This window comes from Methanoregula sp. (genome assembly GCF_050010295.1).
Lineage (GTDB): Archaea > Halobacteriota > Methanomicrobia > Methanomicrobiales > Methanospirillaceae > Methanoregula.
The window spans coordinates 283,883-369,723 of the sequence record NZ_JBEKLH010000004.1 but is presented as its reverse complement, the minus strand read 5'-3'; the positions used below and the strand labels follow the sequence as shown (position 1 = coordinate 369,723).

General features: G+C 54.7%; 77 protein-coding genes, 1 tRNA gene and 2 pseudogenes (1 of these 80 cut by a window edge). 37 read left to right on the top strand and 43 right to left on the bottom strand.

Annotated elements, in window-relative coordinates; genetic code table 11:
* The first annotated feature begins 653 nt into the window (after positions 1–653).
* Positions 654–3,587 (top strand): PAS domain S-box protein, encoded by a 2,934-nt coding sequence (locus tag ABSB80_RS07805; protein ID WP_428369790.1) that lies wholly within the window; start codon positions 654–656, stop codon positions 3,585–3,587.
* Between the two features lie 298 nt (positions 3,588–3,885).
* On the opposite strand, the gene ABSB80_RS07800 is transcribed toward ABSB80_RS07805, so the two are convergent.
* Positions 3,886–4,821, bottom strand: coding sequence for an ornithine cyclodeaminase family protein (locus ABSB80_RS07800; protein ID WP_428369788.1), 936 nt, complete (start codon positions 4,819–4,821; stop codon positions 3,886–3,888).
* A gap of 681 nt (positions 4,822–5,502) precedes the next feature.
* Here ABSB80_RS07800 and ABSB80_RS07795 point away from each other — a divergent pair.
* Positions 5,503–6,102, top strand: coding sequence for a hypothetical protein (locus tag ABSB80_RS07795; protein ID WP_428369786.1), 600 nt, complete (start codon positions 5,503–5,505; stop codon positions 6,100–6,102).
* Between the two features lie 165 nt (positions 6,103–6,267).
* Here the strand turns inward: ABSB80_RS07795 and ABSB80_RS07790 are convergent, their stop codons facing one another.
* From ABSB80_RS07790 to ABSB80_RS07775, 4 genes are all read right to left on the bottom strand, one after another.
* Complete coding sequence (locus ABSB80_RS07790; RefSeq protein WP_428369784.1) at positions 6,268–6,549, bottom strand: UPF0058 family protein; 282 nt, start codon at positions 6,547–6,549, stop codon at positions 6,268–6,270.
* Between the two features lie 59 nt (positions 6,550–6,608).
* Entirely contained in the window at positions 6,609–7,838 is a 1,230-nt protein-coding gene (gene dnaG / locus ABSB80_RS07785; RefSeq protein ID WP_428369782.1) for a DNA primase DnaG, read from the bottom strand.
* Between the two features lie 497 nt (positions 7,839–8,335).
* Entirely contained in the window at positions 8,336–8,653 is a 318-nt protein-coding gene (locus ABSB80_RS07780; protein ID WP_428369780.1) for a DUF167 domain-containing protein, read from the bottom strand.
* A gap of 270 nt (positions 8,654–8,923) precedes the next feature.
* Positions 8,924–10,183, bottom strand: coding sequence for an amidohydrolase family protein (locus ABSB80_RS07775; protein ID WP_428369778.1), 1,260 nt, complete (start codon positions 10,181–10,183; stop codon positions 8,924–8,926).
* A 202-nt stretch (positions 10,184–10,385) separates the two neighbouring features.
* On the opposite strand from ABSB80_RS07775, the gene ABSB80_RS07770 reads away from it, so the two are divergent.
* The 6 genes from ABSB80_RS07770 to ABSB80_RS07745 all read left to right on the top strand — a co-directional run bounded on the left by ABSB80_RS07770 (position 10,386) and on the right by ABSB80_RS07745 (position 14,522).
* Positions 10,386–11,135, top strand: coding sequence for a hypothetical protein (locus tag ABSB80_RS07770; protein WP_428369776.1), 750 nt, complete (start codon positions 10,386–10,388; stop codon positions 11,133–11,135).
* A 79-nt stretch (positions 11,136–11,214) separates the two neighbouring features.
* Positions 11,215–11,454, top strand: a complete 240-nt coding sequence (locus tag ABSB80_RS07765) for a YwbE family protein (RefSeq protein ID WP_428369774.1) — start codon at positions 11,215–11,217, stop codon at positions 11,452–11,454.
* Between the two features lie 281 nt (positions 11,455–11,735).
* On the top strand, positions 11,736–12,092 hold the full coding sequence (locus ABSB80_RS07760) for a hypothetical protein (protein ID WP_428369773.1): 357 nt from the start codon (positions 11,736–11,738) through the stop codon (positions 12,090–12,092).
* A 288-nt stretch (positions 12,093–12,380) separates the two neighbouring features.
* Positions 12,381–13,391, top strand: coding sequence for a PAS domain-containing protein (locus ABSB80_RS07755; protein WP_428369772.1), 1,011 nt, complete (start codon positions 12,381–12,383; stop codon positions 13,389–13,391).
* Positions 13,388–13,948, top strand: coding sequence for a DUF7504 family protein (locus ABSB80_RS07750; RefSeq protein ID WP_428369771.1), 561 nt, complete (start codon positions 13,388–13,390; stop codon positions 13,946–13,948). Before ABSB80_RS07755 ends, ABSB80_RS07750 begins: the two co-directional genes overlap by 4 nt.
* A 211-nt stretch (positions 13,949–14,159) precedes the next feature.
* Entirely contained in the window at positions 14,160–14,522 is a 363-nt protein-coding gene (locus ABSB80_RS07745; protein WP_428369770.1) for a hypothetical protein, read from the top strand.
* Between the two features lie 14 nt (positions 14,523–14,536).
* Here ABSB80_RS07745 and ABSB80_RS07740 read toward each other — a convergent pair.
* A tRNA-Leu gene (locus ABSB80_RS07740) sits at positions 14,537–14,620 on the bottom strand.
* Between the two features lie 389 nt (positions 14,621–15,009).
* Between ABSB80_RS07740 and ABSB80_RS07735 the strand changes: the two genes are divergently transcribed.
* From ABSB80_RS07735 to ABSB80_RS07715, 5 genes are read left to right on the top strand one after another with little or no spacing between them, the layout of a single operon-like run.
* The gene (locus tag ABSB80_RS07735) at positions 15,010–16,014 is read left to right on the top strand and encodes an asparagine synthase-related protein (protein WP_428369769.1); all 1,005 of its coding nucleotides are present in this window, start codon (positions 15,010–15,012) and stop codon (positions 16,012–16,014) included.
* The gene (gene gatC, locus ABSB80_RS07730) at positions 16,004–16,273 is read left to right on the top strand and encodes an Asp-tRNA(Asn)/Glu-tRNA(Gln) amidotransferase subunit GatC (protein WP_428369768.1); all 270 of its coding nucleotides are present in this window, start codon (positions 16,004–16,006) and stop codon (positions 16,271–16,273) included. Before ABSB80_RS07735 ends, gatC begins: the two co-directional genes overlap by 11 nt.
* On the top strand, positions 16,273–17,574 hold the full coding sequence (gene gatA, locus ABSB80_RS07725) for an Asp-tRNA(Asn)/Glu-tRNA(Gln) amidotransferase subunit GatA (RefSeq protein WP_428369767.1): 1,302 nt from the start codon (positions 16,273–16,275) through the stop codon (positions 17,572–17,574). The genes gatC and gatA overlap by 1 nt, the downstream gene beginning before the upstream one ends.
* Position 17,575: 1 nt before the next feature.
* Positions 17,576–19,024, top strand: coding sequence for an Asp-tRNA(Asn)/Glu-tRNA(Gln) amidotransferase subunit GatB (gene gatB / locus ABSB80_RS07720; RefSeq protein WP_428369766.1), 1,449 nt, complete (start codon positions 17,576–17,578; stop codon positions 19,022–19,024).
* Positions 19,025–19,029: 5 nt separating this feature from the next.
* On the top strand, positions 19,030–21,858 hold the full coding sequence (locus ABSB80_RS07715) for a DNA topoisomerase I (RefSeq protein WP_428369765.1): 2,829 nt from the start codon (positions 19,030–19,032) through the stop codon (positions 21,856–21,858).
* A 10-nt stretch (positions 21,859–21,868) separates the two neighbouring features.
* On the opposite strand, the gene ABSB80_RS07710 is transcribed toward ABSB80_RS07715, so the two are convergent.
* Entirely contained in the window at positions 21,869–22,237 is a 369-nt protein-coding gene (locus ABSB80_RS07710; protein ID WP_428369764.1) for a response regulator, read from the bottom strand.
* Between the two features lie 65 nt (positions 22,238–22,302).
* Positions 22,303–25,122 carry a PAS domain S-box protein gene (locus ABSB80_RS07705; RefSeq protein WP_428369763.1) on the bottom strand — a complete coding sequence of 940 codons (2,820 nt, stop codon included), beginning with the start codon at positions 25,120–25,122 and terminating at the stop codon, positions 22,303–22,305.
* A gap of 177 nt (positions 25,123–25,299) precedes the next feature.
* Between ABSB80_RS07705 and ABSB80_RS07700 the strand changes: the two genes are divergently transcribed.
* Entirely contained in the window at positions 25,300–25,986 is a 687-nt protein-coding gene (locus ABSB80_RS07700; protein WP_428369808.1) for a phosphoglycerol geranylgeranyltransferase, read from the top strand.
* Positions 25,987–25,994: 8 nt separating this feature from the next.
* Complete coding sequence (locus ABSB80_RS07695) at positions 25,995–26,741, top strand: RNA methyltransferase (RefSeq protein ID WP_428369762.1); 747 nt, start codon at positions 25,995–25,997, stop codon at positions 26,739–26,741.
* A gap of 42 nt (positions 26,742–26,783) precedes the next feature.
* On the opposite strand, the gene ABSB80_RS07690 is transcribed toward ABSB80_RS07695, so the two are convergent.
* From ABSB80_RS07690 to ABSB80_RS07680, 3 genes are all read right to left on the bottom strand, one after another.
* Positions 26,784–27,047 carry a hypothetical protein gene (locus ABSB80_RS07690; RefSeq protein WP_428369761.1) on the bottom strand — a complete coding sequence of 88 codons (264 nt, stop codon included), beginning with the start codon at positions 27,045–27,047 and terminating at the stop codon, positions 26,784–26,786.
* Positions 27,048–27,287: 240 nt separating this feature from the next.
* The gene (locus ABSB80_RS07685; protein WP_428369760.1) at positions 27,288–27,935 is read right to left on the bottom strand and encodes a DUF5591 domain-containing protein; all 648 of its coding nucleotides are present in this window, start codon (positions 27,933–27,935) and stop codon (positions 27,288–27,290) included.
* Between the two features lie 410 nt (positions 27,936–28,345).
* Complete coding sequence (locus tag ABSB80_RS07680) at positions 28,346–29,161, bottom strand: esterase/lipase family protein (protein WP_428369759.1); 816 nt, start codon at positions 29,159–29,161, stop codon at positions 28,346–28,348.
* Between the two features lie 159 nt (positions 29,162–29,320).
* On the opposite strand from ABSB80_RS07680, the gene rbcL reads away from it, so the two are divergent.
* The 7 genes from rbcL (at position 29,321) to uvrB (ending at position 37,756) form a co-directional block, all read left to right on the top strand.
* Positions 29,321–30,613, top strand: coding sequence for a type III ribulose-bisphosphate carboxylase (gene rbcL / locus ABSB80_RS07675; protein ID WP_428369758.1), 1,293 nt, complete (start codon positions 29,321–29,323; stop codon positions 30,611–30,613).
* A gap of 1,305 nt (positions 30,614–31,918) precedes the next feature.
* Positions 31,919–32,113, top strand: coding sequence for a hypothetical protein (locus tag ABSB80_RS07670; RefSeq protein ID WP_428369757.1), 195 nt, complete (start codon positions 31,919–31,921; stop codon positions 32,111–32,113).
* Between the two features lie 90 nt (positions 32,114–32,203).
* Complete coding sequence (locus ABSB80_RS07665) at positions 32,204–33,112, top strand: metalloregulator ArsR/SmtB family transcription factor (protein ID WP_428369756.1); 909 nt, start codon at positions 32,204–32,206, stop codon at positions 33,110–33,112.
* A 4-nt stretch (positions 33,113–33,116) separates the two neighbouring features.
* Positions 33,117–33,602: a flavodoxin family protein gene (locus ABSB80_RS07660; RefSeq protein ID WP_428369755.1), complete on the top strand. Its 486-nt coding sequence runs from the start codon at positions 33,117–33,119 to the stop codon at positions 33,600–33,602.
* Positions 33,599–34,390: an EFR1 family ferrodoxin gene (locus ABSB80_RS07655; RefSeq protein ID WP_428369754.1), complete on the top strand. Its 792-nt coding sequence runs from the start codon at positions 33,599–33,601 to the stop codon at positions 34,388–34,390. Before ABSB80_RS07660 ends, ABSB80_RS07655 begins: the two co-directional genes overlap by 4 nt.
* Before the next feature lie 159 nt (positions 34,391–34,549).
* Complete coding sequence (locus tag ABSB80_RS07650; RefSeq protein ID WP_428369753.1) at positions 34,550–35,665, top strand: radical SAM/SPASM domain-containing protein; 1,116 nt, start codon at positions 34,550–34,552, stop codon at positions 35,663–35,665.
* Positions 35,666–35,800: 135 nt separating this feature from the next.
* A complete protein-coding gene (gene uvrB, locus ABSB80_RS07645; protein ID WP_428369752.1) occupies positions 35,801–37,756 on the top strand; it encodes an excinuclease ABC subunit UvrB in 1,956 nt (651 codons plus the stop codon).
* Between the two features lie 334 nt (positions 37,757–38,090).
* On the opposite strand, the gene ABSB80_RS07640 is transcribed toward uvrB, so the two are convergent.
* The 3 genes from ABSB80_RS07640 to ABSB80_RS07630 all read right to left on the bottom strand — a co-directional run bounded on the left by ABSB80_RS07640 (position 38,091) and on the right by ABSB80_RS07630 (position 43,048).
* Positions 38,091–39,449 (bottom strand): PAS domain S-box protein, encoded by a 1,359-nt coding sequence (locus ABSB80_RS07640; RefSeq protein WP_428369751.1) that lies wholly within the window; start codon positions 39,447–39,449, stop codon positions 38,091–38,093.
* 264 nt (positions 39,450–39,713) lie between these two features.
* Positions 39,714–42,182, bottom strand: a complete 2,469-nt coding sequence (locus tag ABSB80_RS07635) for a DNA-directed DNA polymerase (RefSeq protein WP_428369750.1) — start codon at positions 42,180–42,182, stop codon at positions 39,714–39,716.
* Positions 42,182–43,048 (bottom strand): malate dehydrogenase, encoded by an 867-nt coding sequence (locus ABSB80_RS07630; RefSeq protein WP_428369749.1) that lies wholly within the window; start codon positions 43,046–43,048, stop codon positions 42,182–42,184. Before ABSB80_RS07630 ends, ABSB80_RS07635 begins: the two co-directional genes overlap by 1 nt.
* A gap of 51 nt (positions 43,049–43,099) precedes the next feature.
* Here ABSB80_RS07630 and ABSB80_RS07625 point away from each other — a divergent pair, with 51 nt between their 5' ends.
* On the top strand, positions 43,100–43,987 hold the full coding sequence (locus tag ABSB80_RS07625) for a dihydroorotate dehydrogenase (RefSeq protein ID WP_428369748.1): 888 nt from the start codon (positions 43,100–43,102) through the stop codon (positions 43,985–43,987).
* Complete coding sequence (locus ABSB80_RS07620) at positions 43,980–44,744, top strand: dihydroorotate dehydrogenase electron transfer subunit (RefSeq protein WP_428369747.1); 765 nt, start codon at positions 43,980–43,982, stop codon at positions 44,742–44,744. Before ABSB80_RS07625 ends, ABSB80_RS07620 begins: the two co-directional genes overlap by 8 nt.
* A 55-nt stretch (positions 44,745–44,799) precedes the next feature.
* Here ABSB80_RS07620 and ABSB80_RS07615 read toward each other — a convergent pair whose 3' ends face one another.
* The 8 genes from ABSB80_RS07615 to ABSB80_RS07580 form a co-directional block, all read right to left on the bottom strand.
* A complete protein-coding gene (locus ABSB80_RS07615) occupies positions 44,800–46,272 on the bottom strand; it encodes an ATP-binding protein (RefSeq protein WP_428369746.1) in 1,473 nt (490 codons plus the stop codon).
* Positions 46,269–47,117, bottom strand: coding sequence for a PAS domain S-box protein (locus ABSB80_RS07610; RefSeq protein ID WP_428369745.1), 849 nt, complete (start codon positions 47,115–47,117; stop codon positions 46,269–46,271). Before ABSB80_RS07610 ends, ABSB80_RS07615 begins: the two co-directional genes overlap by 4 nt.
* 90 nt (positions 47,118–47,207) lie before the next feature.
* Entirely contained in the window at positions 47,208–47,867 is a 660-nt protein-coding gene (gene mobA / locus ABSB80_RS07605) for a molybdenum cofactor guanylyltransferase (RefSeq protein ID WP_428369744.1), read from the bottom strand.
* On the bottom strand, positions 47,864–48,169 hold the full coding sequence (locus ABSB80_RS07600) for a ketopantoate reductase C-terminal domain-containing protein (protein ID WP_428369743.1): 306 nt from the start codon (positions 48,167–48,169) through the stop codon (positions 47,864–47,866). Before ABSB80_RS07600 ends, mobA begins: the two co-directional genes overlap by 4 nt.
* A gap of 62 nt (positions 48,170–48,231) precedes the next feature.
* A complete protein-coding gene (locus ABSB80_RS07595; protein ID WP_428369742.1) occupies positions 48,232–48,696 on the bottom strand; it encodes a methylated-DNA--[protein]-cysteine S-methyltransferase in 465 nt (154 codons plus the stop codon).
* Positions 48,684–50,693, bottom strand: a complete 2,010-nt coding sequence (locus ABSB80_RS07590) for an ATP-dependent DNA helicase (RefSeq protein ID WP_428369806.1) — start codon at positions 50,691–50,693, stop codon at positions 48,684–48,686. Before ABSB80_RS07590 ends, ABSB80_RS07595 begins: the two co-directional genes overlap by 13 nt.
* Before the next feature lie 83 nt (positions 50,694–50,776).
* Positions 50,777–51,178 carry a PIN domain-containing protein gene (locus tag ABSB80_RS07585; RefSeq protein ID WP_428369741.1) on the bottom strand — a complete coding sequence of 134 codons (402 nt, stop codon included), beginning with the start codon at positions 51,176–51,178 and terminating at the stop codon, positions 50,777–50,779.
* Positions 51,150–51,392 (bottom strand): AbrB/MazE/SpoVT family DNA-binding domain-containing protein, encoded by a 243-nt coding sequence (locus ABSB80_RS07580; protein ID WP_428369740.1) that lies wholly within the window; start codon positions 51,390–51,392, stop codon positions 51,150–51,152. Before ABSB80_RS07580 ends, ABSB80_RS07585 begins: the two co-directional genes overlap by 29 nt.
* A gap of 1,164 nt (positions 51,393–52,556) precedes the next feature.
* On the opposite strand from ABSB80_RS07580, the gene purB reads away from it, so the two are divergent.
* The 4 genes from purB to ABSB80_RS07560 all read left to right on the top strand — a co-directional run bounded on the left by purB (position 52,557) and on the right by ABSB80_RS07560 (position 57,461).
* On the top strand, positions 52,557–53,897 hold the full coding sequence (gene purB / locus ABSB80_RS07575) for an adenylosuccinate lyase (RefSeq protein WP_428369739.1): 1,341 nt from the start codon (positions 52,557–52,559) through the stop codon (positions 53,895–53,897).
* A gap of 155 nt (positions 53,898–54,052) precedes the next feature.
* A complete protein-coding gene (locus tag ABSB80_RS07570; RefSeq protein WP_428369738.1) occupies positions 54,053–55,852 on the top strand; it encodes a PAS domain S-box protein in 1,800 nt (599 codons plus the stop codon).
* On the top strand, positions 55,842–56,207 hold the full coding sequence (locus tag ABSB80_RS07565) for a response regulator (protein ID WP_428369737.1): 366 nt from the start codon (positions 55,842–55,844) through the stop codon (positions 56,205–56,207). Before ABSB80_RS07570 ends, ABSB80_RS07565 begins: the two co-directional genes overlap by 11 nt.
* Before the next feature lie 216 nt (positions 56,208–56,423).
* On the top strand, positions 56,424–57,461 hold the full coding sequence (locus tag ABSB80_RS07560) for a sensor histidine kinase (protein ID WP_428369736.1): 1,038 nt from the start codon (positions 56,424–56,426) through the stop codon (positions 57,459–57,461).
* A gap of 744 nt (positions 57,462–58,205) precedes the next feature.
* Here ABSB80_RS07560 and ABSB80_RS07555 read toward each other — a convergent pair.
* The 6 genes and pseudogenes from ABSB80_RS07555 to ABSB80_RS07530 all read right to left on the bottom strand — a co-directional run bounded on the left by ABSB80_RS07555 (position 58,206) and on the right by ABSB80_RS07530 (position 66,361).
* Positions 58,206–60,041, bottom strand: coding sequence for a threonine--tRNA ligase (locus ABSB80_RS07555; RefSeq protein WP_428369734.1), 1,836 nt, complete (start codon positions 60,039–60,041; stop codon positions 58,206–58,208).
* A gap of 419 nt (positions 60,042–60,460) precedes the next feature.
* Positions 60,461–61,009: pseudogene (gene dcd, locus ABSB80_RS07550) on the bottom strand (dCTP deaminase); the annotation flags it as partial.
* 132 nt (positions 61,010–61,141) lie between these two features.
* Positions 61,142–61,537 (bottom strand): YkgJ family cysteine cluster protein, encoded by a 396-nt coding sequence (locus tag ABSB80_RS07545; protein ID WP_428369732.1) that lies wholly within the window; start codon positions 61,535–61,537, stop codon positions 61,142–61,144.
* 474 nt (positions 61,538–62,011) lie between these two features.
* The gene (locus ABSB80_RS07540) at positions 62,012–62,875 is read right to left on the bottom strand and encodes a phosphoribosylformylglycinamidine synthase subunit PurQ (protein WP_428369730.1); all 864 of its coding nucleotides are present in this window, start codon (positions 62,873–62,875) and stop codon (positions 62,012–62,014) included.
* 5 nt (positions 62,876–62,880) lie between these two features.
* Positions 62,881–65,832 (bottom strand): phosphoribosylformylglycinamidine synthase subunit PurL, encoded by a 2,952-nt coding sequence (locus tag ABSB80_RS07535; RefSeq protein WP_428369728.1) that lies wholly within the window; start codon positions 65,830–65,832, stop codon positions 62,881–62,883.
* Between the two features lie 115 nt (positions 65,833–65,947).
* Entirely contained in the window at positions 65,948–66,361 is a 414-nt protein-coding gene (locus ABSB80_RS07530; protein WP_428369726.1) for a pyridoxamine 5'-phosphate oxidase family protein, read from the bottom strand.
* A gap of 272 nt (positions 66,362–66,633) precedes the next feature.
* On the opposite strand from ABSB80_RS07530, the gene ABSB80_RS07525 reads away from it, so the two are divergent.
* Together ABSB80_RS07525 and ABSB80_RS07520 are read left to right on the top strand one after the other, a co-directional pair.
* Positions 66,634–67,548 (top strand): hypothetical protein, encoded by a 915-nt coding sequence (locus ABSB80_RS07525; protein WP_428369724.1) that lies wholly within the window; start codon positions 66,634–66,636, stop codon positions 67,546–67,548.
* 56 nt (positions 67,549–67,604) lie between these two features.
* On the top strand, positions 67,605–68,681 hold the full coding sequence (locus ABSB80_RS07520; RefSeq protein WP_428369722.1) for an AI-2E family transporter: 1,077 nt from the start codon (positions 67,605–67,607) through the stop codon (positions 68,679–68,681).
* 46 nt (positions 68,682–68,727) lie between these two features.
* Here ABSB80_RS07520 and ABSB80_RS07515 read toward each other — a convergent pair whose 3' ends face one another.
* Positions 68,728–69,462 (bottom strand): hypothetical protein, encoded by a 735-nt coding sequence (locus ABSB80_RS07515; protein ID WP_428369720.1) that lies wholly within the window; start codon positions 69,460–69,462, stop codon positions 68,728–68,730.
* Positions 69,463–69,623: 161 nt separating this feature from the next.
* Here ABSB80_RS07515 and ABSB80_RS07510 point away from each other — a divergent pair, with 161 nt between their 5' ends.
* Entirely contained in the window at positions 69,624–69,884 is a 261-nt protein-coding gene (locus ABSB80_RS07510; protein WP_428369718.1) for a hypothetical protein, read from the top strand.
* 85 nt (positions 69,885–69,969) lie between these two features.
* Here ABSB80_RS07510 and uvrC read toward each other — a convergent pair whose 3' ends face one another.
* Positions 69,970–71,562: an excinuclease ABC subunit UvrC gene (gene uvrC / locus ABSB80_RS07505; protein ID WP_428369716.1), complete on the bottom strand. Its 1,593-nt coding sequence runs from the start codon at positions 71,560–71,562 to the stop codon at positions 69,970–69,972.
* Between the two features lie 70 nt (positions 71,563–71,632).
* Positions 71,633–74,443, bottom strand: coding sequence for an excinuclease ABC subunit UvrA (uvrA, locus tag ABSB80_RS07500; RefSeq protein WP_428369714.1), 2,811 nt, complete (start codon positions 74,441–74,443; stop codon positions 71,633–71,635).
* Between the two features lie 196 nt (positions 74,444–74,639).
* Here uvrA and ABSB80_RS07495 point away from each other — a divergent pair, with 196 nt between their 5' ends.
* Positions 74,640–75,212 (top strand): dihydrofolate reductase family protein, encoded by a 573-nt coding sequence (locus tag ABSB80_RS07495; protein WP_428369712.1) that lies wholly within the window; start codon positions 74,640–74,642, stop codon positions 75,210–75,212.
* Positions 75,213–75,311: 99 nt separating this feature from the next.
* On the opposite strand, the pseudogene ABSB80_RS07490 reads toward ABSB80_RS07495, so the two are convergent.
* Positions 75,312–75,513 (bottom strand): annotated as a pseudogene (locus ABSB80_RS07490) (ATP-binding cassette domain-containing protein); the annotation flags it as partial.
* Positions 75,514–75,738: 225 nt separating this feature from the next.
* On the opposite strand from ABSB80_RS07490, the gene ABSB80_RS07485 reads away from it, so the two are divergent.
* Both ABSB80_RS07485 and ABSB80_RS07480 read left to right on the top strand, forming a co-directional pair.
* Positions 75,739–75,939, top strand: coding sequence for a hypothetical protein (locus tag ABSB80_RS07485; protein WP_428369710.1), 201 nt, complete (start codon positions 75,739–75,741; stop codon positions 75,937–75,939).
* Positions 75,936–76,226 carry a type II toxin-antitoxin system RelE family toxin gene (locus ABSB80_RS07480; RefSeq protein ID WP_428369708.1) on the top strand — a complete coding sequence of 97 codons (291 nt, stop codon included), beginning with the start codon at positions 75,936–75,938 and terminating at the stop codon, positions 76,224–76,226. Before ABSB80_RS07485 ends, ABSB80_RS07480 begins: the two co-directional genes overlap by 4 nt.
* 293 nt (positions 76,227–76,519) lie before the next feature.
* Here the strand turns inward: ABSB80_RS07480 and ABSB80_RS07475 are convergent, their stop codons facing one another.
* The 3 genes from ABSB80_RS07475 to ABSB80_RS07465 are packed head-to-tail and all read right to left on the bottom strand — an operon-like array spanning position 76,520 to position 79,294.
* The gene (locus ABSB80_RS07475; RefSeq protein WP_428369706.1) at positions 76,520–77,245 is read right to left on the bottom strand and encodes a hypothetical protein; all 726 of its coding nucleotides are present in this window, start codon (positions 77,243–77,245) and stop codon (positions 76,520–76,522) included.
* A complete protein-coding gene (locus ABSB80_RS07470; protein ID WP_428369704.1) occupies positions 77,245–78,180 on the bottom strand; it encodes a hypothetical protein in 936 nt (311 codons plus the stop codon). The genes ABSB80_RS07475 and ABSB80_RS07470 overlap by 1 nt, the downstream gene beginning before the upstream one ends.
* Positions 78,173–79,294 (bottom strand): hypothetical protein, encoded by a 1,122-nt coding sequence (locus tag ABSB80_RS07465; protein ID WP_428369702.1) that lies wholly within the window; start codon positions 79,292–79,294, stop codon positions 78,173–78,175. The genes ABSB80_RS07470 and ABSB80_RS07465 overlap by 8 nt, the downstream gene beginning before the upstream one ends.
* A gap of 854 nt (positions 79,295–80,148) precedes the next feature.
* Here ABSB80_RS07465 and ABSB80_RS07460 point away from each other — a divergent pair.
* Positions 80,149–80,895, top strand: a complete 747-nt coding sequence (locus ABSB80_RS07460; RefSeq protein WP_428369700.1) for an SAM-dependent methyltransferase — start codon at positions 80,149–80,151, stop codon at positions 80,893–80,895.
* Positions 80,896–81,705: 810 nt separating this feature from the next.
* On the opposite strand, the gene ABSB80_RS07455 is transcribed toward ABSB80_RS07460, so the two are convergent.
* The 5 genes from ABSB80_RS07455 to ABSB80_RS07435 all read right to left on the bottom strand — a co-directional run bounded on the left by ABSB80_RS07455 (position 81,706) and on the right by ABSB80_RS07435 (position 83,383).
* Entirely contained in the window at positions 81,706–81,969 is a 264-nt protein-coding gene (locus tag ABSB80_RS07455) for a type II toxin-antitoxin system RelE family toxin (RefSeq protein ID WP_428369698.1), read from the bottom strand.
* Entirely contained in the window at positions 81,966–82,298 is a 333-nt protein-coding gene (locus ABSB80_RS07450; RefSeq protein WP_428369696.1) for a hypothetical protein, read from the bottom strand. Before ABSB80_RS07450 ends, ABSB80_RS07455 begins: the two co-directional genes overlap by 4 nt.
* A 219-nt stretch (positions 82,299–82,517) precedes the next feature.
* On the bottom strand, positions 82,518–82,745 hold the full coding sequence (locus ABSB80_RS07445; RefSeq protein WP_428369694.1) for a type II toxin-antitoxin system HicB family antitoxin: 228 nt from the start codon (positions 82,743–82,745) through the stop codon (positions 82,518–82,520).
* A gap of 7 nt (positions 82,746–82,752) precedes the next feature.
* Positions 82,753–83,001 (bottom strand): HepT-like ribonuclease domain-containing protein, encoded by a 249-nt coding sequence (locus ABSB80_RS07440; protein WP_428369804.1) that lies wholly within the window; start codon positions 82,999–83,001, stop codon positions 82,753–82,755.
* 85 nt (positions 83,002–83,086) lie between these two features.
* Positions 83,087–83,383 (bottom strand): nucleotidyltransferase family protein, encoded by a 297-nt coding sequence (locus tag ABSB80_RS07435; RefSeq protein WP_428369692.1) that lies wholly within the window; start codon positions 83,381–83,383, stop codon positions 83,087–83,089.
* Positions 83,384–83,689: 306 nt separating this feature from the next.
* Between ABSB80_RS07435 and ABSB80_RS07430 the strand changes: the two genes are divergently transcribed.
* Complete coding sequence (locus ABSB80_RS07430; protein ID WP_428369690.1) at positions 83,690–83,890, top strand: hypothetical protein; 201 nt, start codon at positions 83,690–83,692, stop codon at positions 83,888–83,890.
* A 60-nt stretch (positions 83,891–83,950) separates the two neighbouring features.
* Here ABSB80_RS07430 and ABSB80_RS07425 read toward each other — a convergent pair whose 3' ends face one another.
* Both ABSB80_RS07425 and ABSB80_RS07420 read right to left on the bottom strand, forming a co-directional pair.
* Positions 83,951–84,292 carry a nucleotidyltransferase domain-containing protein gene (locus ABSB80_RS07425; RefSeq protein WP_428369688.1) on the bottom strand — a complete coding sequence of 114 codons (342 nt, stop codon included), beginning with the start codon at positions 84,290–84,292 and terminating at the stop codon, positions 83,951–83,953.
* Between the two features lie 447 nt (positions 84,293–84,739).
* Complete coding sequence (locus ABSB80_RS07420) at positions 84,740–84,877, bottom strand: hypothetical protein (protein WP_428369686.1); 138 nt, start codon at positions 84,875–84,877, stop codon at positions 84,740–84,742.
* A 531-nt stretch (positions 84,878–85,408) separates the two neighbouring features.
* Between ABSB80_RS07420 and ABSB80_RS07415 the strand changes: the two genes are divergently transcribed.
* Positions 85,409–85,594: a tautomerase family protein gene (locus tag ABSB80_RS07415; protein ID WP_428369684.1), complete on the top strand. Its 186-nt coding sequence runs from the start codon at positions 85,409–85,411 to the stop codon at positions 85,592–85,594.
* Between the two features lie 43 nt (positions 85,595–85,637).
* On the opposite strand, the gene ABSB80_RS07410 is transcribed toward ABSB80_RS07415, so the two are convergent.
* On the bottom strand, positions 85,638–85,841 hold the end of the coding sequence (locus ABSB80_RS07410) for a hypothetical protein (RefSeq protein WP_428369682.1). 924 nt of this gene lie beyond the right edge of the window; 204 of the gene's 1,128 nt are visible here — the last part of the coding sequence; its start codon lies beyond the right edge, outside the window; it ends in the stop codon at positions 85,638–85,640.

The following is an 85,841-nucleotide window of genomic DNA, read 5'->3' as shown; positions in this document are numbered from 1 at the left end:
GGAGCTGACCTGAAATCACGAATATTCCAGATTCAGAAGAAAGAAATTTCATGCAAGATCATTCTCGCTAACCTTGACAGGTTTATACAATTTGTCTGGATAGAGGTTTTCTACAGAGCAAAAGATTTCAATCGCGATCAAGAGGCATCAGTTACCATGCCGTTGCGCAGATAATTATCCGTGACGCGGATGTACAACTGACACATTTTCGTTTTGTCCGGCGTGGCTGCCCGGGCCCGTATGGCAGGGGTCGCTTGAAAATTTTTGGAAGGGGCTGGGGGGTGGTTGAAAATTTTTTGCCGCAGATCGATTCCGGTGCGATGTCCTGCGCGCAAAACAGCTCCGGTTTACACTACGCACATACCTGCAAAGCGGATTCCCCACCCGGAAATTCCTGGTGGATTTTACGGCCCTATTTTAGACCGCACGGGCTTCCCATTTTTCCCATGCATGAGACAATTGTTATATTATGTCAGAAGTCCTGAAATTCAAAAACGGGCTTCATCTCATTAACTGCACTCGTTCACTATACCCCTGGCATTTATTGTACGAGATCATTTCATAATTATTAAAAAAGAACAGGGCGTTCAATCAGTTACGGGTGCACCGGGAGAAGTACGCAAGACCGGTACGAGGGATTGGAGGGCTGCATGATGGCAACGATAATCCGTGTTCTCTATGTCGATGATGAACCCGCCCTTCTTGAGGTCGGCAAACTCTTCCTTGAGGAGAGCGGGCAGTTCAGCGTTGACATCATAACCTCTGCCCCGGCCGCACTTGCTCTGCTGGATTCCGGGACGTACGATGCCATCATCTCTGACTACCAGATGCCGGAGATGGATGGTATCGAATTTTTAAAGCAGGTAAGAACCTTGGGGAATACCATCCCGTTTATTCTTTTCACCGGGCGGGGTCGTGAAGAGGTTGTCATCCAAGCATTAAATGAAGGGGCCGATTTCTATCTCCAGAAAGGTGGTGAGGAAAAATCACAGTTTGCCGAGCTTGCGCACAAGATCCGCCAAGCGGTCCAACGGAGAATGGCTGAGGGGCTGCTGCGGGAGAGCGAGGAGTTTAACAGAAGCCTCGTGGAAAATCTTCCTGACTATGTCATTGTCTATGGAACCGAGGGGAAGATCCTCTACGTGAACCCGGCCTCGGCAGTCGCACTTGGGTATACCCCTGAGGAGCTGATTGGTAAGCCGGTTCTCTCCTATGTCGCAGAAGATTATCGTGATATGGTCACTGCGAAACTGGCATCCCGCAAGAACAGCAGGGATATCCCTGCTTATGAGATCGCGATTATGAGAAAGGACGGGCTTCAGAGATCGGTGATCGTAAAAGGAACTCATATTCAGTACCGCAACAACACTGCCACACTCCTTGTCCTTACCGATATCACCGAACGCAGCAGGGCGGAAGATGCGCTCCGGGAGAGTGAAGACCGGTACCGGACACTGGTTGAAAATGCAAATGAAGCGATCCTGGTAATCCAGAATGGCAGGATCTGCTATGCAAATCCGAAGCTCGTGGAGATTGGCAAGTACACACAAGAGGAACTTGCACAAAAACCATTCCTGGAATTCGTTCATCCTGACGACCGTACTACGGTCGGGGAACAGTACAAACGGCGTCTTGCTGAAGAGATTCTGAAAGATAATTATGTATTCCGGATAGTTTCCAAAGAAGGAGATGTACTCTGGATGGAGATCAATGCCAGCCTGATTACCTGGAACGGACAACCGGCAGACCTTGTCCTCCTCTCAGATATCACAGAACGTAAACATACAGAGAATGCACTCCGGGAGAGCGAGGAGAAGTACCGCACTCTTATCGAGGTCGCGTTCGAAGGCATCCTCATTCTTGACCTCAGCGGAACTATCCTCTTCGGCAACCGGGCCGCAGGCCGGATAATTGATGCCGAGTTCGCGGTCGAGATGCTCGGAACCCGGAATGTCCTGGAGTTTCTGGCCCCTGAATCGTTACCGGATGCCATCAGGGATTTCAGCCATGTCGTGCAGGGGGGTGACGCGTATCTCGTCAAATACAAGGTGATATCCACCTCGGGGAGGGAAGTCTGGATCGAATGCATGGGGAAGAAACTCACATTCAAAGGGTCACCTGCAATCCTCCTCTCCCTCCGGAACGTCACCGAACGCCAGCGTGCCGAGGAGGCACTCCGGGAGAGCGAGGAACGGTACCGCACCCTTGCGGACACCTCTCCGAGCATGATCTACCTCGTTGACCGGGAGGGTTATGTACGCTTTGTCAATCCGGCTGCCGCTGCGCAGTGGGGATTATCCCCGGATGAGCTTACCGGAAAGCACCTCCGCGAGATCTTCCCCCTCCCTGTTGCCGATCAGCATATGAAAAGGATCTGTTCAGTTCTGGCTCAGGGGACTAATCAGAATTTTGAGACCTGTGAATTTTTCCCAAATGGCGAACGATGGATTGATGCCCACCTGGCGCCGATGAAAACAGAGGACGGGAATGTTATTGGTGTTCTTGGAATATCCGACGACATCACCGACCGCAAGAAGGTGGAGTGGGCACTCCGTAAGAGTGAAAAGAAATACCGTGACATCATCACCAAAATGCAGGATGCGATCTACCGGACCGATCGGGAAGGCAGACTCATTATGTTCAGCCCCGCCGGGGTAAAACTTGCCGGTTATGACTCAGAAGAGGAGATGATCGGGCTCAATGTCGCCCTTGATACATATCAGAATCCCCAGGAACGTGAACGATTTCTCGATATCCTGAAAGAAAAGGGCTCTGTTGAAAATTATCCTCTTGTGCTTAAAACCCGGCATGGTATACTCCGCCTGGTCACTGCCAGCAGTCACTTTTATTATGATGATGAGGGGAATGTGCTGGGTGTTGAAGGAATCCTTCACGACATCACCGAGCTCAGGAAAAAAGGACAGGCTCTCCGTGAGGCGAACAGGAAACTTAATCTCCTCTCAGGCATCACGCGGCACGACATCAACAACCAGCTGACGGTGCTCCAGGGATACCTCGCCATTCTGGAAAAGAAGCAGCCCGATCCCTCACTCAGTGAATATTTTCAGAAGGCTGCAACTGCGGCACAACGAATCTCTACCATGATCCAGTTCACCAAGGAATACGAAAAGATCGGCGTCAATGCCCCGGTCTGGCAGGATTGCCGCACACTTGTCGACACTGCAACAAAGCAAGCCCCACTGGGAACTGTCACGATAAATAACGATCTCCCTGCTGGTACAGAAGTGTTCGCCGACCCTCTTATTGTCAAGGTCTTTTATAACCTGATGGATAACGCTGTCAGGTACGGGGAGAAGATCACAACCATCCGGTTCTCTGCACAGGAATCCGGTGATAATTATCTGATCCTATGCGAGGATGATGGCAATGGTATCCCTGAAGATGAGAAGGAACGGATCTTCGACCATGACTTTGGCAAGAACACCGGGCTTGGACTCTTCCTTGCCCGTGAGATTCTGAATATCACCGGGATTACCATTCATGAAACAGGAACCCCCGGTAAGGGTGCACGGTTTGAGATGACCGTTCCGAAGGAACACTGGCGGATACCTGCAAATGAGGTATGACGGCAGATTTGCTATGGGTTCTGAACATGGTGAGAAACCGGGTTCTGTTGCATCTGCGGGACGTTTAACTATTCGGCATTGATGTGTTCCCGGGATATCATTTCCATTCAATCCCGTTCATGCAACAGCACCTCAAAATCACATCCAGCTTCCGCGAACGATAACCGAAATGTATTGGCTATCATACCCTCAGGGACAGGTACCCCTCCGGGCACATGAGGGGTGGGTATCCCCCGGCGTGCCAAAAAATGGTAATCGCAGATCCGGCCACCAGCCCGGCACAGTATCAAATAACAATTCACAGGAACGGCAGCTCGTACGTCCTCCCGTGCTGCATCGCGATCTTCGCGATGGCAAGGTCCTGGATAGCAAGCCCGGTCGAGTCGAAGACGGTGATGGTATCCCTGCTCGCCCGTTTCTTCTTCCCGATCACCACTTCGCCGAGCGTCCCGGCAAGGTCGGCTTCCCGGTACATTCCCTGGCTTATCGGAACGTTGATCTCCCCTGAATGAACCGCCTGCGCAGGATCATCGACAAAGACCTGCGCCCGCCGGAGTATGGCGGGGTCCAGCTCCTCTTTCCCGGGGGCGTCCGCCCCGATTGCGTTGATATGGGTTCCTTCACGGATCCACTCGTTCCTGACGATCGGGGACCGCGATGGCGTCGTGGTCACCAGCACATCGCAGTCGCATGCCTTCTCGATCGGGACGGAAAGACACGGGTACTCCATGAAGCGGTCTGCGAACTTCCGCACATGGTCGGGGTTGCGGCTCCAGACCTTGAGGGACTGGATCTTCAGTTCCCGGGAAATCGCCGCGACCTGCGCCTCTGCCTGCTTTCCCGTGCCGATGACGCCGAGGACGATCTCTTTTTTCGGGGCGAGGTACTTGGCGGCAACCGCTCCCGCTGCACCGGTCCGCATGTCCGTGAGGCGCGTCGCGTTGATGACGGCAACGGGCTGGCCGGTCGCGATGTCCAGGATCACCGTCAGCGCCATCACGGTCGGGAGGCCGCGGGACGGGTTGTCCGGGTGCACGTTGACGATCTTTACCCCGGCGATCCCGAGCGAGGGCAGGTATGCCGGCATGGTACGGAAATCACCGGAGGGGAGCGTAATGTAGAGCTTGGGAGGCATCTGGACCAAACCCCTCCCGTGATCTGCGAATGCCGATTCTACGGCAAGGTTGACGAGCCCGATATCCAGTCCCATATCCGTATCGGTGAAATACTGCATGAACGGGAATCGTTGTTTATTGGATTTGAACGTATCTTAATCCGGGAAGCGTTTTCTAGAAAAATTGTATTATTCAGATCTCACGGCGGATTGTCACTCTCTCACCATTGCGATGAATGCCGCCGAGACTCGGCAAGAGGAAGTTTTTCCAAACTTCCTCTGCTTCATCCGTACAGGATGAAGCAAGTCGAAGAATCCATGAGGATTCTTCTCCAGTCAATCCTCGCTTATGCGACGATTGACTCCCCGGAGAGGCCCTGAGGCCGGGAGCTTTCGTACCTGAACAATTTTCATGGTTCCGGAGTGAACGTTACAGGTTCATGTCCGTTTCTCCAGAGCCTTTCATTCACCATTTTAAACGGTCTTCGACAACTCGTAGTTACAAGGTCCAATAATGTACCTGAACCGGTTCCGGTATCTGGAAAGACTGCAACTATATCAAAAATTTCAAATAGACAATAATATATTGTTTCGCTTTTTAATTTAGAGACACGCGCAGGCACCATCACCTGCCGCTTCATGCCGCCCACGGCAGACCTCTGTCAGGGCCCGGCATACCGGGCTGCTCGTGACATCTCCTTCGGCTGCATTCATAGTGGGGATGTCTTACTCCACAATTTGAGATGTCTCTGACAACCAGGAATAGCAGATTGTCAAGCCACGAGACAGGGTGAGAGAGAAATGCCCCATACGTTCATCCATGAAAATGCCATCTGGATATATCTCATCATCGCAACTTCACTTGGAGTAATACTGACTGCTGTCTTCAGCCTGTCCCATGGCATCAATGACATATTCCCCTATTTTTTCCTTGTTCCGGTGCTCCTGACGGCATATGCCTTTCCCCGCAGGGGGATCCTGATCACGATCGCCCTTGGCTGGGTTTACATCGTACTCGTGTATGTGTTCGGAACATTTTCTGTGAGGATAATCGCAGTTTACACTGCATGGTTTTTCATCTTTGTCTCTCTTGGTATTGTGATCTCGCATTTTGCTGAAAGTTCCAGGGCCAGTAAAACGCAGCTCGAACTATTGAAGAGGGAGGCGTTCCAGCAGATTGAGCACAACATGGAACAGTTGTTGATCCTCAATGACAAGATCAGAAATCCCTTGCAGGCTATTTTGCTGGATACTGCAACGCTTGATGATAAGACAAGTGCTCTCATCTCAGATCAGGTGAAAATAATCGAGAAAATTATTGACACGCTTGATGAGAGATATCTGGAGTCTGAAAAGGTCAGGAAATTTTTACGGGAACATTATGGTTTCGGAAAAAAATAGAGTTCGTTCAGGAGATTTTTACTTCGGTCCCGTTAAGTCAGCGGTCGATCGATCCAAACCGTGCATTCTCATTCCTGATGGTATGCAAAGTGACATTGGGCCTGCCATTCGGGAGTGTTAAATCTGTTTTTGGAAGTACGGTGTTCCGGCCAGGGACAAAAGAGATTATTCCGTATCCATTTCCTTGAGCGTCTTCTCGGCAAGTTCTTTCATCCGTGCCGATATCCTGCTCGAGGACGTATAGTCCACGTCTTTCATCGCGTTGGCGATCTCGGTCCCGAGGACGAAGATGGCATACTTGTGCTCCATCTTGCTCTTGTGCTGCTGGGAGGGGGAGATCTTCAGTGCACTGTACTGGGAGAACTTCAGGTCCGGGTTGATCTCCTCAAAATAGTCCTTGACTTCAGAGAGCATCTGGTGAAGGTTGATCAGTTCCTCTTTGTGCATGCGTCCACATCCGACAGTAACATGGACAGGTGCAGCATAAATAAATTTGTGTGGGGCCGTCACGACCCCATCTTCAGCAGGCGGATTGTCGTAGGGCGCTTGATGATCCCCTTGAAATCCTTTGCCGCGACATAGGAGAGGCCTTTCGAGACCAGGCGGTCGAGGAATTTCTGGTCCACGGGACGGTCGACAACGAGCCCGGTCGCCGTCGTATCGATCGTCTCGATGGCTTTTTCCACCTCGTCTGACCGCAGCTCTTTGACTACGGACAGGTCATCGGAGAGAAAACGTGCCAGGTTCTGCCCTTTCACGTCTTCGATGTGTTCCCTGAGGCTGAGCGGGCCGCCCGATGTGTCACGCGGGCGACGGGTCCCTGCAGGCTGCCGTTTCCGCTCGTGGGCGTCCTCATCTTCAGGGGATGGACGCGTTATCCGGAGATCGCCCGGGAGTTCGGCAGAGGTCTCGAAGTACTGGTCACGGACATATTCAACGGGGACCTTGTTCCGGAGTGTCTTGATGACCTCCTTCCGGGTCATGTCCTCGACACTCTTGCCCTTCGGGGAAAACGCGACAAAATCGATATCAGCCACCTGCAGGAGTTCCCGGAGGATCAGCTCGCCACCCCGGTCCCCGTCAAAGAACGCGGTCGTGGTCTTCTTTTCGCAGAGTTCCACAACGCTTTTGGGGATGTTGGTCCCTTCCACGCCAACGGCGTTCTTGATGCCGTACCTCAGCAGGTTCAGGACATCCGCCCTCCCCTCGACGATGATGATGGCGTCGGACTCGAGGACATTCGGGCCGGCCGGTGCCCGCTCTTCGCCGATGGACCCGATCTTCTCTATCCGGAGGGTCTGGCGGACATCGTCAAGCAACTCGTCGCTGTCTATGGTCCCGTCATCGAACCGGTCGATCAGGATCTCCTTGGCCCTCTCGACGATCTTCTTCCTTTTGCTGACCCTGATGTCCTCGACCGAGTCCACGGTCACGTGGGCTACACAGGGACCGACACGGTCGATCGTCTCGAGCGATGCGGCAAGGATAGCCGTCTCTGCCCGGTCGAGCGAGGTGGAGATCAGGATCTCTCCCTTTGTCTCTCCCTTCTTGCTCGTGATCTGGACGTCGATTCTGCCCACACGCCCTGTCCGCTGGAGATCCCGCAGGTCGAGGTCTTCGCCGAGTAACCCTTCAGTCTGCCCGAATATGGCACCGACTACGTCAGGTTTCTCGACCACCCCCTCTGCGGCGAGGCTGATGTGAATAAGGTACTTGGTAGTATCCGGTGAATACAAGTAAACGCACCCCCATGTATCATGCGATGGATGTAATGCCTGATCATAGGTATGAAATATATATTGTTTGGAATTACTTAAAGGATAGGTTCGGGGTCAATCGTCGGACATAGACCATCGAATACGTATTTTGAAATTTTAATTGATTTGTGGAGATCACAGGAAATTAGGTACGATGAACGCCGCCGCAGTCGAAGTTATCACTTCTCCACAGCCTTCGGTTGCCCCAACGGGGAGCCAGCCGTGACCGATGGTCAGGGCTGGCTGAAGAAAATTCTATTAAGAATTTTCGACTCGCCCCCCCGGCGGATCAGTGACTAAAAATCTCCTTGCCCCGCCGTGCCCCGTAGGGTCCCTGAGGCGGGGAGCCCTCTCTTATTTGACTATTTTAACAATTCTTATAATTTCGTAGTGAACCTGAATTGAGTCATGCACGCCTCTGTAGAGCCACCATTAATGTTAAGAAGCATCCAAATCACGCGATTCACAGACCGGAATTATCTGGCAAAAGTGTTCAGCCGTTTGATCAGATCCTCTTTCCTCATGCCGGACACGAGGATCCGTTTCCGGGACGAGGTCGCACCCGACAGGATGCTGACCGAAGAAGAAGGGATACCCAGTTTTGTTGATACAAGCCCGATGACGGCACGGTTGGCCCTCCCCTCCAGCGCGGGTGCTGAAACACGGCAGCCGATCATCTTCCGCCATGCATTGTAGCCTGCAGGAAACGCCTCGCTCCCGGCGCCGGCGGTGACTTCGATGGCGATCAGGGTACCATCCCGGTCTTCAGAAAGAGCGTCGGCGAAATCCGGCATAGGTACTCCGTGGAGAGGGGAAATGTTGCCCGGCATAAACGCACATGGATCACCAGTGGCTGCTGCCGTCCTTCACCTGTGAAAAAACCCTCTGCCGGGCAGTGCCTGTCGCGCACCCGGGTTGTCCCATGGATCACGTCCAGACGCTTGTCAATCGATCACCCGGGGACCTATGGGAGCGCTGTATCGGCAGTATAGTATCGGCGCCGGGAATCTTGAGCATTTCGGAAGGAACATCCCGCGGCATACCCCACGTGACACCGCCAGGGCCTACGGCGGAAAAAACCCGTTGCCTGCCAGCCACGAGGGGTTACCGGGAGAAAATTCCCCTTCCTCGTACACGACCACCCCACCCATGACAACGAGCCGGGGGAAGACCGCGGGCAGCCCTTCGAATGGTGTCCAGTCGCATTTACTGTGAAGATTGTCAGGATCGATCGGGGCAGCACCTTTCGGATACAATGCGAAATCCCCGCGGTCTCCTCGTGCGAATCCGGCCGGGGGGATCCCCAGCAGAGAAGCGGGATTCGCTGACGTCTTCCTGATCACGTCCTGCAGGCCGATCTTCCTGTTCAGGACTTCAGCCATGAGGAGCGGCACCATGGTCTCCACACCTGGAATACCTGACGGGGCTGCAGCGAATGGCTGCTCTTTCTCGGAACGGGTATGCGGGGCATGGTCAGAAGCGATGACATCGATCCGCTCCCACACGCTCCAGAGATCCCTGCGCTCTTTCTCCGTCCTGATCGGGGGGTTTACCTTGCAGAACGCAGCGGGGGTACGGGGCTGTTCGAGGGAGAGGAACAGGTGGTGCGGAGTCACCTCAACGCTCCCCGTTGCTGCTCCAACCGCGGATTTTGTACTCATATGGCAGAAATGCAGCCTGCAGCCGGCCGTGTTGCAGCTGCGGACAGTCCCGACAGCCCGCAGTTCCCCTGCGGCCGGCCTGGCCCTGTCATGGGAGACGAGGCTTTCGTCCGCGGAAGGTACAATCTCTTCCGCGTGGATGGTTGCGAGGGCACCGAGGCGGCTGATCTCCCCCAGCGCACTGGTGAGTTCCTGCGGGGTTATCGCGTCTCCATAACTCGACGGTCCGAAAAAAGTCTCCCCGAACGCCATCGCGCCGGCACTCCACATGGCTTTGAGCGGCGTATCGTGGGTCACGCCGCTGTTGATCGCGAAATGGCAGAGCGACCCTGACTTTGCCTCAAGGACCCGGGCCCTGATTGCGTCCGGCGTGGTGAGCGGCGGGATGGTGTTGGGCTGGTCCACGACGACCGTTACCCCGCCGGCAAGGGCGCTCCTGCTCCCGCTGCCCCAGTCTTCTTTTACAGACTGCCGCCCGCCCCGCATGTGCACGTGCATATCGACCGCTGCAGGGAGGACGAAAAGCCCGGTGCAGTCCAGGATCCGCTCTGCCGGAAGGGCGGCGCCGGTATGGCTGACATGCCCGTCCATTATCGTGATGTCTGCAGTACGCCCGCCAGGAACAGAGACATTCCGCAGGACAAGGGACGGCCGGGAAACCATAGTATTCACTTTTCTCAAAAAGGCATAAAGGCATGGTCAGCCCTGCACCAGGGGATACAGGTCCAAAGGTCTTCACGGGGTACGCCATCGACAGGTTTTCAATCTGCTCCAGTCAATACTTCATCATCTCATCCGGCAGGACAGGACACGTAACCCGGTAACAGGGAACTACGCGTCCATGCGCCGGGGGTTGTGTGACCGTATGGATAAGATAATAAAAATCACTCTTGGCCTGTTCATCCTCATCCTTGTCGCGTTCACCGCGACAGCTGCCTATAACGCCTATGTTGAGACCGCGTACCGGAACTCGCTTGCCAGCACCTATTCCTATACCCTGACCCTGACTACCGATTCGCGGCTGGACAATGTCACGCTGTTTATTCCGGTCCCTGACGACCGGGCCGGTAATTCGCCGATCGTGGAACAGTACAGTTCTCACCAGATCCCGCAGATCCCGGGCAGCTGGAAGACGACACTCTTCGGTACGGGAAAAGCCACGCTGGTGAAGATCGGTGCGGCCTCGATCATCCCTCCTGATGGCACCAGTGCCGCTCATCCGTTCACGATATCAGTCTCCACGCAGGTACCATCCGGCACGATCATCGATACCGGGGACCCGGTCGAAAAGAGCGCAATCTTCCGCCCGGTACAGGATCTCATGAACGCGAGCTGCACCGGGAATATGGGGACGGTTCAGGGTTCACCCGGGCAGGAATGTTTCACCTACGACACAGCACTCTATGCCGATTACCAGACAGACCCGAATGCAACCGTGATCATCAAATCGGCGCTTACCGGTACGAACAGCTGGAAGATATCCGGGCCGGAGTCGAATGAGTTCCAGACGGATATCGGCGTCACGATGCATGGCCGGCAGCACGGGTGGGCAGTCGCACAGGGATATCTCGAAGAGGGTATGGGCGCGTACGACAACCCCGTCCTTCCCCCGTGATTTTTTGTGGGAGAGCCCGGATCCATCATCCCCGGCCGAGACGGGACAATATTGGAAATAACCGCATTTTTTCACGACCATGAACGGAGACCGGAAGTCGCAGCAGCGGGCAGAAGTACGGCCCGGCCTGACCGTAGAGATCATCCAGAAAGCAGACCAGCGCAGCGGCAACAGGACACGGGGGATCGTCAGGGAGATCCTGACCGGCTCCGCGTTCCACCCGCACGGGATCAAGGTCCGGCTCACCGATGGCCGGGTCGGTCGGGTTGCGGAGATCATCGATACGGAAGAGGGTAGTAAAGACGCATCCGGTAATTGAGCCGGGACACGGGGTCTGGCGATCCTGCCGGAAATGCATATGACCAAAAATATATGCTGCCGGACACTGACTACCCTCCATTCACGGGAAGGTGGAAGGTGTTTTCTCATTACGCTGCCAGCGAAACAAGAATCATCTTCCGGAACCCGGAACCCGAGCGTATCAGACGGGAAAAATCCGGACAGGGAGTGTCAGGGGCAAATTCCCTCCTGAAAAGCAAATGCGGGCCGGAACGCAGGGATAAAGAGGGTTCCGGTTAAGGGTGTTGTGAGGCAGAGCCGATGGGCTGCATTAATGTGGAAAGATCCTGCTGGGTCGTGCTCCGGGAGAGGACTGGGAAAGGCGGCGAAGAAGAGCAGAGACTCCTCTTTGAACGACTGGAGGATGACCGACGGTCCCTTGTCGGCAGTAACTACTATTTCATCCGGGTCCTGGATGCAATGCCGTCCCTGTGCAGGATCCCTGCCAGAGGGAATGACTGCAGGGAAGAGGTACTGGACCACGAAAACCATGGCATCTCCGACTTTGAACTGGAAGACGCGATCCGCACCATGACCGGGGATCGCTGCCTGGACGGATGGTACCAGATGTCCGGCCATATCGAGCGGAAGATCCGGGTGCTGCTGGAATTTGAGTAGGGATTGGGGGAAATGGAATGGACGGTTCCCGATCCGGGAGATCCTTTCCATAGCCAGGTTGACGGTTACGGTGAAGTGTATCCCGGGAAAGGCGCGCGGTCCGAGATCCTGGTGCCGCAGGGTGCGTACGGGTTTACCCAAAACCGTCATGAATCCGGCAGAGGGCAGATTTCAGTCTCCTCACCCTCTTTTCATTCATTCCATGGGAAATATTCCTATACATTCATATAACCGCAGCAGGTACTCTGATTCAGGAATGAAGCCCGGGAGTTTATTGGAGAATACCGTATGAGAGTAACAACCGATGACCAGGGAACCTGTATGGAAGCGGGTTTTCTCGACAACGCGCTCGTCCTGATCGCAGTCCTCGAAAAAAACGGCAGGGTTATCACATGGAACCATGCAGCGGAGACGATAACCGGGTACCGGCAGGATGAGGTGATTGGCGGTACGGAGATCTGGAAACACCTCTATCCTGACGAAGAGTACCGCAGAAATGTGACGCAAAAAATTGCGGATATCCTTGCCACAAAAAACTATTTTGAAAATTTTGAGACGGTTATCCATACGCGTTCGGGAGAAGAACGCGTCATCCGATGGAATACGAAAGAGATCGGCGAGGGAAGACTGCGACGGGCTGTCGCGGTCGGCATGGATATTACCCGCCAGAGGGATGCGGACGCGTTCCGTGAGAGCATCATTGACAATGCCCATGTTCTTTTCGCTGTTCTCGATCCTCTGGGCAACATCCTGGTCTGGAATAAGGCAGCAGAAAAGATCACCGGGTATAGCCATGACGAGGTCATTGGCAGGCGCGATGTATGGAAACGGCTTTATCCTGAAGCGGAGTACCGCCGTACGATCACGCACCAGATTGAAAAATTAATTTCTGCACAGAGTTATTTCGAAAATCTCGAAACTACGATCCTTGCCAGGAACGGCGAACGGCGGATCATCTCGTGGAATACCCGCCAGATCGGATCGGCGGGCCATTACCAGGAGATTGCGATCGGGAGGGATATCACTGCACTGAGAACAGCCGAGGATGCCCTCACCGCCTACATGACAGAGATGGCAATGCGCCTCAAGCAGCCGATTGAGATCATCGGGGACAACCTCCATGAGGTGGCAGGACTCGTCCGGGACGGGAAACTCACACCGGAAGAGATCATAATGGTTCTCGAAGGGCAGTCGCGCAATGCGAACCAGATCGCGGCAAACGTCAGGGAGTTCCAGAAAGCGATCGTGGAAAAGAGCCGGAAAATACCTGTTGCATACCGGAATTTTCTGGGGAGGTGATCTTTGTGCCCGTGCTGGTAAACCCTGATGATCTTGAGCATAAGCATCTCTTCCTGGTGCTCTCCTCACCTGCAAATATACGGCAGCGCAATATCGAGATCATCAGGGAGATCTCGTCTCTGGGGTATCATACGGTTGTCGTCACGACCAATTTCCCCTACAGTATCCTCTCCAAACTCTACGCGGAAAGCGGCGTGGATCTCAGCACCGTCTCGTTCATCGACGCGGTCACCCGGCATTCAATAGGGAATGCAGAGAATATCCCGGGTCTGGTGCGGTACATCAATAATCCTGCGAACCTGACGGACCTGGGCATAGCGGTCACCGGGGCGCTGAAAGAGAATTCCGGGAAAAAAGTCTGTATCCTCTACGACTCGATCAGCACCATGCTCATCTATATCTCATCGGCAAACATCTCGAAATTTATTCACTTTGTGACCAATAAGCTCCGGCTTATGGATATTTCCGGGGTTTTCCTTGCGGCTGAAAAAGGGCTTGACCCGATGCTCCTATCCCAGCTGACGACGTTTGTTGATACCGTTATCGATGCAGACTGAGGTAATCTTACCTTTTCAGCCGGTATTTTTTAGCAACCGCAACTGCCCGCGGGGCTCTCATCCATGGCAACGAGTTCCCTGACGGTGAGACCGTGATGGAAGAACTCGTGCCGGTATTCAGCGACAATCAAGTATTCCGCCCCGGCCGGGAATGCGGATCTCCTCCGCGGGCAACACCCCGCCACGGAATGATGGCACCCGGCATTTTATCATGACAGAACGATATCATCATGTAACGCGGGAGATCTCAATGGGTGTTTTCCGGTACGAGAACAGATACGCGGCCCCGACCAAAGAGCAGAGGGAGCGGTATATGGCCGGTACGAGTGAAGAGCGCCACTTCGGCCCGGACGGAGAGATCATGCTCATCGAATACCGTGAAGCGGCATACCTCAAGGACGACATCGATGGGGTCCGGATCCTCTTCACCGGGTTCCGGGACAGGCAGAAGGCCCGCCAGGAAGCGGAACGTCGTGCTGGGCTTCACCAGCGGAAACAGCCGCAGAAGAATGTGGCCGCAGCCGGGAAGAAAGCAGGAGAAGAACCAAAGCCCGGTGAGAGTAAACCCGGCTGATCTCCGGGCAAAGATGCGAGGGATGCGATTTGAACGCATGAACCTCTGCAGGACCGGATCTTAAGTCCGGCGGAGTTGGCCGGCTTTCCTACCCTCGCATTAACCCTTATACCAATTATCACGACGAGGTCTTAAGTCCAGCGCCGTTGGCCGGCCTGGCTGCCCTCGCGCTCTACAGTATTGACCGGAGACTACAAAAAAAGATTGCAGCTCTTTCTTGACTCTTTGATTCTGTTTCAGGAGACAATTTCATCCGTTGCTAATTTCATCCGTTGCTATTGATATCATACAACCGAGGGTCTGGCATCCGATCAGGGCTCCCCGTCCCCACCCCAGGTTTTTCCGTACGATATCTCCGGGCGCTGCGGCCAGCGCCACCAGAGGTGCCTGGGCCGGAACCTCCACGTCCTGCCGCAGGGCCTGAACAATATGTTTAATGAGAATGCCGGGGTACTGAGTGTGAATAGTCACACCGTGTGATGTACCCATGAACAGATCTGAACTTTCCGGGTGGGTCGAACTCGACGGGCACCGGCTCACCCTTCCTGAAATTGAACACATTATCAGGGACCGCCCGTCCGATATCCTCAGGTTCGGGGGCGAGTTCTTCCTCTCCTGGGACGGGTGCCGTGCACGCGACCATCTCGGCATCATGCAGGGTGACTGCCGGAAAGGGACCATGATCTGCAATGGCGAGGTGAGGGGAGTCATCAAACCTGAAGTTCCTGATATGTCCCTTGATGCAGCAATCGTCACCGCGGTAAGCCTGCGTTCGGACGAGGGGGTGGTTGCGTTCTCGGGCGGCGTGGACTCGACGCTCGTCGCGTTCCTGGCACAACGCGAATGCGTTGCGGTCGGCGTCGGGGGCTCCCACGACCTCGTCCAGGCGCGGCGGGCTGCCGATATGCTCGGGCTCTCCTGCACGTTCGTTACGATAACCCAGGAAGAAATAGCAGCAGCACTTCCTGAGGTTGTCAGGACAATCCCGGACACGGACCCGGTCAATACCGGCATCGCGCTCACCCAGTACTTCATCGCACGCTGGGCCGGGGAACACGGTCACGAGCGCATCATCACGGGGCAGGGTGCCGACGAACTCTTCGGGGGATACTCCCGCTACCTGGAGACCACCACGCTCGAATCAGACCTGGCCCGGGACTTTGCCGGCCTCGGGCAGCAGGCGGCACGCGACCAGTCGGTCGCCGCCCTCCACGGCACGTACCTTTCCATGCCCTACCTTGACCTGCGGGTGGTGCGCGCTGCACAGCAGATCCCCGCAGAAGAAAAAGTGCAGCACGGCCGGCGTAAGATCCCGCTCAGGACGGTCGCAGAACGCTACATTTCCCGGGATCTCGCATGGAAAGAGAAGAAAGCGATGCAATACGGGAGCGGCGTATGGAGAGTGCTCCAGAAGCTTGCCAGTAAAAATGGATATAAATCGTCCGTGCAAGATTACATAGACCACATCATCAGGGTGGACCATGGTCACTGAAAAAGACGTACACCATATCGCGGAGCTGGCCGATGTCGGCATCAGCCCGGGCGAACTGGGCCCCTTTACTCACCAGTTCAACGCAATCCTCGAATATTTCGATATCCTCGACCGTGTCCAGGGGGATGCGGCGGTTACGCGCGATCTCTACAATATCATGCGCGAAGACGAGGTCGAGCCATCCCTCTCTCAGGAAGAGGTGCTGCGCAATGCACCGGCACAGGAAGAGGGGTTCATCAGGGCGCCGCGGGTGATGTAGTGAGTTCCGGCACGATCCTGTTCGAACCTGACGACCGGTACAACGCTTTCCTCACGGTATGTAACCACGCGCCTTACGGGAACGGGAAACTCTCCGGTATCGCGGTTGCGGTCAAAGACAATATCTCCACCCGTGGGATTGAAACCACCTGCGCCTCAAAGATCCTCAAAGGGTATGTCCCACCCTATGACGCCCGGGTTGTTGAACTCCTGAAAAGCTCCGGAGCCGCAATTGTGGGCAAAACCAACATGGACGAGTTCGGGATGGGGACAACGACCGAGAACTCGGCGTTCGGTCCCACTCTCAACCCCTGCGATACCGGCCGCGTTCCGGGGGGCTCCAGCGGCGGGAGCGCTGCGGCGATCGCGAGCGGCATGGTGCAAATGGCGCTCGGGACCGATACCGGGGGCTCGATCCGCTGCCCGGCTGCGTTCTGCGGTATCGTCGGCCTGAAGCCAAGTTACGGCCGGGTCTCGCGGTACGGCTTGATCGCGTACGCGAACTCGCTTGAACAGATCGGCCCCATGGGAAAGACCGTCAGCGATGTCTCGACCCTGATGGAAGTCATCGCTGGCTACGACCGGCATGACTCGACTTCCCACGACAAGCCCTATACCCACACGCCAAGAGCAGACATCAGGGGCCTGAAAATCGGCATCCCCCAGGAGTATTTTGGCGCCGGGGTCGACCCCGCCGTAGCGGCCGTGGTACGATCCGCCATCGCCAAACTGGAAGAACTCGGTGCAGCCAGCGTTCCCTGCAGCATCCCTTCTATGGAATACGCGCTGGCCGCCTATTACGTGACCTGCACCTGCGAGGCGAGTTCCAACCTCGCCCGGTTCGATGGCGTCCGGTACGGTCCTGCTGCGGACACGAAAAAGTCCTGGCACGATGCGTACCAGGAAGTGCGGGCCGCCGCGTTCGGCACCGAGGTGCGCCGGCGGATCATGCTCGGTACGTTTGCCCTGTCCAGCGGGTACTACGGGAAATATTATGCAAAGGCGCAGGTCGCCCGCGAGAACGTGAGAAAAGATTTTGAGCGCATCTTTTCAGAGGTGGACGTGATAGCAGGCCCGACCATGCCCACGGTCGCCTTCCGGCTGGGAGAGAAGAGCGACCCGCTCTCCATGTACCTCGCGGACATCCTCACCGTGCCGGCAAACCTTGCCGGCATCCCTTCCATCTCGGTTCCCTGCGGCAGGGCCGGGGGGATGCCGGTCGGTCTCCAGATTATGGGCAGGCAGTTTGAGGACGAGCGTGTCATCGATGTCGCATACGCATACGAGCAGGCGGTGAGCTGATATGGCTGAAGGAGACGTAATCGTCGGCCTGGAGGTCCACTGCCAGCTCGATACAAAGAGCAAGCTCTTCTGCGGCTGCTCGACCGATTACCGTGCCGATGGCCCCAATACCCACGTCTGCCCCATCTGCCTCGGCCTGCCCGGCGCGATGCCGGTCCTCAACAAGAGGGCGATCGCGTTCGCGATGCGGGTCGCAAAGGCCTTAAACTGTGCAGTGCTCGATGAATCCGAGTTCGCGCGGAAGAACTACTTCTACCCTGACCTCGACAAGGCGTACCAGATCACCCAGTACGACAAGCCGCTCGCGGAAGGGGGGTACCTTGAGATCGACAGCGACGAAGGCGGCGAGCGCCGCATCCGGATCACGCGCATCCACGTGGAGGAAGACCCGGGGAGGCTCGTGCACATGGGAAATACTGAACGGGGAAAATATTCGCTGGTGGACTACAACCGTTCCGGTATCCCCCTGATCGAGATCGTGAGCGAGCCGGACATGCGATCGCCAAAGGAGGCGCGGAAGTTCCTCAACAAGCTCCGCGCCACGCTCGAATACCTCAGCGTCTTTGATTCCGAGAAGGAGGGCTCGTTGCGGGTCGACGCCAACATCTCGATTCGGGGGAGCGAGCGCGTGGAAGTCAAGAACATCACATCCTACAAGGGCGTAGAAAAGGCGCTCACTTTCGAGATCACCCGCCAGAAGAACCTCCTCCGCCGCGGGCAGAAGGTAGAGCGGGAGACCCGGCACTTCCTCGAAGCGCGGGGCGTCACCCAGTCCGCCCGAAGCAAGGAGCTGGAGCACGACTACCGGTACTTCCCGGAACCCGACCTCCGACCGCTCCATGTCCGGTCGTGGCTGGACGGTATCGTCCTTCCGGAGCTGCCCGATGCGCGGAGGGAGCGGTTCATGGTACAGTACAGCTGCTCCCCGAGTCACGCACGGACGCTGACCGGCGAGCTCAGACTGGCAAACTTCTTTGAAGAAGTGGTTGCTGCCGATCCCAGAGGGCTCTCAGGCCTTGCCGCCACGTGGATCGCCGACACGCTGATCGGTGAGCTGAATTACCGGGACATGAGCCTTGATCCCGTCGACCCCGGGAGTTTCACCTGGCTGGTCCTTCTCCTGAAGCAGGGCACAATCACCGACAAGAGCGGGGTCGAGGTCCTGCGGGTCATGCTCGACCAGCGGCTCAGGAAAGAGGCATGTGAAACTCCTGAAGATATCGTCCGGCGCCTGAACCTTGCAAAGACTTCCGGGGATACCGGCGCCATCGCTTCAGCCATCCGGGAAGCGATAGAAGAGAACCCGAAGGCGATAGACGACTACCGGGCCGGAAAGGGCGGCGCGCTCAACTTCCTCGTGGGGCAGGTCATGAAAAAGACCCGGGGCAAAGCCGACCCGGGCGAACTGAACCGGATGCTCACCGAATCGCTGAAGGACCGGGAGGCGTAACTGCCGTGCACCTCATTGTTGCCGAAAAGAACATTTCAGCACGCCGCATTGCACAGATACTCAGCGAAGGAAAGAAAGTCACCGAGCACAGGGACGGCGGGGTGTCGACATACAGTTTCGGGGATACAACCACGGTCGGGCTCCGGGGGCACGTGGTGGAGATCGATTTCGAACCGGGGTACAAGAACTGGAGGAGCGAGCAGCATACCCCGCGGAGCCTGATCGATGCCAAGACCATCAAGATCCCGACCGAGAAGAAGATCGTCTCCCTCCTCCAGAAGCTGGCCAGGCAGGCGGACCGGGTCACGATCGCCACCGACTTCGATACCGAAGGGGAACTGATCGGCAAGGAAGCTTACGAACTCGTCCGGGCAGCCAGCAAGAACGTCGGGATCGACCGGGCCCGCTTCTCTGCTATCACTCCCGGTGAATTGAAACACGCGTTCTCCCATACAACCGAACTCGATTTTGCCCTTGCCGCAGCCGGGGAGGCGCGGCAGTCCATCGACCTGATGTGGGGGGCGTCCCTCACCCGGTTCATCTCCCTTGCTGCACGGAGGGGCGGCCAGAACATCCTCTCCGTGGGACGGGTGCAGAGCCCGACACTTGGCATGATCGTGGACCGGGAGAAAGAGATCGAGGCATTCGTCCCGGAAAAGTACTGGCAGGTGTCCTGCACGACCGAGAAGTACGCGGAGACCATCGAGGCAAGGCACACCAACGGCAGGTTCCACGAGAAGGAGGCGGCAGTTGCTGCCCGGGACCGGACAAAGGCCCCGCTCGTCGTAACGGATGTCAGGACCGGCACCAAGCAGGACCGGGCCCCGTCACCCTTTGACACGACGGCCTATATCGTTGCAGCAGCGCGGCTCGGGTTATCCGCGGCAAATGCGATGCGGATCGCCGAAGACCTGTACATGAACGGTTTCATCTCGTACCCGAGGACCGACAATACCGTATACCCGGATTCCCTGGATCTCGATGCGATCCTGAAGACCATTCGGAATTCATCCTTCCAGCAAGACGTGGAATGGGTGATGACACACCGGAGGGCAGTCCCGACCCGGGGCAAGAAGTCCTCCACGGACCACCCGCCTATCCACCCGACCGGCGGGGCAACCCGCGAGGCACTCGGAGAGGACGGGTTCCGGATCTACGAGCTTGTGCTCCGCCGGTTCCTCGCGACGCTCTCGCCCGATGCACAGTGGAAGACACTGAAGATCCTCTTCTCTGCAGGCGGCGAGGAATATACCACGACCGGGGGACAACTCCTCGAAACGGGCTGGCACAGGGTGTATCCGTTCAGCGAGGCAAAAGAAGTGGTCCTGCCCGCGTTCGAAACGGGCGAGCACCTCCCGGTGAAGAAAGTCACCCTTGATGAGAAGGAGACCCAGCCACCCGCACGCTACACGCAGAGCAAACTCATCCAGAGGATGGAAGAACTCGGTCTCGGGACAAAAAGCACCCGGCACGAGGTGATCGCAAAACTGGTCTCCCGGAAATATGTCGAGGGCAACCCCCTGCGCCCGACGCTGGTCGGCAGGGTAGTGACGGAATCGCTCGAGCAGCATGCCGATACGATCACCCGGCCAGGCATGACCCAGACGCTGGAAGCGCACATGCAGCAGATCAAGGAGAGCAAACGGACCCGGGAAGACGTGGTCAGGGAATCCCGGGAGATGCTCCACCATGCTTTCGACCAGCTCGAGGCGAACGAACAGGTGATCGGCGAGGATATACGGGGGAAGACGGCAGAAGAGATGAACCTGGGGAAGTGTCCCGCCTGCGGGGGAACCCTGGCTATCAAGCACCTCCGGGGCAACACCCAGTTCATCGGGTGTTCCCGGTACCCGGACTGCTCGTTCAACATCGGGCTCCCCGGGGCCCAGTGGGGATTTGCAGTCCGGACCGACGAAGTGTGCGAACAACACCATCTCAAGTATGTCCGGCTCGTCCGGAAGGGGGCCCGCCCGTGGGACATCGGCTGTCCGCTCTGTCACCATATCAAATCCAACCTCGAGTCGCTCGCCGAGATCCCGTCCATGGACGAATCCCTGGCAAAAAAGATCCAGTCCCACCATATCTATTCCGTGGCTGAACTGGCGCATAGCACGCCGGAGGTACTTGCAAAGAGACTGGAACTCGACAGCGGCCGGGCCAGCCTGCTTGTTCATGAAGCAGGGCGCGTGCTGGAAAGGCTGCGAAAGCGGTCAGAGTGCCGGAAGTTTATGCGCGATAACCTGATCCCAAGGAAAGGACGCAGCTATTCAAAAATCCTTTCTGCCCTCAAGGAATCCGGCATCTCCGAACTCTCCGGTCTCGCGAGGGTTGACATCGCAACACTCACGAGAGCGGGGATCGGGGAGAATGAGGCGGAGCAACTCCTCACCCGGGCTAAGACCACCTACCATGGCCAGGTGCTCAGGGAGATCGGTATCCCTGCCGTCAGCCTGAAAAAATATCTCGCTGCAGGGATCATCGATCCGGAAGCATTCTGTGTCCACTCCCCCGGGGCCCTGAGCGACCTGACCGGCATGTCGGCGAGCACGGTCCAGCGCCATGTTGAGCTTGTCTGCAGGCACCTCAGTAAACCGGTCCCGAAGAAGATCTCGAAAACCCAGATGGAACGTGGCAAAAAGGAACTCCTGGCAATCAAAGGTCTTGGAGAACCCGTCCTTGAAAAACTCCTCCGTGCCGATATCACGGACGCGGATACCCTGCTCTCTGCAGATGCCGCAAAACTCGCTGCCAGGTCCGGGATTCCCGAACAGAAAATTCTCGATTACCAGAAGAGTATCCGGAAAAGAAAGGAGACTGCAGTGATCCAGCTCTGAAGGGAAGATCCTATCTTTTCATGGCGAGTTCGATAGCGACACGGAGATCCTTATCGTCGAACGGTTTGTTAATAAAACCATCCGGGCGGGTTGCCTTTGCCCGTTCAAGCGTGGGGCCATCCGAGTGCGAGGTGACATAAATCACGGGAATATTGAACCCTTTTTTGATCAGTTTTGCAGTTTCAATCCCGTCAATATCCCCTTTAAGGTTGATATCCATCAGTACGAGATCCGGCTTGCTTTTCCCGACCAGTTCCATGGCCTCGGCGCCGGTCCTGGCCCTGCCGGACACCTCATACCCAAGATTTTTCAGGCGCCATTCTTCAACCCGTGCAATGATATCATCGTCTTCGACGATGAGTACTGATTCACCTGCCATTTATATACCATTCCTTATACCATGATGTTGTCATTTCACGTAATATCTTTACCCATCCCGGCAGCCTAACGGACAAACCGGAACGTACCGCGGGGGATATGGATCTCAAACCGGGCACCTTTCCCGTACACACCGTTCTCCACAATCGTTATTCCGGTTATCGCCAGAATCTCCCGTGTCAGGAACAGGCCCATGCCGGTATTTCTGCCCACACCCCGTTCAAAGATCTGTCTCTTCTGTTCCGAGGGTATTCCCGCTCCGTCATCTTCACACGTTAAGGACAATCCCTTGTCCGAGATCTGGAAATAAAACGTTATAGTGGTGGCTTTTTCACCGTACCGTATTGCATTGTCCACGAGATTATAGAACACTTTTTCGAGAAGGGGGTCTGCATATATTTCAGTTTTTTCAAGGTCGATGATAAACTGGAGCCCGGATTTTTCGAAGTTCACCAGAATTCGCTGTATTACATCAGTTACGTTCTGCCAGAGGGGCAGCTGGACACCCACTTCCTGGTATTCTTTCGTGAAACTTATCTGCCACTGGATCACCCGGGTCAGTTCCCTGATGTCCTCGAGCAGCTGATCCCTCTCTTCCGGTGTGGTTGTGGCGTTTGCGATATCCACACAACCCAGGAGCCCGGTAATGGTGTTGAGGATATCATGGCGGGTAATATTATTCATCAGGTTGAGTTTCTTATTGGCAAGCTCGATTGCATCCTTCGCCCGCGTCTGTTCGGTTACATCCCGCAGCACTCCGTATATTCCGACGGGTTTTCCGGACTGATCGAGCCGCAGGGTACCTTTTTCATCAAACCAGGTAACATTTCCCCATTTATCGAAAACCCTGAACGTGGAATGGAACTGGGCACCATTTTCGAGATCACGGGCCAGATCCTGGTCAACCCGATCGATATCTTCGGGATGGATAAAATTACGAATCGGTTTTCCGATTATCTCATCTTCAAGAAAACCATAGATATTGGCCTGCGGTGAGATATACGTGCAAATGCCAGCCATGTCCAGCGAGTAGATGATATCAGCAGAATTTTCGGCAAGCGCGCGGTATTTTTCCTCGTTCTCTGCGAGCTTCCGTTCAATCTGTTTCCGGTAGGTATTGTCGATAAACGTTTCGAGCAGGCAGGGTTTGCCATGAAGCATCAGCGGAACAACGTATTTTATGACCGAGATCTCCCTGCCGTCCGGTGTCAGAAGGGTTCGCTCAGCATTATCCACGGCCTGGTTCAGATCGGTGATCGGGCACCTTCCCGCTTCTGCCGGGCAGATTACCTCGTGGCATAGCTGGTTGATAACGGCATCTCTTCCGGTGCCCATCATCTCAAGAGCCGCCGGGTTTACATCAATGACCCTGTGGGTTTTTGTATCAATGACAAAGATACCGACACGGATAGACCTTATCAGTGCCCGAAGGTATTCTTCACTCTCGGTGAGCGCCTCCTCAAGCCTGATCCGTTCTGAGATATCAAGAACAATACCCCGGAACCCGGTAATCCTGCCTTCACGGTATATGAGTGACGTATACACGATAGCCCGCATCAGGTTGCCGTCAAATTGCTTTAAGGTGTAGATCTCCCCGGGAGATTTGCCTCCCGATATCACGGTAGAAAGTCCATGCTGCATCATCTCGATATTGTCCGGAGATAAATAATCTCGTATATTTATTCCTTTCAGGATTTTTTGCTCGGTAATCCCGAATCGTTCAACGCCGGCCTTATTGACGTACTTGAGGTTCCCGGCTGTGTCCATCTCAAAGACAATCAGCGGCAGCAGTTCCGCAAGCTCCCGGAACCTGCCTTCGCTCGCCTGGAGCCCTTTCTGCGTCGTTTCAAGGGTATCCAGCATGTGGTTGATCTCCACGGCAAGCCCTGTGAACTCGTCATTCCCGTCTATGACCATCCGCCTGGATATGTCCTCATCCCTTCCGATTGTATACACCTGCAGGCTCAGGGAACTGACCCGCGAGAGGACAAGGCGGTCGAGGAGGAGGAGGACGATGATCCCGAACAGGAGACCGGACCCGAGCACGATGAGAATATAATAAAGGGTCATGGTAACTCCCTGCTGGTAAATGTCGCGGGGTTGGACTACCTGAAGAACGAACGCGTCATTCCCGTAAATATTCCGGATGAGTGTGTAGCCAGCTACGGTTGTATAATCCAGCGGGACGACGGTACCTGTGCCCTCTGCTGCATCATCCTTTATCTGTGACAACAATGAGGGTGAAAGGACAGGATCGCCGACAGAGAGTACCCTGACTGACAGACTGGCAGGACTTCCAAGACCCGCCAGTTCGTTTTCATGGAGGTACCTTCCCACAATCACGACACCATCCGGGGTCCCGGAAAAATCCGAGTGGATGACCGGCTGCGATGCAACAAGAAGGGGATTTTTGTCCACAACCAGGATCCCGGTCACTGAATGGTGAGGATCGGTCATATTCATGAGGGGGTTTCCGGGACTCAGCTGCTGCCGGAACGATTCAGGGACAGCAACTATCAGATGGTTCGCCTGATCATAGGCACCGGCGTACACGACATCGCCATCCCGGTTGGTGATGGCGATTACGTCCAGCCTGAGAGTGTGATAGGTTTCCGGGACGAGGTTTGTCCGGATATAATCCGGTTCGTTCCCCATAACAAAATTGTAGGTGTCATTCCATGGACCCCAGCCGGATGTGATAGCAGAAAGCGATGCAAATTCGGTGTTCAGGTTCCCTGCAACCTGGCCGGTTTCCTGGATGACATACTTGTGCTCAAGTGAGCTGTCGCTTGAAAGAGAAATAGCTGACACAAAGATGCTGATAAGCGAGATGACAAGGATGAGCAGTACCACCAGGATCAGACTGGTTTTTTCCTGAAGTTTCATGAATATCGTACTGGTATGTTCCCGATTACGGTTATTTTCATATAAAGTGTTCCATTGGTTGTCCGGAACCGATGAACTGCTGCAATTGATTCAAGACACTCTCGTGCAGGCAGGGTGCGATCACCGGGCAGGATACCGGTTTATGGGGATGGAACGCCAAGAGGTACTGTGATTATGATGAAATGGAAAGACTGGGTGCATGTGACCAAACTCGATCCTGACAAGCAGCTGAAGCCCGGGGATATTGATGCTATTGCCGCGAGCGGTACCGATGCCCTGATGCTCTCGGGAACACTCAATGTCACGCAGGAGAACCTCTCCGCACTCCAGAAACAGGTAGGTGCCTATGACCTTCCGCTCGTCATGGAGCCTGCGGGACCGGATGCCGTGCTGATGCAGGGGATCGATTTTGTTTTTGTCCCGAGTGTCATGAACACTACTGATGTGCAATGGATCGTCGGCAAGCACCGGGCGTGGGTGCAGATGCAGAAAGGCAAAATCCCGTGGGACTTCATCGTACCGGAAGCTTATATCGTCCTGAACCCGGACTCATCGGTCGGCCGTGTGACCAAGGCAATGTGCAGTCTCAAAGCGGAGGAGGTCGCTGCCTTTGCGAGCGTCGCGGATCACTATTTCCATTTCCCTGTTGTGTATATCGAATACAGCGGTATCTACGGAGATCCGGCCGTTGTAAAAGCCGTATCCGAGGCCCTTGACAAGTCGGTGCTGTACTATGGCGGCGGGATCAACTCTGCGGAGAAAGCAGCGCAGATGAGCAGGTATGCCGACACGATTGTCGTCGGCAATGCCGTATACGACCAGGGAGCAGCCGTCCTGAAAGCGACGGTCGACGCAGTCCAGTAATTTTTTTTATGCCCGTCATTGACATCGTCCTCGTTGCCCCTATCTACGAAGGCAACGTGGGCTTTGCCGCACGCGTGATGAAAAATTTCGGGTTCCTGCGGCTCGTGCTCATCGATCCATGCCCGCTTGGTGAGGAGGCAAAGGCCCGGGCCAGCCATGCGCAGGACGTGCTGAGGAATGCAGAGGTCTGCACCATCGAAGACGTCTTCGCCCGGAGCAACATCGTGGTCGCGACCACCGGGACCGTGAGCAAATCGGTCTGCCATTCCATGCGGATGCCATTCTACTCGCCAAAAGAACTCCGCGGGCGGATCACGGATACCGACGGGCGCATCTCGATCCTCTTCGGGCGCGAGAACTGGGGGCTTAACAACGAGGAGGTCAAACGCAGCGACATGATCTGCACCATCCCGACTGTCGAGGAGTACCCGATCCTCAACCTCTCTCATGCCGTTGGGGTCGTCTGCTACGAGCTGGCCGATCTCCCGCTCCCGTCCTATGCGCTCGCTTCCCCTGCCGAGATGGGTTACCTCTACCGCCACATCGACCGGTATCTCGACACCATCCATCACCCGGCATTCAAGCGGGAGAACACGATGGTCCTCATCCGCAGGATCCTCGGGAGGGCGAACCTCACGATCCGGGAGGCCAGCACCCTGCACGGGCTGCTCCGCAGGAGCGAGTGGCACATCGATCCGTCGAGTCTCGACCGGGATATCAGCGGGAAGGCCGGGCAGGAAGAGGAGGAGGAGTGATTAGTCCTTGCCTCTTGGAAATCTTTCGGGGTTTATTTATTGTCAACCATTTGAAGATGTTATGAGGGTGACCCCCTCTCTCACGTCGAAGAACTCTGATGAGTTCTTCTTATCCTCGAGGTCCTGTTGAACCTCTTCGGAAATCGAAGAACCTTCCGGTTCTTCTCCAGCCTGCTCTTCCCTTCGGGAACAGCGGTCTCCCCTGTGGTGGAGGCAACGCAAGGAGAGCATCCCCTTGAATCTCTGAGAGGTCTTCAGACCTCGAAGAGGAGAAGGGAGGCAAGAGCCGACCTTCGACCCGTCCATTATTCCCCTTGTTTTTTCGAGAATTTCCTGCCAACCTTCTGAGTGACTATCGCAATTTGGGGGATGCCCTAGCGGCGGGGAATTAATCGTCGCATCAGCGAGGATTAATTGGAGAAGAATTCATCAGAATTCTTCGACTGCGGAGAGTCGAAGAACCCGGGTTCTTCTCTAGCCTGCCCTTCCCTTCGGGAAGAGCAGTCTCCCCCAAGAGCGTCAGAATATTGATCTGCCAGGCGCGCTCTACTTCCCCGTACCGTAGTGATTGTTCCGGAACCGGATGAGCCCGTCGCAGAACTCCCCCAGGTACTCTTCCATGGAGAGGCTGCCCTCCTGGAACGCGCACTCCTCCTCCTCGATGATCCGGTTGATCAGGTCCCGGCTTGGAAGGAGGAGATCGATATCGACCCCTGCTTCCCTTGATCCGCGTACCAGAGCCTCGCGGAAGAGCCCGATGCAGTACGCGATGCGGTACGTGTAGGTCTGCCGGGTCTTTTCGAGATAGCCCGCAACCCGTTCAGTCTCGATCCTGAGGAAGTCCTCCTTTACCGATTCATGCTGGCATTTCCCGAGCATATACTTGTAATGGGCATACGGGTACATCTCCTCGAGCTCGGCGGGGACGATCCCGCACGTCCCGAAAACGACGATATGGTATTGTGACGGTTCGAGGACCTGCGATATGATCATCCGGATCAGCTGGTGGCTCGGGCTCTGGCTGTAGGGTTTCCGGACCGCACAGGGAAGAAAAATGGCAATATCCCGGGGGCCGATGTCATACTTATCGATAATGTACCGGTACGACTCCTCGAATTCCGGGAGGTAGAAAGGGGGGCCGGTCAGGAACGGCCGCGTGGCTTTCTCCGGGGCCTCAGGTCTGCGCTCGCCCATGGTTATTCCATATCAGCTGGTCTATGCATCACATGAAGTATCCGGTCGTTCAAACAAAAGGCCGATGGGATTGCCGGGCGTCCATGGCTTTGGCTTTCATCCGGAGTTGTGTCGTACACCCGGGTATAAAAATCCGGATTTACTGTTCTGTTCTGTCTGCCCTGCCAAGGTGCCCGTGCCACCGGTCGAGCAGTGACGCGATTGACTGGCTCAAGGGTGAATATCCTGGTAATCGGGAGTAATTTCCGTTACCGTTTTTCCGTGCGGGAAGACATTTTCCGCGAGGTTGAAAAAACTTTCCCGGACCATGCATAGCGGTGCCTTTTCCCTGCCGGAATGATTCGGAAGTGTGTGACCCTGCCGGTCACCTTCATCCGGTATGGATCGCATTGCTGCGGGCTGAGGGTGCGTCAGGCTTTTTCTTTCGGATCTTTCAGGTACTGCATGACCCGGTGAATAACAACCGGGTTCCTCGGCAGGCTGATGTGGCAGTACTGGTCGGGAGAAGGCATGGGGCGGGACGAAGAGGGACCTGCAGGAAGGATTTCGGGGGCAATCCCGGGAAGAACCGATTCGCTGTTTGGCACTATCCCGTCACCATCGAACGTCAACCGGTATTCCCCGTTTTCCGCCCGAACCCATGTCTTCCCGTCAAACCAGGGGAAAAAATCAGGGTGCCGCCCGGGGTTTGCGGTCGCGATAATCCGGTAGCGGATGTCGCTCCGGGTCCCGGCAGAACGGAGGCCCTTCATGAACGGGCTTTCCGGTCGCACATCCTGCACAATCCTGTCTGCTGACGGCTCAAATCCCGGCGGGACGAACGTACCGGCAAGACTACGGATGATGGCCGGACCGTGGTGCGGGTCATGGAACAGTTCGGCAAGTGCTGACCCGTCATTGGGCGGGCCGATCCCGATCAGCTGGCGGACCCGCTCGTGTTGTGCCGCGCCATCCATCACCTCGAGAAGGTACCGGGCTGCACAGGTGCCGACCGAATGGCAGACGATATCGATCTCCCCGTCGTACCCGCCCGTATCCCTGACAGACGAGATATACTGCTCCAGTGCGCGGGCAATCTGCGGCAGGGTGGAACCGTGCATCCCCGAATGGTCGAAGCGGGAGAATGGGATCGATGCCGATTCAAGCAGCGGTACGAGCCGGTTCCAGACCCCGGGGTGGCTGTTCCACCCGTGGACGAGGACAACTGGTACGGGATGCTGGTCCATTCCAGGGATATTGGTGGTTCCGGACGAAAGGTTGAACGGTAGTACCCCTGCATGCCCGTTCCCTGATGATCGGTATGGTTTGTTTCAGCATGACCGTATGGTCATTATCTCGTGAGCACTTTTTTTACCCGGAATCGCCTTTAAAGGTACAGGATATCTATGGCAATTGACTGGTACAATGAATTCGTCAACCTGAATTACGAGCCGGAAAAGAACGAACTCATCTGCCTCTACTATTTTGAACCCGCTGCAGGGATCAGCGGCAGGGAAGCAGCCGGGCGGATCGCGTCCGAGAGTTCGACCGGGACATGGACCACCCTCTTTACCATGCCGCCCCGGATGAAAGCCCTGCAGGCTACGGCGTTTGACATCGAAGGAAACGTGGTAATGATCGCATACCCGCTGGACCTCTGGGAAGAGGGGAATGCGGTGCAGCTCCTGAGCGGGATCGCAGGGAACATCTTCGGCATGAAGGCCCTGAAGAACCTGCGGCTGATCGATGTCTCGCTCCCGTCTGCCTACACAAAACACTTCAAGGGGCCGCACTTCGGCAACGACGGGATCCGGAAGATGATGGGAATCACCGGCCGGCCGTTCACCGGCGCGGTGCCCAAGCCCAAGATCGGGTTCTCGGCACGGGAGCACGCAAAGATCGGGTACGAGACCTGGATGGGCGGTTTTGATTTTGTCAAGGACGATGAAAACCTGACCTCCACCTCGTTCAACCGGTTCGATGACCGGGTTGAGCACATGACGAAACTACGGGATGTTGCCGAGAAAGAGACCGGGGAGAAAAAGTCCGCGTTCCTCAATATCACCGCTGATGTGGAGACAATGAAGAAACGGGCTGACATGCTTGCAGAGAACGGCTGGAACTACGCGATGATTGACGTTGTCGTTGCCGGTACTGCAGCAGTCATGACGATGCGTGACTACTGTTCCGATCTCGGCCTCGCTATCCACGCGCACCGCGCGATGCATGCCACGTTCGACCGCAACCGGAAGCATGGGATAACCATGCAGTTCCTTGCAAAGCTCATGCGCCTCGTCGGTGTCTCCCAGATCCATACTGGCACCGCTGTCGGGAAGCTGACCGGCTCCCGGCGGGAATCCATTGCGCTTGCCGACCTCCTGCGCGAGAAGAAGACTGCAGCCGTTGAAGGTATGCTGCTTGAGCAGGACTGGGGGAAGATCAAGAGCGCCTTCCCGGTCTCTTCCGGGGGATTGCATCCCGGGCTTGTTCCGGATGTGCTTGATATTTATGGTACGGAGATGGTCCTGCTCGTCTCAGGTGGCATCCACGGCCACCCGAAAGGAACCCGGGCAGGGGCAACGGCAACCATGCAGGCGATCGAGGCCTGGCAGGAAGGTGTTACTCTTGAAGAGAAGGCGAAGAATGCAAAAGAACTCAAAGAAGCTCTCGGTAAGTGGGGTCACTACAAGCCGGTGTGAGGTGCGGAAGTTTCCTATTTTTTTACAAATTTTTTTGTAAAATAAATTTATTTGTATTTTCTATCCGCGTTTCATTATGAAGGGCCCCCCCTGCTCCGCAGTATCAGTCGTCGCCACTGCGAGGACTGATTCGAGAAGGTGAAACCTTCGAGTCGTTTTGCGCGTGGGGCATCGCAATGAAATAAAAAAATTTGTAAAAAAAATTTCAAGCTGCCCTGTTCTTTCTCAAAATTTTTTTTAGGCCCCGCGACAAAACTTTTTTTAAAATTTTTTGCGCTGAAATTTTTTCGGAAAAACTATCCTTCGAAGAACTCTGATGAGTTGGAGTGGTTCATCAGAACCTCGATAACGAGAAGGGTGGCATCAGCCGACCTTCGAGTTCTTCTTGTGGCTCGGGTCCGACAACCCTCACCATTTCAAAAAAAATCCGGAAATTTTTCTCTAACTTTTTCCCGGAATTTTTCCGGCCCGGATAAAAAAAATCCGGACCCGCAACCGCAAATCCGGTAGAGACCATCCTTCGAAGAACTCTGATAAGTTCTTCTCCTCTTCGTGGTTCTGATGAACCACTCAGACCCGGAAACCACCCTCCGGAACCCCCCCGGAATGGGACTTTGAAACCTCCCGAATCCGGGCCCTCAACGGTCTCCGTTTCCCGGAAAAATCCAAACGGAGCCCAAACTGAACCCCGTCTGGCATCCGACAACCCCCTGTTTGGTGCGATCCTTCTGGAGGATTTTCATAAACAGGGGGTCCGGAAGATCTTCCCGGACCGGCACCGTCCGGTACGGGAGTACTAACCCAGAAAACCCCGCAAAATGCCCGGTTTGCCAATCCGGCCATTTTCAAAAAACCCCAAAATGGGCCCGGATTCTATTGGAGCTCAAATCGGGCAGGAATCCAGAAAAGGGACTAATATTCGGATTTTTATAAAATGGGTTTCCAGCCCTGAATCAGAGGGCTCTGGACTGAATGGCGGACGAGCAAAAAAGATGCCCGCCAAACGCTTCCGTGAGGCTCCGGAGGGCATTATATGCGGTTCATTTTGCGGGTATTCTGGCAATCGGGGCACGGTATGGGGGACGTTCTCCGTCGGGGTGGGGGGCTTTCCGACGTAGACGATGGAGAGGTGGATACGGGGGGAGGGACCCAGCGCGGTTCCGGGAGTAGGACTAAGATCCCATTCCCTCGTTCTCACTATTTTTCCGGGCCCGGCACATTCCCTGCAGACGAGCCCCGCTGCAATTTTTTGAAAAAACAAAAACGTGCCGTAACCTTCATTATCCACCCACCCCACCGGACTGTATGCATGATATTGTGAGCAGCAAAAAGATGGAGAACGGCATTGTCGTTTTCTGGGACGAGAAAGGCGAGAAGAAGTACGAGTCGTTTAATTACTCAGAGCTCATCGACATGAAGATCAATGCGCTCGACCTGCTCGACCGCCCGAAATCCTACAAAGTCGACGAGTCAGCACACGTGCTTGCTTCTAAGAAATAATTCGCTATTTTCTCCCTGGGACTAAAGCCCTGTTTTGTGTTTACCTCGCAAAACATATAAGCGTATAAGCAAATACTTATACAGAATCCCATGGACCGCTGCGAAAAGCCTGAAAAAAGTCCGGAACTCTGCGGGATCGTCCCGCAGATGGCCGGGACCTTCAAGGTGCTGGGCGATCTCACCCGGCTCCAGATCATCTACCTGCTCTCAACCGACACGAGCGGGACGCTCGGTGTCTCCGAACTTGCGGCCCGGCTCGGTATCTCGCAGCCGGCGGTATCGCAGCACCTGAAGACGCTGAAAGGTGAGGGGCTCGTCGAGTCCCGCCGGGAAGGGTTCTACATCTATTATACCGTCAACCGCGACCGGATGGTGGAGTTCCGGGAACATTTCGAGCTGATGCACGCGACCGTGATGGCGAACTGCAACCGGGAGATGCTCCGGAGGACAAAACGCGACCGTGCCATCAGGGCCTGTGTGATCTTCTATTCGTACTCCGGTATCACCCGGCGCGTTGCCGAAGGTATCAGGAATGCCAGCGGGTGTGAGCTCATCGAGGTCCGGACAAAGAAACCGTACACCTCGTTTACCGCCTACACGACCGGCGTCCTGCGATCCCGGAAGATGGCCTGCGACCCGATCGAGCCGGCCGAGATCGATGTCTCGGGCTACGATTTTCTGATCGTAGGGACTCCGGTCTGGGCGTGGAAGCCGTCGCCTGCCATCAATGCCGCAGTTCAGGCCCTTCGCGGCTGCGAGGGCAAGACAGCCTTGATCTTCACGACCTGCTCCAACCATCCCGGCGAGGCCCTCCCGATCCTCAGGAAAGCGCTGGCGGAACGCGGGGTCCGGATCGTCACAGAGATCTCCCTGGATGCTGAGGATACGAAGAACCCGGATGCGGGGGGCGAACTCCTCCGGCAGATCATTGCGGCGAATCCTCTCATAGGTACGGAAGATGGAACAATACGGGATAACAAAGAGAAGAACACGACGTGAAATCATGAAAACAAGTATTATTTACCACTCATATTCCGGGGTTACCCGGGGGATTGCAGAACAGATCCAGAAAGCCTGCGGCGGGAACCTCACAGAAGTGAAGTCACGGGAGTACTCTTCCCGGCTCACTGCGTACACGATAGGGTGTTACCGTGCCATGAAGGGTCTTTGCGATACGATTGAACCTGAAACCATTGATGTCTCTTCATCTGATCTGATCGTTATCGGCACGCCGGTCTGGGCCGGGAGAGCGACCCCTGCGATCAACGCGGCGGTTGCTGCTCTTAAAGGCTGCGATGGGAAAAAAGCGGTGATCTATGCAACCTGCGGCGGAAAAGAACGGGAGACGATTCCGATCTTAAAAAAAGCCCTTGAGGCAAAAGGCGTGACCGTTGCCGGGGAATTCGTGTTCGATAAAACCGGTGTGAAAGACCCGAACCGGATCAACGGGATGGTTACCCTGGTAAAATCGATGGGAAGTACTTCATGAAGACCATCATGTACTATTTCAGCGGTACCGGCAATTCCCTTGCTGCGGCAAAAAAGATCGGGAGCATACTCGGAGATACGGAACTTGTTCCCATCGCATCGCTTCAGAATTCCGAAGGCCCGGTCGTTCCGGCTGCGGACCGGGTCGGGATCGTCTGCCCGGTGTATTTTTCAGGCCTGCCGGTGATGGTGGCCTCGTTTGCCGGAAGTCTCGACCTTTCGCGCTCGCAGTATACCTTCTCCGTGGTCACTCTCGGGGGTTCCGGAGGATCGTCTGCATTGCGGCAGCTCGACTGCATTCTCAAGAAGCGGCTGAACCGCGGGCTGGACGCGGGATTCATGGTAAAAATGCCCGGCAATTACATTCTTCTGTACGATTCCCCGGCAGGAAAAAAACGGGAGACACTTCTCGCGATAGCCGATGCGCAGATCGCGGATGTCGCGGAGACTGTCAGTCGTTGTGAGATACGGAAATTACCCTCCTCAGTTCTTGCGCACCTGCTGCATACCCTGATATATCCCCGGTTCGCAACCCATGTCCATGATGATGACCGGAAATTCTCTGTCAATGACAACTGCACGTCATGCGGGACCTGTGCAGCCATCTGCCCGGCAGAAAATATCGAACTTGTTGACGGAAGGCCGGTCTGGAAACACCACTGCGAGCTCTGTTGTGGGTGCATCCATCTCTGTCCGGCGGAGGCGATCCAAGCCGGTTCCCGTACCAGGACACGACAGCGGTACCGGAACCCGTCAGTCAGCATCAAGGAATTGAGCGAGAAGCGGTAAGTATGGGACGGTACCTGCACCCTGTTCTATTCCTGTATCCACGGGTTCCCGGAAGGGACGATTTGGACCGGGGGCAGGACGACTGCGGGAGAACGAAATTACCACCACTCGGATGTTCATGTCATGGACATGATCATGCGATAATTCAGGGATAATCACATGACACTTCGTACCATGCCAGTGGGACCGGAAGCCGTACAAAAGGATCTGGACTATCGCCGGGTATTTGATACGGCGATTGCAGACACCCTTCGTCAGGCGCGAAAGATCATCACCGGCAGCCCGGCGCTTCTTGTCACCGGGACAAAGATCCTCTATCACCAGAAAAAAGCCGCGCGCCTTCGCCGTGCCTTTGAAGATCAGGGCATTCTTATCCCGCCGGTTATGATCGCGAGCATCACCTCGCGGTGTAACCTCGCCTGTTCCGGTTGCTACATGAAGGCAAAACACCACTACAGTCCTGATATGACCCCGGAGCAGCTCCGGGCTGTCGTAGCCGATGCCGCCCGCCTCGGCATATCGATCATCGTTATTGCCGGTGGCGAGCCCCTCCTGCGGAAAGACGAGATCCTGAGTCTTGCCGGCTTATTCCCGCAGGTCCTGTTCCCGGTTTTTACCAACGGACTCAAGATCGATGAACATGCAGCCGATGAGATTGCCGGCCTGCGGAATATTGTCCCGGTCATCAGTTTCGAAGGGTTCCGTGACGATACCGATGCCCGGCGGGGAGGTGGAGTCTATGACCGTCTGCAGCACACGTGTTCCATCCTCAAAAGCCGGAACGTCTTTTTCGGGTGTTCGGTCACCACTTCCCGGGCAAATTTCGGGAACGTTATGGATGAGGCGTTTATCCGGCATATGATTGATGGCGGTGCAAGGGTGTTCACCTTCGTCGAGTACGTGCCCATGGAGCCTGGCACGGAAGACCTTGTCCTTTTACCGGAACAGAAGAAGATGCTGAACGCTGCACTTTCTTCGTTCAACCGGAAATTTGCGGCTCTTTTCATCGGATTTCCCGGTGATGAGGAAACGTACGGGGGATGCCTTGCCGCGGGCCGGGGTTTCATCCACGTCAGCCCTTCCGGGGATCTCGAGCCCTGCCCTGCGGCGCCGTTCTCGGATGCGAATCTTACCTGGGTGCCGCTGAAGCGGGCTCTCTTGTCCCCGCTGCTCTCCCGGATCCGGGATGAACACGGACTGCTCACGGAAACGACCGGTGGGTGCGCTCTCCGGGCGAACAGGGCGTGGGTGCAGGAGTTGATGGACCGGAAATAATTTTTCAGCCGGACAAACCCCACAAAATTTTTTACGATTATTTTAAAAAGATTTCCGGAAAATGTTCATTCCTTCGTCAATATTCATGCCACATCCCGATCCCTTTTAATATCCCCATACAAGATCCTAAGAACCGTGACAGGATTCCAGCTCACCTCCCCGTTTGCACCGGCCGGTTCACAACCGGAAGCAATACGGCAGTTAACCGAAGGACTCGATTCGGGCGAGCAGTGCCAGACACTTCTTGGTGTCACCGGCTCCGGCAAGACGTTCACCATGGCAAACGTGATCGTGGCAGCGGACAAACCCACGCTCGTCCTTGCCCACAACAAGACGCTTGCGGCCCAGCTCTACCAGGAGTTCTGCGACTTTTTCCCCCACAACCGTGTCGAGTACTTCGTCTCCTACTATGATTACTACCAGCCGGAGTCCTACATACCGGCAAAGGACCAGTACATCGAGAAAGACTCCGCCATCAATCCCAAGATCGAGATGCTCCGGCTCTCCGCCACTGCCTCGCTCTCCTACCGCCGCGATGTGATCGTGGTCGCCTCGGTCTCCTGCATCTACGGCCTTGGCAACCCGGAAAATTTCCGGAACATGGGGTTCGAACTCGCTGTCGGCCAGAAGATTGGCCGCAGCGGGATCCTGAGCCGGCTCCTCGAGATCCAGTTCGAGCGGAACGATATCGATCTGGCCCCGGGGCGGTTCAGGGTCAAAGGGGACACCATCGACATCGTACCCGGCTACTTCAACGACATCATCCGGGTCGAGCTTTTCGGTGACGAGATCGAGCGCATCCGGGAGGTGGACAAGAATACCGGTGCAAAAAAAGAGGAGATGAAGTATTTCTACGTCTACCCCGCCCGGCACTTTGTCACCCCGGAGAGCACCCGCAGAACGGCGATAGAATCGATCCGGAAGGAACTCGACGAAGTATTGCCAACACTCGGGATGATCGAGGCCCACCGGCTCGAGCAGCGGACCCGGTTCGATATCGAGATGATCGAGGAGACCGGCTCCTGCAAGGGGATAGAGAACTATTCCCGGCATTTCGATGGCAGGAAAGCGGGCGAGAAACCCTACTGCCTGCTCGATTACTTCCCGGACGACTTCCTGTTGATCATCGATGAGAGCCACCAGATGATCCCGCAGCTGCACGGCATGTATAACGGCGACCGCTCGCGGAAAAAAGCACTCGTGGATTACGGTTTCCGGCTCCCGAGTGCGTACGACAACCGTCCCCTGAGGTTCCATGAGTTTGAGCAGTACATGGGAAACGTTGTCTTCGTGTCTGCAACCCCGGGTGACTATGAACTGAAAAAATCCTCGAGGCTCGTCGAGCAGATTATCCGCCCGACAGGTCTTGTGGACCCGGGTGTGGAGGTACGTCCTATCGAGGGTCAGACCGGGGACGTGATACGGGAAGTCCGGGCAACCGTTGCGCGGGGAGACCGCGTCCTCATCACCACGCTCACCAAGAAACTCGCAGAGGAATTGTCTGAGTTCCTTGCGGAGCAGGGGATCAGGACCCGCTACCTCCACTCGGAGATCCAGACCCTCGAGCGCAGCGAGATCATCCGCGAGCTCCGTCTCGGGAAATTCGACGTGCTGGTAGGGATCAACCTGTTGAGGGAAGGACTTGACATCCCCGAAGTCGGGTTTATCGGTATCCTGGATGCCGACAAGGAAGGGTTTCTCCGCGATGCCCGGAGCCTGATCCAGATCATCGGCAGGGCAGCCCGGAACGTGAATGCGAACGTCGTGCTGTACGCTGATACGATGACCGATTCGATGAAACGCGCGATCGCCGAGACGAAGCGCCGCCGGGACATGCAGGTCGCCTTCAACAGAGAGCACAACATCATCCCGCAGACCATCGTCAAACCGGTCAAGGAAAAAGAAGTCGATATCAGGGATACCCGGCACGTGCCGAGAAAGGAGATCCCGAACGTCGTCATCGAGCTCGAAAAGCAGATGCGGGACGCTGCGGAGAATCTCGACTTCGAGCGGGCAATCGCCCTCCGGGACCAGGTCAGGAAACTGAACGAGCGGATGAGCCAGGCAACCCGGCATCATGCAGAGAGATGACCGGAAAAGCGGGGCAGGGTTTTTTAAGCGGTTTGGGTAACAATCTGGGCCGGTTATTTTGATTCTATAGAAATCATCGGAACAAAGGTTTGACGCTCTTGGGGGCTACGGCAATCGTTGCCTCCGCCCCCGCCGCTAGGGCATCCCCCATAATATGATAGTCACTCAGAAGGCGAGCGAGAAATTCTTGAGAGAATGAGAGGAATAATAGACGGGGGTCAAGGGGATGCACCCCTTGGGATGCCTCCCCCTATGGGGGAGAGAGGGGGTCACCTTCATAGCCTCTTCAAGTGGTTTACAAAAAATAAAGCCTGACAGGATTTCTACAGAACAGTCATTTTTTACCAGGGATCGCTGCCGCACCGGAACTCTCAGCTGTCCCGGCTTCTTCCGCAGTACCTACCATATAGTAACGCTTGATGAATTCGCGGACTTTTTCGGACTCGATCCAGCCCATATCCAGCTGCGTGACGATCCGGTCGATCTCCCGGGCCTGCAGGATGATCTTGTCAGTGATATCACCGGGTGCCAGGCTTGACAGACCGACAATCACCGCGAGCGGGTTGCGGATATGATCGCCAAGGATAGCAAACTGCTCGATGTTCTTCTCCACCTGTTCGAGCGCTGTGCGTTTGGCGTCTTCCATCCGTTTCCTGTCGGTGATGTCAATGAACCAGAACATCACGCAGACCGGCTTTCCCGCCTCATCCCGTACCAGGTTGGCATAGAACTGGACATGAAACGGGCTCCCGTTGTATTTCAGCAGGGTGACTTCCCCAAACCAGGTTCCCTTGTCCTGCAACTGGTCCCGGATCTCCTCGAACACCTGGCGGGAAGCCATAAGGTGCCGGGTGTTTTTCCTGATGATCTCCGTTTCATTGGGGTATTCCATCATCCGGAGAAGTGAGTGATTAACATACGTGATGTTCAGGTCAAGGTCAAGGATCGCGATGGCGTTGATGGAGGAACTGATGGCATGGTCCTTGATCAGCAGTGCCTCTTCGGCAGATTTCCGGTCGGTAATATCGATGAGAGTGACAACAAACTGGTTGTCAGGCAGTATTCCCGCAGAGATGAGGACCCAGCGCGGGCCTCTCGTCTTGGAGTGGAATTTTGTCGCAAGGTTCTCAACGCTGCCATGGTTCCTGAGTGCCCGGAGAAAGAGGTCTTTTGATTCCGGCTCCATCCAGAGATCGGCAAAGGGGATTTGAGCAAGTTCGATGCGCTCATACCCGAGGATGGAGGCAAAACGCTTGTTTCCTTCCCGGATCGACAGCGTGGCGAGATCGATCAGCCCGATTCCCGATTCGGAATGGTTGAAAAGGCTCCGGTACTTTACTTCGTTCCTGCGCATGTGGGAAGAGAGGCTGGTCACAACAGCAGCAACTCCGATCAGGACAATACAGATGATGAATGCCGCTGTGAAATACTCAAGAGATCCCATGGAGAAGAACCAGACCATGCCAAGGTAGACTGCAGAGATCAGACCGGCAAAGAGCAGTCCCCGGTGAGGGTACCAATAGGCTGCGATCACAACCGGAATGTACAGGAGATGGGGGGCGACCGGGTTGTTACCGTAATGGAGGCTGAGGACGTTGATCAGTAATGCAAGGACCGTGATGGTGATGATAATAAAGAGCCAGAGGTTGACCAGGCTCTCCTCCCGGTCAAGAGACATATTCTCATTCGTCATCGGTGTTTTCTCTCCTGTAAATCAATAAAAAAATATTCCCGCCATGGACCAGCACGATTCTGATGTGAATTTCAAATCCCGTAACATCTGATAAATACGATAGCTATTCCGGTTCCCAACGTAAAAAGTGATTGGGTATCGGAATTTATAAATTACAGGGAATTGGTGACAGTTCCGGACCTGATAAAAAATAACCGGTGGGGAGGATAACGGATACAGTACTCCGGCACAATGCAGAGGCAGAAGGTTGCAAAAACCGGGATCCTACCCGAGCCCCCACTGGGCGAGCGTTGTCCGCGACGGGTCGACGTCATTCCACTGCCAGCCGAGCGCGTCGATGATCCGCGAGATTGGCTGCTTGATGGTCTTTTCCAGCATCAGCTCCCAGTCCACGACAAATTCAGGCGGAACCTGGTCGGCATACTCAAAACAGAGCACATCCGTCTTGGGATATTTTGATGTCACGGTCCTGATGTAGACCCTCTTTGGCTTGCTGCCCTTGCCGAACTCTGTGTGAAGGTTCTCATTGGCGTACTTCGCGCCCCGGACCTGTGCGTCATCGTTGCCATAATCGTCAAGGGACTTCCCGATCCCGCCGGGAATGCCGACTTCATCCAGCGAGTATTTACCCGACCGGTACTTTTTGATCACGCCGGAGAGATAACTCTTGATCCCCTCGTATCCCTCGCCTGAAAGGATCATCTCCATCACCTTCATCTGCACGATCTTCGTAATCTGCGGGGTATCGCTCCGCTTGATCTCGAAGCCCACGATGTCGGTCTCCTGCACGTCTTTTCCTTCTTTCCAGACAAGGGAACCCGCATACCGCTTCTTCTTGCCAGCCTGGAAGAACCGGGCATAGATCTTCTCGAACTTGATGGAGAAGAAATGCGTATCGGCATTGAGTTCATCCTTTGCAAAGGCGGAATAGCTCTCATTGAGGTGTTTTTCTATGGTGCGGGCCACTTCAATCGTTTTTTCCCGGTCAAACGGCGGGAGCTGCACCATACAGGAATCTGTATCGCCATAGATGACCTTGTATCCCTGCTGCTCGATCACGCGCCGCGTATGTTCGATGATTGCCCGGCCGACCGACGTGACCGCAGACCCGATCTCCCGGTCGAAGAGGCGGAACCGGGTGTAGCCCGAAACACCGTAGTAGGTGTTCATGATCACCTTGAGCACGTTCTGCTGCATATCATAGACAATGTACTGGGGAGACCCGAAGGAAAAGGTGTTGCGCAGGCGTTTTTTCTCGTCCCGCTCTTTCAGGAGATCGGCAATGATGCTCCGGGTCAGCCCGTCAGGCTGCTTCCGGAACCGGATCCCGTTGGGAGCCCGGAGCTCCCCGTCCTTGTCTTTGGTTTCCGGGGAGGCATTGATCGTCATCATGGCCATGGGGTAGAGCGACTTGAGGTCGAGCACGACCACGTTCTCCCTCACTCCTTTGCTTGGTTCAAAGACCGTAGCGCCCTCGAACTCTTCGGCATTTGCAAACCCTTTGGAGGGCAGGACATACCGGCCGTAGGCTTTCCTGAGAACGTATACATCGATGACACTCGAGGAGTTCAGGGTCTTGTCCAGCGGGCAGCCGACATAGCGGGCAATCTCCCGGTAGAACTCGATGATATTATCCTTTTTGTTTATCGCTACGCAGAGCTCCACGTCCTTGAAGTTGTATTCCACAAGAAGTGCCGGCTCTTTCTTCCAGAGATCCGAGAGGGTCCCGGTATACCTGACCTTCTGTTCCTTGAGCTCGTCCATGGCTACTGCATCGAGCCGGTACGACTCCTTGAGATTGGAGTGCATCTTCTTGTACGCAGTCAGGAGATCGAAGAGTGCCCTCCCCCTCAGCGCGTTGCGCTCAGTCTGTCCCGGGATGCGGGCAAGGGAATCCGGCCGCAGTCCCAGTTTCTCCATCCTTCCCCGGATATATGGCATGTCGAACTCGACAAAGTTCCAGCCGGAGAGGACATCCGGATCCCGTTCGAGGATATAAGCGGCAAACGCCCGGAGCATGGCGGTCTCCTCCGCGTACGTGCAGATGGTGTGCGTCCCTTTTCGGAAACATCCGTTGGCAAGCCCGCCTTCCCGTTCTTTTGCGGTGATATCCGGGGATGGGCCGGCCCCGAACAGGAGGAACGTGGTATAGTCATTGTCAAACGAATCGAAGCAGGTGATGCAGATGATCTTGTCCCGCTGGGGGTCCGGAAAACCGCGTTCATCTTCGCATTCGATATCCACCATGCAGACGCGTGCGGGAGCATCGACCTCGGCAGGCCGGATATCGTGATAGTCAACCGAGGCGGAGGAGACCGATACGCCCCCGGTCAGGCCGGTATCGATCATGAACCTGGTGGCAAACGGGATATCGGCTTCGAAGTGCCGGTAGCGGTCGCGCACATCCCTGACATCGGACGGGCGCTGGGTATAGAGACGGCGGAGCGGTTCGTCCCTGATCGAGCGGTAGAACGTCCCCGTCTCGAGCGTGGCCTGCGAAGGAAGCGGGACGGTCTCGGCCTGATCGGCCGGTACATAAAAATACGGCATGAAACCGGTGACCTCAACCCGGATTGCCCTTCCTTTTGCATCCCTCCCGAAGATATGGATCAGGGGACCGCCCGGTGCATTGCTGTATTCCACCTGGTTGATGGCAAGGACCAGCCCGTCAGAAGCTTCGGGCGGGCATGGGGCGCTGGTGCACGCGTCCGGAGACTGTGCCTGCGAAGCCATCAGGAGACCACCTGTCCACAGAGATTCCGTGCAAACGTACCGGCCTCGTTCATCTTCCCGGATTCCCATGCATCCAACTCCCATTCCTCGATCGCCAGGATACCGTCGCGGCCGACCCGGACCGGGACGCCAAGGGAACAGCCGCTCACGCCATATTCGCCTTCCAGCACCGCTGAGCATGCCGCCAGTTCCCGGGTATCTGACACGATCATCCGGATGAGGCGGGCAATGTGGAATGCCGGGCCGAAGACGGTGCCTCCCTTGCCCCGTATCACTTCCATGCTGATGCCTAGGAGCCCTGAGAGGATCTCTTCCCGGACCGGAACTTCAACCCGCTGGTCAAGCCGGGAAAAGGCCGGCACCTGGTGCTCTCCGTGTTCGCCAAGGACAAATGGCAGACCATCGATCTTCCTCTCGCGGAGCGCGATACCGAACCGGGCGCTGTCGAGCTGGCCGCCAAAGCCGATGCAGTGCTCCCGGGGCATGCCGGTCTTCTTCCAGAGATAATAATTATTGATGTCCATCGGGTTGGTAACCGTTATGAGGATGCCGGAAAACCCCTTCAGCATTCCTGCAAATTCCCGTGTCGCCGGTATGTTGGCAGCAAGCAGATCAGCACGGGTCTTTACCGAAGGGGTCCTCGGCAGCCCCGCGGAAAAGACACAGACGTCTGCAGTCTGTATCCCCTGTATCTCAGTGCCGATCGCGACATCAATACCGGTGTGCCTGATATCGAGCACCTGCGCCTGCAGCATGTCGGGTGCGCTGTCATAGAGGACCAGTTCGTCTGCGATGCCCTGGGACGCCGCAAGATACGCAACCTCGCCCCCGATACGTCCGACTCCCACTACTGCAAGGCGCGCCATCTGGTACCAATATGGGTATGCTAATAATAAATAACGACCATTTCCTGATGAATGGTATCGATCAGGCCGGGCCCGGTCACGGTCGGAGGGGTTGAGCTCAGTAATCACCTTCTCCTGGCTGCCGGGGTGCTTGGCACAACCGGGTCATCGCTCTCGCGGATGCTCCTTTCGGGAGCCGGGGGTGTCGTGACAAAGTCGATTGGCCCCCGACCGAAGGACGGGCATGCCGGACCGTGTCTTGTTGTACTGGAAGACGGACTCCTCAATGCAATGGGCCTTCCCAACCCGTCCAAAGAGTTTGTCGATGAGATCGCCCCGCTTGCAAGAAAGCCGGTCATTGCAAGCATTTTTGGCGGGAGCCCGGAGGAATTTGCAGAAATAGCCGGGTGGTTCTCCGGGAAAGTAGCCGGCTTTGAGCTGAACCTCTCGTGTCCCCATGCCGAAGGATACGGGGCAGCGGTCGGTACTGACCCCGGACTCGTGAAAGCCTGCACGCAGGCGGTGAGCAGGACCGGCGTCCCGACGTGGGTAAAACTCACCCCGAACGTGACGGATATCACCGCGATCGGAAAAGCAGCCGAGGCCGGCGGGGCCAGTGCAATCGTGGCGATCAATACCGTAAAAGCCATGCGGATTTCGACGGGTATGCGCCGTCCTGTGCTGGGCAACAGGTTCGGAGGGCTTTCCGGGAGGGCGCTCTTTCCCATAGCAGTCAGGTGCGTGTACGAGCTGTATGACGCGGTGAAAATTCCTGTTATCGGTTGCGGCGGGATCTCGACCTCAGACAATGTCATCGAGATGATGATGGCGGGAGCATGTGCCGTGGAGATCGGGAGCGCAGTGATCGATGACGTGAAGGTGTTTGAGACGATTGCCAGCGACCTCTATGCAAAGAACGGGGTCAGCCCCGAGGAGATTGTGGGGTGCGCCCATGGATGAAGGAGTACCAGAGACCGTCGCAATTGTCCGGGTGAAAAAAGAGACCCCGCAGGTACGCACGTTCTTCCTTGACAGGACGTTCACGTTCTCCCCGGGACAGTTCGTCATGGTCTGGGTCCCCGGTGTCGACGAAATTCCCATGGCCCTGTCGTCACCAAACAGCATCACCGTACAGAGGGTCGGCGATGCCACAGCCGCCCTTTTCGGGCTCAAACCCAGGAACACGATCGGCATCCGCGGCCCGTTTGGGAACGGGTTTTCAAGAGGTGAGAGAGTTCTTGCAATTGCCGGGGGCGTTGGGGCCGTCCCGCTCCTCCCCCTCGCGAGAGCAGATTGCATCATGACGCTCCTGCTCGGGGCGCGGACCGAGTCCGAACTTCTCTTCCTCGACCAGCTGGATGAGTGCACGGACGTCCTGATCGCAACCGATGACGGCTCTCAGGGTCACCATGGTTTTGTGACAGACTTGATGGACGAGCTCAACCTCGGGGCGTACGACCGGATCGCGGTCTGCGGTCCCGAGATCATGATGAGGGCAGTTCTGGCAAAAGTTGCGGAAAAAGGGATTGCCCATAAAACAGAATTCTCTCTCCACCGGTACATGAAATGCGGCGTGGGGGTCTGCGGGTCCTGCTGCATCGATCCTTCGGGGCTCCGGACCTGCAAAGACGGCCCGGTATTTCCCGGTGACCTCCTCCAGAAGGGCGAATTCGGGCATTACCTGCGGGACGCAAGCGGCCGTAAAAAGAGCATTTGAGCACCGGCCCGGGCAAGACCTCCGGTTCCGGGGAAATTTTTCCACGTGGACGGGATCATCCGTCATCTCCATCCTTTGCGAGACGGTATACTTCTTTTGGGACGTGGATCACGAAACGGGCACCTTTTTCCGGTTCCCCGCTCTCCCGTATGGTCATGCCCGTGATGCTGAGGATCTCCTGCGCGAGGAAGAGCCCATACCCGCTGTTCCGGTAATATTCGCGTCTGAAGATCTTCTCTTTTGCGCCCGCCGGGATGCCGATGCCGTTATCCTCGTACACAATCTCTGCACCGGAGCCCGTCTCCTGGAACAGGAACCTGCAGACCGTGACGTTCCCTCCATGGCGGAGGGAATTATCAACAAGGTTAACGAATACCTTGGCGAAAAGGTAGTCCGAATAAATCTCTGCAATTCCGAGGTCTTTTTCCACCCTCACACGGCCAGGGTCAATGTTCTGGATGGCACGCCAGACCACCTCATGCAGGCTCTGCCAGCGGGGCGGACGTGCTCCGATAGTCTGGTAATCGCGGGTAAACCGTATCTGTTTCTGGATCAGCTGGATGATATACCCGGTCTTCCTGAGGTATTCGATCGCGCCGGGATCCGTGATCGTGTCTTCGGCAAGAGACAGGTACATCACGATTGCCGTGATCTGGTTGAGGATATCGTGACGGGTGATGGCGGAGAGGGTACTGAGCTTGCGGTTGGCGAGCTGGATTGCATTTTCGAAACGTTTGCGCTCCTGGATCTCGGCTTTGAGGATACTGTTGGCTTTCAGGAGCTCTTCGGTCCGTTCTGTAACCCGCTGTTCCAGGTCGTACCGTGCTTTCTGGATAACCTTCTCGGCAAGACGCCGGTCGGTAATATCGATAGCGGAACATATCACCGCGCTGCCTTCGCCGAGCGAGGCAGAGACAAGGAACTGGCGGACTTCCCCGTCACGGGTCTGGAAGAGGAGTTCGACATCCCCGGACAGCATATTTTCCCGGATCTTCTCAATAAAAGAATCGCGCCCGGCCGATCCGGGCAGGATCCGGGAGATGTCCCTGCCGGTCAGTTCATCCGTCTCGTATTTCAGCATCCGTGCACACTTGGCATTGATCTCCCCGATACGGAGGGTGACAAGATCGAACGTGAAAATTCCTGCCTGCGAGTTCTCAAAGATACGCCGGTATTTCTTCTCCTCGGCCCTGAGTTCCTCGGCAAACGACGACGTAACGACGCCGATGGTAACAAAGATCACGAACCATGCCGTGGATACCGCCAGCAGGGATGGGTCAAAATTACTGAACGAATAGACCAGCAGGAGATAGACCGTGCTTATGAAAAGTGAGAAAAGGACACCCCTCTGGGGATAGAAATAGACGAAAATGATGAGGGGCATAAAATAGAGAAAAGGGAAAATGTCATAGATGCCGTGAGTAAGACAGTACACGGTAGAACCGATTGCAACCAGGGTAGTCAAGAGGATGCCAAGGACTGCCATTGACTGGTAAAGCCTTTTTTTCAGCGCAGGATGAGCTATCATTCGTCATCCTCGTCACGCAGGGGGAGCCCTTCTTCGGAAAGGATCATGCGTTCGAACATCCGGTGCTCGAGGATCTCCGCATGGAGCTCTTCATTTATCCGTTCAAGGTGTGCTGTGCGGGCCCTGACCTGCTCTTCGAGGTCCTCAAGGGTCTTCCGGATCTCTTCTTCTGCTATCTTGCTGCCGGTGAGATCGATGACAGAACAGAGCACCCTCCCCCCCGAAACGAGAACGGTTGAGACCACCAGCCTGAGCAGCGTGCCGTCTTTTGCCCGGAAAACACCTTCGGTCTCAGATCCCAGCTCGCCGGAGTTCACTCCGGCAATGAACCGTTCGCGTTCAGAACCGTCGGCCCAGACAATGGCAAGGGGCCTTCCAACCAGATCCGGCCGTTCGTACCTCAACCACCCGGCACATTTCAGGTTGATGTCGAGGATTGCCTGGGTGCGGACGTCGAAACAGAAGATCCCGTCCTGCGAATTGTCAAGAATCTTCCGGATCCGTTCCCGTTCCTCATAGAGCTGGTTTGCATACGAAGAGAATACGACCCCGATGGTAATGAAGATTGCAAACCATGCCGTGGCAATCGCGATCAGGGACGGGTTGGTAAAACCCAGTACATAGATGAGACTGATGTAGGTCAGGCTGATGCCAAGGGTGATAATGACAGCACGTTTGGGGTAAAAATAGACCGCAAGGATGATGGGGAGAAGGTAGAGAAATGGGAACACCGCAAAAATTCCGTGTGTCAGGGAAAAGATCGTGGAAGCAACAGCCCCGGAATACGCAGAAACGATGATGAAAAGGCGGATTACCTCTTCACCGCTGCTGGGCATATGCGTCATTCCATCTTCCCTGCACTCATCCAGCTGTGTCCCGAATGTACTTTAGTACTAGTCGATGATCTTATTGCATATAAGTATGTGGAGTCCTGATTACCTTCCGATTTTGCCGGCCACGCGATCGCGGACTGTTTCAGGGTCCATTGAGGGTTCATTTTTTTCCGGGATCCCGGAATTAATCCGCTCCAGATCCTCGACCTTGTTGATATTGATGAAGGTTCTGAGTTCCGGATCAAACCGTTTGAGCTCCTCCACGGGAACGTACTTCGTATTCATGCTGCGGATCAGGGGACGGAGCGAGAGTGAATCGTGGCTTTCGAGATATCCCGTGAGAACGGACCTCCGGTACACGGCATGGAGGGGCTCAATCATATCATAGTTCCAGCAGGGGATGGCCGCATCGTGCTCCCCAAGTGTTTCGAAGAGGTACGTGACCACCGAGGTCTGGATGCAGGGCATATCGCAGGCTGATACGAAAACCACCTCCCCGTGTGCTGCAAGCGCCCCGGCGTGCAGGCCGCCGATCGGACCGATCCCGGTCCGGATGTCGGTGATGCAGCGCACCCCGTCAAGATGGCGGAACCGCGTGCACTGCTCGGGGTCGCGGGCAACGAGTATGATCTCCTCGACAACCTCCCTGAGCGAATCGATCAGCCTCTCGATAAATGTCCTGCCCTGGTACACGAAGAAATACTTCTCCTTCCCGTTTGCGCGCCGGGCTTCACCCCCGACAAGGATGACTGCGGATCTCATCGTTCACCGGGTGATTCGGGCGATTCGCGAAAGTATGTCAGCCTGACAATACAGGTATTGACGGGTGCCGACACGCCGTGTTCCCTCCCTTTCCTGACCACGGCTCCGTTCAGGAAACCGATCCCGGTCACCCTGCCCCGGGAAAGTTCCTGCAGTATGGGCGAGTGGCGGGGCGCAGTGGACGGGATCCGGACATCCCGAAAGCAGGTCAGGTAATCTACGATTTTGTTCCTGCAGACCCGGGAGAGTTTTTCCCCTGCCGATAGGCCGGGAGCACCGGCACGATGCCTGAGAACGTTCACGGTATGCGTCTCTCCTGTCAGGAAAACCAGATCCTGTTTCGTGGTTAAAAGACCCCTGGTTATTAGTTGGTGGTTTTTCCCAATAGAATTTTACGCAGCCTTTTGTTCTCCATCGCAAGCAGGGCCTCCTTGATCTCAATTGATGGAGAGAAACCGCCTATCCCATGAGCCGCAACGATCCGATGGCATGGGATGATCAGCGGCGTGGGGTTGCGGGCCATGGCCTGCCCGACCACCCGCGGCCCGGTACCGGCGACCCGTGCTATTTCCCCATAGGTCGCAGTCCTCCCATAGGGTACCTGCCGCACGGCCTGGTAGATACGCCCGTAGGTACTGTCATCACAGACGGCCACACTTGCAAGGGATGTAAGGTCAACCGGCGACGCGGCACAGTATTTCCTGACTGGTTCCGGCACGGTTCCCGGGATCCCTGCCTCAGCGAAACGGACCCGGTGGACTGTATCCCCGCTCCACCGCACCTGCACAAACCATAACCCGAACCGGCATGAGCCTTCTAGGATCTCCATTGAGCCAGCACATCCCTGAACTTTGCTGCATCGCACTCGATCATCTCTTCCCGTATCCATAAAGGAAGGGCCTCCTTAACCCTTTTTTCAAGGAATCGTTTCTCTCCGAGCACCAGCACCCCGCGGTCTTCCGGAGTCCGTAGCACGCGTCCGAGCGCCTGAAGGGAACGGTTTATTGCCGGTAGGGTATAGCAGAGAAACTCCCCCTCCGCACCAAACTTGTGCCGGAAGTACTCGATTGTCATCTTCCGGACCCGGTTGAACGGGGCAAGAGGAAGACCTATCACCATCGCACCGTTCAGCATCTCGCCCCGGTAATCGAGCCCTTCACTCCATTTCCCACCGCAGACCGCGAACAGGACCCCGGATTCCCCGCGTGATGGCAGGGAGAGAAACTCGCTGAGTGCAGTACCTGCGCTGGCAGCCTCGCGCGGTTCGATGTAGATCTTTCGCCCCCGTATATGGGGTACCGCCAGCCTTGCAAAGGACTCGAGGATCTGGTAGCTCGGGAAGTAGATTGCCCGGTTTCCCTTCAGCGCGGAGAATGCCCGGATATACCCGGTGATCTTTTCGGTATTCTCCCTGTTCTGCCGCATCGAAAACGCGGTTGTGATGTCAGTCGCACAGGCCACGAGACGGTTCTCCCTCGGAAACGCGTTGGGCAGGGAGAGCGTGGTCACCTTTGCATCGCCAAAATAATAACGGCGGAAACTCTCGACCGGCGAAAGCGTGCCGGAAATAAGGACCGCACAGGCATGCAGGCTGCAGACTTCAGTGAGCGAGGCCGACGGGTCAATGTTACGCACTTCCAGCGTGATCCCGCTCTCCTCTTTCCGGTAGACCGTGAGGTAGGCCGGGTCGGTAGCTGACTGGGAGAGACGCACAAGAAATTCGGTGAGCCGCTCGATCGCCGTCTCCCGGAACTCCCCGGCCTTCTGGTTCTTCTCCCTGACCGATTCGGCAAGGCCGATCAGGTCGCCGACTATCTCGTCCATCTCCTTATAGAGGGATTCCTTCACGATCATCCTGTCGAAGATGGCAGGGTCGAACCAGTCCTCGGCCTCGGCCGAGTTCGCAAGTCCCCGGATGAACTCGGTGAGCCGGGGCAGGACGTGCTGCACGGCCTCCGCTCCCTTATACCGTTTCCGCATGCCCGAGAGTTCACGGGAGGCCTGTTCGAGGTCACGTTCTTCGAGGGTCACGCTCCCGATACTGGTGATCACGTCCCCGCAGTTGTGCGCTTCGTCGATGAGGAGGAGGACGTCCTGCGGCTCCACCCCGAGGCTTGCGTAGAGCTGCTCGCGGATCTCCCGGTCGAAGAGGTGATGATAGTTGAGGATGACCACATCCGTGTTCTTAGCGGCGTGCATCATCAGCTCGTACGGGCAGATCTCGCCGCAGAACTCTGAGAGTTCCCGCGGGGGGACCGGGTGGGCAATCACCTTCTCCGCCTTCGACCGGAGAGCGGTGGAAGGCACCATCTTGACACCCACCGTTTCGGCCTGGACGAACATCTTGCTGTTGATGTAATACGGGCAGAGCAGAGGGTGCTCCTTGTCCATCCGCCGGATCTGCTGGATGACGAACGGGTCTTTCGAGGGGATGAGCGCCCCTCTCTCCGCCCGGTCCCGCATGAGCGAAGACGAGAACGCCTTGACACCCTCGCACCTGCGGTACACGTCCCCGCCACCGCCAAGGGGGCACATGCTTCCCTTGCCGACCAGGTACACGGTCCTGAGCTGCGGCTGTTTTTTCTTCACGAGCTCAAGTTCGCGGATGAAGGTGGTGAGCTGGCTCACGGTCCGGACCGCGATCACAATCTTACGTTTCTGCCGCCCGGCAAGGAGCGAGGCAACGACGCTCGACTTCCCGGAGCCGGTGGGGGCGTCGATCATCGCGATCCCGCCGGCCTGTGCAACCTGAGCCACCACTTCGAGCATGTGGCGCTGGCCCGGGCGGTACTCGCTGTACGGGAAGAAGGTGTCGAAGCTGTCCATTGCAGGAATGTTGGTGCTGATGGGCTTTATGGGCAACGGATAGGGACGTGAAGATGAATCAAAAGAATGGATGGATACGAAAATTACGGGTACCCGGTTACCTCTACGCCCATCTCGGAAAAATGCGGATCGTTCGTGACAACCGAGGCACCAGCAGACCGGGCTGATGCGGCGATGATCGAATCAGCCACGGAAATTCCCGGCCGTTTTATTGTGCCGGCATCCACCGCAATTTCTGCAGTCAGCGGGATGAGGTTCAGCTTTGAGTGCTGGATCTGCATTACTCGGAGCCTGGCTGAAGGTGCATCGGCGTTTCTGGTATAGATGTACGCAAGTTCCGTTAACGTGATCGTTGCGACAAATCCTTCTTTATCCCCGTTCTGGATCGCGTCCATCAGGTTTTTGATGGTTTCAGATCCTTCCTCGCGGTTGAAAAAAGCAAGGAACGCGGGCGTATCAAAGAGCTGCCTTGTCTTTGAGCTCATCATCCCACTCCTTCCGCATCTCTTTGAGCATAGTTTCAGTATTCTTCAGCTTGTCAACGCCCCAGAGTTCCGAAAGGTTGACCAGCGGCTGGAGCCGGATGGTATCGTTCTCTTCCACAATCACCAGCGAGTCGCCTTCCTTCAGGGAAAATTTTTTCCGGACTCTTGAGGGAATGACGATCTGGCCTTTTGAGGACAGGGTAACAATTTCCATGGTAAGAAATTCATTGTTTTGTAAGAGAATAAAGGTATTGGCTTACTGGTAAGACAGTTGTGAAAATGTAAGATAAAAGCTGGAGGTGATCCCGCCTGCCGGATATGTGAATGTGAGATCTCCGACGGAGAATAGGTGCGTCAAAGACCCTGGGGGTGGTGAGACCCCGTGCATCTCGCCCATGATCGAAATCTGCCGTATTTTGCCAAACTGGAACAGGAATGAGCGATTTTTCCGGAAGGTGAATTTTTCGGGTACCCGAAAAACTGCGGAATTCGCACAAAACACCTGCGGAAATGATTTTTAATCGGGTAATTCTGCCCCGGTTTATTAAATTTTACGCCGGAGAGGCAAAACTGCGCTAATAGAAGCTAATTAATTTGCAGATTGGGTTTGCGTTCAGGTATTAGGAGCGATGACGAAAGGAACCCCTGTTTCCGGCTCTGGGTTCACGTCAGAGAAGGTGTTTTCTCCGTCGGAGATTTCCTAGTATGGACGTACAGGGAGGGATGGGATAAATTAGGTGTCCGCGAGGGAGAATACTGGTTGAAACAGATTGACGCTCTTGGGGGCTCTGCCCCCGCCGCGCTATATTTGATTTTATGATTTTATTGAGGGGATCGAATTTAGGTTGGTTTCGCCTAATCATTGATTTTGGTAATAAGATTGCCGGTGGACTTACAATATTTGCTGTTGGAGTTGCATTGGCTTCATTTGTTGAAACTGAAAATAATCAAAAACAACTTCTCGATTATATTAAAATGAGAAAATAGCTCTCATATATTGACATAACAAGCAATCATAAGACCTTAAATTGTTTATTTATTATCAATTAACAGTATATTATTTTGAAATAAACATTTGCACGGTAAGAGTGAGTGGCAGACTCTCCAACAACAAAGAACTGCCTGCCTGTGGCGGCAGTTCGACTTGTGGGGGTTGGGGGGGGCGTCTTTATCCTAATAGTGGGGATTAAGGTGTGCTCCCTTTGGGCTGCCTCCCCCACTGAGGGAAAGAGGGGGTCACACTCATATTCTCCAGATAGTAAAGAACTGAACAACGAATAAACCGGGTTTTCAGCAAAGTTAAAATTTTTTTTCGAACTTTTTTTTCTATCCTCACGATCCCCCAACCACTATATCCCACAACATCCCATTTCTACCCATGGCAGTCCACCCCATCGAGGAGCGTTACGGCACAACGGAGATGCGTGCCGTCTGGAGCGAGCAGAACCGCTTCTCCTGCATTGTCAGGGCCGAAGTTGCGCTGGCAAAGGCGGAAGCGACCCATGGCATGATACCGGCAGCCGCAGCGCTCGAGATCGAAGCAAAAGCCTACGGTGCCTCGCTCGAACGGGCCAGGGAGATCGAGAACGAGATCAGCCACGATATGATGGCAATCGTCAGGGCCGTCTCTGAAGTCTCCGGCGAATCGGGGCGGTGGGTGCACTATGGTGCAACATCCAACGATATCCTCGATACGGCGACCGGGCTCCAGCTCGGCCAGTCACTTGACCTGTACGATGCAAAACTGCGGAAACTCCTCGCCGTGCTGCTGAAGCGGTCGGCCGAGACAAAAACACTCGTCTGCATCGGCAGGACCCACGGGCAGCACGGCGTCCCGACCACCTACGGCCTGCGGTTTGCCATCTGGGCAAGCGAGATCGCCCGGCATATCGAGCGCCTCGAACAGCTGCGCCCCCGGGTAGTTGTCGGGCAGATGACCGGAGCCGTGGGTACCCAGGCAGCGCTCGGGCCAAAAGGGATAGACGTGCAGGCAACGATGATGGAGAACCTCGGGATCAATGCGGTGGACGTATCCAACCAGGTCATCTCCCGCGACCGGTACGCGGAATATTTCATGTTCTGTGCCGGCATAGCAACGACCCTCGACAAGATTGGCATCGAGATCCGTTCGCTCCAGCGGACCGAGATCGGCGAAGTCGAGGAGGCCTTCGGGGCAAAACAGGTCGGCTCCTCGACCATGCCGCACAAGCGCAACCCGATCAAGAGCGAGCAGGTCTGCGGGCTCGCCCGGATCATCCGTTCGGCCGTCGAACCGGCGCTTCAGAACAACACCCTGTGGGACGAGCGCGACCTGACCAATTCGTCCTGCGAACGGGTGCTCTTTCCGGAGGCTTCCATCCTCACCGATCACTGCCTGCGGCTTATGGCCGTGGTGCTCGAAGGACTTGTCATCAACCGCGCTGCCATCCGCCGGAACCTAGGCTTCCTGCACGGGATCAACATGGCCGAATCGGTGATGATCGCGCTCACCCGCCGCGGTATGAACCGGCAGGACTCCCACGAGCGGGTCCGCCTTGCGAGCATGCAGGCACTCGCAGAAGGCCGGCCCCTTGCCGATGTGCTTTCTGCCGATCCCGAGGTAATCCGCTACTGCTCCAAGTCCGATATTGCAGCACTTCTCTCACCGGATACTTACATCGGGACAGCGGTCCTGCAGGTGGAGCGGGTGATAGAAAAACTCTCACCCCTCATTGTATGAACCCGCCTGCCCGGGGTTCTGGAAAATCGGGTGGATCTGAAAACCACGATCCGGGTTCACATCACCGGCATCAGTCCAGACCGGATCCATTCCCGGCTGCGGGACGCGGAGATACTATGTTTATCACCTCATACTGTGAACTACGAGAATAGACTATGGATCGGTACGTACATATCCGGGGATATCGGGTATCACATACCGATATTGTCCGCCTCGTGGTTATCGCATCCCTCACCTTCTCCTGCATTTTCATCACCTCGCTTTCCCTGGCCCGGCATGTCGAGACTATCTATGCCCAGCTCTTCTATTTCCCGATCCTCTATGCCACCTATTTCTACCCGAGACGCGGCCTTTACCTTGCCGGTTTCTGCGCAGTCGTGTATGAGGTCCTCGCCTACGTGTATGTCTTCCCGGATATCGGGGGCCTTATCTATACCACCGGGCAGGCAATTCTCTTTGTCTGCGTCGCTGCCCTCGTGGCGTACTTTACCGAAAAAGTGAACACCAGCGAGTCGCGCTACCGCAGCATCTTCGAAACCTCCCTCCTGGGTATCGTCCTCTTCGACCAGAACACCTTCTCCATCAAGTTTGCCAATTCCTATCTTGCGCGGCTGCTCGGCTATTCAGAGGAGGATCTTCCCAGCATGGGCTTTTCCCGGCTCTTCCATGCCAGGGAAGGACAGCGCAGGTTTTTTGAGTATCTCGGCTCCCACGAGGATATCCCCAATTTCGAGACTACATTTGCGCAAAAAAACGGGGAACCTGTCTGGGTCAACCTGTCATGGAGCCGGATCACCGGAAACCTGGTCAGCTGCTCGGTTATCGATATCAACCAGCGGAAACTTGCCGAGCAGGCTGCCGAAGAGAATTATATCCAGTACAAACAGGTGACGGAGAACGCCCCGACCTGCATTCTCATCCTCAGGGCGAATAAGATCGAATTTGCAAACCCGACCTTCAGGGCATTTACCGGCTACGAGCCGGATGAACTGACCGGGAAAGAACTGCTCCAGTTCCTCCATCCGGAAGACCAGAGCAGGTTCCCTCTTTTTTCCGATACGCCGGATTCCCGGCTGCCCCTTCCCGGTATGACCGAACTCCGGTTCGTCACAAAGAACGGCGAGATACGGCTTGCCACGCTTTTCTTTACCAGGATCAAGCAGAAAGGAGACCCCGCGGTCCTCATAAACCTGGTGGATATCACGGAATACGAGCGGCTGAAAGCAACGATCCAGCAGGATAACGAGCGCCGCCGGGGCATCCTCAGCACGGTGGCACACGAGCTCCGGACGCCGCTGCAGCCGATCATGGGCTATCTCTCCCTCCTGACACAGGACCCCAAGACCTACGGGGTCACGGACGAGACCCGGACTATCCTCGACAGGTGTGCCAAGAACGTGGACAGGGAGCGCCAGATCATCAACCAGATGCTGGAACTTTCCGTGCTGGATTCTGGTAAGATCCCCCTGAAATATTCCGTCTTCTCAGTACCTGAGATGATCAAAACCATTACCGATGCCGGGGGATACATGACAAAAGCGGACCTCACTGTTGATGTTCCGGCGGACCTGACCTTCGACGCTGACGAGAACAAAATATCCGTAGTGATCGATTCGATGCTCTCAAACGCGGTTAACTATTCAAAACCTCCCCGCAGGATCCGGATATCGTACCAGTCGGCATCCCATGAAACCATGCACCGTCTCTCCATCCGGGACAACGGAGTCGGCATCACCAACACCCAGCTCGACGAGATCTTTGAACCATTCCAGCTCCCGGACTCGGCAAACATGAGCCGTAAATACGACCGCATCGGCCTCTCGCTCTCGATCGCAAAAAAATATATCCAGATGCACGGGGGGTTCATCAGTGTCGATTCGATTGTGAACCTCGGGAGTACGTTCACCATCCACCTTCCCAAGCAAAAAAAATCAGGGTATTCCAGTGACACGTAAAATTCTTGTTGTGGAAGATGACCAGCCGATACTCGAGCTCATGGACGTACTCATCCGGAAACTCGGATATGAACCGGTCCTGATCACCAACGGGCCGGAAGCGCTCGATGCCATCCAGAAAGAACCGCCATCACTCATCCTGCTGGACATCATGATGGAACCCATGGATGGGTGGGAGTTCCTTGAGAAACTTCGCGGGGATTTTGCAATGCGGGACATTCCCGTCATCATCTTCTCTGCTTCACCTGTCATCGAAGAGAAGATGAAAACAATTCGCGATCCAAAACTGGGCGTACTCACCAAGCCCATCTCATTTTCTGAGCTCAGGGCGGGCATAGAGCACTATCTGACATAGTATCAGACAATCCGCGTAAAATTATCTGACGCGACATATAACCGTTCGGGGAGCCCGGAAAAGGTGCCTGGTTCGAAAATTTCAATTCCAAATGGAAGATTTAAAGTAAAACCTGAAAATTGAAGTTTTTACAATAACGCAATAATTAAATATCGATAAATGAAATTATTTGTATTGTTCGAATGCCTGAAGGTTTTCAAGGGCCCGTGATACCTCATGATTTCTGTTCTTTTGATCGATGACGAAACAGACCACCTTGAAACTGCAAAAGAGTATCTTGAAAAGACCGGTTCGTTTTCCGTTGAGATCTGCCCGTCAGCCCATGCTGCGCTGGGTCTCCTGTCATCGAAAAAATATGATGCCGTTGTGTCGGATTACGATATGCCGGTGATGACCGGTCTCGATCTTTTGAAAAAACTGAAAGCAGAGGGTGATCCAACCCCGTTCATCATGCTGACAGGCAGTGGACCGGAACATGTTGTGATCGAGGCATTCAACGCAGGCGCCGCATATTATCTCAAAAAACACCCGGACCCTGAAGAACAGTTCCTCGAACTCTCCCATAAGATACGGCTTGCCGTACGCAAGCACCAGGAGAGGCGGAAACTGGATCTTTTTGTCGATGTCACCCGTCATGACCTGCTCAACAAGGTGGCAGCGCTCACAGGTTATGTAGAGATCATAAAGGCAAATTCGTCCGATAAAAAAATTCTTGGGTATTGCGCAAAACAGCAATTGATCCTCACCTCAATCCGGGACCAGGTCAACTTTACTGAGGACTACCAGAACCTCGGTATCCAGAAACCCGTCTGGCAGGATCTGGAAGCCACGATCCGGCATGCCGTATCTATGCTGCCCCCGGATGTTGTTACACCGGTCTGCAGGGGGTGTTATGGCAGGGAGGTCTTTGCTGACCCCCTGCTGGTCAAGGTCTTCTACAACCTTATGGATAATTCGTTCCGGCACGGCAGGCCCATTTCGGCAATCCATTACTCCTGTGAGGAGCGGGCAGATGGTCTTGTGATCACGTATGAGGATGACGGCATAGGTATAACCGCAAAGGAGAAAGAAGAGATTTTTATCAAAGGCCGGGGAAAAAATACCGGTCTTGGCCTGTTCTTAATCCGCGAGATCCTGACCCTGACCGGGATCAGCGTCAAAGAGACCGGCAAACACGGGAAAGGGGCGCGGTTCGATATGCTGGTGCCAAAGGAAGGATACCGGGCCAAAAATAATAACGTAAAGAATGACTGAACAGGGTCGCCGGTACCTATCGTGGACAGATGTTTTGCGTGTTGTCGCTATGAAATGATGATTCTTGCCTCCGGTTACAGGCCCGGTACCCCCGTTCCGGACCGTATCAGGGATCCATCAAAATCTTCCAAAAAAAAAGACTTTGTTGAAACCCTATTTTTCTAATCATTTTCTTATGCTCTGCTGAGGTTAGGAGGGTGAGACCCTCTCTCTCAAGTCGAAGAACCTTCCGGTTCTTCTCCAGCCCACTCTTCCCTTCGGGAACAGCGGTCCCCCCAGAGGGGGAGGCATCCCAAGGGGTGCATCCCCTTGAATCTCTGAGAGGTCTTCAGACCTCGAAGAGGAGAAGATTTACAAAGTAAATCTTCGACCCCGTTTTTCAGGGGCTTTTCATCAACCTTCTGAGGGACTATCGCTCTATGGGGGATGCCCGAGCGGCGGGGAATTAATCGTCGCATCAGCGAAGAGAGCCTGATGGCTCTCTTCTCGTGTTCCTCCGTCACACAGCGAGGATTAATTGGAGAAGAATTCGCCAGAATTCTTCGACTGCGAGGGCGACACCGTTCGAAGAACCCTCCGGGTTCTGAGCGGTTCATCAGAACCTCGAAGACGAGAAGAGTTCATTAGAACTCTTCGAGTTCTTCTCAAGCCTGCTCTTCCCTTCGGGAACAGTAGTCTCCCCCAAGAGCGACTGTTTGTTTCTTTGAGAATTTCAACAGAGCCAAAAAAAGTAAAAAAAAGTGTTCAGATATACCGGGCCTTCATCGAGAGCTTCCGGGGCGTGTAGAGCGGGCGGAATGGCTTGCCGTCCGTGTCCACCTTGACCGAGGTCACGAGGGTCTCGACGGTCATCTGGTCCTTGAACGGTTTATTGGGCTGTGATTTTTTCCGGATGGTTACGGTCAGTTTTTTGCTGGCAACTTCCTCGTCCCCGACAACGATAACGTAGGGAACCCAGTCCATACCTGCCTCGCGGACTTTCTTGCCCACGCTCTCTTCGCGGTCATCGACATCGCAGCGGATCTGGGCTGCGTTGATCGCATTGCAGATCTCTTCGGCATACGGCAGGTGGCGCTCGGCGACCGGCACGACCCGGACCTGGACGGGCGAAAGCCAGGTCGGGAGGGAGGGAACCTGCTGGGTAGAGATATTTTCGAGAATGGCACAGATGACACGCTCGACACTGCCCGTTGGCGAGCAGTGGAGAATCGGCGGATACACCGGTGTGCCATCCTCCTTATGGTATTTGATGTTGAACCGCGTCGAACTCTCGACATCGATCTGGACAGTCGGGTTCTCGATCGGGCGGAGCTGGCCGTCAATGGCCGCAAGGTCGATCTTCGCTACCCAGTAGTGAACCCTGTCAGAGAGGATCTCGATGAGCATCGGGCAGCCGGACTCCTTCACGATCTTCTTGACCCACGCTTCATGCTGGGCATAAAAGTCTTTTGTGCACCGGAACGCAGCTACAAGTTCAGTCTCGAAGTCCCGGCCGGTCTGCCAGCCCATGGCGAGCTGCTCCTCAAAGCACTTCAGTGCCTCGGGCATGTCGGTACAGAGCGAGTGCATATCGGGCATCGTGAATGCACGCAGGCGCTTGAGCCCGATGACCTCCCCCTTCTGTTCGTGCCGGAACGAGTAGGTGGAGAGCTCGTACATCTTCATCGGGAGGTTATTGGGGGAGATGTGCATGTCCCGCATGATAGAGAACATGCCGAAGCAGGCGGCGAACCGCAGCATCATGTTCCGGTTGTTGGACTTGAACCGGTACTGGCGCTCGCCAAATTTTTCGGCATGCTCGAAGATTGCCCTGTCGCCAAGGTCGTACATGACCGGGGTCTCGACCGGTGTGCCGCCATACTCGAGCACCATGCGGAGCACATAATCGGCGAGCAGGTCACGGATCAGCTTGCCCTTTGGCATCCAGCGGAGGCATCCCACGTCGCTTGCGGGCTCGTAATCCACGAGTTCCTTGCTGCGCATCAGCTCGACGTGGGCCGGTTCGCCTCCAACAGGGACGGCAACGCCCAGCTCTTTTTTCACCAGGCAGCCGAACGCTGAATCGTCGAGGTACTCCTTGTAATCGTGCTGTTTACCGTCCGGGGTCAGGACGAACCAGTCGTGGGTAACTTCCTTTTTCTCTTTCTTCACCGCTCCTTCCTCGCCGGGCACGATAGTCTTGGAAAGTTCAGAGAGCGGATGGCCTTTACAGGAGAGCTTGAAAGACTTGTACCACCCGAACGGGGCCCTTTTAACAGCATACCCTTCAGCCTCAAGGCCAGCTTTTAATGCGTTGAGTACAGCAATTGCAGTTTCCGGCGAAGCAAGGTCATTTGAAAGGTGGGCGTACGGGTACAATAGAATCTTATCCGTTTTGACCTGCCCGGCAGTCTTTATAATTTCCCCGGTGGCCTGAAGGATCACGCCTTCGAGATCTTCCTCATCTATCGATTCCACGGCGCAGAAAACAGTGAGTGCATCTTCCATCCTGTCGGTCGGAACAGAACACTCCTCTGCCATCTTTGTCTTCTTTTTTGCTTCGTATTCTATGTAGTCTGAATGGATCAAAAGAAGTCGCATTGGTTCATCTCCACATGAATCCGGTCATCCGTATAAAATGGGTTTTCCCGGTATATATAGTGAGTAATCTGGAATGCCGGGGGAGCAGGAATCAATGGGAGTTTCACGGGTGGAAAGAACATAAAAACCAGAATTTGGAGGGCTCCCCGCCTGAGGGCCTCTCGCGGGGACCGACGAAGGAGGTCGAGAAGTTCGCAAGAACTTCGAGCCACGGCGGGGCAAGTTCCGTCACTGGGATTTCCGGTAATTGAGGCAGCCGCTGGAGCGCCCGGTGGGGAATCTGTCGTCGCATCTGAGAGGACTGATTCAAGAAGAACCCTCAGGTTCTTCGAAGCGGTGGCACCTATCACAAGGGGTATGGGGTCGGAACCCCCATCAAAAATTTTTTAAAAATATCCCATTATTTTACGTCATTCCCGTTTCCTGTTCGCATGGTAGCGGGACAGGGTGGCCTGCCGCTGGTCCAGGTACTTTGCATCGTGTTTTTTGTAATAGGGGTTCTGTGCCCGCTCGGTTGTATAAAAGACAAGCTGCCCGATTGGCATTCCTGCATAGATCCTGACCGGGCGGGAGTTTACGTTGCACATCTCCAGCGTGATCGTCCCACGGAACCCGGCATCGATCCAGCCGCCGGTCTGGTGGAGCGTGACGCCAAGGCGTGCGATACTCGATTTGCCTTCGATAGTAGCGACAATGTTATCAGGCAGTTCAATGCGTTCCAGTGTTTCGGCGAGGATGAACTGTCCCGGGTTCAGGACAAAAGAGTCAGCGTGCGTCTCTTCGACGTCACTTGTCACGCTGATCTGATTGTACGGGTCGATGACTTCGTTGCCGGGCCGGTACCAGACAAAGTGGCTGCCAAGCCGGATGTCCACCGAGTTCGGCTGAACGAGTTTTTCATCGTAGGGATCGATCTTGATATGGCCCCTCGCAATGCGATCGAGGAGCTGCCAGTCCACGAGAATCATTGGCACTAAGATGTGTTCTGCTTCATCTTTAGTACTTCCGGCCGGTGCCCCGCCCGTGCCGTAATAAAAGACGGGGAATGCCGGATAGAAGGAGGAATTGTCACTTCTACGAAAATTCTTCCTTCGTCCCGGTCATGGCGCAGTATCCCGGCATGCCGGGCAGTCCAGCGCGTAATCGTGCCAGATATCAGCCCACGGGGCAAACCCTGCGCAGACAGCCGGCTTTGTATCATGAATCCGACACCATGCCTTCCCGTCATCCCCCTTCAGAAAAAACGGGCAGTGATCAAGCATCCTGCCACCAGGCCCCACCCAGTAACGGATTTTGGATATGGCGGGCAGATCAGATGCGGATAGTTCCGCACCATTCGCCCGTCTCCCGTCAGCAAAACGGATAGAGACGTGCTGCAGGATGTCGGCACGGCTGTCGGCAATCCACGGGGCCAGATCCCCGGGGATCCCGTTCTGCCCCCACCCCCACTTCTCACAGCATCTTCCGCATTGCAGGCAGTCCTGGTCCTTAGCCATATGTTTCTTCCAGTCTATTGGTCAGGATATTTATTGAGGAGTTGTTTATACTATCGCTCCTGCCCCGGACAGGTTGAGGAAGATACGGTAGTATCAGAAAGGGTAGCATCAGAAAGTATATAATACAAAATGTTAAATATACTTTACAAATACCGGTGCTCACGGGCACAGGTATTGAAGAGCACAGCCATAAGAACAGCAGAACACAAGAAGCACTAAAAAGTAAAAACCCGGTTGCGGAAACAACCGCACGACAAACACCAGAAATGTCCACCCTCCAGAGTGTATGGATGGGTTCTCGACACACTTTTTTACCTTTTCTGAAGAGATTTGGCGGGCTGCGGTTTCATGGCACGTACGACACGGGTCGGGTCCCTGACCTGTCATCCAGAGAGCGTGAAGATCGTCCGGCACTCACCGAAGCAATCAAAAAGATATCATCGAGGGGTTTTGCCGTCACCTCCAGGCAAGCGGTTATTGGAAATAAGCGACGATATTCCGGAATACCTGCATATTTCCGGATTCAGCGGGGAGTGGTATACGTTCCCGCTTCATCCTCTCCTTCAGGAGCGGCCAGTCATAGAGGTTCGTAAATTCCATTGCCCGTTCAGGGTGTGGCATAAGTCCAAGGACCTTGCCATTCGATGAGGTGATACCGGCAATGTCCTCAACCGACCCGTTCGGATTGAAAGGATATTCCCCGTCGGCGGGGCTCAGGTCTTCCCGGCAGTACGTGAACGCGATCATCTTCTGTTTCCGGATCCTCTGCAGGGTCTCTTTCGAACACGAGAAATTGCCTTCGCCGTGGGCGACCGGGCAGGTGATCCGTTCTATACCGGAGGTCCACAGGTTGTCGGCCGCCGGTTTCAGGATGACAAACCGGCATTCCAGCCTCCCTCCCCTGTTGGGCATCAGGGCAATATCCCGCGCATAGGTTTTGTCAAATGCGGGGACAAGCCCGAGATTTGCAAGGATCTGGAACCCGTTGCAGATCCCGAGCACAAGGTTGTCGCCGTCGAGGAACTCCAGAAGGTCATCTTTGAGGTTGTTCCTGACCCGGTTCGCATAGGCATTGCCCGCCCCGGTGTCGTCGCCATAGGAAAATCCTCCCGGGAAGACCAGCAGCCGGTATTCTGACAGTTTCCGCCTTCCTGAAATCAGGTCATTGATGTGGACGATATCGGATGCCATGCCGGCCCGGGCAAGAGCTTCCTGCGTCTCCATCTCGGAGTTGATCCCGAAACCGCTCATTATGAGGGCTTTTTCGGGAATCTCTTTCCTTTCGGAGACCGAAGGTCTGGCTCTCGCCCGTTTCAGGTTCCTGCGTGATGCAGCCATGGTTCTCAGTACTCCCTGAAGGGCGACTTGTACGCCTTTTCAAGTTCTGCGACATCCACGTCAATCAGGAGGTTCCGGGCCGTCACCCGCAGCCGGGTGCCACCGACCCTCCCGAGCAGGACCGCATCACTTTCAGCCGCGTTGAAGACCCGCTCGAATGCCCTCTTGTTGTCCGGGGCGATGGTAACAAGGAACCTGCCAAGCGATTCGGAGAAGAGGAAGTAGTCCGGGCGCATACCGGTGGGGATCGTCAGGTTCATCCCGACCTGTCCGGCAATAGCGACCTTGGCGAGAGCTACTCCCAGTCCGCCGTAACTGACGGGAAAGGCAGAGGCAATGAGCTCGTGTCCAATCGCGCCTGCGACTTTTTCGTACCGGATTTTTGCCGCTCCGGCATCCAGTTCCGGGACAGTGTTGCCAATACTTCCGAGATGGGAGAAATACTCCGAACCTCCCAGTTCCCCATGAGTCCGACCGATTACGTAAACAAGGTCACCTTCGATCTTTGCGTCCAAGGAGACCGCTTTCGATACATCCGGATGCACACCGATGGACGAGATAAGGAGCGTCGGCAGCACGGAGACCCTGACCGGGTTGTCGTCCGCATCAAAACCGGAAAAGTCGTTGAACATGCTGTCTTTCCCCGAGATGAAAGGCGTCCCGAATGCTTTTGCAAAATCATAGCACCCCTTTGCAGCCCGCTTCAGCTGCCCGAGGCGTTCCGGTTCATCCGACGAGCACCAGCAGAAGTTGTCGAGGATGGCGATCGCATCCGGAGGGATGCCGAGCGCGACAAGGCCCCGTATGGCCGTGTCGATCCCTGCCCCGGCCATGCGGTACGGGTCGATCTCGGAATACGACGGAAAAACCCCCTGGGAAAGTCCCACTCCTTTTTTCGACCCGGGGATCACTTTCGTCAGTGATGCCGCTGACTGCACCCGTCCTTTCCCCTGGACCGGCCCGAGTACATGACCGCCCTGGACAGTATGGTCGTACTGGAGGGAGATGAACTCCTTTGAACAGATGTTCTTTCTCCCGAGCATCGAAAGGAGAGTAGCATCGAGGCGCTCGGGACAGGGTGTATCCGGCTCGGGGTAGGTCTTCGGCGTATAGGTCGTCTTCAGGTGTTTCTTTGGCAGTCCGTCATGGAGGAATGCAAGTTCGATGTCCATCACAATTTTGCCATGGTATTCGACAACACAGCGGCCTGAATCCGTGAAGGTCCCGATCACGGTCGCCTCAACTTCCCGCCGCTGCATCAGCTCCATGAACGCATCGAGATTTTCCGGCGGCACGGCAAGGGTCATCCGCTCCTGCGACTCGGAGATCCAGATCTCCCACGGAGCCATACCGGGATATTTGAGGGGGACCGTATCGAGGAGCACATGGCAGCCGTTGCATTCCTTTGCCATCTCGGCAACCGAACAGGAGAGGCCCCCCGCCCCGTTGTCCGTTATGCTCCGGTAGAGGCCGAGGTCCCGTGCCTCTTTTACGATGACGTCACTGAATTTTTTCTGGGTTATGGGATCGCCGATCTGCACCGCGGTGACCGGGCTTGCCGGGTCGAGCGCCTCAGAAGAGAATGTGGCTCCATGGATGCCATCCTTACCCACCCGCCCTCCGACCATCACGATATGGTCGCCGGGCCGTGCCTGTTTTTCGAAGAGTTTTCTTCCGTTCTTACTGAGGGGCATCACGCCGACCGTCCCCGCAAAAACGAGCGGCTTGCCTATATACCGGTTGTCGAAATAGCAGAAACCCTGCGGGGTCGGGATGCCGGAGCAGTTGCCCCCCGTTCCCACGCCCCTCACAACCCCGTCAAGGATCTGACGCGGGGAAAGGATCGGGTTCGATCTGTTCTTCCCCCGGTAGAGAGACGGGACGGACTCCGGCTCGCCTACGCAGTATCCATAGACATTGATACAGGGCTTTGCCCCGAGGCCAAAACCGATTGTGTCCCGGTTCACCCCGACAATTCCTGTGAGGGCTCCGCCAAACGGGTCGAGGGCAGAGGGGGAATTATGGGTCTCGACCTTGTGGGTCACGAGATATTCGTCGTCGAAGACTATCGCACCCGAGTTGTCGGTAAAGACCGTCACGCATATGTCCTTGTCCCCTTTTTCCTTCCGGATCTCATTGGTAGCCGCCTGGATGTACGTTTTGTAGAGCCCGTTGGGGACATCCTCATCCATTGCGGAAGCGAAGATGGTATGCTTGCAGTGCTCGCTCCAGGTCTGGGCCAGCGATTCGAGCTCCACATCGGTTGGTTTTCGCCCGCTCTTCCTGAAATAGTCACGGATCGCGTGGAGCTGGGGAAGGTCCAGCGCGAGCGGGCCCCGGCGTTGTTGCGTCAGGCGATCCATAATTCCCTCTTTTCCGAGCCGTGCCAGTTCAGCATCCTCAAGCTCAAGGTCGACTGGTTCAGCATCCAGGAATTCGTGGAGCTGGACATGCGGTACGACCGGGTCCATGCCCTTCTCGCCATATTCCTGCCGGGTCCTGATGAGCACACGGTTTACGAGAGGGTTCGCGAGGGTCGACCCCAGTCTCCGGAGGGCTTCAGCAGAAAGTATTCCCCGGACAAAGAAGAGCTGGGAACTATAGACCGCTTCACCGTCCGAAAATTTCATCGGGAGATAGTCCTCGATGGTCTGTTTTGCCGTATTCCCTACATTGTCAGTCACGCCCGGCAGGAAGCCGACTTCGATAGCGTAATCGAACAGGGGCTTTGTCGCTTCGTCCACCCTGAATTCCTGTACAACGGGGTTGATGAGCTGGGAGCCGATCCTAAAAAGCTCATCACGGGTAAAGTCCCGTGCACCGGTCTCTATCATATATACGTCCGCGAGATGTAACTCGTCGATCTGGAACCCGAGCGAGCGGATCCGGTCCGTGCGGGTCTTCAGGCGGGGATCTTTTGTATAGTGAACTTCTATCCGGTGGACAAAAGAAGCCATGATTACTGGTTTCGCGGGAAGTACAAAATAGGTATCGTATACCGGCCCTGACAAAATAAAATATCCTGAGGTATTCAGATGGTTTACCTGCAAAAATGCCAGCAGAAAAAGGGATTTATCTCTTCCACACTTCCATACTCAACATGTTCCTGCCGTGATACACGATCTCCCTTGCGGTGAACACCAGGACCACGAAATCGGGATTGTCCACGGATTTAAAATACTGTTCAAACATCGGATTCCAGTATTTCTTCTTCGTCGGGATATCTCCGTGGACCTCCCCCTTTGCCTGGATCTCCACATAAGGATCTGAGAATTCCTTACCGGACCAGATCGCGATCGCTGCATTCGGATCTTTTTGGAGCTGTGCCACTTTCTTCGAACTTTTCATGGTACCCCCGACAAGGGTCATATCGGGAAACCCGTTCAGTACCATGAACCGCACTGCGGGCAGCTTGCCGTCCAGTGTTGCAACAGCCGCCGGGTGGGGACCACCCATAACTTCCAGGATCTGTTCCCTGAGTGCCATGGGGAAAGACTGTTACGGGGATCGCAATAAACCTAGTGATACGGGTAAATTTGGAGATCGGAAAGACTGGACAGCAGATGTTCCGGCGTATGGTTCTCCCGTTCCGGACATTCTACGGGTACCTTCCCCGTGCTGTCAGGAATAGGACCGGGCGATATTTTCGTGGCAATGGAGAGAGGGAGATGTTACAGTCCTTGTTTCATCTAATAGAAACTGGCTGAATACATAAATAGAGTGCCAAAGGATTTCCTCATCATCACCAGGGTGATCGTATGCGAAGTCAGGGATACCTCGTTTTAATCTTGGTTATTGTAGCAGCACTCCTCATCGCGGGATGTGCACAACAGCAGAGCAAAACTCAGCCGACAGGACAGCCGACAGCCCAGCCGGCAATGACGACCGGGCAGATGCAATCATCGGACTCTGTCATGGTAACAAGTTCGTCGCTCGGGACCGTACTCACCGACGCAAAAGGTATGGCACTCTATCTCTTTGCACGGGATATTCCCGGAAACGGGACAAGCACCTGTTCCGGCGCGTGTGCAGCGATCTGGCCTGTCTTTTCGGTGAATCAGGTTATCGTCTCCCCGCCACTTGCTTCGGCGGATTTCTCATCGATAAAACGCAGTGACGGGACAGCCCAGACTACCTACAAGGGATGGCCGCTTTACTATTACACGGCTGATGCGCAGCCCGGCGATATGAAAGGCGAAGGCGTAACCGGGAACTGGTTTGTTGCAAAGCCGGACTATACCGTCATGGTCTCCCAGCAGCCGGGCGCGGGAACGTTCCTGACCGATGGAACCGGCAGAACGTTGTACTTCTTTTCCAAGGACTCTCCCGGGGTATCTTCCTGTACAGGAGCCTGCCTTGCGAAATGGCCTGCGTTCGCGGGCAGCCCGGTTGTCGCACCATCCATTCTCAAACCATCCGATTTCAGCGCGGGGAACCGGACTGATGGCATGAACCAGTCATTGTACATGGGCATGCCGCTCTACTATTTCTCCGGGGATACGATGCCTGGGGATATGATGGGCAACGGTTACAACAACCTCTGGCACGTTGCAAATATCACCGGTTACGTGCCTCCGCCACCCGCCCCGGCAATCGTACCCACCCCGACTACGATACCGACAACAGTATCCTATATGGGCGGCTCAAGTGGCGGCGGTGGCGGGGGTTATTAGAACTCCCTTTTTTCAAAACGCAACCTTTGTATCATCTTCCGCAAGATACAAGGAGCATGATAGTACCCGCTGACCTGTCGCGGATCGAGCGGACGCTCCTGACCATCAGCCTGGTCTTCATCATCATCCTCGCGGTGAAGATGACGACATTCATCATCTCCTTCTTCATCACATCCGTTATCCTTGCCATGCTCTTCCTGCCGGCAATGAACTGGCTGAAAGGCAAGGGGTTCTCCGATCTCGTCTCCGTCTCGGTCATCACGATCCTGGCATGCGCCGGTATCCTCGTGCTGATCGTCATCACCATACTCTCGTTCCATTCGCTCGTATCTGACATTCCGCTCTACCAGAATGACCTCAACCTGCGGTTCGCCGATATCACAACGGCCCTGAACCATGCCGGGATCACCGGGGGGGCCATCTCCCCGCCTTCTGTCAGCATCAGCGATATCGTGGCTTTCGGCATATCCGGGATCATGGGGATCGGGAACGCGTTCCTCTTCCTCTTCTTCGTGGGAGTGACAACGTTCTTTATCCTGCTCGAGGCGCCCCGCATCGTCTCACGGATGGAGAAGCAGTTCGGGAGAGAGAGTCCGATCCTCGGGCAGCTCGACCGCATGACCGGGTACATCACCGATTTTATCGTGGTCAGGACCGAGACCAATGCGATCCACGGGCTGCTGTTCGGGGGGTTCTTATCGGTGATGGGGGTCCATTCCGCGGTCCTATGGGGGATACTGACCTTCCTTCTGGGCTACATTCCGTACTTCGGCCTTGTCATAGCCGCTCTTCCGGCGATCTTTTTTGCGTGGCTTCAGTTCGGGGTTCCCGGCGCGGCTGCCGTGATCGCCGCGGTCTGTGTCCTGAACCTGATCGTCGAGAACCCGGTCTATTCCTATCTCGCCGCCAGAAAATTCGAGGTCCCGGCCCTCATCGTGATCCTTTCGGTGATATTCTGGGGCTGGCTCCTGGGAATCATCGGTATGCTCTTTTCCATACCCATAACCCTGATGCTCCTCCTTTCCTTCGAGATGTCCGGGGATCTCCGCTGGATCAACGCGGTGCTGGGAGTCGGTCACCTCTTTGGGAATCATGGCAGGGAGGATCCCGGGCCGCCCGGCGGTCCGGACTGATCAACATTCCTTCCGGGGCGTGCGGGAGATCCGGAGGAGATTTTTTTTAGAGAATCGATCTCACCACGACAGTTGAGTTCCCTTCCCATCCAAGCGTCACCGTGGAACTTCCCAGGATCGTGCCGGTCCTGATGTCCCGTGCGACGACCGTGATGACAACAGGAACGCCGGCGGAAGCCGGCATGTCAGAAAACGACCAGTATACCTTGTCCCCGTGATTGATGAAAAATGCTCCCTGCTGGTTCACATGATAATCCGGAGGAGACCAGGTCAGGAACCTCCCGAAGCTCGTGTTCCACTCAACATCGGTACTGGAGACATCGAAGCCGGTGAGGTTCGGAGTCAGCCCGATCCCCGGCGTCGAGGACATCACCGGAGAGTAACGGAGAGGCGCGGCTTCCAGCTTCAGGGACACCGGCACCGGTACGGGTGCTGCTGCGGACCCTGCCCGGGCGATGCCGCAGGTCCCGTTGACGCAACCGCAACTGCCGGCACCGCAGTCAAGCGGGCCGGCACAGTTCATGGTGCACATCACATCGCAGACCCCCTTACTGACTTTATTGATGCAGCTGGTGGGATGGCAGCACTGGGCAGGAACGCAGTCTTCATCGGTCACGCAGCTCTGTACCGGGGCGGGAATGACGGATAAACCAGGTGATAAGGATGGAGACGGCAGGACCGGTCCGGGCGTAACGTTCATCACGGGCGGACCGGCCGTACAACCGGCCGCGGCTGCGAGAGTGATGCACGCCGCGAGAAGAACGAGGAGATCGGAATCCATAGATTGGTATCGGGAGGAGAGGTTATTAAACCAGACGCGTACATAGATCGTTCCTCATCCTGCTCTCGAACGAATACCGGGAACCTGCCTGTATATTTCGAACGTGGGAATGCCGATCGATCCGGAGCAGCAATTTTAATAACAGTGCTCCCATAACCGCGATGAAGACCGGCAACTCTCAGATCCTGGTCTCTTTTGTCGGCGGGCCCGGGATGGATAAACTCCTCGAGATGGAGATTACCTTGACGGGCAGCCCGGGGAAGAGCAGGACCCAGTCGATCGGGTCGCGGCTGGGCACGACACCGGTCCAGGTCCCCAGCTCACTGACCTTCACCGGGCATTATTCCGGGACAAACCATGTCTTTATCACCGGTTATTTCTCCGATGGTACCCATAAGGCCGTGCTTGACAAGGATCTATGAGAGAAGGAGATCCAATTTTTCCGGCCCTGCCCGTTGTTAAGAGAGGCCGACAGTCCGATCAGCCCCGGGATCGCGTTCCCGGGGATCAGCCGGACTTCTTCTTTGACTTTACCGGCTTCTTCCCATCGCCTATAACCGTTTTTTTCCGCAGGAGACGGTTATACGCAATGGCAAAACGGTGGGCTTCGTTCCGGATCTCCTGGACGTACCGGAGGGCCATCCCCTTTTCATCCAGCCGCCGGGGAAGCATCTCTCCGGGCATAAAGATCTCTTCCTCTTTTTTTGCAATAGCAATGACCGGGATTGTGAGATCGAGGTCCCTGAGAGAACTCCGGGCCGATGAGAGCTGGCCTTTTCCCCCGTCAATAATGATGAGGTCTGGCATCCCGGCGTCCTCCTTGATGAGACGGTCGTACCGCCGTCTGACAATCTCCGCAATCGAGGCGAAATCATCGATTCCCTCCACCGTCTTTATCCTGAACCTGCGGTAATTTTTCTTGTCCGGTACGCCGTTGCGGAACTGCACCATCGACCCGACCATGGCAGTACCGGAGAGGTGCGAGATATCGAAGCATTCGATCACTTCCGGAAGATCAGGGAGACCGAGGTTTGCCTGCAGGTCTTTCACCTTCAGGTCATTTTTCAGGAACGAGTACTCGATGTTCTTCTCCACAAGTTCGAGGAGTTTTTTCTTCTCTCCAATCATCGGTACTGAGACATGTACAGCCTTTCCCTTGCGTTCGGCAAGGTATTCAGCCATGGCTTCACCCACTTCCAGCGGGACGATGAGTTCTGACGGCGGGGTCCGTTCCGCATAGTACTGGACGAGGAACTCTTCGAAAAAATCTTCCCGGTGGTCAAACGAAAACTCCTGTTTGCCGGCAAGCAGGCCTTTCTCCACCGAGAAGACCATCAGGTATACCGTTTCATCGGATACCGCATAGGCAATAACGTCCTGGTCGGTCTCCTTTGGCCTTTCGACGTGCTGGCGTTCGGTGAGATGCCCGATCGCGGTTATCTGGTTGCGGAGTACCAGGGCTTTCTCGTAATCCTTCATTGCGGCATATCCGGCCATCTCTTCACGCAGCGAGGCGAGGAGCTCATTGCCCTTTCCTTTCAGAAGGGCTGCGGCCCGGTCAACGTCTTTCCCGTAATCTTCCTCACTGATCGAACCGATGCAGGGAGCGCTGCAGGTGTGCATGTGGTGCCGGAGACAGGCGCGTTTCGGCAGTTTCCTGCATGAACGCAGGAGGAAGACCCGTTTGATCACCCTGATGAGGGCGTCACGCTCCGCCGCGGAAACGAACGGACCAAAATACGAGGCTTCCCCTTTAGCCGTGCGCCGTGCAATCCCGATCCGCGGGAACTGCTCGGTTGTCAGCTCGATATAGGCATACCGTTTGGCATCCTTGAGATCGATGTTGTACTTCGGCTGGTGTTTTTTGATGAGGTTGTTCTCGAGCAGGAGCGCTTCGGTCTCGGTGTTGGTCACCATGACGCTGACTCGGGCGATACCTGAGACGAGGCTCCGGGTCTTTACGTCGTGGTCTTTTTTCTGGAAGTAACTGCTCACCCGTTTCCTGAGGTTTTTTGCTTTTCCCACATAGATGACCGTATCTCTTTTGTCAAAAAAAAGATAACAGCCGGGGTTGTTTGGGAGGGTGGCAGTATCAAGCATTTCGCAGTGTAGCGTCTCTTCGTGCAAGCTCATAAGGGATGAGGATCGGGTGAGGGTCGGGGATTATCTGTCAGCGACGGCCCTCGAACATCATGTCCAAAAACTGCCCGGTATAGCTCTCCTTCGTAGCCGCAACCTTCTCAGGCGTCCCGGTAGCAATGATCTCGCCGCCGGCGTCCCCGCCCTCCGGACCGATATCGATGAGGTGGTCGGCCGACTTGATGACATCGAGGTTGTGCTCGATCACGATCACGGTGTTGCCTTTCTCCACGAGGTCGTCGAGCACCTTGATCAGCTTCTTGGTGTCGTCGAAGTGTAGCCCGGTCGTCGGCTCGTCCAGGAGGTAGAGGGTCCTGCCGGTCGCACGCTTCGCAAGCTCGCGGGTGAGCTTGATCCGCTGCGCCTCTCCGCCCGAGAGCGTGGTCGAGCTCTGGCCGAGCTTGATATAGTCGAGCCCGACCCGCGAAAGGGTCTCTAGCTTGGTCCGGATTGACGGGATGTTCTCGAAGAGCTTCATCGCCTCTTCGACACTCATGTCGAGGACGTCGGCGATGGACCTGCCCTTGTATTTCACCTCAAGGGTCTCGCGGTTGTACCGCTTCCCTTTGCACTCCTCGCACTCGATATACACGTCGGGGAGGAAGTTCATCTCGATCCGGATGAGGCCGTCGCCCTCGCAGGCTTCGCACCGCCCGCCCCGGAGGTTGAAGGAGAACCGGCCCGGCTTGTAGCCCCGCATCTTCGCCTCCTTCGTGCCGGCAAAGACGGTGCGGATCTCGTCGAAGACTTTCGTGTAGGTCGCCGGGTTGGACCGCGGGGTCTTCCCGATCGGGGACTGGTCGATGACGATGACCTTGTCGATCTCGGCATCGAAGACGATCGCGTCGTGCTTCCCGGCCTGCTCCCGGGACCTGTTGATGATCTGCATCATGCCCTTGTAGAGGGTCTCGTACACGAGCGTGGACTTCCCGCTGCCCGAGACACCGGTGACGACCGTGAGGAGGCCGATGGGGAACTTCGCGGTGATGCCCTTGAGGTTGTTCTCCCGGCACTTCTTCACGGTGATGTACCGCTTCGGGGCCCGGCGCTTTGCGGGGATCTCGATCTTCTTCGTGCCTGCGAGATACTGGCCGGTCAGGGACTTTTTGTTCTTCTCGATCTGCTTCGGGTTCCCTTCCGCGACAACGGCGCCGCCATGGAGCCCGGCGCCCGGGCCCATATCGATGACGTGCTCGGCGGACCGGATCATGTCCTCGTCATGCTCCACGACGAGCACCGTGTTCCCGAGGTCACGGAGCGTCCGGAGCGTCTCGATGAGCTTCCGGTTGTCGCGCTGGTGGAGGCCGATTGAGGGCTCGTCGAGGACGTAGAGGACGCCCATCAGGTTCGAGCCGATCTGGGTCGCGAGCCGGATCCGCTGCGCTTCCCCGCCGGAGAGCGTCCCGGCGTTCCGGGAGAGCGTGAGGTACCCGAGGCCGACTTTTTCGAGGAAGTCGAGGCGTGACCGGATCTCCTTGATAATCTGGGTCGCGATCTCGGTCTCCTTCTCGGTCAGTTTCAGGTTCCGGAACAATGCAGCGCTCTTCGCGACCGGCAGGTCGGTGACATCGATGATGGACTTCCCGTCGATCCGGACGGCGAGCACCTTCTCCTTGAGCCGCTTCCCCTTGCAGGCCGGGCAGTCGGAGACCCGCATGTAGCTCTCGAGCTCGCGTTTCCGCCAGTCCGACTGCGTCTGGGCATAGAGCCGGGCGGTCTGGGGCAGGAGCCCTTCCCACTCACCCGTGTGCGACCACTCCGCGTCGCCGCCTTTCATGCTCATCGAGAATTTCATCTTCCGGTCGGAGCCGTACATCAGCGCGTCGTACTGCTCCGTGGTCAGGTCTTTGATCGGCGTGAGGGCAGAGAAGCCATAGTTCCTCGCAAGGGTAGCGAGGTACTGGCCCCGGAACCCGTCCATCGGGTTGCGGTACGGGGCGACTGCCCCGTCCGCGATGCACCGCTCCTTGTCCGGGATGATGAGGTCGGGGTCGAACTCCATCTTCACCCCGAGCCCATGGCACTCCTCGCAGGCGCCGAACGGGCTGTTGAACGAGAACATACGGGGCTGGAGCTCCTCAAACGCAATCCCGCAGACCGGGCAGGCCATGAGGGACGAGTACGTGGACTCCTTCCCCTCTTCATCAGCGACGAGCACGAGCCCCTCGGACTTCTTTAAGCAGTTCTCCACCGCTTCCGCAAGCCGGGTCCGGTCGGAGGATTCGAGCCGGTCAATGACGATCTCGATGTCCTGTTTTTTGTACCGGTCGAGGGCGATCTCCTCGTCGGTCCGTATGATCTTCCCGTTCACCCTGACCCGGGCATAGCCTTCCTTGTTCAGGTCCCTGAGGAGCTGCTGGTACGTCCCTTTCTTCTGCCGGACGATGGGGGCGAGGACCGTGACCTGGCCCGGGTGTTCCGCTACGATCTGGTCGGCAATCCTGTCGGGGGTCTGGGCGGCGATGGGGATGTTGTGCTCGGGGCAGTAGGGCGTCCCGATCCGGGCGAAGAGGAGGCGGAGGTAATCGTAGATCTCGGTGACGGTGCCGACCGTGCTGCGGGGGTTCTTCGAGGTCGTCTTCTGCTCGATGGAGATGGCGGGCGAGAGCCCCTCGATGGAGTCCACGTCGGGCTTGTGCATCAGCCCGAGGAACTGGCGGGCATAGGCGGAGAGCGACTCGACATACCGCCGCTGCCCCTCGGCGTAGAGCGTGTCGAACGCGAGCGTCGATTTCCCGGAGCCGGAGACCCCGGTGATCACCACGAGCCTGTCGCGGGGGATCGTGACGCTGATATTCTTGAGGTTGTGCTGGCGGGCACCTTTGATGATGATGTCTTTCATTTTACGTGGGGTACAGATTGGTGCCGGTATTTAAAGAAGTGAGGATTGGGGACGGTGAAAGTGTAGGGAGGGCGAGCTAATCTGCGGTAGCGGCGGTCTTTCCCATCGGGATGAATTTGCATATCAACCGCAGACGCAACAGAGCCCCAGCAAGTATTAAATGTCTCTTTTTCTATAATTTCGAACCGGTGTGAAAATGGGTAAAATCATCGTATTCATAAATCTGTCATTAGATGGAGTGATGCAAGCCCCGGCACGACCTGACGAGGATACTCGTGGCGGCTTTACGCACGGTGGATGGGCTGCGCCGTACGCAGCGATGCCCGAGGCAGGAGAGGCTATGGCAAATGCAGGCGGCCTTCTTCTGGGCCGAACGACGTATGAGGACTTTTATAATGTCTGGCCTCAGCGGACTTACAGTCCTTTCTCATCATACATGGATAATACCCAAAAGTATGTTGTATCCAGAACGCTAAAGGAACCCCTGCCATGGAAAAATTCCACTCTCATTAATGGCGACGTTGCAAAGACGCTTTCTACGCTAAAGAAAGAGCAAAAAAAGGATCTTGTAATCATGGGCAGCGGGGAGTTGATACGATCGTTAATGCCTAGTAATCTGATAGATGAGTATGTCCTTTTAGTCCATCCGCTCGTCTTAGGGGAAGGACGTCGCCTGTTTGATGAAGGCATTCCCTATACACCTCTGAAGCTCATACGTGCCAAGACAACTGATAAGGGTGTTATTATAGCAACCTACCAGCCAGCTTGAGTCACGGTTCTGATGCATCGGCGGTTGAGGGCCATTATTCCACTGCGAAAAAAGTTACTATCAACCGCCAACTCATCAGCACCAGATTTTGGGAGAGTTAAGTCCGAGGAACTGGCGGGCGTAGGTGGAGAGCGACTCGACGTACCGCCGCTGCCCCTCGGCGTAGAGCGTGTCGAACGCGAGCGTCGATTTCCCGGACCCGGAGACCCCGGTGATCACCACGAGCCTGTCGCGGGGGATCGTGACGCTGATATTCTTGAGGTTGTGCTGGGCAGGCAATTTTGATGAGGATGTGTTTCATTCTGATGCTGGGACAGTTTGGCGGGAGGTATTAAAGAAGTATATTTCGGGGCATGAAAGTAAAGGAAAAAATCGCCGGCCATCAACAGACATTTCTCCCTCCTGTACACTAGAATGAACAAAATTGTTCATGAGGGTGTACCTGAGGGAGGACATATGACAGGAGAAGCGATACCGGAAAAAATTCGCCAAAAGTATTCATACTTACCATGCTTACAATTCGATCATGTCTGCGGTAAAACGGATACCCGTAACAGAACCGGTGTGGAAGGACCTTGCGGAGATGCGAGCGGCCGGCCAGACCTATACCGATCTCCTGGCAGAGATGATCGAGGACCGAAAGAGGCGCCGGTTGGAGGAAGACGTCAGGAAATGGAGCGGCCGGAAGAGAGAGGGGTACGTTTCACTTTCGGAGATTAAAGATTGACATTTTCCCTCGTACTATGGCACGAGTTATCTGATGAGATCAATCGCCTGCCGGAGAAGACGCGGAGGATCATCAAAACCGCTCTGAAACGCCTTGAAAAAGATCCGTTCCCGGGGAGCCAAGGTGATAAAGAGAAACTAGTTTTACGAGGCGGGGTTATCATATACCGGCTCCACATTTCCCGCAGTTACACCGTATTTTACGAGATTGATGCAGAGGAAAAACTGGTGATTGTCCAGGAGATCCTGCCAATCGGGCAGGCTCATAAGAAATACGGGTATCATTGATTCTTTTTCTCACCGGTTGAGGGCCCCGGCATACCGCCGCTGCCCTTTTTAGCGCACGTCGTAGCCGTGTCGCGAGCGCCGGTTTCCCGGAGCCGGAGACCCCGGTGATCACCACGAGCTTGTCGCGGGAGATCGTGACGCTGATATTCCTGAGGTTTCTGCTGGCGGGTACCCTTGACGATGTCTTTTATTTTGATGCTGGTACGGATTGGTTTGGGGTATTAAAGAGATGAGGGATGGGGTAAGAAAGTGAAATAGAATATTACGATATTTAATGGTCCCGCGATTCAGTGTTATGGCTTTGATGCCGCCATGATCATGCCAAACGCAACATGCGAAAAAATGAAAGAAATTTTTAAAGCATGATGGTCAGCTATTTCTAATGTTATCGCCGTTTTATCCGGGACGATTTCTAGAATTTCTTTTAACGGAGATATATGGTAATAATCTTTTTCGGAAGAGAAGTTTTTCGCGGTCCCTATATCAATAGCTCCTTCACCGTACACTGCCTCTTTAGAATGGAGAATTACTTTTCCGTCATCATTAATAATATCAAAAAATTTCGAAATAATTGATAACTTCTTTAGACCTTCGAGGATCAGCGTTGAATCACTTTTTACCTCATTAAGGGTATGAAATTTTGGCGTTATAATTTTTGACGATGTTGATGAGTAAATATTCAGGTCAAAAACCGATCCATTAGGCCCTTCTTCGAAAAATCTCATTTGAGCATCTGAAAAATTCAAGGAAATCTCTTGGATTTTACTTCGTTCGGATCGTTCAGATACTTGTTGTAAGATTTCAAAATTAATTAAAATCTCAAAATCTTCGTTCTTTTTGTAATCAGAATAAGCGCCTTTACTCAAAACAACTGTTAGAAAATTACTAAAAGAAGGATTCATCGTTTTTATCTCAATATTATTGGAAAAGTGTAATATTACTTCACTGTTTATTTCACTAACAATCTTGAGTATTCTTGACAGAAGAAAATTATTAATTTTAATGGTAGCAGCTGACATTATTTAATTATCCCCAGTCTTCTTGAAAGATCTTCTAGAAGCTTGTTCCTTGAATATGGACTTTCGAGAATAGCAGGATTCTGAAGTTCATATATGTCAGGTCCTTTCTCGCTTTTTTTAAGTATTTTATCGCGATTGATTGCCTCAAAGAGAAGAGCTATCCATTCTTTTTCTCGTTCATCTGGGATAAGGTGTGCAAATTTTGGTGGAGACGAATGAACCATCAGATCATCAATTTCAGAAAATTTTACAGATTTTTTAGAATTTTGCACTAGAGCTGAAATTAAATTTGCCATAAAATGATAAGTTTTCACTCGCTTATCGGTTTGCCGGGTAAAGAGCACTAAGGCCGGGCACCATGGTTGAATTGGCAGAACAATAGTCGGTTTAAATATTTGATCTAACTTCTTGTCTAAATGATGTACTGCATGTTTTCGAATTCTCTTCTGATTTGTATCAATAGTCCAGACGATCACATTGCTTTTTTTTGCACAGGAATCAATAATCTTTTTATGACGGATGTAAAAATCAAAATCCATTACAGCGATTAGTTCAACTGTAATATTCTTGAGATCGATTTTGTGCTTTGAAAAAAATGTTATAACTGAAGACTCAGTGACATTTCGATAATCGGAAATCTTTTGAAATTCCTGCTCAATTTTCTCAGCAATGTCATTATCATTTATCCGTTGCATCAACCTTTCAAATCCCTTTATGTCATGGATTTGAACGATTCCCTTTTGGTCAGTAGCAATGAAATCAGGTGTAACAATTTTCTTTTTTGAACTCTGTTCGACTTCTAAAGTAGGATCCGGCCGACCAAAATATCCTAGATTAGCTAAATGCGCATTTCCTCTAAATTGATTCATATAAAGAGAAAAAGTCCAATTTAGAAGTTGAGTGTGTAACTCATTCCATCCAAGAGAATTAGTCATAAAAACCACTCAACCTTGTCGACCAAGTCATTTTTTCAGAGAGTGTCCTAGTAAGTGTCAGGATCCCTAGGGGGGTTGTATGTAGAGGATCAACGACCAATTGAGGAGTTCCGTCATCTTCGCAAAAAGTTAGACGAAGTTCCGAACGGTCTACGGGAATATAGGTTAAACATGAAAAATCCCTCCCTTTTCTTTCCAATCTAGTCCCATAAATCTGAAGGCTTTTTTTGCTTATTGTCAATAAATTTTCAAGTTTAACCGAAAATTCATTAATATCATCTGGGAATTCGAAAGTATAATAGAATGGCTGCGTCGGTGAATAATTTGATAAATCAAATGAGCCATCATTCAATATTGTATACTCTCTAAATGTCGAATATCGCGAATATTCCGTAAGTTTTTCGTGCGTTTTTTGAACTACATCCGAAACAATTTTCTCCGTAGCTTGCAATTCTCCCCGTTCATGAATTACTTTAGCATCCTGATCCACGACAATACTTGCCTCGCCTGGATTGCTAAATTTTGCATTAAAACTTAACTTGATAGTGTCAGTTATTTTCTTTTGTAATAATGCACTAAGGACATCGTGAGCATCAATTTTTGATGTTTTAATATTCACCTCAATCGCTCGCGGTCTATACCATCGATCCTGATACCTATCTTGAAATTCAGGGTGAATTTTAGAGCGTTTTAGAAGATAGTACGGATCATAACTTGTATAGAGTTTTATGATATCGTAGTCTCTGCTGTATTTCTCAAATTTTCCAAGATCATCTGGAGCCATCCATCCGAACGTAATGTATTTAATTCTCGCAATTATACTCTCAAGTTTCTCTTTTATGGATTCGTTTGAAATCTTGAAATATACAAGCAGGTAGATCGAAGGGTCAATCTTTTTTAAAATCAGATGAAATTTTTTTTCTACACTGGCGATCGATATTTTCTCATTATCTTGAAAATTTATTTTTTGATTTCCTAATGTTAGTCTCGAGCAAATATCATTTAATATTTGGATCGATTTGAGATCCCTTGAACAAAGTATAGAATAGTAATAACATTGCTTATCTTTAGGAAAATCTTCCTTACTAATAAGCTTATACGAATTGGTTCCCATGAGATTCACTTTGCTCTACGATTCGATCGTTCCTCAATTCTATTTTAAGAAGGTATAAAGTCATCTAACGTTCCGTCAGCTCAACTGCGAAAAGATACTGACCGGCCCAGCACTATAGGATTTGGAAGGTAAATTTTGTATTTGCTCCATTAGTTGGCCCTTCGATTGATTTTCTTTTTACTCTAGCCATATTTTCAAATTTTGTACTTCCTAACGCAGCACAGACAAGTGGTAGTCGATTTGTAAAGTAAAGTTCCCGGTGGACATCTCCAGATCGAATAGTCACTTCTTTTTGACCCCGTGATCTAGCAGGAATGATATAATGATCTCTACAATAAATACGAGTTTTATCTGATGGGCGAAGCTCATCAGTAACAGGTAGATTTTCGGTCATTGAATTTCACTAGAGCACAATAATGCAAATAGTTATCTCAGTGCCATCAGTACCGGAGATGAACGATGGCCGCCGTCCCGATCCGGTTCCGGGTCTGCCCAATCACAACAGGCCCGGTCCCGCCCCGCCGCACGCGGCCGGTAGGGAGTGCACCAGCCTCGGCAAAAACCCGGCCCGGGTAATCCGGCGGATTAATTCCCGGCAACCGGAAAATATCCCGGGCCTCTGGATGCGATTGCTCCGAATTTTTTCCGGCTGGAACCGCTGCATGCCGGAATAGTAGGGCCGGGTTCTGGTTGCAGCAAAAAATTTCCCGGGCCCAACTCGCTCGCGCCGGTTTACACCAAAGCAACAACTAGGGAACGTTGAGGCTGTTGTATGATAGTTAAAACCCTTATCCACAATAATCACTAAGGGTATATTCCAGTTATTACACAACTTAGTAAAAGGAGGTTGTGCATTGGATATCCCAAGTATCTTCAACATCACCGAAAGTGCTCACCGCATCCATAACCCGTTCACACCAGAAAATCTCGCCGCTCTCGGCGCAGCGTTGCGCCTGGAATCGGGGGCTCGTGTGCTCGACCTCGGCAGCGGTTCGGGCGAGATGCTGTGCACCTGGGCACGCGATTACGGAATCATCGGCGTCGGCATCGACATGAGCCAGTTGTTCACCGAACAAGCGAAACTCCGCGCTGAAGAACTCGGAGTTGCCGATCGAGTCGAGTTCATCCACGGCGACGCTGTCGGCTACGTCGCCGAAGAAAAGGTCGGTGTGGCAGCCTGTCTCGGTGCCACGTGGATCGGCGGGGGAGTCGTCGGCACCATCGAGCTTCTGGCGAAGAGTCTCCGCTCCGAAGGAATCATCCTCATCGGCGAGCCCTACTGGGTGCGGTTACCCCCGACGGAAGGCGTTGCCAAGGAATGCTTTGCCAATTCTATCTCCGACTTTCTCATGCTTCCAGAACTTCTCGCGTCTTTTAACGACCTCAACTACGACGTTGTGGAAATGGTTCTGGCTAACCAGGAAGGCTGGGACAGGTACGAAGCGGCCAAGTGGCTCACCATGCGCCGATGGCTCGAAGCGAATCCTGACGACGACTTCGCGAAAGAGGTTAGAGCCAAACTGACTTTGGAACCAAAACGCTACGCTGCGTACACGCGTGAATATCTTGGATGGGGTGTGTTCGCGCTGATGGCGCGGTGATATGAGGCAGCTGGGATATCCGGCGGATTGTCAACGGCCGGGGCGGCCGAGCTACATTCGGTGGCTCGTCGAAGTGTGTGTTCATGTTTAATTACGGAACATCCATGCAACAACTCGGGAACGTTGAGGCTATGGGGGGATATATAAAATTCTAATCTAGTACAGCCCCTAAAATTAATACTCGCTTTTGACTCGTCTTATATACTCCTTATTTCCGAATTGAAGGAAAATGTGCTCAAATCTTATTCGTTCTTTAACCCACGTTTCGTGGTAATACATCAGTACCGGCGCTCCTTAGTGCCCCCGGTTCCGGTAATTGCGACGACCCCCTCCCTCTCCGGCCCCGGGTCCGCCCAGTCACCACAAGCCCGGCCCCGACCCGCCGCACGCATCCAGACCGGGTTCAGCCGGAAAGATCACCGGAGACCTGGCCAGGTGACATCCCCGCCGATGCCCTCCCTCACGGGAGGCCTGAAGGCACCTGTGGGAATTCTGGTACAACGGAGCCCGCAACGTTGCCGGTTGTACCTCTTTTCCTAAAATCATCAAAACCGGAGGTCATAATTCTCAAAAACGCGGAACAGGACCCGGAATTTACATTAGGTCGTCGACGGGAATATTTGAGGTCATATTTAGCCACATTTGGATGGCAAAAGTCAGGGCAGGATGAGTTGGAGGACGTCCGGGTTTCTCCGGGTGACGGATTTGAGGTCTGGATTTAGTACCAGCGATTGACGACGGCCTCCTCCGCAAGCCCGGTCCCGGGCCCGCCAGTCAAAGAGAGGACGGGTCCGCACCATATTCGTGCGATCAACTATACGCTTCATCGTGATGGACGAATCTCAGCAAAACAATCGCGTGTTCTTTTGCATCAATCTCATACACCAGAACAAAATGCCCGATATGAACCCGCCATAATCCCCTGAGTGGAGGATGCAGGGGTTTGCCTGACTCCGGGTTCTCGAGCAAGAGCCGGATCTTCTTCTTCACCTGTTCATATCGGACCGGATCTCTGGCCCGGATTTTTCTGCACGCGGAGACGACATCCGGATGGACAACGACCCGGAAGCTCATGCTTCAATTTCCTTGAAAAAATCGTCTGCAGAGTTGTAGGATTTCCCTTTGCCTTTTTTTATATCGGAACGGGCTTTCCTGGCACCCTTTACAAAATCTGGTTTTATCGTAGATTCCGGAGGATAGACATTCTCATCTATCTTCTCCTCAATCCTCTCCAGCCGGGTTACAATGTCGGAGAGTATCGCCTCCACTTTCCGGTCAGAGTTCCTTGTGGGGAGCGAGGATTCGCTCACACCTCCGACAGGGTATCGTCTTATGCCGGCCTGATTCTTTTTGCCGGAGGCAATCATCATTTTCTCTGAGCCGTCCGCGATCTTATAATTCATAGCTATGTCCAGTTCTGTACCCTGTACTCAATAGCCTTTTGCTCGGAATTCATTCATCACAATTCAACATCCCGATCCATCAGTACAGGCTATTCTTCAGCCATCAGTACCAGAAAAGCGACGACGGCCTCGGTACCGGATCCGGTCCCGGGTCCGCCCAATCAGCACGAGCCCGGCCCCGCCCCACCGCACGCGGCCGACACGGAAAGAGCCTGGAGCCTATCCCGGAACGCTATCGATACAAACCCGGTAGATCGTGAATTCATCTTCAACCGGGATCTCGCGGTTATCTTCCATAAGACATGAGATAATGAGCTCGGCCGCTTCCTTCGTATTGACGATCGTCTCCTCGATCGTCTCCCCCTGCGAAAAGCAGCCGGGCAGAGCGGGCACCTCGGACCAGAAGCCCCCTTCCCCGGCCTTGTGGATCAGGATGGAATATTCCATAGATTCCCTAATTTTCCCTGAGCAGTTCTTTTACCGCGGTTGCCAAAGGCGAAAGATCGTGCTGGATCGTCTCCCACATAATCATGGGACTTATCGAGAAATATCCGTGGACCATTTTGTCCCGCATTCCTGCGAATTCTTTCCAGGGGACGTTGGGGTACCGGTCGATAATCTCCACCGGGATTTTCTTTATCGCTTCCCCGATAACAACAAAATTGAGGATGATCGCCTCGCGGGTTTTCCGGTCGCCGAACAGTTACTCGTATGTCATGCAGTTCGTGTAGGATAGGATAGCAGAGATAGAATCATCGATATCCGTGAGGTATAATTTAACTTCGCGTTTAGACATAGACGACCTCAGCGAGAACATCCTGCCGGATTATGGGCTTCAGGGAATCCGCAGTTACGAGATCAACCCGTTCCCCGAGCCGTTCGGAAAGAAAATTTTCCAGCCGGATGAAGGTGACAAAACCAACCGGTTTTGAAAACTCTACCAGGAGATCGACATCGCTTTGTTCGGTTTCTTCGCTCCGGGCGACCGAGCCGAACACTCCGATCTTCTTCACAGAATATTCCTGTGCAACTTCCCCTTTGAGCTTTTTCTGTGAGGAAAGGATATCCTGCCGGGTGGATCTCATGATAGTACCTATGGTAAAATGGGTTACGAACTATTAATACATATTTTATGCCCGGGAAGATTTCTGTTGGGAGCCACCTCTCCTTATTCGGATGCGTCCTTCATTTTCATGGAAAAGTTCATCCCTCTCCGATACGTCAGTACCGCTAACGTTTCTCAGTGCCCATTCGTTCCGGCAATTGACGACGGGTCCGGTACTAAACCGGATCCGGGTCCACCCGATCCATAACAGCCCGGCCCCGCACCACCTCATGAAGAAAGAAAATCCGCCGAAAGTATTCATACTTACCATGCTTACAATTCGATCATGTCACCGGTAAAGCGGATACCCGTTACAGAACCGGTGTGGAAGGATCTTGCGGAGATGCGAGCGGCCGGCCAGACCTATACGGATCTTCTGACAGAGATGATCGAGGACCGGAAGAAGCGCCGGCTGGAGGAAGATGTCAGGAAATGGAGCGGCCGGAAGAGAGAGGGGTACGTTTCACTTTCGGAGATTAAGGATTGACATTCTCCCTTATGCTCTGGCACGAGTTATCCGATGAGATCAATCGCCTGCCGGATTGCCTCATGCCGATGAAGTGACCGGCACAATGATTCCTTTCCGGATTGTGCCGGCAATAAGCGATGCCGGGTCCCGGTATTCTTCCGGGGTCAGTGTGAGAACATCGAGGGCCACTCTGAATTTTCTGACGGTCTGGATCTCCGCGTCCTTAGTCATGAGTGCCCGTTCGAAAATATCCCTGCCTGCGAAATCACTGGAGACGATTGCAATATCGATTTCACTGTGGGGAGATGCCGTTCCCAGACCCGAAGATCCGAACAGGATGAGATCATGGATATGGATCCCGTTTTTGCTCACGACAGCGCTGAAAAAATTTACCGCTTCGAGGACTTTTGCATCAACCATGTGAGAATCTCCTTTGTCTCGCAGACAATTTCTTCGGTCTTTTCTCTGGTATATTGTTCAAGAACCACATCAAGGTCAGGGGGGTATCGTCCGGTAAAGGAATTCTGGTACAACGGAGCCCGCAACGTTGCCGGTTGAACCTCTTTTACCTGAACCCCCGGGAACGAGAGGTCATAATTCGCAAAAACGCGGAACAGGACCCGGAATTTACATTGAGTCGTCGACGGGAATAGATGAGGTCATATTTAGCCACATTTGGATGGCGAAAGTCAGGATGGGTGGAGTTGGAACACGTCCGGGTTTTTCCGGGTGTCGGATTTGAGGTCTGGATTTAGTACCAGCGATTAACGACACCCTCTACCACGATCCGGGTCCGGGTCCGTCCATCAAAAGACCCGGCGAACGCCGCGGAAACCAAAAAAATGAGCGGGGCACCTTCCCGCCGGCTCACTTGAGCTTTTTTTCAAGCTTCTTGAGCTTCTTCTGGGCCTCTTTGCTGCCCCCAGCCGCCTGCTTCGAGAGCTCTTCTGCCTTGGCCTTCTTTGCCTGGTTCAGCTTCACCAATTGTTTCTTACTCGTTGGCATATTGTCACCTCGCTTGCGCCTTTAGCTGGTTCTCATTGGTTTTTTTCCAATTTAAAATATCCCTGGATCTGCTGTCGTCGTGAATTTCTCAGGGATGTGATCCCTGCGATCGCCGGAGTGGGGTCTCCGACGTCCGACAAGTCATCAGACCTAGAGGAGGAGAAGAGTCCATCAGGACTCTTCGACGGTAACCACGGTGTCCGGAGGCGTAGGGCCATCGGGGGCTGTTTTAACCTCCGATTGCCCCTTCCGGTACCTTTTTTCGGCCGAATTCGCCAGAAAATCGATCGCTGGTTTCTGGGGGGAGCTGTTTTAAGCCCCTATCGGCAGGATCTCCTTGATTCTCCTGCCAAAAATATGCCGCTTTAGATCAATTACGGGTGGAAAAGTCGGGTCGGGACGTGGTTTGGATTGTGGGCCGGTGAGGGGGATCGTTATCGAAGTTCTCAATCCGGCAAATCGTGGAACGTGGAGGTGCAGATCGCAGACCGTTAATAGAAAACCGGCCCAGTACCTGAGCAAGGTACTACCATGCCCGTCATCATCATGAAGAGCCGCAAAGGGATCTCGATCGAACAGAAGCGGAGGATTGCCAGGGAGTTTACCGGGACGCTGGTGAGCACCCTGGGCATGAAAAAGGAACTCGTCACGATCTTTTTCGAAGAGAAAGAACTCGAGGATATCGCCAAGGGCGGAAGACTCCGGTGCGACGAGTAAACTTTTTTTGATAAGCCGGTAAGGAAAAAATCGTTGTAATTTTTTACCGATCCCCGCCGCCCCGGCGTTCACTGTACGGGATATCAGCACTCTTCCCTTTGGATAACTTCTCCCGTTCGCGACGGGCACTTTCGAACCGCTCTTCAAGCGGGATATCGACACTCTTTCCCCGGGAGAGCTGCTCCTTCTCACGGGCACCCTCGAACCGTTCCTCAAGGGGGATCTCGACACTCCTCCCGCGGGATAA

Coding starts and splice junctions, on each gene's coding strand:
- ABSB80_RS07805 (WP_428369790.1), top strand. CDS start 654: ATGGCAACGATAATCCGTGTTCTCTATGTCGATGATGAACCCGCCCTT.
- ABSB80_RS07800 (WP_428369788.1), bottom strand. CDS start 4,821: ATGCAGTATTTCACCGATACGGATATGGGACTGGATATCGGGCTCGTC.
- ABSB80_RS07795 (WP_428369786.1), top strand. CDS start 5,503: ATGCCCCATACGTTCATCCATGAAAATGCCATCTGGATATATCTCATC.
- ABSB80_RS07790 (WP_428369784.1), bottom strand. CDS start 6,549: ATGCACAAAGAGGAACTGATCAACCTTCACCAGATGCTCTCTGAAGTC.
- ABSB80_RS07780 (WP_428369780.1), bottom strand. CDS start 8,653: ATGCCGGATTTCGCCGACGCTCTTTCTGAAGACCGGGATGGTACCCTG.
- ABSB80_RS07775 (WP_428369778.1), bottom strand. CDS start 10,183: ATGGTTTCCCGGCCGTCCCTTGTCCTGCGGAATGTCTCTGTTCCTGGC.
- ABSB80_RS07770 (WP_428369776.1), top strand. CDS start 10,386: ATGGATAAGATAATAAAAATCACTCTTGGCCTGTTCATCCTCATCCTT.
- ABSB80_RS07765 (WP_428369774.1), top strand. CDS start 11,215: ATGAACGGAGACCGGAAGTCGCAGCAGCGGGCAGAAGTACGGCCCGGC.
- ABSB80_RS07760 (WP_428369773.1), top strand. CDS start 11,736: ATGGGCTGCATTAATGTGGAAAGATCCTGCTGGGTCGTGCTCCGGGAG.
- ABSB80_RS07755 (WP_428369772.1), top strand. CDS start 12,381: ATGAGAGTAACAACCGATGACCAGGGAACCTGTATGGAAGCGGGTTTT.
- ABSB80_RS07745 (WP_428369770.1), top strand. CDS start 14,160: ATGACAGAACGATATCATCATGTAACGCGGGAGATCTCAATGGGTGTT.
- ABSB80_RS07735 (WP_428369769.1), top strand. CDS start 15,010: ATGAACAGATCTGAACTTTCCGGGTGGGTCGAACTCGACGGGCACCGG.
- gatC (WP_428369768.1), top strand. CDS start 16,004: ATGGTCACTGAAAAAGACGTACACCATATCGCGGAGCTGGCCGATGTC.
- gatB (WP_428369766.1), top strand. CDS start 17,576: ATGGCTGAAGGAGACGTAATCGTCGGCCTGGAGGTCCACTGCCAGCTC.
- ABSB80_RS07710 (WP_428369764.1), bottom strand. CDS start 22,237: ATGGCAGGTGAATCAGTACTCATCGTCGAAGACGATGATATCATTGCA.
- ABSB80_RS07705 (WP_428369763.1), bottom strand. CDS start 25,122: ATGAAACTTCAGGAAAAAACCAGTCTGATCCTGGTGGTACTGCTCATC.
- ABSB80_RS07700 (WP_428369808.1), top strand. CDS start 25,300: ATGAAATGGAAAGACTGGGTGCATGTGACCAAACTCGATCCTGACAAG.
- ABSB80_RS07695 (WP_428369762.1), top strand. CDS start 25,995: ATGCCCGTCATTGACATCGTCCTCGTTGCCCCTATCTACGAAGGCAAC.
- ABSB80_RS07690 (WP_428369761.1), bottom strand. CDS start 27,047: ATGGACGGGTCGAAGGTCGGCTCTTGCCTCCCTTCTCCTCTTCGAGGT.
- ABSB80_RS07685 (WP_428369760.1), bottom strand. CDS start 27,935: ATGGGCGAGCGCAGACCTGAGGCCCCGGAGAAAGCCACGCGGCCGTTC.
- ABSB80_RS07680 (WP_428369759.1), bottom strand. CDS start 29,161: ATGGACCAGCATCCCGTACCAGTTGTCCTCGTCCACGGGTGGAACAGC.
- rbcL (WP_428369758.1), top strand. CDS start 29,321: ATGGCAATTGACTGGTACAATGAATTCGTCAACCTGAATTACGAGCCG.
- ABSB80_RS07670 (WP_428369757.1), top strand. CDS start 31,919: ATGCATGATATTGTGAGCAGCAAAAAGATGGAGAACGGCATTGTCGTT.
- ABSB80_RS07665 (WP_428369756.1), top strand. CDS start 32,204: ATGGACCGCTGCGAAAAGCCTGAAAAAAGTCCGGAACTCTGCGGGATC.
- ABSB80_RS07660 (WP_428369755.1), top strand. CDS start 33,117: ATGAAAACAAGTATTATTTACCACTCATATTCCGGGGTTACCCGGGGG.
- ABSB80_RS07655 (WP_428369754.1), top strand. CDS start 33,599: ATGAAGACCATCATGTACTATTTCAGCGGTACCGGCAATTCCCTTGCT.
- ABSB80_RS07650 (WP_428369753.1), top strand. CDS start 34,550: ATGACACTTCGTACCATGCCAGTGGGACCGGAAGCCGTACAAAAGGAT.
- ABSB80_RS07640 (WP_428369751.1), bottom strand. CDS start 39,449: ATGACGAATGAGAATATGTCTCTTGACCGGGAGGAGAGCCTGGTCAAC.
- ABSB80_RS07635 (WP_428369750.1), bottom strand. CDS start 42,182: ATGGCTTCGCAGGCACAGTCTCCGGACGCGTGCACCAGCGCCCCATGC.
- ABSB80_RS07630 (WP_428369749.1), bottom strand. CDS start 43,048: ATGGCGCGCCTTGCAGTAGTGGGAGTCGGACGTATCGGGGGCGAGGTT.
- ABSB80_RS07625 (WP_428369748.1), top strand. CDS start 43,100: ATGGTATCGATCAGGCCGGGCCCGGTCACGGTCGGAGGGGTTGAGCTC.
- ABSB80_RS07620 (WP_428369747.1), top strand. CDS start 43,980: ATGGATGAAGGAGTACCAGAGACCGTCGCAATTGTCCGGGTGAAAAAA.
- ABSB80_RS07615 (WP_428369746.1), bottom strand. CDS start 46,272: ATGATAGCTCATCCTGCGCTGAAAAAAAGGCTTTACCAGTCAATGGCA.
- ABSB80_RS07610 (WP_428369745.1), bottom strand. CDS start 47,117: ATGACGCATATGCCCAGCAGCGGTGAAGAGGTAATCCGCCTTTTCATC.
- mobA (WP_428369744.1), bottom strand. CDS start 47,867: ATGAGATCCGCAGTCATCCTTGTCGGGGGTGAAGCCCGGCGCGCAAAC.
- ABSB80_RS07595 (WP_428369742.1), bottom strand. CDS start 48,696: ATGGAGATCCTAGAAGGCTCATGCCGGTTCGGGTTATGGTTTGTGCAG.
- ABSB80_RS07590 (WP_428369806.1), bottom strand. CDS start 50,693: ATGGACAGCTTCGACACCTTCTTCCCGTACAGCGAGTACCGCCCGGGC.
- ABSB80_RS07585 (WP_428369741.1), bottom strand. CDS start 51,178: ATGAGCTCAAAGACAAGGCAGCTCTTTGATACGCCCGCGTTCCTTGCT.
- ABSB80_RS07580 (WP_428369740.1), bottom strand. CDS start 51,392: ATGGAAATTGTTACCCTGTCCTCAAAAGGCCAGATCGTCATTCCCTCA.
- purB (WP_428369739.1), top strand. CDS start 52,557: ATGGCAGTCCACCCCATCGAGGAGCGTTACGGCACAACGGAGATGCGT.
- ABSB80_RS07570 (WP_428369738.1), top strand. CDS start 54,053: ATGGATCGGTACGTACATATCCGGGGATATCGGGTATCACATACCGAT.
- ABSB80_RS07560 (WP_428369736.1), top strand. CDS start 56,424: ATGATTTCTGTTCTTTTGATCGATGACGAAACAGACCACCTTGAAACT.
- ABSB80_RS07555 (WP_428369734.1), bottom strand. CDS start 60,041: ATGCGACTTCTTTTGATCCATTCAGACTACATAGAATACGAAGCAAAA.
- ABSB80_RS07545 (WP_428369732.1), bottom strand. CDS start 61,537: ATGGCTAAGGACCAGGACTGCCTGCAATGCGGAAGATGCTGTGAGAAG.
- ABSB80_RS07540 (WP_428369730.1), bottom strand. CDS start 62,875: ATGGCTGCATCACGCAGGAACCTGAAACGGGCGAGAGCCAGACCTTCG.
- ABSB80_RS07535 (WP_428369728.1), bottom strand. CDS start 65,832: ATGGCTTCTTTTGTCCACCGGATAGAAGTTCACTATACAAAAGATCCC.
- ABSB80_RS07530 (WP_428369726.1), bottom strand. CDS start 66,361: ATGGCACTCAGGGAACAGATCCTGGAAGTTATGGGTGGTCCCCACCCG.
- ABSB80_RS07525 (WP_428369724.1), top strand. CDS start 66,634: ATGCGAAGTCAGGGATACCTCGTTTTAATCTTGGTTATTGTAGCAGCA.
- ABSB80_RS07520 (WP_428369722.1), top strand. CDS start 67,605: ATGATAGTACCCGCTGACCTGTCGCGGATCGAGCGGACGCTCCTGACC.
- ABSB80_RS07515 (WP_428369720.1), bottom strand. CDS start 69,462: ATGGATTCCGATCTCCTCGTTCTTCTCGCGGCGTGCATCACTCTCGCA.
- ABSB80_RS07510 (WP_428369718.1), top strand. CDS start 69,624: ATGAAGACCGGCAACTCTCAGATCCTGGTCTCTTTTGTCGGCGGGCCC.
- uvrC (WP_428369716.1), bottom strand. CDS start 71,562: ATGCTTGATACTGCCACCCTCCCAAACAACCCCGGCTGTTATCTTTTT.
- uvrA (WP_428369714.1), bottom strand. CDS start 74,443: ATGAAAGACATCATCATCAAAGGTGCCCGCCAGCACAACCTCAAGAAT.
- ABSB80_RS07495 (WP_428369712.1), top strand. CDS start 74,640: ATGGGTAAAATCATCGTATTCATAAATCTGTCATTAGATGGAGTGATG.
- ABSB80_RS07485 (WP_428369710.1), top strand. CDS start 75,739: ATGTCTGCGGTAAAACGGATACCCGTAACAGAACCGGTGTGGAAGGAC.
- ABSB80_RS07475 (WP_428369706.1), bottom strand. CDS start 77,245: ATGTCAGCTGCTACCATTAAAATTAATAATTTTCTTCTGTCAAGAATA.
- ABSB80_RS07470 (WP_428369704.1), bottom strand. CDS start 78,180: ATGACTAATTCTCTTGGATGGAATGAGTTACACACTCAACTTCTAAAT.
- ABSB80_RS07465 (WP_428369702.1), bottom strand. CDS start 79,294: ATGGGAACCAATTCGTATAAGCTTATTAGTAAGGAAGATTTTCCTAAA.
- ABSB80_RS07455 (WP_428369698.1), bottom strand. CDS start 81,969: ATGAGCTTCCGGGTCGTTGTCCATCCGGATGTCGTCTCCGCGTGCAGA.
- ABSB80_RS07450 (WP_428369696.1), bottom strand. CDS start 82,298: ATGAATTATAAGATCGCGGACGGCTCAGAGAAAATGATGATTGCCTCC.
- ABSB80_RS07445 (WP_428369694.1), bottom strand. CDS start 82,745: ATGGAATATTCCATCCTGATCCACAAGGCCGGGGAAGGGGGCTTCTGG.
- ABSB80_RS07435 (WP_428369692.1), bottom strand. CDS start 83,383: ATGAGATCCACCCGGCAGGATATCCTTTCCTCACAGAAAAAGCTCAAA.
- ABSB80_RS07430 (WP_428369690.1), top strand. CDS start 83,690: ATGTCACCGGTAAAGCGGATACCCGTTACAGAACCGGTGTGGAAGGAT.
- ABSB80_RS07425 (WP_428369688.1), bottom strand. CDS start 84,292: ATGGTTGATGCAAAAGTCCTCGAAGCGGTAAATTTTTTCAGCGCTGTC.
- ABSB80_RS07420 (WP_428369686.1), bottom strand. CDS start 84,877: ATGCCAACGAGTAAGAAACAATTGGTGAAGCTGAACCAGGCAAAGAAG.
- ABSB80_RS07415 (WP_428369684.1), top strand. CDS start 85,409: ATGCCCGTCATCATCATGAAGAGCCGCAAAGGGATCTCGATCGAACAG.